This is a genomic window from Paenibacillus sp. UMB7766-LJ446, assembly GCF_030226665.1.
GTDB lineage: Bacteria > Bacillota > Bacilli > Paenibacillales > Paenibacillaceae > Paenibacillus > Paenibacillus vandeheii.
In genome coordinates, this window is sequence record NZ_JASOYM010000001.1 from 401,934 (window position 1) to 517,276 (window position 115,343).

At 45.4% G+C, this 115,343-nt stretch carries 102 protein-coding genes, 1 pseudogene and 1 riboswitch (2 of these 104 cut by a window edge); of the genes and pseudogenes, 18 read left to right on the plus strand and 85 right to left on the minus strand.

The genetic code is table 11. The features are described from left to right. From QP794_RS01935 to QP794_RS01990, 12 genes are all read right to left on the minus strand, one after another. Positions 1–203, minus strand: the 5' portion of a protein-coding gene (locus QP794_RS01935; RefSeq protein ID WP_285074683.1) for a hypothetical protein. The gene continues 1,888 nt to the left of window position 1, outside the view; 203 of the gene's 2,091 nt are visible here — the first part of the coding sequence; the start codon lies at positions 201–203; its stop codon lies beyond the left edge, outside the window. Positions 204–264: 61 nt separating this feature from the next. Further along, positions 265–1,611 carry a LamG domain-containing protein gene (locus QP794_RS01940; protein WP_285074684.1) on the minus strand — a complete coding sequence of 449 codons (1,347 nt, stop codon included), beginning with the start codon at positions 1,609–1,611 and terminating at the stop codon, positions 265–267. Positions 1,612–1,667: 56 nt separating this feature from the next. After that, a complete protein-coding gene (locus tag QP794_RS01945; protein WP_285074685.1) occupies positions 1,668–2,960 on the minus strand; it encodes an SPRY domain-containing protein in 1,293 nt (430 codons plus the stop codon). 59 nt (positions 2,961–3,019) lie between these two features. Then, positions 3,020–4,567: a discoidin domain-containing protein gene (locus QP794_RS01950; RefSeq protein ID WP_285074686.1), complete on the minus strand. Its 1,548-nt coding sequence runs from the start codon at positions 4,565–4,567 to the stop codon at positions 3,020–3,022. A gap of 61 nt (positions 4,568–4,628) precedes the next feature. After that, positions 4,629–6,788 (minus strand): hypothetical protein, encoded by a 2,160-nt coding sequence (locus tag QP794_RS01955; RefSeq protein ID WP_285074687.1) that lies wholly within the window; start codon positions 6,786–6,788, stop codon positions 4,629–4,631. Positions 6,789–6,794: 6 nt separating this feature from the next. After that, positions 6,795–7,481, minus strand: coding sequence for a hypothetical protein (locus tag QP794_RS01960; RefSeq protein WP_285074688.1), 687 nt, complete (start codon positions 7,479–7,481; stop codon positions 6,795–6,797). A gap of 4 nt (positions 7,482–7,485) precedes the next feature. Then, complete coding sequence (locus QP794_RS01965; protein ID WP_285074689.1) at positions 7,486–8,058, minus strand: hypothetical protein; 573 nt, start codon at positions 8,056–8,058, stop codon at positions 7,486–7,488. Between the two features lie 31 nt (positions 8,059–8,089). Next, on the minus strand, positions 8,090–8,710 hold the full coding sequence (locus QP794_RS01970; protein WP_285074690.1) for a hypothetical protein: 621 nt from the start codon (positions 8,708–8,710) through the stop codon (positions 8,090–8,092). Between the two features lie 64 nt (positions 8,711–8,774). Continuing rightward, complete coding sequence (locus QP794_RS01975) at positions 8,775–9,317, minus strand: hypothetical protein (protein ID WP_285074691.1); 543 nt, start codon at positions 9,315–9,317, stop codon at positions 8,775–8,777. A gap of 17 nt (positions 9,318–9,334) precedes the next feature. Beyond that, positions 9,335–10,099, minus strand: a complete 765-nt coding sequence (locus tag QP794_RS01980) for a hypothetical protein (RefSeq protein ID WP_094936695.1) — start codon at positions 10,097–10,099, stop codon at positions 9,335–9,337. Positions 10,100–10,445: 346 nt separating this feature from the next. Further along, positions 10,446–11,198: a C1 domain-containing protein gene (locus QP794_RS01985; RefSeq protein WP_285074692.1), complete on the minus strand. Its 753-nt coding sequence runs from the start codon at positions 11,196–11,198 to the stop codon at positions 10,446–10,448. Then, entirely contained in the window at positions 11,179–13,914 is a 2,736-nt protein-coding gene (locus tag QP794_RS01990) for an RNA dependent RNA polymerase (protein ID WP_285074693.1), read from the minus strand. Before QP794_RS01990 ends, QP794_RS01985 begins: the two co-directional genes overlap by 20 nt. A 268-nt stretch (positions 13,915–14,182) precedes the next feature. On the opposite strand from QP794_RS01990, the gene QP794_RS01995 reads away from it, so the two are divergent. Continuing rightward, positions 14,183–14,761: a hypothetical protein gene (locus QP794_RS01995; RefSeq protein ID WP_285074694.1), complete on the plus strand. Its 579-nt coding sequence runs from the start codon at positions 14,183–14,185 to the stop codon at positions 14,759–14,761. 146 nt (positions 14,762–14,907) lie between these two features. On the opposite strand, the gene QP794_RS02000 is transcribed toward QP794_RS01995, so the two are convergent. Then, complete coding sequence (locus QP794_RS02000; protein WP_024629083.1) at positions 14,908–15,294, minus strand: DUF423 domain-containing protein; 387 nt, start codon at positions 15,292–15,294, stop codon at positions 14,908–14,910. 283 nt (positions 15,295–15,577) lie between these two features. Between QP794_RS02000 and QP794_RS02005 the strand changes: the two genes are divergently transcribed. Then, entirely contained in the window at positions 15,578–16,054 is a 477-nt protein-coding gene (locus tag QP794_RS02005) for a hypothetical protein (RefSeq protein WP_285074695.1), read from the plus strand. A 114-nt stretch (positions 16,055–16,168) separates the two neighbouring features. After that, positions 16,169–17,017 (plus strand): DegV family protein, encoded by an 849-nt coding sequence (locus QP794_RS02010; RefSeq protein WP_024629081.1) that lies wholly within the window; start codon positions 16,169–16,171, stop codon positions 17,015–17,017. A gap of 133 nt (positions 17,018–17,150) precedes the next feature. Here QP794_RS02010 and pdaA read toward each other — a convergent pair whose 3' ends face one another. Together pdaA and QP794_RS02020 are read right to left on the minus strand one after the other, a co-directional pair. Continuing rightward, on the minus strand, positions 17,151–17,930 hold the full coding sequence (pdaA, locus tag QP794_RS02015) for a delta-lactam-biosynthetic de-N-acetylase (protein WP_079345991.1): 780 nt from the start codon (positions 17,928–17,930) through the stop codon (positions 17,151–17,153). 154 nt (positions 17,931–18,084) lie between these two features. Continuing rightward, entirely contained in the window at positions 18,085–18,483 is a 399-nt protein-coding gene (locus QP794_RS02020) for a hypothetical protein (protein WP_079345993.1), read from the minus strand. Positions 18,484–18,631: 148 nt separating this feature from the next. On the opposite strand from QP794_RS02020, the gene cysC reads away from it, so the two are divergent. After that, positions 18,632–19,270, plus strand: a complete 639-nt coding sequence (gene cysC / locus QP794_RS02025) for an adenylyl-sulfate kinase (protein WP_024629078.1) — start codon at positions 18,632–18,634, stop codon at positions 19,268–19,270. A gap of 109 nt (positions 19,271–19,379) precedes the next feature. Here cysC and QP794_RS02030 read toward each other — a convergent pair whose 3' ends face one another. The 9 genes from QP794_RS02030 to QP794_RS02070 form a co-directional block, all read right to left on the minus strand. Beyond that, a complete protein-coding gene (locus QP794_RS02030; protein WP_285074696.1) occupies positions 19,380–21,281 on the minus strand; it encodes an ABC transporter ATP-binding protein in 1,902 nt (633 codons plus the stop codon). Between the two features lie 3 nt (positions 21,282–21,284). Further along, positions 21,285–22,481 (minus strand): nucleotidyltransferase domain-containing protein, encoded by a 1,197-nt coding sequence (locus tag QP794_RS02035; RefSeq protein WP_285074697.1) that lies wholly within the window; start codon positions 22,479–22,481, stop codon positions 21,285–21,287. Further along, the gene (locus tag QP794_RS02040; RefSeq protein ID WP_285074698.1) at positions 22,465–22,947 is read right to left on the minus strand and encodes a lasso peptide biosynthesis B2 protein; all 483 of its coding nucleotides are present in this window, start codon (positions 22,945–22,947) and stop codon (positions 22,465–22,467) included. The genes QP794_RS02035 and QP794_RS02040 overlap by 17 nt, the downstream gene beginning before the upstream one ends. 4 nt (positions 22,948–22,951) lie before the next feature. After that, a complete protein-coding gene (locus QP794_RS02045) occupies positions 22,952–23,251 on the minus strand; it encodes a lasso peptide biosynthesis PqqD family chaperone (RefSeq protein WP_285074699.1) in 300 nt (99 codons plus the stop codon). After that, on the minus strand, positions 23,248–24,195 hold the full coding sequence (locus tag QP794_RS02050; protein WP_285074700.1) for an HPr kinase/phosphorylase: 948 nt from the start codon (positions 24,193–24,195) through the stop codon (positions 23,248–23,250). Before QP794_RS02050 ends, QP794_RS02045 begins: the two co-directional genes overlap by 4 nt. 143 nt (positions 24,196–24,338) lie before the next feature. Continuing rightward, complete coding sequence (locus tag QP794_RS02055; RefSeq protein ID WP_175383968.1) at positions 24,339–24,476, minus strand: paeninodin family lasso peptide; 138 nt, start codon at positions 24,474–24,476, stop codon at positions 24,339–24,341. Between the two features lie 74 nt (positions 24,477–24,550). Further along, positions 24,551–26,482 (minus strand): asparagine synthase-related protein, encoded by a 1,932-nt coding sequence (locus QP794_RS02060; RefSeq protein WP_285074701.1) that lies wholly within the window; start codon positions 26,480–26,482, stop codon positions 24,551–24,553. Then, entirely contained in the window at positions 26,479–27,747 is a 1,269-nt protein-coding gene (locus tag QP794_RS02065; RefSeq protein ID WP_285074702.1) for a sulfotransferase family protein, read from the minus strand. Before QP794_RS02065 ends, QP794_RS02060 begins: the two co-directional genes overlap by 4 nt. A gap of 384 nt (positions 27,748–28,131) precedes the next feature. After that, the gene (locus QP794_RS02070; RefSeq protein WP_285074703.1) at positions 28,132–29,472 is read right to left on the minus strand and encodes an MFS transporter; all 1,341 of its coding nucleotides are present in this window, start codon (positions 29,470–29,472) and stop codon (positions 28,132–28,134) included. A 262-nt stretch (positions 29,473–29,734) separates the two neighbouring features. On the opposite strand from QP794_RS02070, the gene yhbH reads away from it, so the two are divergent. Both yhbH and QP794_RS02080 read left to right on the plus strand, forming a co-directional pair. Further along, entirely contained in the window at positions 29,735–30,901 is a 1,167-nt protein-coding gene (gene yhbH / locus QP794_RS02075) for a sporulation protein YhbH (RefSeq protein ID WP_285074704.1), read from the plus strand. Then, the gene (locus QP794_RS02080; protein WP_285074705.1) at positions 30,898–32,337 is read left to right on the plus strand and encodes a SpoVR family protein; all 1,440 of its coding nucleotides are present in this window, start codon (positions 30,898–30,900) and stop codon (positions 32,335–32,337) included. The genes yhbH and QP794_RS02080 overlap by 4 nt, the downstream gene beginning before the upstream one ends. A gap of 105 nt (positions 32,338–32,442) precedes the next feature. Here QP794_RS02080 and QP794_RS02085 read toward each other — a convergent pair whose 3' ends face one another. From QP794_RS02085 to QP794_RS02125, 9 genes are all read right to left on the minus strand, one after another. Beyond that, the gene (locus QP794_RS02085; RefSeq protein WP_285075192.1) at positions 32,443–32,721 is read right to left on the minus strand and encodes a type II toxin-antitoxin system RelE/ParE family toxin; all 279 of its coding nucleotides are present in this window, start codon (positions 32,719–32,721) and stop codon (positions 32,443–32,445) included. A gap of 3 nt (positions 32,722–32,724) precedes the next feature. Further along, positions 32,725–32,958, minus strand: a complete 234-nt coding sequence (locus QP794_RS02090) for a hypothetical protein (protein ID WP_079345040.1) — start codon at positions 32,956–32,958, stop codon at positions 32,725–32,727. Positions 32,959–33,249: 291 nt separating this feature from the next. Next, positions 33,250–35,721: a bifunctional diguanylate cyclase/phosphodiesterase gene (locus QP794_RS02095; protein WP_285074706.1), complete on the minus strand. Its 2,472-nt coding sequence runs from the start codon at positions 35,719–35,721 to the stop codon at positions 33,250–33,252. A gap of 303 nt (positions 35,722–36,024) precedes the next feature. Further along, positions 36,025–37,686, minus strand: a complete 1,662-nt coding sequence (locus tag QP794_RS02100; protein WP_285074707.1) for an ABC transporter substrate-binding protein — start codon at positions 37,684–37,686, stop codon at positions 36,025–36,027. 140 nt (positions 37,687–37,826) lie between these two features. After that, positions 37,827–39,575: a sensor histidine kinase gene (locus QP794_RS02105; protein WP_350338836.1), complete on the minus strand. Its 1,749-nt coding sequence runs from the start codon at positions 39,573–39,575 to the stop codon at positions 37,827–37,829. Positions 39,576–39,586: 11 nt separating this feature from the next. After that, a complete protein-coding gene (locus tag QP794_RS02110; RefSeq protein ID WP_285074708.1) occupies positions 39,587–41,224 on the minus strand; it encodes a response regulator in 1,638 nt (545 codons plus the stop codon). 216 nt (positions 41,225–41,440) lie between these two features. Further along, a complete protein-coding gene (locus QP794_RS02115; protein WP_024629063.1) occupies positions 41,441–42,445 on the minus strand; it encodes a LacI family DNA-binding transcriptional regulator in 1,005 nt (334 codons plus the stop codon). 129 nt (positions 42,446–42,574) lie between these two features. Further along, positions 42,575–43,579 carry a globin-coupled sensor protein gene (locus QP794_RS02120; protein ID WP_029880736.1) on the minus strand — a complete coding sequence of 335 codons (1,005 nt, stop codon included), beginning with the start codon at positions 43,577–43,579 and terminating at the stop codon, positions 42,575–42,577. Between the two features lie 243 nt (positions 43,580–43,822). After that, on the minus strand, positions 43,823–45,718 hold the full coding sequence (locus QP794_RS02125; RefSeq protein WP_024629061.1) for a PrkA family serine protein kinase: 1,896 nt from the start codon (positions 45,716–45,718) through the stop codon (positions 43,823–43,825). 361 nt (positions 45,719–46,079) lie between these two features. Here QP794_RS02125 and QP794_RS02130 point away from each other — a divergent pair, with 361 nt between their 5' ends. Next, positions 46,080–46,928 carry a DUF2161 domain-containing phosphodiesterase gene (locus QP794_RS02130; protein ID WP_285074709.1) on the plus strand — a complete coding sequence of 283 codons (849 nt, stop codon included), beginning with the start codon at positions 46,080–46,082 and terminating at the stop codon, positions 46,926–46,928. A gap of 92 nt (positions 46,929–47,020) precedes the next feature. On the opposite strand, the gene QP794_RS02135 is transcribed toward QP794_RS02130, so the two are convergent. The 3 genes and pseudogenes from QP794_RS02135 to QP794_RS02150 all read right to left on the minus strand — a co-directional run bounded on the left by QP794_RS02135 (position 47,021) and on the right by QP794_RS02150 (position 49,909). Then, entirely contained in the window at positions 47,021–47,647 is a 627-nt protein-coding gene (locus QP794_RS02135; protein ID WP_024629059.1) for an FMN-dependent NADH-azoreductase, read from the minus strand. Between the two features lie 240 nt (positions 47,648–47,887). After that, on the minus strand, positions 47,888–49,111 hold the full coding sequence (locus tag QP794_RS02140; RefSeq protein WP_079346031.1) for an aminotransferase-like domain-containing protein: 1,224 nt from the start codon (positions 49,109–49,111) through the stop codon (positions 47,888–47,890). 142 nt (positions 49,112–49,253) lie between these two features. Further along, positions 49,254–49,909: pseudogene (locus QP794_RS02150) on the minus strand (response regulator transcription factor). A 441-nt stretch (positions 49,910–50,350) separates the two neighbouring features. On the opposite strand from QP794_RS02150, the gene QP794_RS02155 reads away from it, so the two are divergent. Continuing rightward, the gene (locus QP794_RS02155) at positions 50,351–50,761 is read left to right on the plus strand and encodes a hypothetical protein (RefSeq protein ID WP_063564256.1); all 411 of its coding nucleotides are present in this window, start codon (positions 50,351–50,353) and stop codon (positions 50,759–50,761) included. Beyond that, the gene (locus QP794_RS02160) at positions 50,758–51,822 is read left to right on the plus strand and encodes a phosphodiester glycosidase family protein (RefSeq protein WP_285074712.1); all 1,065 of its coding nucleotides are present in this window, start codon (positions 50,758–50,760) and stop codon (positions 51,820–51,822) included. Before QP794_RS02155 ends, QP794_RS02160 begins: the two co-directional genes overlap by 4 nt. A gap of 369 nt (positions 51,823–52,191) precedes the next feature. On the opposite strand, the gene QP794_RS02165 is transcribed toward QP794_RS02160, so the two are convergent. The 7 genes from QP794_RS02165 to QP794_RS02195 all read right to left on the minus strand — a co-directional run bounded on the left by QP794_RS02165 (position 52,192) and on the right by QP794_RS02195 (position 63,337). Beyond that, the gene (locus QP794_RS02165) at positions 52,192–53,208 is read right to left on the minus strand and encodes a LacI family DNA-binding transcriptional regulator (protein WP_079346037.1); all 1,017 of its coding nucleotides are present in this window, start codon (positions 53,206–53,208) and stop codon (positions 52,192–52,194) included. Positions 53,209–53,308: 100 nt separating this feature from the next. After that, entirely contained in the window at positions 53,309–56,680 is a 3,372-nt protein-coding gene (locus QP794_RS02170; protein ID WP_285074713.1) for a GH36-type glycosyl hydrolase domain-containing protein, read from the minus strand. Positions 56,681–56,727: 47 nt separating this feature from the next. After that, on the minus strand, positions 56,728–58,893 hold the full coding sequence (gene bglX / locus QP794_RS02175) for a beta-glucosidase BglX (protein WP_285074714.1): 2,166 nt from the start codon (positions 58,891–58,893) through the stop codon (positions 56,728–56,730). 134 nt (positions 58,894–59,027) lie between these two features. Then, the gene (locus QP794_RS02180; protein WP_024629051.1) at positions 59,028–60,626 is read right to left on the minus strand and encodes a type 2 periplasmic-binding domain-containing protein; all 1,599 of its coding nucleotides are present in this window, start codon (positions 60,624–60,626) and stop codon (positions 59,028–59,030) included. Between the two features lie 54 nt (positions 60,627–60,680). After that, positions 60,681–61,583 (minus strand): carbohydrate ABC transporter permease, encoded by a 903-nt coding sequence (locus tag QP794_RS02185; RefSeq protein WP_024629050.1) that lies wholly within the window; start codon positions 61,581–61,583, stop codon positions 60,681–60,683. A gap of 18 nt (positions 61,584–61,601) precedes the next feature. Then, positions 61,602–62,561, minus strand: a complete 960-nt coding sequence (locus tag QP794_RS02190; RefSeq protein WP_024629049.1) for an ABC transporter permease — start codon at positions 62,559–62,561, stop codon at positions 61,602–61,604. An 11-nt stretch (positions 62,562–62,572) separates the two neighbouring features. Further along, positions 62,573–63,337, minus strand: coding sequence for an alpha/beta hydrolase (locus tag QP794_RS02195; protein WP_285074715.1), 765 nt, complete (start codon positions 63,335–63,337; stop codon positions 62,573–62,575). Between the two features lie 465 nt (positions 63,338–63,802). On the opposite strand from QP794_RS02195, the gene QP794_RS02200 reads away from it, so the two are divergent. Both QP794_RS02200 and QP794_RS02205 read left to right on the plus strand, forming a co-directional pair. Beyond that, a complete protein-coding gene (locus tag QP794_RS02200) occupies positions 63,803–64,720 on the plus strand; it encodes a serine hydrolase domain-containing protein (RefSeq protein ID WP_285074716.1) in 918 nt (305 codons plus the stop codon). Continuing rightward, positions 64,681–65,148: a GNAT family N-acetyltransferase gene (locus QP794_RS02205; protein WP_285074717.1), complete on the plus strand. Its 468-nt coding sequence runs from the start codon at positions 64,681–64,683 to the stop codon at positions 65,146–65,148. The genes QP794_RS02200 and QP794_RS02205 overlap by 40 nt, the downstream gene beginning before the upstream one ends. Positions 65,149–65,250: 102 nt before the next feature. Here the strand turns inward: QP794_RS02205 and QP794_RS02210 are convergent, their stop codons facing one another. From QP794_RS02210 to QP794_RS02290, 17 genes are all read right to left on the minus strand, one after another. Next, positions 65,251–65,505 (minus strand): AbrB/MazE/SpoVT family DNA-binding domain-containing protein, encoded by a 255-nt coding sequence (locus tag QP794_RS02210; RefSeq protein ID WP_024629045.1) that lies wholly within the window; start codon positions 65,503–65,505, stop codon positions 65,251–65,253. Between the two features lie 170 nt (positions 65,506–65,675). Further along, positions 65,676–66,140: a tRNA (uridine(34)/cytosine(34)/5-carboxymethylaminomethyluridine(34)-2'-O)-methyltransferase TrmL gene (trmL, locus tag QP794_RS02215; RefSeq protein ID WP_285074718.1), complete on the minus strand. Its 465-nt coding sequence runs from the start codon at positions 66,138–66,140 to the stop codon at positions 65,676–65,678. Positions 66,141–66,277: 137 nt separating this feature from the next. Beyond that, positions 66,278–67,366, minus strand: a complete 1,089-nt coding sequence (serC, locus tag QP794_RS02220; RefSeq protein WP_285074719.1) for a 3-phosphoserine/phosphohydroxythreonine transaminase — start codon at positions 67,364–67,366, stop codon at positions 66,278–66,280. Between the two features lie 357 nt (positions 67,367–67,723). Beyond that, positions 67,724–69,148, minus strand: a complete 1,425-nt coding sequence (glnA, locus tag QP794_RS02225; RefSeq protein WP_063564243.1) for a type I glutamate--ammonia ligase — start codon at positions 69,146–69,148, stop codon at positions 67,724–67,726. A 414-nt stretch (positions 69,149–69,562) separates the two neighbouring features. Next, positions 69,563–70,627, minus strand: a complete 1,065-nt coding sequence (aroF, locus tag QP794_RS02230; protein WP_024629041.1) for a 3-deoxy-7-phosphoheptulonate synthase — start codon at positions 70,625–70,627, stop codon at positions 69,563–69,565. Positions 70,628–70,857: 230 nt separating this feature from the next. Continuing rightward, a complete protein-coding gene (locus QP794_RS02235; RefSeq protein ID WP_285075194.1) occupies positions 70,858–71,811 on the minus strand; it encodes a 4-hydroxy-3-methylbut-2-enyl diphosphate reductase in 954 nt (317 codons plus the stop codon). Positions 71,812–71,879: 68 nt separating this feature from the next. Further along, on the minus strand, positions 71,880–73,340 hold the full coding sequence (locus QP794_RS02240; RefSeq protein WP_024629039.1) for a sensor histidine kinase: 1,461 nt from the start codon (positions 73,338–73,340) through the stop codon (positions 71,880–71,882). Position 73,341: 1 nt separating this feature from the next. After that, positions 73,342–74,031, minus strand: a complete 690-nt coding sequence (locus QP794_RS02245) for a response regulator transcription factor (protein ID WP_024629038.1) — start codon at positions 74,029–74,031, stop codon at positions 73,342–73,344. Positions 74,032–74,224: 193 nt separating this feature from the next. Continuing rightward, positions 74,225–75,919: a S1C family serine protease gene (locus QP794_RS02250; RefSeq protein WP_285074720.1), complete on the minus strand. Its 1,695-nt coding sequence runs from the start codon at positions 75,917–75,919 to the stop codon at positions 74,225–74,227. Between the two features lie 147 nt (positions 75,920–76,066). After that, on the minus strand, positions 76,067–76,729 hold the full coding sequence (locus QP794_RS02255; protein WP_285074721.1) for a response regulator: 663 nt from the start codon (positions 76,727–76,729) through the stop codon (positions 76,067–76,069). Then, complete coding sequence (locus QP794_RS02260; RefSeq protein WP_024629035.1) at positions 76,726–77,763, minus strand: HAMP domain-containing sensor histidine kinase; 1,038 nt, start codon at positions 77,761–77,763, stop codon at positions 76,726–76,728. Before QP794_RS02260 ends, QP794_RS02255 begins: the two co-directional genes overlap by 4 nt. Positions 77,764–77,766: 3 nt before the next feature. Further along, positions 77,767–78,822 carry a cell wall-active antibiotics response protein LiaF gene (gene liaF, locus QP794_RS02265; protein ID WP_285074722.1) on the minus strand — a complete coding sequence of 352 codons (1,056 nt, stop codon included), beginning with the start codon at positions 78,820–78,822 and terminating at the stop codon, positions 77,767–77,769. 186 nt (positions 78,823–79,008) lie between these two features. Then, positions 79,009–79,248: a hypothetical protein gene (locus QP794_RS02270; protein ID WP_285074723.1), complete on the minus strand. Its 240-nt coding sequence runs from the start codon at positions 79,246–79,248 to the stop codon at positions 79,009–79,011. A 112-nt stretch (positions 79,249–79,360) separates the two neighbouring features. Next, positions 79,361–80,134, minus strand: a complete 774-nt coding sequence (locus tag QP794_RS02275; RefSeq protein ID WP_285074724.1) for a 3D domain-containing protein — start codon at positions 80,132–80,134, stop codon at positions 79,361–79,363. Positions 80,135–80,321: 187 nt separating this feature from the next. Then, complete coding sequence (gene thrS, locus QP794_RS02280) at positions 80,322–82,259, minus strand: threonine--tRNA ligase (RefSeq protein ID WP_285074725.1); 1,938 nt, start codon at positions 82,257–82,259, stop codon at positions 80,322–80,324. Positions 82,260–82,264: 5 nt separating this feature from the next. Beyond that, complete coding sequence (locus QP794_RS02285) at positions 82,265–82,492, minus strand: hypothetical protein (protein WP_285074726.1); 228 nt, start codon at positions 82,490–82,492, stop codon at positions 82,265–82,267. Between the two features lie 193 nt (positions 82,493–82,685). Next, a complete protein-coding gene (locus QP794_RS02290; RefSeq protein ID WP_094936729.1) occupies positions 82,686–83,630 on the minus strand; it encodes a putative sporulation protein YtxC in 945 nt (314 codons plus the stop codon). 180 nt (positions 83,631–83,810) lie between these two features. On the opposite strand from QP794_RS02290, the gene QP794_RS02295 reads away from it, so the two are divergent. The 4 genes from QP794_RS02295 (at position 83,811) to QP794_RS02310 (ending at position 87,283) form a co-directional block, all read left to right on the plus strand. After that, a complete protein-coding gene (locus QP794_RS02295; RefSeq protein ID WP_285074727.1) occupies positions 83,811–84,215 on the plus strand; it encodes a hypothetical protein in 405 nt (134 codons plus the stop codon). A gap of 312 nt (positions 84,216–84,527) precedes the next feature. Beyond that, positions 84,528–85,022: a cation:proton antiporter regulatory subunit gene (locus QP794_RS02300; protein WP_024629028.1), complete on the plus strand. Its 495-nt coding sequence runs from the start codon at positions 84,528–84,530 to the stop codon at positions 85,020–85,022. 4 nt (positions 85,023–85,026) lie between these two features. Beyond that, positions 85,027–86,265 (plus strand): cation:proton antiporter, encoded by a 1,239-nt coding sequence (locus QP794_RS02305; RefSeq protein WP_024629027.1) that lies wholly within the window; start codon positions 85,027–85,029, stop codon positions 86,263–86,265. A gap of 112 nt (positions 86,266–86,377) precedes the next feature. Then, the gene (locus tag QP794_RS02310) at positions 86,378–87,283 is read left to right on the plus strand and encodes a YitT family protein (RefSeq protein ID WP_285074728.1); all 906 of its coding nucleotides are present in this window, start codon (positions 86,378–86,380) and stop codon (positions 87,281–87,283) included. Positions 87,284–87,610: 327 nt separating this feature from the next. On the opposite strand, the gene QP794_RS02315 is transcribed toward QP794_RS02310, so the two are convergent. The 6 genes from QP794_RS02315 to metA all read right to left on the minus strand — a co-directional run bounded on the left by QP794_RS02315 (position 87,611) and on the right by metA (position 94,547). Next, positions 87,611–88,624, minus strand: coding sequence for a zinc-binding alcohol dehydrogenase family protein (locus tag QP794_RS02315; RefSeq protein ID WP_285074729.1), 1,014 nt, complete (start codon positions 88,622–88,624; stop codon positions 87,611–87,613). Next, complete coding sequence (locus tag QP794_RS02320) at positions 88,621–89,598, minus strand: aldo/keto reductase (RefSeq protein WP_285074730.1); 978 nt, start codon at positions 89,596–89,598, stop codon at positions 88,621–88,623. Before QP794_RS02320 ends, QP794_RS02315 begins: the two co-directional genes overlap by 4 nt. 252 nt (positions 89,599–89,850) lie before the next feature. Further along, a complete protein-coding gene (gene mqnC, locus QP794_RS02325; RefSeq protein ID WP_024629023.1) occupies positions 89,851–90,987 on the minus strand; it encodes a cyclic dehypoxanthinyl futalosine synthase in 1,137 nt (378 codons plus the stop codon). Between the two features lie 244 nt (positions 90,988–91,231). Continuing rightward, positions 91,232–92,425, minus strand: coding sequence for a trans-sulfuration enzyme family protein (locus tag QP794_RS02330; RefSeq protein WP_285074731.1), 1,194 nt, complete (start codon positions 92,423–92,425; stop codon positions 91,232–91,234). Beyond that, the gene (locus QP794_RS02335) at positions 92,418–93,605 is read right to left on the minus strand and encodes an aminotransferase class I/II-fold pyridoxal phosphate-dependent enzyme (protein WP_285074732.1); all 1,188 of its coding nucleotides are present in this window, start codon (positions 93,603–93,605) and stop codon (positions 92,418–92,420) included. Before QP794_RS02335 ends, QP794_RS02330 begins: the two co-directional genes overlap by 8 nt. Positions 93,606–93,629: 24 nt before the next feature. Next, entirely contained in the window at positions 93,630–94,547 is a 918-nt protein-coding gene (metA, locus tag QP794_RS02340; protein WP_024629020.1) for a homoserine O-acetyltransferase MetA, read from the minus strand. A 234-nt stretch (positions 94,548–94,781) separates the two neighbouring features. Continuing rightward, a riboswitch (SAM riboswitch) is annotated at positions 94,782–94,907 on the minus strand. Between the two features lie 453 nt (positions 94,908–95,360). Between metA and corA the strand changes: the two genes are divergently transcribed. Continuing rightward, complete coding sequence (corA, locus tag QP794_RS02345; protein WP_024629019.1) at positions 95,361–96,296, plus strand: magnesium/cobalt transporter CorA; 936 nt, start codon at positions 95,361–95,363, stop codon at positions 96,294–96,296. Between the two features lie 92 nt (positions 96,297–96,388). Here corA and QP794_RS02350 read toward each other — a convergent pair whose 3' ends face one another. The 8 genes from QP794_RS02350 to QP794_RS02385 all read right to left on the minus strand — a co-directional run bounded on the left by QP794_RS02350 (position 96,389) and on the right by QP794_RS02385 (position 103,887). Further along, the gene (locus QP794_RS02350) at positions 96,389–97,390 is read right to left on the minus strand and encodes an HRDC domain-containing protein (protein ID WP_285074733.1); all 1,002 of its coding nucleotides are present in this window, start codon (positions 97,388–97,390) and stop codon (positions 96,389–96,391) included. 183 nt (positions 97,391–97,573) lie between these two features. Continuing rightward, entirely contained in the window at positions 97,574–98,452 is an 879-nt protein-coding gene (locus QP794_RS02355; RefSeq protein ID WP_063564224.1) for an ROK family protein, read from the minus strand. A gap of 57 nt (positions 98,453–98,509) precedes the next feature. Beyond that, positions 98,510–99,205, minus strand: a complete 696-nt coding sequence (locus QP794_RS02360; protein WP_285074734.1) for an MOSC domain-containing protein — start codon at positions 99,203–99,205, stop codon at positions 98,510–98,512. Positions 99,206–99,234: 29 nt separating this feature from the next. Further along, a complete protein-coding gene (locus QP794_RS02365; RefSeq protein WP_258530454.1) occupies positions 99,235–100,341 on the minus strand; it encodes a phosphodiester glycosidase family protein in 1,107 nt (368 codons plus the stop codon). A gap of 5 nt (positions 100,342–100,346) precedes the next feature. Continuing rightward, a complete protein-coding gene (locus QP794_RS02370; RefSeq protein WP_285074735.1) occupies positions 100,347–101,240 on the minus strand; it encodes a 5'-3' exonuclease in 894 nt (297 codons plus the stop codon). A gap of 405 nt (positions 101,241–101,645) precedes the next feature. Next, on the minus strand, positions 101,646–102,011 hold the full coding sequence (locus QP794_RS02375; RefSeq protein WP_024629013.1) for an arsenate reductase family protein: 366 nt from the start codon (positions 102,009–102,011) through the stop codon (positions 101,646–101,648). Between the two features lie 314 nt (positions 102,012–102,325). Continuing rightward, positions 102,326–103,309, minus strand: coding sequence for an RluA family pseudouridine synthase (locus QP794_RS02380; RefSeq protein WP_285074736.1), 984 nt, complete (start codon positions 103,307–103,309; stop codon positions 102,326–102,328). Further along, on the minus strand, positions 103,306–103,887 hold the full coding sequence (locus QP794_RS02385) for a cob(I)yrinic acid a,c-diamide adenosyltransferase (RefSeq protein ID WP_024628349.1): 582 nt from the start codon (positions 103,885–103,887) through the stop codon (positions 103,306–103,308). Before QP794_RS02385 ends, QP794_RS02380 begins: the two co-directional genes overlap by 4 nt. 226 nt (positions 103,888–104,113) lie before the next feature. On the opposite strand from QP794_RS02385, the gene QP794_RS02390 reads away from it, so the two are divergent. Further along, the gene (locus QP794_RS02390; RefSeq protein WP_024628348.1) at positions 104,114–104,725 is read left to right on the plus strand and encodes a DedA family protein; all 612 of its coding nucleotides are present in this window, start codon (positions 104,114–104,116) and stop codon (positions 104,723–104,725) included. Between the two features lie 108 nt (positions 104,726–104,833). Here the strand turns inward: QP794_RS02390 and QP794_RS02395 are convergent, their stop codons facing one another. The 7 genes from QP794_RS02395 to QP794_RS02425 all read right to left on the minus strand — a co-directional run bounded on the left by QP794_RS02395 (position 104,834) and on the right by QP794_RS02425 (position 109,078). After that, the gene (locus QP794_RS02395; protein WP_024628347.1) at positions 104,834–105,370 is read right to left on the minus strand and encodes a bifunctional adenosylcobinamide kinase/adenosylcobinamide-phosphate guanylyltransferase; all 537 of its coding nucleotides are present in this window, start codon (positions 105,368–105,370) and stop codon (positions 104,834–104,836) included. 37 nt (positions 105,371–105,407) lie between these two features. Beyond that, complete coding sequence (locus QP794_RS02400) at positions 105,408–105,959, minus strand: type 2 periplasmic-binding domain-containing protein (RefSeq protein ID WP_285074737.1); 552 nt, start codon at positions 105,957–105,959, stop codon at positions 105,408–105,410. Positions 105,960–106,121: 162 nt separating this feature from the next. Next, complete coding sequence (locus QP794_RS02405) at positions 106,122–106,343, minus strand: aspartyl-phosphate phosphatase Spo0E family protein (RefSeq protein ID WP_173405202.1); 222 nt, start codon at positions 106,341–106,343, stop codon at positions 106,122–106,124. A gap of 190 nt (positions 106,344–106,533) precedes the next feature. After that, complete coding sequence (locus QP794_RS02410) at positions 106,534–107,742, minus strand: aminotransferase class I/II-fold pyridoxal phosphate-dependent enzyme (RefSeq protein WP_285074738.1); 1,209 nt, start codon at positions 107,740–107,742, stop codon at positions 106,534–106,536. A gap of 13 nt (positions 107,743–107,755) precedes the next feature. After that, the gene (locus QP794_RS02415; RefSeq protein WP_024628343.1) at positions 107,756–108,256 is read right to left on the minus strand and encodes an Lrp/AsnC family transcriptional regulator; all 501 of its coding nucleotides are present in this window, start codon (positions 108,254–108,256) and stop codon (positions 107,756–107,758) included. Positions 108,257–108,414: 158 nt separating this feature from the next. Next, a complete protein-coding gene (locus tag QP794_RS02420; RefSeq protein WP_024628342.1) occupies positions 108,415–108,810 on the minus strand; it encodes a spore coat protein in 396 nt (131 codons plus the stop codon). A gap of 34 nt (positions 108,811–108,844) precedes the next feature. Further along, entirely contained in the window at positions 108,845–109,078 is a 234-nt protein-coding gene (locus QP794_RS02425) for a hypothetical protein (RefSeq protein WP_079346110.1), read from the minus strand. 97 nt (positions 109,079–109,175) lie between these two features. On the opposite strand from QP794_RS02425, the gene QP794_RS02430 reads away from it, so the two are divergent. After that, on the plus strand, positions 109,176–110,396 hold the full coding sequence (locus QP794_RS02430; RefSeq protein ID WP_285074739.1) for an NAD(P)/FAD-dependent oxidoreductase: 1,221 nt from the start codon (positions 109,176–109,178) through the stop codon (positions 110,394–110,396). 59 nt (positions 110,397–110,455) lie between these two features. On the opposite strand, the gene QP794_RS02435 is transcribed toward QP794_RS02430, so the two are convergent. The 4 genes from QP794_RS02435 to QP794_RS02450 form a co-directional block, all read right to left on the minus strand. Further along, positions 110,456–111,670, minus strand: a complete 1,215-nt coding sequence (locus QP794_RS02435) for an MFS transporter (protein ID WP_285074740.1) — start codon at positions 111,668–111,670, stop codon at positions 110,456–110,458. Between the two features lie 126 nt (positions 111,671–111,796). Further along, the gene (locus tag QP794_RS02440) at positions 111,797–112,363 is read right to left on the minus strand and encodes a hypothetical protein (protein ID WP_285074741.1); all 567 of its coding nucleotides are present in this window, start codon (positions 112,361–112,363) and stop codon (positions 111,797–111,799) included. Positions 112,364–112,483: 120 nt separating this feature from the next. Beyond that, positions 112,484–112,903 carry a DUF350 domain-containing protein gene (locus QP794_RS02445; RefSeq protein WP_024628337.1) on the minus strand — a complete coding sequence of 140 codons (420 nt, stop codon included), beginning with the start codon at positions 112,901–112,903 and terminating at the stop codon, positions 112,484–112,486. Positions 112,904–112,976: 73 nt separating this feature from the next. Then, on the minus strand, positions 112,977–115,343 hold the 3' portion of the coding sequence (locus tag QP794_RS02450) for an endonuclease MutS2 (RefSeq protein WP_285074742.1). The gene runs 3 nt beyond the window's last position; the window shows 2,367 of its 2,370 coding nt (coding positions 4–2,370); the start codon falls outside the window, past its right edge — the gene reads right to left on this strand; it ends in the stop codon at positions 112,977–112,979.

The following is a 115,343-nucleotide window of genomic DNA, read 5'->3' on the forward strand; positions in this document are numbered from 1 at the left end:
TTACCGATTACCCTAATCTTAGTGCCTTCAAATTGAAACTCTATGGTTGAATTTATTGACGATGAAAGCCTAGAAGTTCCGTTGTAATAGACAGCGTTTGGAGATGAAACGAATCCAATAGAATACTTGAAAATAATGCTGGTATCATCGTATCTAATCCAATCTTGTTCTGGAAGCGGCAGTGCTTGTCCTAAAATTGCCATTTGTCACCCCAACTCCTTTCTAAATAAATATAAATTAAACATTTATTTCACATATACTTACTCATGTGATTGATGCTTTCTTAATTGGTATTTTAGTTGTGTCAATTTTTTGTTTGAAGACTTTTCCTGAACCAAGTGAAGAATTAATCTTGACCAACAATCTTTTTTCTGAAAATTCATCATTTAGTCCAATGACCATTCCTTTGTTCATTCCATTTATAATGAAGTCGCTCTCTGTGTTTTGCACATATGAGACATACGTATAAGATTCATACATACCAAAATCACCAATTGATAAAAAGTCTCCAGCACCTTGATTCGCAGTGACATTGATCCTATATTTCTTATAAGCAATCTTATTTATAAATCCATAGAAACGTAAATCTTCTGTGCCGAAATTAGGTTCATTTACTCTCAAATCAAGAACGATCCATTTTGCGCCATCCCATCCCTCAAAAGTCCAATTTTTCGGTAGTCTGTTAGCTGGAGTCTTACCAGATTTTATAGAATATCCTGTTATAGTTATAGCAGAAGGAAATTCATAACTAAGCCAACCCACTAAAACTCCACTTGCAGAAACCCATCCATTCTGATCTACAATTCTATCGAAAGCTTTCCATGGGTAAAAAGTAGAATACATTGAGCTGGCTTCAGCTACACCCGATGGAGAAGTATTACTTGTCATTGCAGGAATAGCATTATCTCTGTATGTGCTTGTAATGCTATAATATTTATCTTCTGATGAAATCAAGAATTTACTAACAGGTGGGATAATCACTACGTTGTAAATTTCCAATTCGTCAATATCAAATTTTAGATATCCAGTAGTTCCAGTACTTCCAATCCTACCAATTGCAGTTCCACCAGTATGGTAGGCTGTTGTTTCTTGTGATGCGGCTGTTGCTGTTGCAACAGGTTTTTCTAAATGATCAACATATAACTTAACCGCACCTGTATTTATAGTGCCATCCCATGTAAATAAAATGTCGTGCCACTGATTGTCGCATATATTATTAGGAGTAGTCAGCAAATATCTAAATGTAGATGAAGCTTGTGAACCTACGAAAGTCATTTTTCCATCTGCGTCAACCTGAATGCCAAATCCTTGCTGTGTAGAAAAATTGTTTACATTAATGAGTGTATAGCCAGTAGTACTTGGTATGGATGGAACACGTATCTTAAAGTGTATACTTTTAGCTCCAATAGGAATCAATGTTCCTGTGAATTTAATGAAATCACTTGTCCCATTGAATGATCTAGCGTTACCATTAACTCCTGTAATTACTGTTGTACCTGCTACTGTGCCAACATTACTTCCTTTACTGTCGATTAGTTGTGTTGAAGTAGATTCATCAAACTTAAACCATGCCACTCCATATTTACTCATGTTGCTTTCAGTACTTGCCATTTGATCATCTCCTTTCAAAAATAAATAGAACACACCACATAGATGTGTTCTTAAAGCTAACCTAATATAATCTTATTTGCTCGATGCTTAGACCTGTCGATTTTTTGTTTGAATACTTTGCCTGAACCTGATTGGGAATTGTCTTGAACAACAAGTCTTTGTTCAAATACTTTAGAAGTGGTTAAATCAATAGTAATTCCTTTATTCATACCGTGATTGTTGAATGTTTGCTCTAATGAGTTGGGAATCTTTACTAACCTAGAGGGTTTGAATTCAAATATTTTCAATTCATTGATTAATGTATAATTAACGTTCCCTCCATTGGCAGTCCAATTTATACGATACAATTTATAGTTATCTGTTTTGTCGATGTCGATAAAATAATCCTTGTCTGTTAAAACTGCCGTCCATGTTTGATTTGTTCTTGTATCCAAGACAGTCCAATTTACTCCATCATTTGAACCTTCAAAAGTCCAATCTTTAGGCATCATAGTACTTTCACTTAGAGTGTTAGTGCTCCTTAAAGTATACTTTCCGATCCTAATAGGCTTATCAAACTCATATCCTAAGTGACCAATGCCACCTGTTCCAGTCGCACTAAGATAATAACTATTATCGAATGTATCAAATGCTTTCCAAGAATCAACCCCCGAAGAATTTACACTACTAGCAAATGCTCTACCGTTAGGAGAAGTGTTAGATGTCATTTGTGGAATAGCATTTCTTGTTCCAGTGATTTCAGAAGTAACGCTAAAGTATTCATCACCTGATGAAATCAAGAATTTATTAACAACTTCATGATTAAAGGCTTTAAATCCAGTTGGAATTGAATATGAAAAAGGTGTAGCCCCGAAATTTACGGTTATTGTTCTTGATGCAGTTCCCATGCTCTTGAATAAAGGGAATACCTCACCCATATCTTTCAGATTGGTATGTGACACACCCAAACTAACTCCATTCTTATAAAACTCTAACGTACCTTCATCAAGATTCATTGCTACACCTATAGTGTCTCCAACGGCTGAAGTTGCGCCATAAGTTACATTCTCAGGAAGCTTATTTCCGTTGTTGCTGTAATAAGCTCTGATCTTCAAAGCGTCTAATGTAGTTCCCATATACTCCGCACTAGTAATTGGATACGACTTACTTGCAATACCAGCAAACAATGTCGTTGCTCCAGCATCCAACTTCAACTCCCAATACCACTTGCCAGATGTTTTACCATGCGTTGCGCGTATATTCCCTGCACCAGTAGCAGCTATAGCCGAAACAATAGTTAAATTGCCATTGGATAATGTCATGCTTCCATTCATGTCATTGGGATTCCACGTTGCATTAATTTTAGGCATTTCTCCATCTCCTTTCAAAAATAAATAGAACACACCATATAGATGTGTTCTTCGTAAATTTAGCCAAGTGTAATTTTATCTACTCGGCGTTTTGACAAATCAATTGAGTGTTGATAAGTTTTTCCTGATCCAAGTGCGACTGAAGTTTGAATCATATCTACCTGACCATTATATAGAGGGAAATCGAATTTATCCAAACCATGATCTATTACCATTCTCTCATCAACTGTGCCTTCAATAATTTTAAGGTTAGGAAATACATTGAACATTTCCATTTCTTGAAGTCCTACATATTGAGCATGTCCATTGTTAGCAGTGATATTTATTCTGTATATTTTATATGATTTAGAATTATTGAATGTAAAATATTTCTTTTCCCATAGTACCCAATCTACAATATTTTCTCGCTTATCGAGTGTCACATAGTTGACTCCATCGTCGCTACCTTGGAACTCCCAATTTTTTGGAGCAATAGAAGCGTAATTGACTCCATTTACAAGAGAATATTTATTAACTATAGTTTTAATGGGGAATTGATACTCTAACCAACCAGTTGTTGTTGAAGATATCCAGCTATAAAAGTAGACTGTTTCTTTATCGATTAAACCATCAAAAGCATAATATTCCCAATAGTTCGTGCTTAACTTACTACTACCTCTTGCAATGCCGATTGGAGAAGTGTTACTTGTCATTTTTGGAATTAGGTTTCTTATAGGTGCGTTTGAATAATACTTATCACCTGATGAAAGTAAGATTTTACTGTAAGGGTTTCTGAATTCACCTGTAGAATCAATTTCTATAGAATCAATCGCTAAAATTTTACCTGTTTCGCTAGATGGGATTGAGATTTCTACATAGTGATACCCCAAACTTAAATCAGTAATTTCAAAAACCATAACTTGATCTAAAGCACTAGCCCGATAAGCACTGTAAACCCTACTTACTCCATCAATAATCACGCTGTTTTTTGTTGATCTATTTGTATTAGAACTATCATAAATACGTAGCTTAGTACCATAAAACCAAAAGCTCATTTTTCCAAATGTGCTAGTTGAGGTGAGTGTGCCTCCCCAACATGCTGTATATGTGGAATTAGTGTTCCAAGTGCCTGTATAACTGATATTATCAAGTGTTGTTACAATGTCATATCTTGACCATCCTGCATCTGGAGTTGTGGATACTTTTCCAATTAAATATCCATTAGAATCAATATCAAGAGAATCAAAAAGGAAAATTGCAGTATCCACTGTTTTGATTTGAACAGTGTGTACTCCTTCCACTAAACCTGAGATGTCAAATATCAACGACTGTGTTGTTCCGCTATTAACATTTTCATTCACTGTTCCTCGAACTGTGCCATCAATAATAACTTGGGCTGTCGTTGTTCTGCCTGTATATTGACCGCCCATAATTCTTAACTTTGTACCTTGAAAGCTAAAATTAACAGTAGAGCCACTTACTTGAGTGTAAGTGGCAGAACCATTGTAGTTAGCGGTCAGAGTTTCTGTTTGCCAAGTTCCCGTATAGGCAATTGATGAGTATAGATTATCATACCTTCTCCAACTATCTTCTGGTGCTGGTAATCTTTGACCAACTGTAGCCATCATTTCGTCTCCCTTCTATATGAAGTCATTATTTTACAAACAAAAAGAAGTAGAGCATTAATCCCTACTTCACACTTATACTTGTTATTTCAAAATACTTTTTTAAATCAACACTACCCTTAAATATCTTGCCTGATCCTAACGAACCATTAGCAGACATACTCGCAACGAAACCTTGGCTTTTCCTATCTAATACAGAAAGATCATCCATTCCGTCATTAATAAAAGTGTCTTCCGAAGGCAAAGTTGCGGATATTGTCTTCCATCCAGCATCACTTACGGTTGTCTTCTCAAACATTTTCAACTCTGCAATCACTGTTATAGTAGCATTCCCTTGGTTCTCACTTATGTTTACTCTGTAATGAGTATATGCTTTAGAATTACTTATTCTATATTCTTCAATAACCCCTCTAGCTAATGTTGTATTATTGGATTGAGTGTCAAGAATAGTCCAATTTGCTCCATCATTGCTTCCTTCAAATGTCCATGTTTTTGGCGGTTCTCCTGTCGCATAGTAAGTACTGTTAGTCCGCATAGAAAGAGAATACTTATATATAATCTTTTTTTGAGGGAACTGATATTGCAACCAACTCACAGGTGTAAGGGAAGCCCATGCGTATCGCTCATCTTGTATTCCATTAAAAGCTTGGTATGCATCGAAACTAGTACTGTTAATGCTACTTGCACTTGCTATACCTGATGGTGTAGTGTTTGAAGTCATAACAGGGATAGCGTTCTCAATTGATTCGATATAAGTTTTGGGTACATATTTCTTATACGATCCCTCGTAATTAATGAACGATCTATTCATTGGTAGAGCTTCAATTTCCAATACAGGTCTATATCCACCAGCAGAAGTGGTAGCTATCGCGCCATGCGTTGAAACTGCAAGTGAACCTCTTCGGACTCTGTTTGCACTATTAGCATTTGTCGTGCTTGTTGTACTATAACCCGCGCTCCAATTCCATACACTATTATCTCCAGCAATAATATTACCATCTAGTGTTGAATTAACAATGTACTTATCCCATTCATTGTCTGTGTCTGTCGCTGAATATCCGCCAGATAGGAGTCTTGCAACAAACAAATAATCCTTCTCTCCCAAATCTTTTTGAACGCCAAATATAAGACCATTACTATTTAATGCATCCCATGTGATAGCCGCTTGGATAGGTCTGTCTGCAATCAAAATCTTCTTGTTGTTATATTCATCAGTAACAATGAAATAGAAGTCACCGCTAGGCATACTCGGAACAGATGTTGTTGAGATCATAACAGACGTTTCTTTGCCGATATTGTTAAAAGCCCCTGAAGTTCCTGCTGTAGTTGCAACATAGTTGCATCTGATGCGCTTTCCAATTTTAAGGTCTATAATACTTGTAACTTCATCAGGATGAAATAAGCCACCTGTAGAACCAATATCGACAGCATCAAATGAGAATGCCAGATTGTCTTTTGTGTATATCTCAACAGTATGTCTTTTATCTTCAAGGTCAAGTTTCTCAAACACCATGACTTGATGACTTGTGTTCATAGCTAGACTGTAGTCATACTCAACTCCATCTATTTTGACACCTACAGATGGACTGTAGCTAGATACACCTGTACTAGCTACAAATCGAATTTTTGTTCCTTGAAAATCAAATTTGATTTTGCTATTGTTGGAAGGTGAAATGTATCTAATTGTTCCACCATAAGCCGATGCGTGTGTTATAACAGGTACGTTGGTTATATTGAAATATGAATCCTTATCATCATATCGCTTCCATCCTGCATCTGGTGTGGTCAATGCAGTACCAATTGTTCTAGTTAAATATCCATCTTCATCAACATCAATAGCATCAAGTAACAGAACTTTTGTGTCCATTGCTTTAATCTGGACGACATGTTTCCCTTTAGTTAATCCAGACATATCAAAAACAAGAGCTTTTGTCCGAGATGTCGCTGAATCCTCATTAATCGTTCCTACAACTGCCCCATCAATAATGACCTGTGCAGTTGTTGTTCTACCACTATACAACCCACCAATAATTCGTAGCTTTGTACCAAAGAATGTGAAACTCATAGTCGAACCATTGGTTGAGGTGTACTTTGCACTTCCATTATAATTACCTGCAAGTGTTTCAGTTGACCATGTACCCGTGTAGACAATCACTTCATTAGGATCATCATACCTTTTCCATCCACTTTCTGGTATTGATAATTGATCTCCTATAGCTACCATAGAATCTTACACCTCCCTATATTCAAATACTGGTCTGAATCCCCAAGTGGCATAAGCTCCTGAGCTTGCGGCATAGTTTATATCATTCCATTGCGCTCTTTTGTTCATTCCTCTGCCAATTCGTTGAGCGTTAGAAGCTGACGTAGAAGTATTACCAGCAGAATCTTTCCATGTTCCATATATGGGTGTTTCTTTGCACCAAGTGTAGTTATCCAAATAATGAAAAACATCATCTAATCTTTTACCTGATAGAATCTTGTGCACAGGAAAATTAATAATATATTTATCCCACTCGTTAATCGTAGGCCAAGCGCCAAAACGTAAATCTGCGTTCGATTTATTTCCATTTGCATCCGCATACAAAGCGCCACCTGTTAATGAGCGAAGTACACCTACAGTTTCATCACTAGCGGCTAGTGACCTACCTTCTATCAGTTTTGCGGTATTGATAGCGTCCCACGATGTAGAATGCCATACAACACGATCTGATATAAGAAGACCCTTATTGACCTTGATAAAATACCAAAAACCAGTTATATCACCTGTTTTTCCTGTTAAGTTTGTTTCTGTTGTGCCTTGATTCGAGCCGATAAAATAACTAGATGCACTCGTGTAGCTTCCATAAATATAATCTCCGACTTCCATATCTCTTATATTCGTTTTCAACTGTCCTGTCGTTGCTGGTGCCGGCATCTCTTTACCCCCTTCCCACTCTAATCGCATCCATTTTTTTGAACTTGGTTTTTTTAATCTTTTTTGACACGATGAGACCACCAGGGGGGCTCGATACAATATCCATCTTATCTATGTATGTTCTCTTTAAAGACAGGAAGCCAGCTTCACTTTCAACAAACTCATTATCGTATTTCCCCGTAACTTTAAAATCATCTATGTAAAATTTAGAGTCTTTCTTCTCAGCGAAAATTTCAATTTTCATCTTGACGTACTTTGCAGGAGCATTATAAATAGTGCCATCTCTACGCGCTTCTTCATATTTACTCCAATTAAAACCATCCTCAGATGTACTCACATATTGCTTGTACGTTGCTCCACCTGAAACATCTATAGTACCAGCAATGCCTTTATATGAAGCTATCTTGTCCTGAATCAGAATCGGTGCAGACTCCCAAAATCCGGAGGCAGGATATATTGGATTTCCATCTGCATCTTGCCCTAGCTTCCTTAACTTTAATTTCTGATCTTGGAAAACTGTATCTTGAAATACACCCACTGTTAAATCGATATTCAATGCTATTTCCTGAATTGCCATTCTCTCACCACCTTTATAATATCGAATTCAATCAGCGAATATCCCAATTAATGATTCCAGCATGGTTAGCCTTCAAAGGGGCTTCTATCTGATCTATTACAAATCCATTCTTTCGGATAACTAAGCGCCCAGGCAAATCCTGATTGGAAGAAATTTTAATCTGAAAGTACACATTTTCCTTTAATGGCAAGGAACACACGCATTGAAAATTAATCTGCACATCGTTCAAACTCATCGATTTTTTGTAACCAAAGTTAAAACATTCGATCGTGTTTCTGAACGTTCCTGAATTCCCAGTCCCTGAATATCCACTCATATTAGCTTCTGAAGAACCATTTTTGAATTGAATGATGTCATTATATAGAAAGGTTCTTCCGGTTAACGGATACTCTTGATCGTCACATACGTATGATACCGAGTAACGATCGGCATTAATGTGAAAGACACCATTTGCAACGTTATAGTAAACTTGAGAGCCTTGACCTAATAATCCGAAAGAAACCAGCTTGTCTTTGTTAATCTCATAGAAACTATGCGATTCTTTTGTTTGTAAATCGAATTCACTTAGATATGTTCCATCATAATAATCAGCAACCCATACATAAGCTTGGGATACAAGTGAGTGAGTATATTGCGTACCACCTAGAATCAAAATGTTCCCCCCTCATATTAAAAAGAACAGGCTGATTTAGCCTGTCCTCATAAGTGTTTCTTTCTTACACATACCGATAAGAAATACGTTTCTTGAACTGTTGCTTGCCACTTCTTGCATTTAACGGTACTTCGCATTGAATGGAGAGTGTCACGTAGTTTCCCGCTGCATCTTGGGGGTTGCCATTGTTACTCACACCCAGAATTTCTTTTACTCCTGGTGCCATTGGTGTTATGTAAGCTTTTCCGGTATAATCTTTGGTTGTTTTACCAGTAGTTCCAATCGGTTTGGAAAAGCTTTTACCTACTCGGGAACTTTCTTGATCCAGATCTGTTTCGCCCAAGGAGTCAACTTGAACGTGGAACCAGTTATTTTTAACAACTTCAACTTCATTGCCAACGGTATCCCCTGTACCCCCACTCATATCCCGCGTCGTAAATGTGCAATCTTCCATTTTGGATACGTCGGTTGCACCATTTCTGTTATTCCACACGTTAAAAATATGAATGGAACTCTTGGTATCTGCGTCAATAACACCGTAGTCAAAAGGGCCTGTAATTTCCTTGCTGTGTGTAGCATTCATCCATGTGATAATAGGTTGTGTCATCGTATCTATCTCCCTTTTTATGTTCTGATCGTTAATTGAATCGTGAGATGTTGAATGTTTGTCCCTGCTTTGGTGATGTTGACTCTAAAGACATCTCCAGCCTCCACTCTTTTCGCTCTGAATGTTGCATTACCGTTATCACGCTGCTGATTTGCTTCGAACTGTAATGGACTTTCCATTACATCATCCCAGTCTACGAGATTACTGGATCGTTCAATTCTTATTTCCGTTTCCGTATCTCCGGCTACTCCGCTGTACCCCTTCACGCTCAAGATTTCACCATTAAATGGAAAGGGGGCAAGAGTTCCCACGATCTCAGGAAATACATGTGAATCTATACAAAATACAATAACCCGGTCCTGAACTTCGAGTGGAATTCCCCTTAATTTCACATGTTCAGCGGCACTCATAAGTCCATCCTGATCTGGATTAACGGGCTGCAAATTCTGACCAAACACATCAATTTCAACCCAAGTCTTGCCATCATAACGATATCTCTTTCCATCCTTATATGTCTGCACAGTCCAGCCCATGTCCGGGGAAGGATAGAGTGTGTGCAGCTCTTGCAAATCAGCAACCGGTTTCTTATACACTAGCTGGGTTGTCTGATAAGCTTCATTTGCCCTTTCAGCAGCCTGTAAGGCATCTTCCGCAGCCTGAAGTGCTCGCTTGATGGCGAGTTCAGTGGCTCCATTCCCTTCACCAGGTTGTCCCGTGCCAGTGTGATCCAGAGCCTCCCTAATTACAGCCTCTACATACGCTACAGTTATTCCATTAGCCATGGTTCACCTACCTATGCGTTAATTACCATTTTTTTGTTGCACCTGTTATGTACAAATCTTTGTTCATCTAATCTAGAATCAATGCTTCAATGACTCTTTCAAAATCTACCTTCCTTTAACCCTCTTCTTGAATGGTTATGACAAACACCTCCTTTAAATTTTTCCCAACGCCTAACCTGCCCCTGGCTTATCATTAAACAATTTCTTGATAAACGGAGCAAAGCATTGTCCCATATAGGTTTACAACGATTTTCTAACGAGGTTAAGTTGTAGAATCAAAAAAAGAAATCATGTCTTCTGCTCCCATGACTTCTTTCCTTACAAATACAGTTTATAAGCGACGTGATCATCCATTCGAAAGGGTATAACTGACTCTCTTACATTCCCTGCAATATTTCATTCGATTCGATCTCGCCAACATTCGTTTCCCGCATACGGTACAATTTTTAATATTTTCACCTTTCCAACGCAAATACTCCAATACAAAATCATCAAACCTAACCAGTTTGAAAGCAACCTCATCCTCCTCAACGGCAAACAGCACTTGTACGTTGGTTGAATCAATGTACCTGCTCTCTTTGAGATACCCTAGTTGAATGAGCTTGTGCACGAGTAACCCTTGATCCTTTTTACTTACTGCCATTTGGCTATCACTATAGATCTCTTTCAATTCATTGTTGATCCAATACGTGTCGTTTTCGTTAATCAAATTATTAATTTTGCTATATACCAGCAAGACAAAGGCCAGCTTCTCTAATCGTTTACTTTTAAGTTGTTTAATCTTTCGAAGTTCACTATACGTAATGGATACGCTATCGATTTCAATCAGCTTGCTCTTATGCGCTTCTTCCCTAGATTTGATGTACTTTTGAGACTGCTTAATTACACGGGTCAAAAATGTATCCCAATGAACCGTATTATAGTCTGGATAATACTCGGTCATGAAGTTATTTAATAAGTCGTAAGTATTGTCAGCACTTTTGCCTTGCTCAAGCCCATATTTGGCTAAACATCCTAATGTCTTCGCAGGTTTCTTATCCATTTCCCCATACTGTAATGCCCGCTCGGCATGGCGTCGCTCATTCAGAATAATTTTCACTGTAAGGATCCTCCAGCTTCAGTTCGGTCATTTTGAACGTTTTCCCGCCAAATTCAATATCTCCCTGCGGGTCAATGACTGGATAACCAACCATTTGATCGTTAGCATACAATAAATTACGGATAATCTGATCCCCAGAAACATCCCAGACAAATTGCTTTGATTTCTCAATATTCTTATAACATAACGATACAATCATATTGCACAAATCTTCCTCGTTATTGCAAATGCCTAGTGCTTGCTCTTTAAAACGTGAAACAAACAGTTGCCATTGGGCTGATCGTTCATCTTTCTTTACTTTATTCTTGCGTATGTTCGTCATATAGCTACGTAATTCCTCATTATGAACCTGATATAACTGTTGAATTTCTTTGTATCTGGCTTGAGAATACTTCTTGGGACTCATCAAAATGTTATGGTCAAAGGCTGTATTTGCCTGTTTCCACTTTAATCCCTCAAACACTTTTTCCACTTGGTGGCATAGTCGGTTCATTACCGAGGGTGCCATCGACACAGGCAATCTCTGTCCAAATTGAGTAAGAAACTGTGCTTCATCCGTAGATAATTCATTCTTTGAGCGCAATTCATCCATCGTCATACCAAACCGTTGCAAGCATTTCTGACTGGTCTTCTCCACGTACGTTGTATAATCCCGTTTCTGTTCCGGATCGTTGTATATGAAAAAGTACGGTTTTTTATGGGCTACGATGTTCAGGTCCAATTCGTTCTTTGCAGCAACTCGAATATCATACCAATGTTTAGGCATTCTTTTACACTCGATTCCTTTTGCCTGATCAATGGCATTTTGTTGATAATGCTGACCACATTGAATCCGATACATTAGTTCCTGATATTCTGCACTGTCCTCTGTATAATTGGCTAGGACATCAAACATTGAAGTAATCTTATTAGTGGTAAAACCGATCAAGTCTCCAAAGCTGTCTTTATTGGCCTGAATCAAATCTTTCTCGTCCGGAATTTTGGGAGCAGATGTCTTCTGAACACACACAATCGCATCCAGCTCCTGAATCGCATCTAGAACGATTTTATTATCTGTAGTAAGAACCTGATCACTATCCATATCTGCGCCATTCAGGGAATGAGTTGTTGTATCCCATGAATTCAATATGGTGACTGTATTCATGTATCGGTACCAATGTCGTATTTCATCCGTATCCCTAAAACGAAGCACCTTGATATTGTTATGACAAGTCATCGGAGCTCTGAAACAAGCCACACGGTTAACATCACGCTCAATCCAATACCTTGAATAAAACTCTCCGGACTCTAACAATCCTGTTAGTGTCATTCCAAATATACTTTGGCACAACGTAAACGGGTCACCGGATATGATGCTGAAATTTCCTCTAACTCTCAAAACGCCTATTTTAGCTTCGTTCATACGCTTTCGGAGTTGCTTGTAAATTTTATTTCTTACAAATGAATCATTGATGAGTCGCTGATCAATCATTAACCCTTTAATATAATCGTTTGAACTGCTTCGGAAATGCTGTTCGTTTATATGAACGCCCTTTAGAAATAGCAATGCCTTGCGATAATCCTCGCCGAGTACATCTTTAATGGAATCTACCGTAGGACGTATAAGTTCACTAATCTGAGCATCATTCAGTTTAAGGGATTGGATAAATTGGTAATTCAGATGACGTTCATCCTCCAGCTGCTCGGGTGTGATTTTCGTAACGCTGAATGTGTAACCATAATAACCGCAGCATAGTAGATAATCATCAACGCTGTTGTATGATCTCCAAAGTTTGAGCATGGATGTCGTTATGATTAAATCCACCTCATGGATATCTACCGAATTCCCCCATGCATCATTTACCATGTATTTATACGCAACTTTATCTGCAAACTCATGAAAATCAAATGTGAAAACCATACCTTTACAAAAGCTATTGCGGATACAAAAACCACTTGGAATATATCCATGACCCAGCTCTTTGGCCCATCGTTCACTTAATTCAGGAGAAATGAGACCAAACCCATCACTCATATTCATTTTAATAGATGCATTTCTTTTTCTTTCAATTTGAGGATATTCCAATTCAGTGTCATCAATTTGAATAATATTGGCTTCAAATTCAGTTATACAATCATGTACTACCAGTACACGTTCAGGATGTGACACAGGTATGCTAGTACTACAAGCCAATGCCTTATATGCCTCCAATTTAGCCGGGATCATCTCCACATTCGGATTTCTGCCATTGTTCAGTTTTTTCTCCAAAAGCGGGTGGATGTCCTCACTTACATAAATGACCGTTGAACTTTTGGCGCCTCCTGTCGTTGCCAGTAGGCGTTTATATTTCTTACCATTAACTTTGAATCCTTTGGAGGAATTCAATCGGTCATAATCTTTATTGTTTTCAATGACAACAAGCAGGTAATCACTAACGAATTTCAGTTGATTTAATTCTTCATGTAATCTTTTAATCGTCCTTTTATTTCGCACATTCGTCTTCATTGCTTTTAATTGACGGATTTCACCCTCGATTTTGGCGATGTCGACGTCTCTATTTTTATGTTTTCGAATCGTTTCAATGAAACGTAATACCTGGTTGTTTCCAATAGACGCCAGTTCTCCATTAACTGTAGCTTCATGATAAGAAAGATGAAGATCATAATCCAATTTTCGAATTCTGGAAGATGTAATTTTATACACATACCTCAAGCGATCCTGATGTGAACGGCCCATACATGATACCTCCTGTTGCATCCTAGCAATGATTAATTCAATTATATCTACAGCTAGGATTAATGAAGCCGGAATACAGGATGATCATGGGACGAAAAAAGAAGAGTTTTTGATCCATTCCATTGAAGAAATGGCGATGATAAGGGGCCCCATTCATATATAAGTCGCTCATTTTCTATGTCTTCAGCACTATGATTATAGCAATTTTAGTGATATAGTGTAGTGAAGCTTAAATTTGCTGACATATCTTTTAACGGGGCTGGGATGAATGAAAGAAACCTTATCCAACGAAGAAGAAATCGGCTTTTTGTTCAATGTCGATATTCTTATTAAGAGCCGCTCGAATGCATTGGCACTGCAGTCCCTGTTGGAGTTCATAAACAAAGAGGAACAAATTGCGGACTTCCGGATTCAATCCGGCATAGAGCTTGGCAAAATTATTGAAGTGACACTGCAGTCCAAAAAGGACTCCTTCGCCTTTCTTCATAAAGAAAGAAAAAAATCGCAATCTAATGCAAGACAGAAGAACTCATCACCAAACCAAGCGACAGATCCAACCGTTCCAGTCCTACCACAGTCCGATATCGAAGCACCTGCTTCCCAGCATACTCCTTCGTCTGAAGTATCCGACACTACCAACGGAAATTCATTCGATGTATGGATTGATACCCTTATCAAAGAAAACCGTCTTACACGGATCGTTGTGAACAATAAGAACGGTAAGCATCAGAGCATTCCATGCCGTATACTGAATTTTGATCGGGATAGCAGCATTGTGAGTGTGTACCATGTGGACGAAAAACAAGTGTATACGTTTCGAACCAATGAAATCGATGAGTTTTTGTAATCAATGAGCATTTAAACGAAAAGCAACTTACGTAGGAAATCTTTAACCATTTCCCGTGCAAGTTGCTTTTTTCAGGTTCATTCACATGTAACAATGAACTGGCACCACTTGAATAGCCCATAGCTTCACCCAGCCATTGCAGATCGTCATGCGCGATCTTTTCCCCGCTGCCATACGTCCATTGCTAATAGCAACCACCCAACAATAAAGGCTACCCCGCCGATTGGGGTGATGGCTCCCAATATTTTAATACCCGAAATACTCAGTACATACAGACTGCCCGAGAATACGATAATTCCAATAAACAGCAGGCGTGCTGCCCACTTGAGCTTAGTGGAGGGTCCAAGCTGACCCGCTGTGAGACCTATGATTAGCAGTCCGATTGCATGTATCATGTGGTATTGTACTCCGGTTTCATACACCGCTATGGCGTCCGCACCGATGCTTTCCTTGAGCATATGTGCACCAAACGCACCAATAGCCACCGAAAGCATCGTCAGTACAGCACCCATCATCATCCATTTCCGTTGCATTTGCCTTCTCTCCCTTAGTTCATCTCTCAACTATTCATTTTAGCGAATCCTTGCCGTGTTTACCAGCAAGCTACGATGCGGAAGGCATTCATATGTCTGGTTATATATACTTTCCTTCGCTTTTGCCTCAAAATAGACGAAAACTGGCGTGAAACCTTGATTTTTATCGATTTTTATGGAAAAGTAAAAAGGAGTGCCTTCATTCTCTTAATTAGAATCATCTCATCGAGATTAGGTTAATTACACACACTCATGACCACGAGTAAGGAGGGATAAACCATTCATGGATAATCATAATAACCAGAATAACAATGATCCTTATCAATCAGGCTCCGGCACAGATCATTCAGATCCCAATCATGACAACCTATTTACACCTTACCCCTCTGCCCTGGAAGATCCACCCGTGGGTCGATTGAAACATTCTGGTCCTGGTATTGCAAGTTTTGTGATTGGATTGGTCTCGATCATTGGTTACATGCTGACTTTATTTATTGCCACGATGGCTATCAACAGTGCAATTGGTGTCGTAACCACACCGATCCAAGTGGAAGAGATTGCATTGCATCCAGCAGTTGTTCTGGCTTCTCTGGCTGTTCTGTTTTGTCTAATTCTTAATCTCGCAGGACTCATACTCGGCGTGATTGGGCTTGTGCTCAAGAATCGAAAAAAAGTCTTTGCTATCATTGGGACCATCCTCAGTGGAGTGATGATTCTGGCGTTTGCTGGCCTTATCATTGTAGGCATTTATAGGGTGTAAAAGCTTACATCAGGCTCAAATTCATTTCTCAAAAAATTGTAACGAAATGACACTTGATCCCTATCATCTTCATCCATTTTAATGGCCAAATTTTCGTATCCAAAGGAGATTGACATGTCACGAATCAAAATTTTCACGGACAGCACAAGTGATCTGGCCCCAGCATGGATCCAGCAGCACGATATCGGTATCATCCCATTATATGTCGTGTTCGGTGAGGAATCACTGAAGGACGGTGCTGAAATTAAGCCGGAGCAGCTCTATGAACGTGTAAGCAGGGATGGGCGTCTGCCCAAAACGGCAGCACCTTCACCTGCTGATTTCATGACGGCATTTCAACCTTACATAGAACAAGGATATGATATTTTATATATCAGCTTGTCCTCTGAACTCTCGTCAACCTATCAAAATGCAAGATTGGCCAGTTCCGAGTTTCCGGAAGGTCGGATCTCTGTGGTGGATTCTCTGAATCTTTCTTCAGGGATTGCCCTGATGGTCATGAAGGCAGTTCATGCAGCAGAAAAAGGGCAGAGTCTGACCGAGATTACACATCTCGTCGAAGCCATCAAACCGAATGTGCGAACTGAGTTTGTCATCGATACGTTGGAGTATTTGTACAAAGGTGGACGCTGCTCTGGCATGCAAAACCTGATTGGCAGTCTGCTCAAAATTCGGCCAGTCATTCGGGTAACCGATGGCAAGATGTCACCTGCGTACAAGGTCCGTGGCAAACGGGAAAAGGCCTTGGAACAAATGCTGCAAAACACACTTAGTCATAAGGAACAGATCGACCGCGATCTCGTGATCGTTGTGCATACCATGGCCGAGGAAGATGCGCTAGATTTGCAAAAATCTCTGCAGGAACAGACCGGAGCGCGAGTGGAATTGACTACGGCTGGTTGCGTTATATGTAGTCATTGTGGTCCCAAAACGATCGGTATCATTTATAACACAGCTTTATAAAAATCCTTCTTATCACACAGCACATTTTCCAGATACAATCATGCGTCCGCCTGCTTAATCCATTAAAGATCATGCCAAAAGGACATCCCAAGCTATCGTAGCTCAGGATGCCCTTTTTTTATTGCATGTAACCTTAATAACTTTTTGTTTTCAGGTCATTCAAATTTTTGAACGCATATCCTTGCTTACGAGCCTCATCAATGATGGAAGCTAACGCCTCCGTGTTATCTTTCGACACAGAGTGAAGCAAGATGACTGCTCCCGGATGCAGCTGTTTCAACACTTGCTGACGCGCGTAGTCTGCCCCTTTTTGAATTTTGGTATCCCAATCTTTGTAGGCAACGGACCAAAACACATTAACGTAACCTTGGGCATGGCTCTCTGCGAGCGTCCGGTTGTTGAAAATGCCACGTGGTGGCCTTAAAAAGGTCGCTTGCTGTCCAGTCAACCGATTGACCTCAGACCGTACCTGATCAAGCTCTGTTTTTAATTTCTCATTGGAAACTCGGGTCATATCGGGATGGCTCCAGGAGTGGTTCCCCACAATATGCCCTTCTGCCGCCATTCGTTTCACCAGCTCAGGCTGATCTTTCAGATAATGCCCGGTGACAAAAAATGCAGCAGGCACTTTCTTGTCACGCAGAACATCCAATATGGCTGGTGTAAAGCCATTTTCATAACCGTTATCAAACGTAAGATACAGTTCTTTCTGTTTCGTATCCCCCAGGAAAATGGCATCGTTTTGTTGCAAAATCTCCTTAAACCCTTCCTGATCAATGGAAGGCAATTGACCATTTTGACTTTTTTTGAAGCCAAAGTGATACGCTCCATTTATTGGCGATGCTTCAGTATGCGCTGGTAATATACCGAAAGCCAATATAGCCAGCAGCATGTAGAGAACCATTCGCTTCATTGCTATCCGCTCCTGTTCCTGAAAAATTCGGTTTGTCGTTTCCTATCACGAACACCTTCAGGTAATATGCCACAGGAGCAGCTAATGTATGTAAATTTCAATTACAGATTGCTTCACATACATGAACCAATGGGGCGCCCACTCCATTCTCCATTCAAAACCGTTTATTTTCTCGCTCGGGATGATGAAACAGTTCGAGTAATGTCTGGGGTTTCCCACTGGAAGCCAGCCACTCTCTAACCATTTCAATCGCACGTGTCTGACCGTCACCACTATCCCGCCAGGTGAGCAGCTCAATCACTTTAATAATCAGGGCAGACATATTATGGTTATCATGCTCAGAGCGATCTGCCCGCAATTTATGATAGAGAGCCTCCTGCTCCCAATCAAGCAAAATCTCGTCGCCAATGGTAGGTTTCATCAAGGTGTAGGCTCTACCACATCCTGAACAGCGAACCGCACTAACCTGTTCTTGGGCAAAGATTGCCCGGATATCCTGATCGCAATCCGCGCACTGGAAATAAACCTGTATGTTGTGTATGTTATTATTCATGTTGGTGTTCCTCCTGCTATGTATGTACTACATCTATACCCGAATTATCGTTGATTCACGCTAAATTCCGTCAAATTCAGAAGGTGCTATAATCTTGTAAATATGTTAAAATATTATACATATCATAAGTAGGAAGAGGCGGATATCCATGTCAAAGGAAGAGCGTAACATTACCTGGCAGCAATCCAGCTTAAAGAGGCAGGACAGGGAGAAGCATAACGGTCATCGCAGTCGGGCCTTATGGTTCACCGGGTTATCCGGTGCAGGAAAATCCTCGCTTGCATTTGCTCTGGAGCAATACCTGTATGAAAAAGGGGTTCATTGTTACGTGCTTGACGGGGATAATGTACGTCACGGACTGAATCGGGACCTTGGCTTCACCGCTGAGGATCGGCAAGAAAATCTGCGCCGGATTGGTGAAGTTTCCAAGCTGATGGTAGATGCCGGATTGTTTGTTCTTTCTGCCTTTATCTCACCGGATGCACAGGATCGAAATAGGGTAAGACAGCTCTTTGAAGCTGATGATTTCATTGAAATCTATGTACGTTGTTCGATCGAAGAGTGTGAACGACGTGATCCGAAGGGGCTTTACAAAAAGGCCCGGAGCGGTGCCATTCCACATTTCACCGGAATTTCTGCCCCCTATGATATTCCAGAAGATCCTACACTAATCATTGATACCGAAGAGCTTTCTGTTGAAGAAGCCGTACATGAAATTGTGCGGCATCTGGAACGGGTCGGTGCATTTCAATTGCCGCAGCCTGTAAGCAATGCCATCGTTCACTAAATGAAAATGGCAATCATATTGAATTATCTCCCGACTACACATACATCAAAGGCGCTGCCTCAAATGGCGCGCCTTTTTGCTTTGTTCATTTCCGGATTTATCGAGAGAATCATTGCCCCACGACACCCGCCTGCATATTCAACAGTTTGCTGAACGTGCCTACCGGATCCGTAGATAATTGCTGATATCCACCTTGCTGGATAACCCGACCCTCATCCAGAACGATTACTCGATCCGCTGTTCGAATGGTGGATAGTCGGTGGGCGATAACAATAATGGTGACATGCCCTTTCAGGCGCTCAAGGGCCTCGTGGATATGCTGTTCGTTCTCACTATCCAGCGCACTCGTCGCCTCATCCAGTACCAATACAGAAGGGTTCCGAAGCATGGCCCGGGCAAGCACCAAACGCTGACGTTCGCCGCCGGATAAGCGGATGCCCCGATCACCGATAATGGTATCTAATCCTTGCGGTAGTTTGCGGACAAACGTTGCAGACGAAGAAAACTGTAATGCATGCCACATCTGTTCCTCACTGGCATTCGGATCAACCAGGCGCAAATTTTCACGAATGCTGGTATGGAATAGAAAAGGGTCCTGAGAGACATAACCTATTGAACTTCTCCAGGCTAACAATCGATTCTCCGTTAAAGGCACCCCATCCACCAAAATCTGACCGCTCTCTGGACGAATGAGTCCCATAATCAGATCAATCATCGTGCTCTTCCCGGCTCCCGACTTGCCTACAATGGCCGTCATGCCTTTCGCCGGAATGGATGCATACGCCTCGAATAACGAGTAGGTATCACTGCCTTCATAGCGAAAATTCACTTGCTGACACTCAATGGATTCCTTAAGCACCAGGGGTTCAATGGGACGCGCATCCCCACCTTCCTGATCACTCGGCTTGGCCTGACCCTTCATTCTGACCGAACGAGGACCGGGAACCGTTAATTCCTGATCATATGGTTCATCAGCATGAACTGTTTTTTCGCTAATCTCACGGCTTTTTTCCGTCTCTGTCTGTAATTCTCTCACAATCTGAAATGCGGGCAGCATGGAACTCATATACTCCAGATTGGACTGAATGGACGTGAAGCGTGGCCACAATCGGGAAAAGATCAGAATGATAAGCAACAAACTTGCCGGAGGTACTGCGAGCACATGCAGGGATAAATAGATAAATGCAGCAATAATGACAGCCGCCGAAACCCGATGAATCAGCTGTGTACCACTATTCAACTGACTGAACTGAATCACGTTATGTTCAATCCGCCCACACATACGCTCAAACCAGCTGATATGTGATTTTTCAAGCATATTGCTCTTAATATCCTTGATTCCGTTAAAGTGCTCTGTAATACCATTGTAATAGCTCTGGGAATATTCGGATGTCTGATCCCCGATCTGTTTTGCCCGCTTCACGAATTTTCTCAACACAATAAACAATACCAATCCACAGACCAGGACAAGGGTGGTTAACTTGGCAGACAACCAGAAGGCCAGACCAATTTGAATACCGGTAAAGATCAAGGAAGCCGCCATTTGCAGCATAATATTCGTTCCCTGACTGACTCGGGCGAGTTCGGTCGTTAATATATGATTAAAATCGGATTTTCGTTTTTGGAGGAAAAAAGACCACTGCGCCATAATGATGGCACGATAGGTTTCCATACGCAGCGTTCGAACAAATTGCTGCTGAATTCGCGTGTTGCGAATCGTCTGAAGACGTTGAAGCCAAGCCTGTCCGGAGACAATGAGGACAAAGGTCAACAGCACCAGCAGCAGCCGGCCATTTTCCGGAAAACGATTTAAAAATTCGGATATCCAGGGTAAGTGCAGACCTGTGGAGCCCATTTCGAAAATACCAATGAGGCTTAACATCGGAACGAGCATATATATGCCGATTCCTTCCATCAGACTGATGCAGATCATGCCCAGCAGGTTCCAATATAACACTGGGCCTGTTACACGATGCAGCTTGCGCATAAAGAATTGCAATTCCGAAATCATAGGTTATCCCCTCTCCGTCATCGTGTTCCTTTTGATTCGCCGCCAGAACCAGAGAAACGGACGTAACGGAAAATACAAAAAATGCAGTGAACGCGGAAGCGGTAGTTGATCTACATCCCAGGTACTTGGATACAAACGTTCAATGAAGAAAAACAGCTTCTGCCTTGTGCTTCGCAGTGCGAACAGATAGGAACGATAACTCTTTACATCTGCCGGGCTCTCAATCATCTCATTCATGAACACTACGCCGCGTCTCGCTAATTTCTCTCCCTCACGTCTGTGGGAGGACAACAAGGCGAGGTAATTGGCATCTATAGGCGTATCCAGCAGTACAGAAGCGAGATGAAGAGCCTGTGAACCGATGGATGATCTGCCTTCAGCTTTCAGGCGTCGCTCCACTTTTTTGACGTCCAGTGGCATGCAGCGAATCATCTGGTCGATATCCAGCAGCCAGCGCAGCCTGAACCACCCATGTCTTGCGCCGTGCGTCACGAGATATGCCCACAGATCCTCCCTTTCCAGCATACGGACAGGCGTCTGGGTATAAGTGCTGAATCGGCTGCGTTTCCAAAGCAATTCAAAATCGGTTTCTCTTCCTGAATCCGGGTTAAGTCGCCAGTGGATCTCCACTTGAGTTCGTTTGACCGGGTGTTTGTAACAAATATGATGTTCCCGCCATTTCCAGCTGGCAACGGTCGGCGTTCGTTTGCCTTCCTTTGATTCATAACCAAGCGATTCAAGGATCTCTTCCGCGGACTCCACATCATCAAAAGGAATGAGGATATCCAGATCTTTAGAGGTCCGCAAGGATATATCTCCGTAAAGATCATGTGCCAGTGCAGGTCCTTTGAGCGTAATATTTCGAATGCCTCGTTCACGAAAAGCACCACACACCTGCTCCATTTCGGCGGTCAGATGCAGCATGCGGAACGTATTGGCTGTATATTGCTGCCTGAGGTTTTCCACTACAAAAGCGGGAATATGACTTGAGTCCAACTCTTTTATTTTCAGATAGAGAACTGAATATAATCGATGATGATGGGCGAGCTGCAAAAAGAGCTGCCAGTCCATTCCCTTCATCTGTATCTGGGCATCCTCAGGGGTTATTGCTGTTAGATCGCCTTTAATCATGCTCAAAATCAGTTTAAGCTCCTGCTGAAAATCCGCTGTATAGTTTTCCCATTCATGTATCGTAGACAATCTCTCCAGCTCCCCTCTCAGGACACCGCCTGCCAAACACGCCGACAACCGTATATTGGTCCATTGTATCTGCTCCGGTCACAATCAATTTCCCACTTCGCAGCCAGGCATGAGCCATCATTTGGCCTTGTTTATTCCGTGCAGTACCCATATATAGAGTACTCTCCACTTTACGGCGTTCCAGCATCTTCATCGCTGCGATTGCCATGACAAGGCAACGACTCTCCCATAAGGTATACCTGCTGGCAATAAGTATAGCTTTAGAAACATTTCGTATTGTCGTCACTTCACTTCGATGGAGTCCAGTCATCGGCGTTTCATACATCGGTGTACCGAGACCTGGAGCAATCTTGGCAAAAGGCATCGCCTTCAGTATTCGTGCCCACCCAAGGTGGACATAAGCTTCCCATACCAATCCACTGATTTCACGCGGCAATGAACGATAGGCTTTAATTTTTCGCAACATGGCTCTACTCTCCGCGGGTAACGTCAATTAATCCCTCATGCGTCAAATGCTCAAGGAATTGAACAACCTGCTCAAGGCACAGCTCTGGTTCAATCTCATATTCTGAGGCTAACACTTCAACCAATTCATTCAATGTTCGTTCTTCACTGATCAGATCCCAGATTCGTCCACCCGTGCTGCCCAGGTTATAGTACTTTCCGTTATGAATGCTCATCATGACTTTTTCCCCGCCCATGTCACTGACAAGATTGCCTTCCTTCCGCAACACACGGTCTTCCCCATTCAATGGCTTCGTTGCTGTCATTGTCCTGTATACACTCCTTTACGTGCATGTTCTGTAATCCGGTCAGCCATCTCAAAAGCAGTAAAATCAGATCCTGACCTCGTGATTCTGAAAACTTCGATACTGGCGGACAGTCGTGACACCGTCTCAAACAGCCATTGTGCCAGACCCTGCCTGGTCACAAGACCACTACGAAAGGTATGAGAACACAACATGTGAAGGCGTTCCAATCCTGCAACTTCCATTAGCTGTACGGGTTTCAGCATCTCCTCCGGCTTTGGATCAAGTTCAAAAACAGCAGCAAGCGGAACCGGTCTATCATGAAAATAGTGCTGAACAGGTATCGCGTACTTCGTAATCTCTGCATGAACCGTTGCATAATCCTGTTCCTTCATGCCGAATCCATCAAGGCTGGGCTGCCATAACTTTTGCTGCGGATACCCCGGCGATACGATTGCTCTTCCCCCCGCATCCCATGTCAGTGCCACAACATCATCCGTTAAGAGTGGATAGCCACGTGAAGCAAGTGCAGCGGATAAAGTAGATTTCCCCGCACCCGAATGTCCAACAAACGCATATGCCCAACCGTCAATGACCACCGCACTTCCGTGCAGTGGAAGAATGCCGCGCTGCATCATAATGACGGCCATACATGTGCCCAGCACGAACAATCTAACCTTTTTGTCGTCCGCTTCCGCTTGAGGGGATACCACAATGCGGCGTCCTTGCTCCATGAGAAACAGACCCGTATCCTCGATTCGAAAAAAAAGACTGCCATTCCGGGATACAAAGTTATCGTTCCCCACATTCCACTCTTTCCAGTGTGCTTCTAAATCAGCTATCTCAATGTGTACATCCGCATGGACAGCTTCAGAATCTGTACCGTTCTGTACGGTTTGGAGTTCAGGCATGGGGAATTGGCTCAACCAACGCAAGCCATACGCTTCATACTGCACAGGCAACAATGAATGACTCCTCCTTCACGATCTGCATGTAGATAAAAAAAGCCCTTATATTCGCACTGCTCAATATAAGGGCGGAGGCGAAAAGTGGAATACTGCCCTTTCCGCCCTTCTAAGTATGATGGCACATGTTAAAACTAAACAACTTAGGAAGTTGGATCGTAGAGATCAGCATCGTGGACAGTAATCCAGTCGATCTGTCTGTAACCTACTCCTGCCATTGTTTGGTTCACTTCCAATACTTCCAGTGCTGGTGCTTGCCATTCCTTTTTTTCCATTTGCATCGTGTTCACCTCCTCTCATGAGTCAACTGATTAGAATCCGTATCCCTGTTATATCGCTAGATTCACCAGATACATCAGAACTTTCGAATGAACCGATATACGATCAGGCTATGCATCATTAACCGCAAGTCCGGGTGGGAAGCAAGCTCAGGTCGAGGGTTTGGAAAATTCGCAAGTGCCGACTTGATTCGCTCTGTGTTCAATATGCCGGCGACCCGGCTGTCAGAACATAGCGCACGCAATTCGGCAGTAAAATCACCCCAATTGGGAATCATGCGGTGCAACCAATCTGCGGGTTGAACACCGCGCACTCGCTGGTTTAATCTCACTTTGTCTGGCAATTCAGGTGATGTAGCCCGACGAATCAAGGCGCGGTCCGTACCTTGACTAACATATTGTTCAATCGGTACAGACAAGCAAAAACGAATCACTCTGGCATCACTCGTAGGATCACGTTCCCATGCCCGATAACGAAGAGAGCATTTGGTAGCGACAGCACCATTTTTGTTCGCAATAGCCAAGTTGTTGAATTTCTCTGCCCGTACTTTAAGCGCATCTGCCTGAGCACCACCTTGCAGAACAATAATGGATTTGAGCCGTTCCAATACGCCTGTTCGCCTAGCAAACTCCGGATGGATTAATTGCACCGATGCGGCCTGAGCAGCTCCCTTTGACATGGATTTGAATAATTCTGGATACGCTTTTCGGCCCGTAATTTTGGCAATTCGCGAGAATTTCATCCCGGTACGTTCACTGTACTGCTGCATTTCCCTGAGCCACCGGAACCAGCGTCCGCTTTTTAGCAAACTAGCGTAATAATCCAGTGCCGGCCCCCAGGAAACCGTGAAGTTGCCCCGTGCTCCAGTCAATAAAATGCCTGCATCCTGCTGGCTCGCTTTTTCATAGAATCCACGAATCCAGAATGAGTTCTCAAAGTATTTATAGGGCATTTCCATAATATCAAGCCAGGTATCTACTTCACTAAGAGGACTTCTCCCCTCGAAATCAAGATAATTCTCCGTGATATTCCCGACGTGATTAACGGTAGACTCGATAAAAGGGCGCTCATCCGCTAACAGCGTTTTCGATGTATAATCCGTAAAATCAGACACCGGAACATAGCTGTACGCATTTAACGTTTTCCCCTGTCTCCGCAGTGTTCCAGAAGCAAATCCAACCACAGCTCCAGAATCCAGCCCTCCGCTCAAAGCAGCAGCCACCTGTCGATGCGTTCGCAAACGCGATCCAACGGCTTGACCAAACACCTCACGGAAAGCTTCTACATACTCCCCGTCTGACTTGAGTCTTAGAGGCTCCACTTCGTCCCAGCGATGATATTGTTTCTGTTCCAGCCTGCCATCCCTGAAGCTAAGCGTATGGGCAGGGGGCAGCTGGCTCACTCCACGATAGACGGTAGAATGGATATCTGCTGAGTCATGCATGTCGGGAATGGCAAGAAATTCGGACAACCAGATTTCATCCAGCTCTTTATGTACACCTTCCAGTTGCAGTAACGGATTCATTAAGGTACAGAAGGCAAACCGCTGACCATCGTGCCGAAAATAGAAGGATCTCATGCCAGTAATGTCTCTGGCAGCGAAGAGTCTGCGCTTGCGATCGTCCCAGATGGCGAAGGCAAAATCGCCAAGCAGTTTCTCCGCCATATGTTCATCCCATCGCTGATATGCACGCAGGATCAGTTCACTATCCGACAATCCTGCCAACTCCGCTCTCGATATAGAGAGTTGATCTGCCAGCTGTTCCCGATTATCCAAAATGGCATCCGCCGTGATGGTCAGACCGCTCACTTCATCAAATAAAGGCAATTGCTCCCTGACCGACTCTGGCGTAATCCACTGGGCGTGGCAGCTCAGGAAGGCTTCATTACCTTTCCAGACCCCCGTTGTATCCGCCGGCACGTGCCCCAGACTGGCATATAGGTGCCAACTGTCCTCCCATAACGCTTGCTGACCATCGGTGTGAACAATTCCTGCTATAGCGCTCATGACTTTCCTCCCCGAAGTATCTTGCGCTGTGAAGCCCAGGCGCTTAACTGGTTACCAAACGGAATCAAGGATTTGATACGCTGAATCTTGCTATGAGCAGAGGCGAGTTGTGCCTTCAATCGTTCCCGCTCATTGTACCCTCGCTCCAGCCGATTATCGGCTGCACGAAGTGCGGCTTCCAGTTGCCTGATGGTTGCGAGTGCGGCCAGTGTCGGATCAATCGCTTTTGGTTCACTCGTTCCCAGATTATTGTTATTGCCATCTTGAGTACCGCCCGCAACGTCAACAGGCTGCATCCGGTAACCATGCTGCCAGCTGCAGCCTGTTGCTTCGGAGAATTGACGATCTAACTTTGCAATGACTTCCTCATCCGGGCCAGCTTCATAGCGCACACCCGTCCATTGCTCGGCTTCTTCCAGCTGTTCACTGTACCCCATCTGATGGAACAGATCTGCACCCATTACTCGGCAATAAAATTCAACTTCCTGTGGATCTAGTATATTTTTCCAGTTGTTAACAGAATCCTTATGAGCTTCCTGATGCGAGGAGAGAAACGGATCACCGACACCCATACTGTAGAACATATTGGACTTTGTACTATCCGCAAAGCGTCCATATTGCTCTATTCCCTCTTCATATCCGATACCAAGAAAACCACATAACTTTTCCATTTCGTCCCGAGGATTAGAGACGAGTTGTTCGTATTGAACTTCATAGGCATTCGTGTGTTTGTCCGCAAAATAATCATTCAAACGGAACATACCCAGCGTGAGATCAACAGCTTTCATATTAAGATTCGGACTCTGCAAGCTGCGAATCAGTTCGAAGCCTTCTCCAGTATGGCGGTTTACCTTTTTGTAAGAAGCAGCTACGGCAAGGGGGTTACGCTGAAGATGAATGCGCTTGGACTGTGGAAACAGGCGATCCAGCCATTCCAGCATATAATAGTAACGAGGAGATTTATCTACGAGGAAGTCTGCCCCGCTCCCCTCCAGAAATCCGTTATAAATTTCAAGAGCAAAGCTTCTGCACGCCTTTTCAAAACCTTCGTCTGAGACCATGGCGCTATAAAACTGACGGATGATAGCACTTCCGCCATAGGGGCGGGAATCAGCCTTCTGCAAATCTACAAGATTCATCAGAAACCACATCTCTTGTGTAGCAAATACACGGCTGTGATTTTGCAGCATCACGGTGGATAGCGAACTTCCACTGCGAGGTACACATAGTAGTAAGACAAGTCCGTTACCATGAACATCTACCAAGGGCAGCCTCTCCTCTGTAAAATTAAAATAAGCATGCAGTTGGTATAGCTCTCTTTATCTCAACATCGGCTATAAAAACCATAAGGGAATAGGTATATTGGATGATGTGCTTTCGACAACTTTTAGATACGATATGTATTCATAGTTTTACTCTATGATACAAAATGTATCATGTCAATCTTTTATTTTCACCTTTTCATAATATCTTTCTATCCACTCTATTCTGTTCTCTGTCGTTTAAGCACTTATACATTTTCTATCGTGCTTACCAGTTATGACTGTTGCACAAACATGAAAAAGCTCTGGGGTCGTTTACGAATAAACAGACCCACAGAGCTACTATTTTTAATAATAAAAGATTAGCTATACCACATCGTTAACCACTCATCCAGTCGATCTTGCCTCCGAGCCTTTCGCTGAAATCGGATGATGCATCCAGCCTTGCTCTTCTTCCTGATTGGCCTGAATTGCATCCGACATACCCTGCTGCACCTTAACCGTTAATAACACAGCAATCCCAGCAGCAAAAAAGAAAATCAGAGACAGAATTCCCCAGCGGGTTGATCCTGTTAATTGACCCACCCAACCGAATACAAACGGCCCAAAAATCGAAGAGAATTTGCCTGTAATATTAACAAAACCAAAATACTCTCCTGTTCTGCCTGCAGGCATCAAATTGCTGAACAAGGAACGCGCCGTCGATTGGCTTACGCCCTGAACTACGCCAACCAGTCCGGCGAGCAGATAGAAATGCATGGCTGACGTCATGAAATATCCCAAAATTACGATGCATATGTAAATGGACAAGCTGACCATCAACACCTGCTTCGCACCCCAACGCTGTGCCCATGCCCCCAATAACAATGTGCAAGGAAACCCGATAAACTGGGTCAGTAACAAGGCCAACATCAGATCGGCTGTCCCGATCCCAATGCTTGTACCGTAAATGGTTGCCATCAGGATAATCGTGTTAATGCCATCATTGAAAAACCAGAAAGCAACCAGCATTCGCATCAACTGGGGAAAACGCCGTATCTGGCGAAACGTTTGGCGAAGTCTGCGTACGCCCACACCAGCATAGCCTTTCCATGACTTGGGCAATTCTGGCGATGCAGGCCGACGTGGGGCATGGCGAAATAACGGAATGGAGAACACCAGCCACCACAACGCTACCGAGATAAAAGCAAGCCTCGTTCCAGCAAGCGTACTTCCCATCCCAAACCAGCTTGGCTGCTGAATCATCAGCATATTGACCGCAAGCAAAAGCCCTCCACCAATGTATCCATAAGCATACCCTTTGGATGAGACCATCTCTCTTCTCTCGGCTGGTACCAGATCAGGCAGATTCGCATCATAGAACGTGTTGCCACCCGCAAAACCGATGGTCGAAATGACCAGCAGAGCAGAAGCAAGCAGCCAGTCTCCCTCTCCAATGATGCTGAATCCGAGGGTTGCGATGATACCAATGATGGAGAATACCTTTAGAAAGTCCCCCTTACGTCCCGATAAATCCGCCAAGGTCCCCAGCAAAGGGGTTAACAGGGCTACACATAACATGCCGATGGAATGGGTATACGCCAGATAAGATGCTGCGGTATCTGCATCCAGTGTAGCAGCGGCCACAGAAGCATAGAAGACGGGAAGAACCGCTGCAAGTACCGTCGTCGCATAGGCCGAGTTGGCCCAATCATACGTAATCCATGCCTTAATTGCCCGTTTATCCAAATGGTATCCTTCCTTTGCACACATCCCACAAAGGGATGTTAAGTAAACACCTGTCCCTATTGTAAAGGAAGTTCGTCACACTTGTTCACCGTTTCTGTAAAAAAGTTCCGGGCGATCTGTGCATTTTTAGCTGATCCCGGAAGGGAAACTCGCGCAATTGTATCATTTTATCTACTTATGCATCACATATCATCCCCGCCCGTGAATATACTTAATTACCGACAGGCCAAACTGTGCCGCGTAATCAATGGGGGGTGCCTACATGTCAAATTCACACCAGCCTTACTCGTTCGTCGTATCCCGGGAAGATTGGTCGCTTCACCGCAAAGGGTACCAGGACCAGCAACGCCATCAGCAAAAGGTTAAAGATGTCATCAAGCAGAATCTGCCTGATTTGATTACCGAAGAAAACATCATTATGTCCGATGGAAAACAAATCATCAAGGTACCAATCCGCAGTCTGGATGAGTACCGTTTTGTGTATAACTACCAAAAGCAAAAACATGTGGGCCAGGGAGACGGTGACAGTCAGGTCGGAGATGTCATCGGACGTGATCCCGCTTCGAAGAAGCCAGGCAAAGGTGAAAAAGCCGGAGATCAGCCTGGGCATGACATCGTTGAAGCTGAGGTAAGCATCGAAGAATTGGAAGATATGCTTTTCTCGGAACTGGAGCTTCCGGATCTCAAGCAGAAAGACAAAGATCAGATTGAGACACATACCGTTGTATTCAACGATATTCGAAAAAAAGGCATGCAGTCCAATATTGACAAGAAACGAACCATATTGGAGAACTTGCGCCGCAACGCAACTACCGGCAATCCGGGTATTCACCATATCAGTCCGGATGATCTGCGTTACAAGACGTGGGAGGATAAAATCATTCCACAATCCAATGCGGTCATCATCGCCATGATGGATACTTCCGGATCGATGGGTTCCTTTGAGAAATATTGCGCCCGCAGCTTTTTCTTCTGGATGACCCGTTTCCTCCGTCGTCAGTATGAGAAGGTCGAAATTGTTTTCCTCGCCCATCATACTGAAGCCAAGGAAGTGACCGAGGAGGAATTTTTCACGCGCGGCGAAAGTGGAGGCACCATCTGTTCCTCTGTATATATGAAGGCATTGGAAATTATTGATAGCCGTTACCCACCTTCCAGCTACAACATCTACCCTTTCCACTTCTCGGATGGAGATAACCTGACCTCGGATAATGAGCGGTGTGTCAAACTGATTGGTGAACTGATGAAGCGCAGCAACATGTTTGGGTATGGTGAGGTGAATCAGTACAACCGCAGCAGCACACTCATGTCTGCCTATCGTCATATCAAGATCGACCAGTTTATGTATTATGTAATCAAAGAAAAAGGCGAAGTGTACAAAGCTTTGCGCAGCTTTTTCCAGAAACGGGAAGGAGGCAGCGTAGGATGACTGATGAAATCCGCGACCTTGAATACGCCATTGCCGAGATTATGGAAATTGCCAATGGATTCGGACTGGATTATTATCCGATGCGTTATGAAATATGCCCTGCCGATATTATCTATACCTTTGGAGCGTATGGTATGCCGACCCGGTTCAGTCACTGGAGCTTCGGGAAGACTTTTCATAAAATGAAGATGCAGTATGATTTTGGACTCAGTAAGATTTATGAGCTCGTAATCAATTCCAACCCTTGTTATGCCTTCCTGCTGGATGGCAATTCCCTGATTCAGAACAAGCTGATTGTCGCACACGTGCTGGCACACTGTGATTTTTTCAAAAACAACGCTCGGTTCTCGAAGTCGAATCGCAATATGGTGGAGAGCATGGCAGCAACTGCTGACCGGATCAGCAACTATGAGATGGAATATGGTACAGAGGCTGTTGAAGCATTCATTGACGCCGTTATAGCCATTCAGGAACATGTCGATCCACAGTTGATCAAACCCCGCCATTTGGACAAACAACGCTATATGGAGATGAAAATGCGGGAGCAGCGCGGGGAGAAAAAGCCAAGGCCGGAAGGTCGCTATGATGACCTGTGGTCCCTTGATGATATCCAGACCGAGGAAAAACCCGTGGAGGGCATACTAGTACATCACTTCCCACCAGAACCGGAAAAGGATATTATGTGGTTTATCCAGGAATTTTCCGAAGTGTTGACGGATTGGCAGCGGGATATCATGAGTATGATGCGTGAGGAAATGCTCTATTTCTGGCCGCAGATGGAAACAAAGATTATGAATGAAGGCTGGGCCTCCTACTGGCATCAACGTATTATACGAGAACTGGACCTGAACAGTGAGGATACGATTGAATTTGCCAAACTGAACTCTTCTGTCGTGCAGCCATCCAAGCAAAGCTTGAATCCCTACTATTTGGGGCTGAAAATATTCGAGGATATTGAACGTCGTTGGGATAACCCATCCCGGGAAGAAAGAGAACGTTTTGGACGTCAACCAGGGCAGGGTCGGGCCAAAATGTTTGAGGTGCGCGAATTCGATTCCGACACCTCATTTATCCGCAATTACATGACCAAGCAATTAACCGAAGACCTTGACCTCTATGTATTCGAGAAAAAAGGCCCGGACTGGAAAATTACCGACAAGTCCTGGCAAAACATACGGGATCAGCTTGTATTTTCACGCGTCAATGGTGGTTCTCCATATCTGGTCGTTCAGGATGCCGATTACCTGCGAACAGGCGAACTCGTGCTCAAGCATCAATATGAGGGCATCGAGCTGGACCTGAAATATATGGAACGGACCCTTCCTTATCTGTATCGCCTCTGGGGACGTACCGTCCATGTGGAAACACGGGTCGAGGATAAGCCGATCTGGTTCACATATGATGGCAAGAAGCACCACCGCAAGTTTTTATCATAAGAATACAAAAAGCGGCAAGTCCCTGGCATATGGCGGGGACTTGCCGCTTGGCATTTTTTATGAATATTAGTTTACAAATCAGTGATGATTAGCAACGAGTTAAAATCAATATTTAAAATTGCGCTTCATAGCTCCGTGCTTAAATGAAGTGATCACATATCGTTCACCTTTGTCCAACACTTTGTAAGATACAACGTATCGATCCACGATACAGTAATATGTATTGCGGTACTCACGGGACGGAATCAATGTGCCCATGGTGACCGCCTTCTGTTCCACTCGCTGAATTAGATTAGTTTTGTATTCCATCGTTTCTTGATCTGTAAAATGTTCACTCTTGATCTGGCGAAGTCGGTTCATCGCCGTTGCGGTCCATTGAACCATCAATTACAGCTCACCACGCTTCACCAGTTCAATCAGGTCATCTGTCGAATACAGCTTGCCCTGCTCGATGTCTTTCTCGGATGCTTCAATCATTTGTCTTATTTCCGGATCGGAATCCAGCTCATCCACTGGGTTATACACTTCATATTCCAAGCCGGCAATACGAATGAATTCCTTATGATCTTTCTCATAGGATTCAATGACAGTGCCATCAGGAGCTTTCAGACTAAAATTCATCCCTTGCAACCTCCTTCGATGATATCGCTAAACCTGTTGTTGAGAATCTTAAAATGAATTATAGCATACAACCGTGTTGCTATCCCATCATCTCCAACGCTTCAGCATTTCAATCCACTTTTCTGTTGTCCGTAAGAAGCTAAATAACCGCTAACGGAACTAACTTCCATTCCCATCCGTCTATTCGGAATTTGCTTGTATTTTCACATAATGATCCGAAACTATAAGAACACAAAAAGCGGCAAGTCCCTGGCACATGGCGGGGACTTGCCACTTGGCATTGCAGTGAACTTACAGAATTGACGGAGCTCCATGCAGTCGCAGTGGTACAAAAAAGTCATGCTCCACTTCGCTTGCTGGCAATGGACGGCTGAAATAATATCCCTGAATCTCACGGCAATCATTTTGCATCAGAATATCCAGCTGTCCCTTCGTCTCAATCCCTTCCGCAATCACTTCCATCTTCAGATTCTGAGCCATCGATATAATCGTGGCCACAATGGCCTGGTCACTTCGGCTCTCCGTAATATCCGTTACGAACGAACGATCAATCTTCAGTTTATGAATTGGGAAATGTTTCAAATAACTCAGCGAGCTATACCCTGTCCCAAAATCATCAAGGCTGATTTTGACCCCAAGCGCTGTAAGTTCATTCAGTATACCTGTTGACACGGAAGCATCCATCATCATGCTCTCTGTAATTTCCAATTCAAGATAACGGGCATCAAGCCCTGTCTCCGTGAGGGCATTTTTGACCTGCTCCACTAGGTTGGATTGATGAAACTGCTGACTAGACAAGTTAACGGATACCGGAATGAGAGGTCCGCCACTCGCATGCCAAAGCTTCATCTGTCTGCAAGCTTCACGCAGTGTCCAGTTTCCAATCTCATAGATCAAGCCCGTCTCCTCTGCCAGTGGAATGAATACATTCGGGGCCAGAACGCCCTTCTCCGGATGATTCCAGCGAATTAAAGCCTCTACACCGATCATGCGGCTGTCTTCTGTACGAATCTGAGGTTGATAATACAGGACCAGCTCATCCCGTTCCAGTGCTTTGCGCAAATACCCTTCCAGTTCAATTCGTTCATACAGCTCCGAATCCAGTTGGGCAGTGTAAAACTGAAAACCGTTCTTGCCGTTTTTCTTGACCTCATACATAGCGGAGTCGGCATGCTTCAATAACGCATCCGCTCCTGTTCCATGGTACGGATACATCGCGATCCCGATGCTTGCTGTAACGTAAAAGTCATTTTCCTTCAATCGATAAGGCAGTTGAATCGCTCGAACAATTCGTTCTGCCAGCTCCGCCACCCGTTCCTCCGTTCCCTGCTCATTTGTAACAACGAGTGTGAATTCATCGCCTCCCATACGAGCAAGCATGACATTCTCCATCGCTTTTGGGTCTGAATCCTGGATTGCACGCATAATTCTGTTGCTCACTTCTCTAAGAAACACATCTCCAATGGAATGTCCCAGGGAGTCATTAATCATTTTGAAACGGTCGATGTCCATCACCATAACTGCAAATGAATCTCCTGTTGCCTCAGAAGTTGCAATCGTGCTCTCCAACACCTCATCCAGCTTGCGACGGTTTGGGAGCCCGGTCAACGGATCGTGCAGAGCCTGATGGCGGATGCTTTCCTGAGCCTGTTTCTCCTCGGTAACATCTTTGATGAGAATGTGGCTTCCCTGATGTTTACCATCAATCAGTACAGGTATTACAGCAATACTTAGGTCAAGGAGATTTCCCTGAACGTTCTTCATTTTCCCCATGAAATGCTGCTGCTCGCGGCTATCATCATCCCACACCACATGCTGCATTTCACTTGTCCAATGAATATCAACGTGCTGAGCAATCTCATTAATAGAACGATGAATGATCTCTCTCTCCTGGTACCCTGTAATTCGTGTGACTGCAACATTAATCCCTTTGATTGCCCCATGCGTATCCACTGAAATAATAGCGTCTGAATGGTTTTCGTACAGAGCCTGATACCACTGTTCATTTTCGAGAATCCGGCGATCCTTCTGAGATAAACGCTGATTAATAAAGATACCGAACAAGGTCAGCCCCAATGCAATAAAAGTACCCGCTGCGATGAGGTATGCGAGAAGTGAAGGCTCAATCTGCATACCCGATCCTGCCATTGCGTCATGTGCATGATGAAATTGTGCGGCTGACATCCCCGTATAATGCATTCCCGCGATGCCCAGCCCCATAATGAGTCCGCTGCCCACCTTGTAAACCCAAGTATAACGTGACTGATGCTGCCGGAAGAAAAACATGAGCCATAAGGCAGCAAATGAAGCTAAAGCTGCGATCAGGATGGATAACACCACCCTGCTTGGATCATACGTAATTGGAACCGACATGGCAGCCATTCCTATATAATGCATGCTGCTAATACCTGCTGTCATAAGCACTCCTGCGATCAGGAGCTTGCTTATTTTACCTGATTGCTGACCCGCAATATTTAACGCTACACCAGATGCAACGATGGCAAGCAGAACGGATAGAAAGACCTCGCCTGTGGAATACGACACATGCATGGGAAGAACAAAAGCGAGCATGCCCACAAAATGCATGGACCAGATTCCCAAACCCATGGAGAATGCCCCGCAGGTAAGCCACACATTTCGGGACATACCTTTAGCCAGACTTACCCGACCCGCAAGGTCAAGCGCTGCATAAGAAGCCAACGCTGCAATAATGTAAGATAAAATAACCAGTTCTAAGTTGTACGTTCCATGTAGGTGATCCACTCACTCTGTCCTTTCAACCGGGAAATGCATTGTATGTATGCAAAATGTAAAAAAGAAGCGAGTGCGCTGTCTGGATGACAGGCACTCCCTCCACATCATTTGTCTCGTGACCACCGACTTGTTGTAAAGCCAAAGTCATACATCTCAAACCCGTTAATATTGTTGTATTTAGTCTAAACGTCCTAGCCCTGAAAATCAACACTTTTTTCCAGATGAAATGAATGTTTAAAATCCTCAAATTCCCATTCACCATGCGCCTTGGTGGCGTTTATTTTTCCCCTTTCCACCCTTTCCTCGCCTACCTTATTCACCTTGGACCCGTTCCGCCTTCTTGCGAACTTCGTCGGTCATCGTCTGCTCGTAGCCCTTCACATCAAGCTTGTTGAATTCCTTCACATATTCATCCCAGACCTTGTTAAAGTCAGCTGGACTGGAGAGGACCAGTTTGGGCACATATTTCTTTTGCAACTCCGTGCGTTTCTGCCCATAGATATGGGCTAGTGAGCCTTGATCAAAAGCAATGCTCCAAGCCGGGTACCATGGACGTTCTTCCGGCGCAGCGAACAGTTGGGAGAACGTCTCCACCTCATACTTCTCCAGAATGAGCTTATCTCCATCTGTATAGGAGAACTGGGCAACTTCGGGTTGTCGTTCTACACCGACAGAATTACCGTCAGGCAGAGTCGAACCATTACCGTAACGCGGCCAGCTGTACTCAAAATATTTGAATCCGAACGATTCGCGAAACTCTTCTGAATCTGTTTTCCGAATCATTTCTGGTGAGCGCCTAAACCGCCCCTTGTCATCCACTTCGTAGGTCTGTCCTTCGATCCCCCAATTGGACAGAATCTGATTCGCATCCGTTAACAGGTTATCGAAAAATTGGATAATACGGACTGGATCTTCCGCGCTTACAGTAATACCAATCCCACGGTTATTTACAAAGCTTGGCGGATCAGTATACTGATCCTTGGTATTTGCGTCGTATACAATAGGAAGTGCCATATAACGCAAATCGTCGTTGCCCGCTTCCTTCAAATGGTTCATTTCCTGCCCTACCTGCCAGGCATAATCAAAGAATCCAAGCACTTTTCCACTGGTCACTTTCGCAAGATACTGGTCATAGTTGTCGACAAAGGAGGACTTATCGAACAGTCCCAATGAATTCATTTCATTAAGCTTCTTCATCCAGCGTTTGGTCTCTTCAGTCAGCCCATAGTCCCTGGCTTCCTGTGTCTGCATATCCACCATGATGGCTCCATCATTCGGATAGCCTGCAAGATGCATGGCCGGGTTGGTAATTGTAAAAAATTTATCATCATACGTCAGTGACAGAAATCCAGTTAATCCTTCATTTTTGTGCTTGTCAGCGTATTGTTTAATCAGATCCATGTATTCATCCAGTGTAGTGATCTTTGGATATCCAGCCTCCTTCAATACACGACGCTGTACCCAGAAGGCTCCTTGATCCACATTCGGATTAGGCAGATAGTCTCCAACCACTGCGCTCATGGGCAAAAAATAAATGTTGCCGTCTTCTTCTTTCATCAGATTATAGTACGGCTCGTACACCCGTTTTATATTTGGGCCATACTGATCGATCAGATCGTTGAGCGGAATAAATGCACCCGCATCCACGATTTTGTCAATAGCCCCATCCGGTACCATCACATCCGGGTACTTGTTGCTCGCAATCATCGTCCCGATTTTGGTATCAATATCCCCAACAAGGTATTCAATTTTGAAATTAACTCCGGTTTGTTCCTCCAGCTTTTTGCCGATTGTAGTTTCGTTTGTGTTGATGTCCTTGCCGGAACCTGCTTTAAAATACGTGAAAGTGACTTTCTCTGTGCTTTCTTTACCGTCTCCCCCTGCTCCCGCTTCCGATTTAATCTCACTTCCTCCCCAGGAACACGCCGTCACCATGGTTAAAGCTAATACTGCCGGCAGCCAGCGCTTCAGCATGTGGTTAACCAATAGGTACGCACCCTCTTTCTCCCCACACTAAATGTAAGCACTTTTATTATAAGGTTGAAGACAAACTTTGTTTACCGGATAAACTATAGTTTTTTGCCTTAGAATGTTTGATGCTTTGCCGGGTTTTGTTATTCTTCTAGCGGTAAACCCATTTCCACACGCGTACCTTCCCTGGGAGCGCTGTCGATTTGAATATGGAATCGGCTATCGTAGACCAGCTTCAGACGATAGATGACATTCTGTACACCTACGCGATCACCCATTGAGTCTTCCGTTTCCACGTAAGAGAGCAGCTGCTTTCTTTTGTCCTCTGTCATACCTGCCCCGGAATCCTCCACCACACAGATCAGTTCTGTACCTATTCGCCGAATACGAAGACGAATCTCTCCACCTTCCTTCAGTGGTTCGATACCATGAATGCTGGCATTTTCAACAAAAGGCAGCAATGTCATCTTGGGAATGGAACATTCCGCAGCCTCTGGGTCCAGATCAATCGTATAATTCAGCTTGTGACCAAAACGATATTGCTGGATTTCAAGAAAGCAGGTTACATACTCCAATTCTTCCCGTATGCTGACTTTATCCTGGTTCCAGGTTAGGGCATTTCGAAAAATTTTAGCCATATGATAAATAATCCGTGCCGTCTCATCCTCATCTTTCATAAGACTGCGCATGCGGATGGTCTCCAGCGCGTTGAACAAGAAGTGTGGATTAATCTGGCTCTGCAATGCATTTAATTGGGCATGCCGCCGCTGTAACTCCAAATTTTTATGTTGAATGTCTGCCACATAGACGTCGTTAATCAAACGATGGATCGTCATCGTCATGCGATTGAATTCGGCTGTCAGCTGCCCTATCTCGTCCGTCGATTCTGGCTGTCTGATCGGTTCAAATCGCTGATGCTTCACTTTTTCCATGTGTTTCAATATTCGTGCCAGCCTCACGTGGATTGTGCGTGTCATCCAGATAATGATCCAGGTCGGCAGAATCAGATTAATACAAGCCAGTACAACGACGAGGTGACTGGATTTGCCCAATTCCTTGTAAATCTCAGATTCATCGAACACCCCGTTGATTTTCCATCCTTCCATTTCACCGGACAAAGAATAGGCCATTTCAAACTCTTTCTTAGTTAGTTGATCCATTACATCGCTATAATTCACGAATTGACTCGTCCATGGGATACCAGAATCCGTCGAGTAATCTATTTGTCCAGCCGGATTAATCAGATAGAGGTTGCCCTGTACGTTAAGGTTGGTGAAAATCTGGCGAATCGTCGACGGCTTCAGATCCAGTCGTACGAACTTTTCCTTCCATCCGGGCAGAGCTTCATAATAATTGAGTTTGCGTAAAATACTGAACGTCTGCCGATTCCCTTCAGGACCGGATCTCATCAGAATGGGTGCGGAGTGTTCACTGTTTGCCAGCATCCTGTATGGCTCGGACTGTCGAACCTCTTCGGTCAGAAACTCAACTCCCCCGGAAGGCAGTACACTTTCGTTATCCACATATATCGTCAATCCTTGGAGGGAGCGGTAGCCAGAGTAATAGGTATTCAAGATTTTGCGAAGATAGGAATCGTAGGCTTCGATATATTGAACCGGATTGGTGTAATCCACATCCAGCATGTTATTTAATATACTGTCCGTATAAAAGCTTGAGGAAAAATCGGCCGCATTGCGAATTTCCCCCATAAATTGACTTCGAATCTGTTCCATTCCTTTGGAGAGGTCAGCCATTCGCTGGGATTTTACGTTCGCTATAGTCACCTGATAGAAAATAACATTAGTCAGGATAACGGGTACGAGTACAAAGAAGAGATATAAGATGAGCATTTTATCGCGTAAGCGGATATTATTAAAAAAGTTGAGCTTCAAAACGTCATCTCCTACCCTTCTTCCAGGATGCGATTTCGATATTCTGTAGGAGAACATGATTCCGTTTTCTCAAATTGAGTCGCGAAATAGTCACTGCTTCCGAACCCAACCCTCTCGGCGATTTCATATACTCGCATATCCGTCTGACGCAGCAGCTTCTTGGCTTCCTCCATCCGAAGCTGAAGCAGGAAGTCGTTGAAATACACCCCATACACCTTCCGGAAGCGTTGCCCCAAATAGACCGGATTCATGTAAAATTCGGAGGCAATACTTCTCAAACTGATATTGCTGCTGTAGTTGGCTTCAATATAATTTTTGATTTTTGTCATGGCACCTCTGTGATTGTACTGACGCTGTTCCGCCAGCTTCCGCGCTGAATCCAGCATGAACACCGTCAACAGCTGCCTGGCCTCAGCCAATGTTCCCCGCTCCGCTTGCCATGCCAGAATTGGTTTGAACGAAGGTATCTCCTTCACATTCGCTTCAGCCGATTTCAGAATCGATAGTACAGCCGAGATCAGTTGGTGGATCGCCGAAGTCACTGCAACAGGAGCGTAATTAGCCGTTCTCATACCGGTGAACCATTCACTCACTGCATGCTCCAACGCCTGAACACGTTGTTCCTCCATAAGTGTCAGGAGCTCCTGTTCCTTTTCATGATTGGTATGTACCCACTGCACAGGCTCATGCTGCATGTCCTCATACAGGACGATCCCGCTCTTTTCTGAAATAAATTTATAGGAAACCGCCTTCAGTGCAGTCTGATAGGCATGTCCAATGAGTAAAGGTTCATAACAAACCTTCCCGATATATATGCTTACAAAGTCGTGGTTCATTTCAGCGAAGCAAGATTGCATTTGCCCGGCAACCGCTTGAAGATTCATTGAATAGGGACGTAGATGTTCCCCAGTTAACAGAACTCCTACACGTTCACCATGCTCTTTTACATGCAAATACAAGCGATTTTCATACATCTTTCCAAGAACAGACTGCACAATCCGGACAAAATTCTCTTCCTTCCCGCCTCCTGGCCCCTCCTCCTCTTCAACCGTATCCGAAACCCGGAGATGTGGCGTGTTATTCTCAAACAGCAGATATGCCAGCGCGTCGCCAGCCCGTGTATCCGTCAGTTCAGTCCACTGTTCAACCGTTTCCGCATCCGATTCGCCATAGATAAACTGATTAAGTAATCTGGCATATTCCTGCTCACGCCTGGTTTGTTCAGCATGTTTGCGCCGATTCAACTCCTCCGCCAGCTTGCGTAAAGTGCCTTCCAGTTCAATCTCATCAATTGGCTTCAAAATATAATCCTGTACCCCGTACCTCACGGCCTGCTGGGCGTAAGCAAAATCATTATATCCGCTCACGATGATAAAATAGGGCAGTTTGCCCTTGGTTAGAACCTGCTCATCACGCTCAACCGTGCGCCGGATTAATTCCAGTCCATCCGTCTCCGGCATGCGTATGTCCGTAATGACAACGTCGGGTTGCAGCTGTTCGATCCGGGTCCAAGCCTCATCCCCATCATTCGCCTCTCCAGCCACTTCGAACCCGCATGCTTCCCAACGAATCAGTTTTCGAAGTCCTTTGCGTGCGTATACTTCATCATCAACCAGCAGTACCCGATGCATGCCCATCACCCTTCCCATTGAATGACAATTGGAGTGTTCTTCTATTCATTAGAAAAGAAAGCGATTACATAATTTTTTGTATGATTCTGCCTTTTATTGTTAAGGTCTGTGTTGCAAAAAGTCAACAGCTTTCCCTTCCAGCTATGCACAACAACTTCTGATATCCGTTATTTCTTAGTATGAATAGCATACCAAAAAAAGCACAGCCCATAGGCTGTGCTGGTTTCAGGACTTTTACCCGTTCACAGGTGCAGTCGTTTGACGGATCACCAGATTGGATGGCTCCGTAATGACTGGTGGAGTATATGCAGGATTCTCAATCATGGCGATCAGATATTCAATTGATTTGATCCCAATAGAATGAATGTTTTGATTGATCGTGGTTAACCCCGGTTTGAACACTTCCGCATAATAAGTGTTATCAAAACCGACAACCGATACATCCTCCGGCACCCGTAAACCATGCTTCTCAATTTCGTGGATTGCACCGAAAGCAGACATGTCTGAAGCACACACAATTCCCGTAGGCTGGTCCTTCAATGCAAGCAATCGGCGAGCTGCCTTACTGCCACCATCGAAAGAATAGTCGCAGACCTCCAGATACACCGTTGAATATGGAATACCGCAGACACGCAATCCTTCCCGATATCCATCCAGTCGAAGGTTGGCTACGGCAGGTCCAAGTGTACCCGAAATATAAGCAATTTTCTGGTGACCCAGTTCATGCAAATGCTTCACACTCATGGCAATGGCATTTGCATTATCCGTCGTTATGTATCCTGCCCGCTTGCCAAACAGGTCGGTATCAATAAACATCGTCGGAATCTCCGCTGTGACCAATTCCTGAATACTCTTATTGTCTCTTCCTTCCCCGAAAACAACAACGCCATCCACATTTCGACTGCGGCAATGTTTGATAAACGAGTACGTCGGATCATCAAAACGTGTAGATAACCGAACAAGATCGTATCCGCTGTTTTCAAGCGCTGTTTTGATGCCTTCAAGCAACTCTGATACAAACGGATTGGTAAAAGGGACCGTCAACAATACACCTACCGTCCAAGAACGGCGTTTTACAAGTCCACGTGCAACCACATTCGGTTGATATTTCAATAGTTCGATGGCTATATTGACTTTTTTGCGAGTTTTGTCACTTACATCGGGATAATCGTTCAGCACTTTGGAAACGGTTGCAACAGATACGCCCGCCTCTTTGGCCACATCATGGATAGAAGCCACCTGATCACCTCAACCTCTTTCGAATCCCCTGTCTCCGGCTGCATTCACTATAACATCGGCAGGTTTGTCTACCCATTATAGCTTAAAACAGCCAGAAACGGTATCACAGCTTCCAGCCAGTGTTACCGGCTATTCTTGATGATCCAATTTCCTTAGATCAAGTGCCAGTTTCTCCATAGTGGTAGCAAAAACCGCAAGCTCTTCTGAACGGGATGCCTGACGCCTTGCCCCTGAAGCAGTGTGCTTCGACTCTTGTTGAACACTGCTCAGCTTTTTCATGATCTGTGCCAGGTTCGACTGGATTTGTCCTTGAGCCTCACGGGAACTAGCCGCAAGTTTGCGAACCTCGCTGGCAACCACCTCGAATCCCCGTCCAAATTCTCCTGCATGCGCAGCCTCAATGGCAGCATTCAAGCCCACGAGATGACTCTGATCCGAGATTTCGCGAATAAGCTCACCCATTTTACCAATCTGATGAATTTCTTTAGTTAGCTCTCCCAGTAGCCCGTTGGCCTGATCCTGGGAGGCTGCTGTTTCCCTGGCGACATCCGAGATGGCCTGAGCATTTTCGTTCAATTCACTGATCATACCCGTCAGCTGCTGGGTAATCTGTGTAATCGCCAGCAAAGTGTGCTGCTGATCTTCAGCCAGTTGATTTAACTTTTCCTTTTCCTTCTTCTCGTAAGCCTCCAATACAAGCTGTGAATCAAGATTGAACATTTTACTTAGTGCCTGAATGACCAAATGCCAGCTCTCAGGGATAACTTGCTGGAATATGCTTGTTGCAATATCGAGGTAAACCATATACGTGCCCAGATAATAATCTTCGGACAAACCAATGCGGGAATGGACTAATCCGATTGCAATGCGCTGTTCAATATATGCATCATCAACCACACCATCGGTCATCGATAACCAGTATTGCTTTTGTGTTTCTTTCAACCGATCAATGGAAGAGAAGCGGGCAATCAGATCGACCAAATTCGGATAATTACCCACATGATTGTAGAAGTGGTCCACCACTTCGTCAACGACTTTCACAAACGCAGGTCGATGATCAGCAAGCAATTGCAGATCTTCGGCGGTCAATCCAATATAATCAAGTTGTTGTTGTCTTGATATAGCAATATTCATAACTAGTTCTGTCAGCTCCTTAATAACCACAAAAAATAATAAATTGTAAATATCTGTATTGATTATAGACTAAACGACCTAATTTTACATATACCATAAGAACTATTTGTCATGAAATTGACCTTCTTTGTCAGTTTATTAGCCTCCAATTGTGCGTTTCCGCATATAAAAAGACCCCTGACCCTGCTGTGAAGGAGCCTCACAACAGACATCAGGAGCCTGATTCGGAATGGTTGTTGCAGATTAGCGATTCAACAGACTGCCCACATAACGGAGCAATTCATTGGCACTGGCTGCGGTGTAGCCATGTTCTTCAATCAACCGTTTAATTACTTCATTCATTCGTTTGAGTTGCGTTGCATCTGGTGTCTTGGTTGAAGTTGTGATCTTAACAATGTCCTTCAGGTCAGTGAACAGTTTCTTCTCAATCGCTTCACGCAGACGATCATGACTGCTGTATTCGAACTTCCGTTCCTTGCGGGAATAAGCCGAGATGCGGATCAATATCTCTTCCCTGAATGCCTTTTTGGCATTTTCGGAAATACCGATCTGCTCCTCAATCGAACGCATTAAGCGCTCATCCGGGTCCATCTCCTCATCCGTCAGTGGATCACGAATTTTAGACCAGTTGCAGAATGCCTCGATATTATCGAGGTAATTTTCGAACAGCGTTCTGGCCGACTCTTCAAACGAGTAGACAAATGCTTTCTGCACTTCTTTCTTCGCCAATTCATCATATTCTTTACGTGCCAGAGCAATAAAGTTCAGATAACGCTCACGTTCATCTTTTGTAATTGAAGCATGCTGATCCAGACCATCCTTGATTGCCCGGAGTATATCCAGCGCGTTAATGCACTGAAGATTTTGCTTAATCAAAGCACTGGATATCCGGTTGATGACATAACGGGGATCAATGCCCGACATGCCTTCATCCAAATATTCATTTTGCATCTCACGCAGATCAGCTTCTTTGTACCCTTCGACTTCCTCGCCGTCATACATCCGCATTTTTTTGACCAGATCCATGCCTTGTTTCTTCGTTTCTTTCAGGCGGGTAAGTATGGAAAAAATGGCTGCAGTCCGCAGGGCATGCGGTGCAATATGGACATGCTTCATGTCACTTTGCTGAATGAGCTTGCTGTATATCTTCTCTTCCTCGGAGACCTTCAAATTGTAGGGAATCGGCATGACGATCATCCGGGATTGTAAAGCTTCATTCTTTTTGTTGGAAATAAACGACTTGTACTCGGATTCATTCGTATGCGCCACAATCATTTCATCCGCACTGATCAAGGCAAAACGGCCTGCTTTGAAGTTACCCTCCTGTGTCAGGGATAACAGGTTCCACAGAAACTTCTCATCACATTTCAGCATCTCCTGAAATTCCATCAATCCACGGTTAGCCTTATTCAATTCTCCGTCAAAACGATAGGCACGCGGATCGGACTCGGAGCCGAATTCGGTAATGGTTGAGAAGTCGATACTACCGGTCAGATCGGCAATATCCTGTGATTTGGGATCAGACGGACTGAATGTTCCGATTCCCACCCGGTTATCCTCGGAAATGATGACCCGTTCCACTCGCACCTTGCTGATATCACCGCCATATTCGGTCCGAAGACGCATCTGGCATGATGGGCAGAGATTGCCCTCAATACGGACACCGATCTCCTTCTCCACTTCGGGACGAAGCTCCAGCGGAATCAGATGCAGGGGCTCTTCATGCATCGGGCATCCGTCAATGGCGTATACGGCGCCCTTTTCTGTCCGGGAAAATTGTTCAAGTCCACGTTTTAGCAGTGTTACCAGCGTTGACTTTCCTCCGCTGACCGGACCCATTAACAGCAGAATCCGTTTGCGTACATCCAGACGGCGTGCTGCCGAGTGAAAATATTCTTCCACCAGTTTTTCAATGGACCGATCCAGTCCAAAAATCTCCTGTTCAAAAAACTTGTATCGTTTGTGCCCCCCCACTTCTTCCACGCCAAACGATTCAATCATCTGGTACACTCGAGCGTGAGCCGTCATTGCCGGAGTCGGGTCCTCTCTCAGCAGTGCAATATAATCTTCAAATGTCCCGTTCCATGATAAACGGTCACTTTCTGCCCGATGTTCCGCAACGCGTTCAAAAATATTCATGCTTGGTACCTCCCATGGCTCCTTTAGTGTGATTGTCAACCATTCCGAATGGTATGAAGAAATCAATAGAATTTATGCTTCTGCTTGAATACCAATCTTGCGGTCCGGATAAGTCCCGCCACCTTCTGTCCAAACATCAGTTATTGTTGTGAAAAGTGTATTACATACCTATGCGGCAAATCGGATAAGTTGACCTCTTTTTTTCAATTTGCGACTCTGAATTTGAGGCTTTCCCTGTTCTATCAGACATCTTATGCACTCAGAAAAAAAAGCATGGATATGATATAATGAAGGTTCTAAATTCACAAAACGGGACAATACATGGCCAGAGAAGAGCCACTTCAGGAAAGGAGCAGAAACGATGGCGGTAAAGTACGAAACGGAGTTATATTCACCTGTAAAGGCTTTTTTCGAACGACGCGGCTACGACGTGAAGGCTGAAGTCAAACATTGTGACCTGGTTGGAGTCAGATCGGATCAGAATGAGCCACTCATTGTGGAGATGAAAAAAACATTCAATCTGTCCCTTTTGCTGCAGGGAATGCAGCGCCTGAAGCTCAGCCCCTTCGTGTATCTTGCTGTTGAGCGGAACCGCAGCAAGCGTGGCGCCGTGAACCAGCGCTGGGGAGAATTGTCCGCACTGTGCAGACAACTTGGACTGGGGCTTATAACTGTCACGTTTTACAAAACCAAATCCCCTCTGATTGACGTGCTGTGCGAACCTGCTGCCCAAGTTCATGATCTGGGTGGAAGCACCGGTGTCCGTAAGGGTGGTATCCGACGGCAACGACTGCTGAAGGAATTCGACGAGCGCAGTGGTGACTACAACACGGGAGGAAGCACACGCAGACAGCTGGTTACCGCATACAGGGAAAAGGCATTACGTGTGGCTTCTGCTCTTCGCGCTCAGGGAGAAGCCTCCCCGGCCTCTCTCGCCAAACAGACAAGCGTGGGGTCCGCTGCGGCCATACTGCAAAAAAATTATTATGGCTGGTTCGAGCGGCTATCCCGTGGACGATATGTGCTGACGATTAAGGGTGTGCAAGCCCTGACCGAGCATGCTCACATGCTTGAGGATAATGATATGATTGAGCGGAGTATAAATGAACTAGAAACGGATTTTTCTCTGGTTCAACAAAACGATAGTGAGCTGGAGCATATTGCGGAAGTAGTGGAGCCCTACCTGATCCACCATAATAGGAATGTCTGAGGAAATGCAGCTTCCGGCAAATGAAGATGCAAAAAAGCCTGTCATCTCCGTGGAGATAACAGGCTTTCTCGTGTTTCTATATATAATTGCAATTAGAAGCTTGCTGCTACTTCAGAAGCCAATTTCAGACCTGCTGCCACGATGTCCTGGGAACGATCAGGTGAAGCATTGTGACCTTCAACGATAACCAGTTCAGGGTTTTGGATACCCCAGAAGTTCAGTACGTTGGTTACATATTTTACGGACATTTCAGCGGATGCCATAGGCTCTACGGAGTAAACTCCGCCACGCGCGTTCAGCAATGCCACTTTTTTGTCGCCTACCAGACCTACAGGGCCTTCAGCAGTGTATTTGAACATTTTACCAGCTTGGCTCAGGTAGGAAATGTAGTTCACCAGTGGTGCTGGAACAGTGAAGTTCCACAGCGGGAACGCAAATACCACTTTGTCTGCTGCCAAAAATTGATCTTGCAATTGTGCAGCCAGTGCAGCCGCTTTTTGCTCTTCTGGTGTTGCTTCGATACCGTTAGCTGCTTTGTAGCCACCAGTAATTACAGTGTTGCCGTAGTATGGAAGATCTGTATTGTAGAGATCCAGTTCGGTAACTGTGTCACCTGGGTGGGATTCTTTGTATGCGCTCAGAAATGCATCGTACAATTGTACGCTGACTGCTTGATCTGCAGGACGGTCGTTTGCTTTGACAAATAAAATGTTAGACATGTTCGTTCCCCCGTTAGTTAAAATATATGAGTGCTTCTCCTGAACTTGCACTGAATGCAGCTTATATAAAGAAAACAACAACTCATTAATACATATTATATATAAAAATGTTAGTGGATGCAATAACGTAATTACTTTGGGGGTAACACATTTGCTTCCAAATTCACTGCCTGGAACTTCTGCTGGCTCAGGTCCCAGGCGCGAATTTGACCATACATTCTATCTTTTCCTATATCCGGTTTAGCTCCGGGCTGTAAACTCTGTGATGGACTCACTAATTAGATTCATGCCAAGCAGCAATTCATCCCGGCCAGGATGGCTGAAGTTCAGTCGGATGTACCGATGATCCTGCTCACCAGTGGAGCACAGAGAGCCTGGAAGAAAGGATACACCTTTTAACAGAGCAGCTTTGAGCAGAGCTCCGCTGTCCAATCCATCCGGCAACTTAACCCACAGATACATCCCCCCTTCAGGAATGCTGTACTGGCTCCCCTTCCAGCCCGGACGCTTCAATAATTCGAGCATAAGCTTGAGTCTGGTCTTGTATTCCCGGTTCAGCATGGACAGATGATCGCTCCATTTAAAAGGAGAATGAGCAAGCAGTTGATACAATAACCGCTGATTCATTGGGCTGGACTGTCCATCTGCTATTCGCTTCACCGAGGCCATAGCCTGGATCAGAGCCGGATGTCCGGCAGCCCAACCTGTACGCAGGGCGGGTGCTACGGTTTTGCTAAACGAACCAATATAGAGAACATGTCCACCCTGATCCGCTGTATCCAGCGCAAAGAGGGAAGGATACTTCCGGTAGAAGTCTCCCGGCTCCAATCCATCGAAATGAAGTTCGCCATAGGAATCATCCTCCACAAGCAGTACGCCATAGCGTGTGCAGAGATCAAGCACAGCCTCACGCCGTTCCATGCTCCACAGCACGCCAGTTGGATTGGAAAAACTGGGTGCAGCAAAAAGCAGCTTCGGTCTCACCTGCTGCATGTGATGCTCCAAAAGGTCAGGCAAAATGCCATCCTCATCACCTGTGACGGGTACGATTTTGGCACCCTGCATCTCCAGAACCTCGAGACAACCCGGAGAGGTAGGATGCTCAACCAGTACGGAATCTCCAGGTTCAAGTAATAAACGCATCACAAGATCGATGGCCTGCTGAGTACCTGTGGTCAATAGAATCTGCTCTGGTACTGTCCGGATGCCCTTACGTGCATTCCAATCGTTGTCCAGCCATTCTCTCAACGGTCTGTACCCTGCCGGCTCGCCATACTGCAACGCGGAGGGTCCGGAACTAAATACAGACACCGCTGCTTCTTCCAGCAGTTTGAATGGAAACAGCTCCTCTGCAGGCAGTTCTTCTGCCAAAGAAATGAAATACTCCCGGCCAGACATCTCACGAATGTCCCTTAGCGGTGATGTCAAAAGCCTGTTTGTACGGGAGGCGAAGAAATATTTCATCGGTCCGTTCCCCTTTCATCCCTAAATCCGAACTGTGCTCGCAGTCCGTAGCCCCTACAACCTATTCCTGTTGGACACTGAATATGACCAAACCGGGCACTTGACGAGTCATCGTACATAGAGATTCATGGAACCATGCTCGTCAGGATACGGTTTTGGTCTGCCTCGCATATAAAGCGTAACGTTCAATCGCCTGTGCCCTGCTGCTTACATCCAGCTTCACGTATATTTTACGCAGGTAATTATCAATCGAACGTCTGCTAACATTAATCTCACTGGCTATTTTATCATAGGTTACGCCCTGAACAATTCTTTCCATAATAAAAGTTTCGGTTTCTGTTAATTCAACAATAAGTTCTTCGGCCGGAGTCTCGACGGGCTGGGCCCACTCCGCACTGGCCAACCAGGATATGGAATGGATACACATCCCTCACGCAGCCCGGAAATCAGATGAATCAGCTGGCTAGGGGAAGCCTGTTTGGATAGCATACCACTAGCACCAAGACTGATCAGATGACGAAATAATTTTACATTATCCTCGTCCGTTAGAATGATGATGTGACTATGTGCCGACAGATTTTTCATCTGGGCAATATACTGATCCGCCTGGCCCTCAGGAAGCCGATAATCCATCAAAATCAGATCGGGCTGGTGAATGTTCACCAGGTCAAGGCCTTCGGACCCGGTCGAAGTCATCCCCCGTACCAACAAATCCTGTTGTTCTTCCAAAATCAATTTCGTACCCAGCATGCTGGTGGGGTGGATATCTACGATGACCACCTGCCATACTTTTTTCATTGTTGTTCCCCCTGTTATGTATTGGACAAATTCCTTTTCTACCATCAGCCATGATGATGACTCTATCCTTGCGACAGTCCGTGTATAGAAGAAGTAAAAGTCGGATTATGTCGAAAAATAGAAAAACACTTGATACAGCTGCAAGAACAGCTCTATTTCTACTGTATTTTGCTGTCGACACATCAGAACTTTTGTCTTCCCGAGCGAAGAAAGATCAAAATATAGTATAAATTTCCTGCATTTCTATCTAAAAAAGTCGAAAAACTTGCCCAAAGTTCCTACTTATTGCATCTATAAGAAATTGTATCCTAGGACTTCCTTCCGATGCAATCTCTTTTTATCCTATTACTCAAAGAATTTCATTTTTGCGTAATCAATAGGGGCGTGATAGAATGAGGACTGGAAAAATTTTTGTACCTATAAATAACCAGGAGTGATGATATGAAACCTTCTGTCCAACCCTCTGACATCCATCACACCCGGAGCGCCAAAGGTAAGGCCGGATCTTCAGTCAAGCTGTTTCTGGTCATGTGGATTGTTCTCATTGCACTTGGAGTACTCGGAACCTACTATTATAGTAACCACCTCCAGCAACAGATGATTAATCAGCTTCAGACCCATAATCAACAGCAGATTGCAGCACTCAAAGCCGACTACGAAAAGCAGCTAACAACGATATCCAAGGAAGTAGCGGACCTGCAGGGCCAGGTGCAGTCCTTTAATGAATTGCTGACTTTCACCAAGGATAATGCAAACGATAAGACCGACAACAGCAACAAATTGTATACGCAGCTGAGCGAAGTCAAAAAACAACTGGAAACACTCCAGAAAAAGATGGACCTGCTCAAATGATTACACCCGTAAAAACGGTTAATCGTTTATTTATGCTTGCACTTGCTCCTTTTGTTGGATTGATATTATGCATGCTGCTGTTTCGTCCTCCGATTGAACCCGGAGACTTCATTGATTCCGGTCTAACTGAAGAGACCGTTACACCCCGGACCCAGGCGGTTAGCCAGGAGCTTGCAGGGGCAAAAGAAGCTGCTGTTCAGACTTCTTCTTCTATTAAAAGAACAACGCAATTGTACAATCAGACGACGAGTACGATGTCTGCGATAGTACAGAAGGCAACAGTTCAAGCCGCTCGCCCGGAAACGATCTATAATCAGCGAATCTCCTCCAAGCTGGGCGTCCCGTTTGAACGGATTGACAGTGATCGGCTTACGATTGAACTGTATAGGGTCAACCCAGGTCCCTATAAGGGCTATGCGATGAAAATTAAGCTCAAAGATCCCACAGCCATGAAGATGGCTCTGGACAGCGAGCCTGGGCGTTCTGAGACAACGATGCAGGCGGTTAAGCGCCATGGTGCCATTGCTGGCATTAATGCAGGCGGATTCGCCGACAGCGGCGGCAAACGCTATCCGCTGAGCACAACCGTTATGGACGGCAAGTATGTGAATGGTTTTCAAGCCAGCTTTAAGGATCTGTTTTTTGTAGGTCTCAATGATACAGGTAAGCTGGTTGGCGGTAAATTTTTCGACAAAAGTTCCCTGGATCGCCTACAACCGCAATTCGGAGCCACATTTGTACCTGTGCTCTTGCAGAATGGACAAAAGATTGCCATTCCGGCCAAATGGAAAGTATCACCCAAGCGGGCTCCACGCACCGTAATCGGAAACTACAAGGACGATCAATTGTTGATTATCGTGGTTGATGGTTACAACGAAGGAGGTAGCTCAGGAGCTACTCTGGAAGAGCTGCAAGGACGAATGTACAAGCTTGGCATCGTGGATGCCTATAATCTGGATGGCGGCGGATCGTCCTCTCTCATCGTGAATAACCGGGTTGTGAATAATCCTTCGGATGGCAGCCTCAGACCGGTACCTACTCACTTTTTATTTTACAAATGATGGTGTGAAGCATTCCTTTTCTTCCTATAATGGTTATAATAGAAGTAAATGAATTGTGCAGGAGGTGCCAAGTGTATGTCATTTTCGCTGACATTTTGGATTATTGCTATCGTATTGACGCTCTTCATTACAGGCATTCTCACTTCATCCTACAACAATGACAAGACCAAGGGCCTTTAAGGGCCAAGCCTCTCCTCGTGAGAGGTTTTTTAATTGGAGACAACCCCAAATTAAATAAAAATAATAATTAAAAAACAATCCAAACAAGAGACAAGGCTTAAAAGAATATGCAATTCTTCTAAGCCTTGTCTCTTGCTGCACAGTCGACGTTTAACACATCATCCATGGAATGAAGAAGGGGCAGCATCGTCAATAGCTAACCGCCTTTTCACTCCGGGTGTGTCCATCCTGATCGGACTGAACCTGGCTGTTTACCGATCCACCCTCCACCAGTGTCACGTAAATGCGCTCATGATCGACAGGCTCTCCGGCAATAATCTTAATTAATTGTTCAGCGGCCAGTGCGCCCCATTTTCGTTTGGAATAATCAATCGTGACCAGTCTTGGCTGCACATATTTGCTAAGTTCAATATTATCAAATCCGATAATATCAATATCCTGACCAATGTTTAACTCACTGTCAGCGAGCCGATCACACATCCCAATGGCCATTTCGTCATTGAGACAAAACACTCCAACCGGTTGAGTGTACTCCTGAATGATACGTTCAGCTGCACGTTCTCCGCCACTCTTCTCGAAATCTCCGGTGATTTCAATCCATTCCACATTCGCTTCCCGCTCCGATACCTGACTCACAGCCTTCAACCGCTGAGCCGAGTCAAATGAACCTTCCGGACCTGTCACGACATAGATCTTCGTATGCCCCTGTTCAATCAAATGCTCCATCGCAAGGGTCGCTCCTGCCTTGTTATCCAGCAAAACCTGATTAATGTTCGGGTGATCCAGCTCCCGGTCAAGAACGACAATCTTGTGCCCTCTGTCTGCATATTGCAACAGTTCCTTGCTCGCAAATGTATGATCCAGAATGACAGCACCATCAATCATCCGCTCTGGAAGCATTCGGTGAGATTGTTTGCCGCTGCACACAATCAGGTCGTAACCTTGCGCGTTACATACAGACTTCATACCACTGAGCAAGTCTCCATATACATCCCCGCTAAAATCCGTCAGAAATACGCCCAAAATTTTGGATTCTCTCTTCTTCAATGTTCTCGCAGCAGCATTGGGAACATAGTTCAGCTCTTTGGCGATAGCCAAAATTTTGGAACGGGTCTCATCTGTCACTTTGTTGCTGCCATTTAGAGCATATGACACGGTAGAGATCGAAACTCCCGCCTGTTTGGCGATATCCTTGATACTGACCACATTCTTCGCTCCCCTGTTATGTTCATCAGGCCCACCGAAATCGGAGGACCTGACATCTTAAATATTTTATAATCGTTAAAATGGACTATTGTTTACAGGATTAACTGTAAATCTCAATCACATTATTCTCGCTCAGGCTCTGTTCAAGAGCCGTGCGTGGAACACGCAGGCCGCCGAGACGATAAGGTTGCTGAAGCCTTGTTGCATCCAGTCCCTTGCCGTTCAGCACAATACGTTGAACAGCCTCTCCGCTGAGATGATAGACGAAGGTTACTTTTTTACCGGCAAATTGGAAATCAAAATGCATACCATCCAAGCTAACAGGCAGCACAGGGTCAAGAATCAGGTCTTCTTCCTCCTGACGAATGCCTAGGGCGTTCGAAATGAGCTGATTCATATAGATTCCCGGTCCACTGGAGTAGATCCTCCAGCCGCCCTTCACCTGTACTTCGCCGGTGCGAAGCTTGTCGAACTGCTCCTGCGCCGCATAACGGTTATTGAATTTACCGTCAGAGCTGCTGAAGTAGGCATTACTTTGGCGTAGATCTGCGTTAGGAACAGCTTCCTGAATACCCACTGGATTGATCATGCCAAGGCCATTCCAGACCTCATCCGGGTTGCCCAGCTTCGCCATGGCTTCAATATAGCGGATGTGAGCATGAACGTATTGCAGGCCCACTTCACGTCCGAAGTTGGATGCCTGCTCTGCACGTTTGAAATGAGTGCTGACGCCGCCATCATACTGTGCTGGACGATTCATCAATCGGACGCCATCGGGGCAGTACAGCTTGTCCTTGATCAGTTCATAATGGGATTGGGCTTGCTCAGGTTCCAGCAACTCCGCAATCATGCTGCGTGTCATAGGCAGCAAACGATACTGAATGCCTGTCTCGCTGTCATCCGGATGAAGCATACGCTTCGCTTGTGCCGGATCTTCCATATATACAAAGCCTGGAATCACATCGGTATCCAGCATGTACTTGCTGAATTCCCTTTTCACACCCGCTGCCATGTCACTTAATTCGGAAGAAAGCTCCGGCTTCACAGGCACAAGTGCTCTGGAAAGCTGCTTCAACGTTTGATAAGTGAGCGCAACCGTCCAGCTGCTGACCATATATTGCTTCAATTGAGCATTGGCAGGCTGTAATGTATCGTCCCAGTCACCATCTCCGTATGAGGAAAGGAATGTATCATGCAGGAAATGGCTGCGGATATACTCCAGTTCTTTCTGGGCATGTTCAAGCACGCTGGCTGTCTGATCCGTAAAGTCAAAACCATGTTTTACCGTATAAGGTACTTCTTCATTCAAAATGGAATAATCTTTGGTGGCAATCAGATAATCACTTAGCACTTTAAGAGGCCAGACAATAATGTCACCATGGCTTTCTTCCTGCTGAACCTTGAAATACCGATCGAACATGAACCATTGCGGCCAGTTGCCATCATCTTCATACTGATGCGAGTACACTGTCTTCAGAATATCACGGACCTGCTCGTACTTTTGTGTAGCCATAAAGTATTCGACCGGCCCTTGGCAGACATCCCGTGTTCCCCAAGCTGCGCCGCCATATTGCTCTAATCCATGTGGAACAGAGTAATGCACCAGCATATTGTGGGTGTACCACCATGCAAGAGCATTAACTTTGAACAACTCGTCTGCTCCTTGCTTTTGAGGCTGGGATAAATGGAACCCGTTCATCACTTCTGCATAGAAGGTCCGATAGGCGGCCACTTCCTCTTCAAATTTGCGTGTCGATGATGCAGTCTGTCCACCTTCCAACAGACCTTGAATGGTCAATGTCCATTCAGCACTGCTGTCCAGCTGTAAAGTTGTCAGTGATGCATCGCCTGCGTTTACTCCACTGGCCAGTTCAGTCTCATCGCCAACCTTCATTTGTGCTCCGTTTACCCGCATGCGGTACTCCAGATTCGGATATACTTCTGCACTGAGGGAACTGCGATCTGCCTTGAAGCTCAGTTCACCATTCTGCTCGGTAACATGAACAGGCAGTTCATATTCATTCACATTCATCGTAATCTGATTAGTAATCAGGTAGCGATAAGCTACTCCTTTTTCCGACTTGACATGAAGATGTACTTCAGGCGTATCTAATGTTGTATAATTCGTGATGATCAGCGTATCCTCAGCTGTTTTGTAATACCAGCGAACATAGTTGAAGCCCATTTCGAACAGAGAAGGCATCGTGAGCAGATGGAATTCCCCCTCAACCTCGACGTAGATCCGTTGACCGGATGATTTCGGGATATTAAGTGCACTACGTGCATTGCTCATCATTTTATTAAAGTTGGTATTACCCACAACCACGTGAGAATTGAAAATACCATACATATAGGAAGACGTAGTGATTACTTTCTGACCCAGCTTCACATTGTTACCACTCATCAGAATATGACCATGCGGACGCTCCACGAGCATTTCCTTTGCCTTGAGCACAATATGCTCATACGTATCTGTAAAGAAAGCCAGCAACTCACCATCCGCACGCTCTTCCTGATGTCTCTTCGCAGCCGGGAAGCGGGAATTCACTTCTTCTTCGGTCATTGATAAGACCTGCAAAGGCTCCCCTATTACCGGATGGAGAGATACTTTTGGAAATACGTTGGATACAGTCTGTCCTGTCTTTACATTCTCTTGACGCTTCGCTTCATACTCATCCCAGGCCTGTTGGACAACATCCTGATATTCAAGCTCCTTCACCGCTTCAGTGTGATTGGCCTGGAAGAGCCCATAGAATACAAAGCGAGCTTCGCCACCCAATACGACTTTTTCGGACTGCAGGGCTGTATACGCAAATTCATACTGATACACTTCATTCGCAAGTGTCGGTTTACCCAAGCTTTCAGGGACATTCGTTTCCTTGTAACTCAGGCCAAAGAACTGAAATCCATCTGTGGAATAACCTACTGCACGGGTTAATGAGCCCTGTTGAAGATAAGGAAAAGCACCGCCCTGTGGCTGATTCTGCCGTGAAGCTACGATATATCCAAGCTTCGCATCCTCAAACACGGTATGGTCAATGTATTGCGACAAGTAAGCTTCATTGCTGCGTACGGCACCTGGATCCGCATTGCCGACATCCTGGCCATAGACCACGTCGACCTCTTCCCCATTACCGTTTACAGTTACATCCCAGAACCATACACCTTGTGCTGTTGGAGCAAAAACAACCTGATAACCTACGCCCTCAGCGGTTCCTGTCCATACCATACGACTGCCGTCGGTGCTCACCTGACTATCCGAGTGAAGGCCAAGCATCGGAACAAAACGGATACCGGATTCACTGTGAAAACGCAAGTACAGATTGTTCATGGAGCCATCCACCGGACTACTCATCCACTGATTAATCATCGTTGTTCCACTTACGGCCTTGAACAAATTACCGCTTTCCCAGAACGTAAAGCACAGCTCACCGGATTGTACGTTGATTTGAGATTTATTCATGGTTTTCATATATCTATTTATATCCTCCTTCATTCATCGATAAGAGCTATATCCAATTACACCAGCTTGAACGTACTCTCCAATGTATCGCGGCTATTTGGCCCTACGAAAATGCGGAAGGTTCCTTTATCACTGCGATGACTCAAATCGGAATGATGATAACGAAGCTGTTCTTCGTTTAATGTAAATGTAGCTGTACCACTTTCACCCGGTGCGAGTGACAGCTTAACATACCCTTTCAGTTCCCGCATTGGACGTACAACTTCACCAGTCACATCACGTACGTACAACTGAATCGTCTCAACACCAGCACGCTCGCCAGCATTGGTTACACGCACTTGGATCGTCAGAGGTTGATCAGCAGTCATTTCAGTGCGTGAAACTTCCAGGTCACCATACTCAAACGAGGTGTATGACAAGCCGTAGCCAAACGGAAGCAGCGGATCATTCGGACTATCAATATATTTGGAAACATAACGCTCTTCCGTCTTTTGCGGATTGAGTGGACGTCCTGTATTAAAATGATTGTAATATACCGGTATCTGACCTACAGATTGCGGGAAGGACATCGTCAGGCGCGCAGATGGATTCACCACACCTGTCAATACATCTGCAATGGCCGCTCCACCCTCACTTCCCGGGAACCACGCTTCAAGCACCGCATCGGATTCTTCGAATACACCATGCAGGTCCAGCGGACGACCGTTGAAAATAACGCTGGCGATTGGTTTACCCGCTGCTTTGAGCTGCTTAACCAATTCCAGTTGAGCTGCTGGCAAACGAATATCTGTACGCGATCCACCTTCACCACTCATTTCGGAATCTTCGCCAAGTGCAAGCACGATCAGATCGGCTTTGCTTGCAGCTTCAAGCGCTTCAGCAATCTGTTCAGCGGTAATGGTGTGAACGTTGCTGCCTTGAGCCATATGAACTTTTCCAGCAGTAAGACGTTCCTTTAGAGCAGTTCCGAGCTTAACGGCATCCGCTTTGACGCCTTCACAGGACCACCATCCGAGAATGTCTTCACTTTGAGCAAAAGGTCCAATTAACGCTACATTGGCTTCCGGCTTCAGCGGAAGAACGTGATTATCGTTTTTCAACAATACAGCCGATTTGGTTGCGAGCTCGTACGATACCTGACGATGTTCCTTGGAGAACACAATCTCGCGCTCACGCTCCGGATCTGCTGCACGAAGTGGATTGTCGAACAAGCCCAGCTTTTCTTTCAGCTGCAGAATACGAAGTACCGCTTCATCAATGAGCGTTTCCTCCACTTCTCCGTTCTTAATCAACTCCGGCAAATGATGAACATAACAAGGTGTCATCATCTCGATGTCCACGCCTGCACGAATGGCGCGATATGCGGCTTCACGGTCATCTTCAGCTGCACCATGAGCAATCATCTCGCGAATGGAAGCCCAATCCGAGATCAATACACCATCAAAGCCCCACTCGTCACGCAAAATGTCTCGCATCAGTTTCTCATTTCCACTGGCTGGAATGCCCTCTACCGTATTGAACGAAGCCATAACCATCTCTACGCCTGCATCCAGTGCCGCCTTGTAAGCCGGTAAATTGTGCTCGCGCAAATGACGCTCAGACATATCGACCGTATTGTAATCACGACCACCTTCTGCTGCCCCGTAGGCTGCAAAGTGTTTTACACAAGCTGCCAAGCGATCCGGCTCATCCTTCAAACTGTCGCCTTGATATCCACGTACAAATGCCGCAGAGAACAGACTGTTCAAATAAGGATCTTCGCCTGTTGACTCCATTACACGACCCCAGCGCGGATCACGAACGAGATCGACCATCGGCGCAAAAGTGACATGTAGTCCAGATACGGCGGATTCGCGTGCTGCAATCTCAGCACTTTTCTCAGCCAATTCGGTGTCCCATGAACACCCAATCGCTAGCGGGATAGGAAAAATGGTTTTAAAACCATGCACAACGTCCGCTATGAACAAAAGCGGAATGCCGAGACGGCTTTTTTTCAGGTAAGCTTGCTGCACATCAATGATGGCCTGTGCACCGGATAATCCCAGAATGGAGCCACTGGCATCCACGGACTGCTCTGTGATTCCCATCTCTTCCATTGGACCTGTGATCTGACCTTCGACATTGGTTCCTTCATAAAAGTTAGCGGTCAGCTGAAGCAGCTGGGCTGTTTTCTCTTCCAGGGTCATCTGTTTTACAAGGTCTAGCAACTGCTCGTTATTCATAGACATTATCCTCCACTGCATGTTGTTGAAAGAAAGAACCCGGCTGCGTTCGGGGAGAGACCGCGCACCGGGTTCGATTGAATGGGACCGACAGAACACACCTGTCATATCCCATCTTGCTAACTACTGAATGATTACTTGAATTCTTTGTTCAGTTCATCCAGATAAGGTTGAACCAGGGACATTTTGCTGTTTACCCATTCTTTCCAGTTCGCTTCCAGATCTCCATTTTTGAGGATCAAGTTGGCATACTCATTCTGGTAGTCGAATGAAGCCTGACTTTTAGCTTTGGAATCGTACAGGTTGACATCCCAGTCGTATGTTGCGAGTGATTGACCTTCTGTACCGAGTTTTGCTTTTTCCTCGAACAGCTTCACAGCTCTTTCACGATAATCCTTTTTGATTGCAGGGTTTACAACACTGAAGTCGTCGCCCAGAAGATAGAGACCTTCGAAACGTGCTGGGTATTTGTCTTCCAGAACAGTTCCTTCTGGCAGCAAGCTAACCAGTTCATTGTTTTCATCATATTTCCAATCTTTTCCTTCAAAGCCCATGTTGATCAGCAGTTGTCCTTCTTTGGTAGTCGAGTAGTCAATCAGATCCATGATCCGTTCGAATTTCTCGTCACTGATGTTCGGATTGAAGATCAATGCAGACCAGAAGTTGGCTTGCTCCATGTTGCGGTATTTCCCATCATCACCCAATACGATTGCTGTGTGTACCAGATCATCACTATCTACACCCAGATTCTTTCTCATATCGGAATCCAGACCTTGTCTGTACGAAGCCAGTCCGCCCAGACTTGTTACTGCAGCTGTACCTGTTACTTTGAAGTTGTTTTGACCTTCATTGTTTTTCCATGTATAGAACTCAGGATTGAGCAAGCCATCTTTGTAAGCTTTTTGCATCAATTTAAGTCCTGTCAGCGTCTCAGGATCTGCTGGTCCCCAGTGGAACTGGCCATCTTCTCCCTTATAGAACGGAGAGTCGGTCATGGCATGTACACTGTTCGGCATAATGATGTTCGTCATGGCATCTGCCGCATTGTAGGACAGAGGTACAAGTTTGTTGCCCACTTTGCCTGGATCTTTTTCTTTCACAAGCTCAGCATATTCATTCAATTCAGTTGTTGTATATGCATCTTTCAGTTCGAAACCAACCGCTTCAGCCCAGTCTTTACGAAGCGCAATGACACCAATTTGGTTCGTCAATGGGTCAGCAGGTTTGTTCTCGAAATAGATTGGTCTTGGCAGGACGTATGTTCCACCTGTCAGTTCTTCCAGCTTGTCTCCAAGACCGGTCAACTTGTAGGCTGCTGCCACGTTAGGCCAGCGTTCTTTCCAGTCGTCCGGGAATTTGTAGAACAGGCCTTGATCAATACTGTTCATGGCATCACCATGCACGTAGTTCCATACGGCTACATCCGGCAAATCGCCAGAGTTGATCCACAGACGAAGCTTCTCGCCCCATGAATCCCAATCGATATAGTTGTAATCCCATGTTACATTGAATTTGTCTGTCCAGAACTTGTGGAAATCATTATCCAAGTTCCCGTTTTTAATTTCTGTCAGGTTAGCTACAGAGATGGTCAGGTTGTCTTTGTAATTTCCCTCTGCATCTTTTTCGTTACCACCTGAAGCTCCTTGGCTGGAACAAGCGGTCACCATCAGCATAACTACACTAAGCGTGATGGCAAAGAGAGCTCTTACTGACAACTTTTTGTTCGTTTTCATGTTTTACCCCCATGTTTTTAGTAGAATTTTAATGCAAAAATCCTATACGTATAATCAGGTCTTGATAGCCCCTGTTAATACCCCTTTGGCAAAGTGTTTTTGCAGCATTGGGAAGAAACACATAATTGGTACCATAGTGACAAATACGGCCGCCATCTTCATACCCATTGAGAAATTGCTTGCTTGGGCAGCATCCACACTGGATGCATTGGATGCGTTCGTCTGGGATGTGACGATAATGTTTCTGAGTACATTCTGGAGCGGCAACTGATCCGCTTTTCGCAGGAATATCATCGCATCATACCAACTGTTCCAGTACGCCACACCGTAGAACAACGTGATGGTAGCCATAATTGGTGTAGCTAGTGGCAGAACTACCGAGAACAGAATTCTCCACTCCCCTGCTCCATCCAGTCTCGCCGACTCCATCAGCGATTCAGGCAAGGTATAGAAGTAGTTCATCATCAGAATCATGTTGAATGCACTAAAGCTTCCCGCCAGGATAACGGACCACAGCGTACCTGTAAGGTGAAGTGATTTCATGATCAGGTACAGCGGTACAATACCACCATTGAAGATCATGGTGAACAGTACCAGGAAAAAGAGAAATTTCTTGAACGGAAATTTGTTGCGACTAAGACCATATGCCATGCTTGTTGTCAGGAACAAGCTGAGTGGCAAGCCGATGACTAGCAAAATAATGGTATTTTTGTACCCCGACAGAATCGTTCCGTCAGCGAACAACGCCTTATAGGAATCCAATGTCCATTCTTTAGGGAACATCAAAAATGGATTGTCTGCATATTCTTTTTGTGTTGCGAACGAGATCATGATGACATTCCAGAACGGAATCAGAATCATCAGGGCAAGCACAAGTAAAATGGCGAAAATAATGTAATCGAGAAATGTCATTTTTTCTGTACCAATTCTCGGTTTTTTGTTAGCTCTCTTGCTCATTTCATTTTTCCTCCTCTCTTATCGGAACAAACCGTCTCCGCCAAGCCACTTGGCAAATCTGTCTGCGAGAAGCAGCAAGACCATATTCACGAGGGAACGGAACAAGCTGACCGCCGTCGAGAATGAGAAGTCCGTTGAAGACTGGAACGTAATCCGATAGATGTATACATCCAATACTTCCGATACATTTTTGGTTGCGGCATTCGCCAAGTTGAAGATCTGGTCGAAACCGGATGACATCAAGCCACCAACCGACAGAATGAACATGACAGTAATTGTCGGAAGAATGTTTGGCAATGTAATCTTGAACATCTGCTGCATACGGGAAGCGCCGTCAATCTGTGCCGATTCATACTGATCCTGATCAATACCGGAAATGGCAGCCAGGAAGATAATCGCACCCCATCCGCTTGATTTCCAAATATCCGTCAACAGCAGCATCGGTACAAAGTTGGACTCGGAACCCAAGAAGTTAATGGTTGGCAATCCAAGCAAACCAAGTGCGCTGTTTACCAGTCCGTCATAAGCCAGGACGTTGATGACTACCCCGGATACGATGATCCATGAAAGGAAGTGAGGGAACGTAAGAACCGTCTGGAACCACTTTTTCCCTCTGCGCATCCGCAACTCATTCAGCAACAGGGCCAGAATGATTGGGAACGGGAACTGAATAATCAGTTTCAGAATGTTGATGTACAGCGTCCGCCATACTGCGTCAATAAAGGTTGGGTCCCGGAAAACGTATGTGAAATTCTCAAATCCGCTCCATGGGCTTCCCCAAATCCCCAGATTCGCCTTGTAGTCTTTAAAGGCAAGAGACAGGCCACCCATTGGCATGTAGGCAAACAGGATCAGCCAGACGAGTCCTGGAATAAGCAGGGTGTACGTCATTCTGTGCTTCCAGATTTCACTCCAAAGCGAATTGCCTTTCAAGTTTCCCTTCAGCTTTTTGCTAGGTCCTTCGGCTGCAGGTTTCAAATTGCATCTCCTCACTCTACTTTGGTCTTGTCGTTATACAGAAAATCAAACATGGTTCTCAGGTGGTGCTCCCAGAATTTCCATTCATGGGTGCCCGGTGTCTCTACATACCGAAACTCAAAATTCGTTTCCTGCATGTATGCTGCGAATTTGCGGTTCATATCCACAAACGGATCAATGTCACCACAACAACTCAGAATATCCGGTAAATTTCCACCTTGCTTCAACAGCTTGGCAGACAGTGCGTACAGGTCCTGATCGGGTTTCACCTGTAACCGTTCCCCAAAAACCGCTTTCATTTCCTTGATCATGCCTGATGGCATCTCCGGGTCATGAAGCCGGGTCTGGATATCAGTTACACCGGATAAGGACACCGCCTTGCGGTACCTCTCGGGATATGTCAGTGCACATTTCAATGCACCGTACCCACCCATGGATAGACCGGCGACGTAAGTCTTGGCCGGGTCTGTATTGAGATTGAGCTGACGCCTGCAGAATTCAGGCAGCTCCTGAGTGATGTAATGGAAGTAATTCAGGCCGTATTCCATATCGGTGTAATAGCTTCGGTTCGCTTCCGGCATAATGATGGTACAGCCATATTGCTCTGCGTACATTTCAATTGTAGTCAAACGTTGCCATGTACTTGCATTATCGCCTGCCCCATGCAGCAAATATAGCGTACCGCCTGAAGTGTCTCCGGAGTCACTGGACACTACATGTATGCTTGTATTCATGCATAATGTAGGCGATCCGGTTTCGATCGTTATATGCGCCATATGTAACCCCTTTCATCGTCGGCTGCTGTCTGTAAACTTCTGTTTCTCTGCCTTTTTGTTGCAACTTCCAGTGATTCCCCCGTATTTCGCTCGGTTATCGAAACGATTTTCTCGAATCGTTTCAAAACATAGCCAACGTTGATTTACTTGGACTTGATTACAACACTTTTTACGTGGAAGCGATTTCTTCGAATCGTTTCGAATAAATCATAATCCCGAAGTGCAAACCCTGTCAATAACCTTTTTACAAATTTCGCGCTTTTTTCTCGAAAAACTGATTTTTCGTAATAAAATTTGCATCAAAAGGCACTTCTATTATGCAACAATATCCTTTAAGTAACCGTTTGCACATTCTCATTGACATTGAACCCCGTTTGTATTAACATAACTTCTAATTTTTGAGCCAAATTGCGGAAACGTTTCACCAATAGTAAAAATTCTTCTTTTTTTAGAAAGGATGTTACGATGTCGAGAATTATAGATTCTTTTGTTCATCATATTAATGAACAGCAGTTAAACGTACATTCTGTTCGGGTATTGCAGAAAGGGATTACCATCGGAGCCTGGGATCGTACCCGTGATATGCGCCGCTTACAGCATTCCGTCAGCAAATCATTTACCTGTATGGCGATTGGATTGGCATTGGATGAAGGCACGCTTACACTTGAATCCAGACTCGGTGACTATTTCACATCACCAACTCCTGCTTCACATTTAACGGCCTTCCCCCCTGCGGATCTCACCCTGTACGATTTGCTGCGGATGTCCTCGGGGCATGATGTCCCCGTGTTATGGGCTGAAGAGCGAGCCACCCTTCCTGAGAAAGATTGGGCGAAATATTACATGTCCCTTCCTTTGAACAGAGTTCCTGGTGAAACGTTTACATATAGCAGTGCAGATACGTTTATGATCTCCGCCATGTTTCAGGCTGCTTCTGGTCAAACGGTTAAGGACTATCTGATTCCCCGGCTATTCGAGCCACTGGGTATTTCGAATGTAGAGTGGGAAACTTCTCCCTTGGGCATTACCTTGGGTTGTGCAGGCTTGCAGCTAACCAACGAGGAATTAGGCAGATTCGGTCAATTATTGCTTCAGGAGGGTTACTGGAACGGCAAACAGCTCATTCCTGCGGAATGGATTCGCTTGGCGACGGCACAACAGATCCCTACACCGGGAGACGGTGATTGGGGACAAGGTTATGGATATCAATTCTGGAGATGTTCCCATAACGCTTACCGTGCTGATGGCGCCAATGGTCAGCTATGCGTTGTTCTGCCCGCGCTGAAGTCGGTCGTTGCCATCAATAGTGATGAACAAAATATGCAAGCCATTCTTGACAATGTATGGTCAGATATATTACCTATTCTGGAGGGGAATATTTAAATATTCGAACAGCTGTTGTTACAGATTACCCGGAGTTAAGAAACATTTATCTGGAGTCACGTCGCGCCCGCTTTCACTGGACAAATCCGGAGCACATGTCCCTTCAAGATTTTGACGCAGATACTGTGGATGAGCATATTATCGTGGCTGAACAGGAAGATGGACAGATTCTCGGTTTCGCATCGCTGTACCTCCCTGATCATTTTATCCACCTTCTGTTTATCCATCCCGGTTTTATGGGCGGGGGGACAGGTTCACGCTTACTTGATGCGTCGATTTCACTCATGCAGCAGCCCGTTCGATTGAAATGTGTGTCTGACAATCATAAAGCAATTGGTTTTTACGAACGACAGGGTTGGAAAAAAGTCATTGAAGAAGGTAAACCCGGAGAAAAATATTGGGTGATGGAGTATGACACAAGAGCTTAATCCCATTAGCTTCATAATGTATGATGGAAGTGGATGGCCATATTTTTTTCCACACAAAAAAGTATCATGACCTTCAGGAGGCCATGATACTTTTTATTTTACTTACCCGTGCTGTGGAAGCTGGGTCATTTCATCTAAACATTGTGCGCATATGTAACGCTCTTTGAACTCATTGACTTCTTCCATTGATCCACAAAAAATACATTTTGGACGGTATCTCTCCAGAATGATATGGTCCCCTTGTACTAAGATCTCTACAGGGTCTCCCTCATTCATTTGATACCTTTTACGCAAAGATTTAGGCAATACGATCCTACCCAATTGGTCAACTTTGCGAACGACTCCAGCTGGCTTCATAGCTACGGCACACCTCTCCTATCTTACTCTAAATTTCTAGGTACATTTGTACTATGTTTATTAATTCGCCAAGATTTTGTCGAATCCTGCTGGAAATAAACATTTTTTGTCCTTTTTTTTGAAAAATGTTTTTTTAGCGAATTCTAACCCTCACTTATACACGAATTGGATCAATCAAGACCCGGGAAATTCAGTTGACGCAATGCCTCATACACAATGATTGCTGCTGAGTTTGACAAATTCAATGATCGGACATCACCTGACATTGGCATTTTCATACAAGTATCGGGATTAGCCGCAATTAATTCTGGAGGAAGACCTTTTGTCTCCTTACCAAATACCAGAAAATCTCCATCCTGAAACTCAAAATCACTATAGCGGTTTTTCGCCTTCGTGGTTGCGTAGAAAAAACGACCTTCAGGATACTGTTCCTGAACCTCGGCAAACGAATCATGATATTCGATATGAACGGCATGCCAGTAATCCAGACCCGCGCGTTTCAGTGTGGCATCATCCGTACGGAATCCGAGTGGACGCACGAGATGCAAATGTGCACCTGTAGCCGCACATGTACGAGAAATATTGCCCGTATTTGCCGGAATCTCCGGTTCAACCAGAACGATATGTAAAGCCATATGTGTTCAATCTCCTTTTCATTTCATGTAAACGACAATTCTCTAATCTTAAAGAAAAGCCCTCCACACGTCAATGTGGAAGGCTCTGGTAAAACGTAGGTGTGAATGCTAGAAATTCACAACTCCCCGCCAATTATTTATCCATTAGTCTTCTGAAAGTGGCTCATAAAGTCCGTAAGTGCCTTAACACTTTCATATGGTGCAGCATTATAAATGGAAGCACGCAGGCCACCCACACTGCGATGCCCTTTCAGACCAACAAAACCCTCTTGCTCCGAAGCCTTGATAAACTGTTTCTCCAAATCCTCATTAGCCAGACGGAAGGTCACATTCATCAGGGAACGATCTGCCGGATCTACACAACCACGGTAGAAGTCTCCGGAGGAATCGATAGTATTATAGAGCAATTCTGCTTTTTTCACGTTCTTCTGTTCAATTCCAGCTAATCCACCTTGTTCCTCAATCCACTTCAGAACCTCATTCACCATGTATACGGAGAAGGACGGAGGTGTATTATAGAGAGAATTGTTGTCCACATGTGTACTATAACGGAGCATAGTCGGAATCGTTTTAGGAGATTCACTCACCAGTTCTTCACGGGCAATAACAACCGTAATCCCTGATGGACCCAGGTTCTTCTGTGCACCTGCATAGATCATACCGAATTGATTCAGATCAAACGGTTTGCAGAAAATGTCACTCGACATGTCGGCAATAAGTGGAACTGAACCGGTATCCGGGAATGCCTTGAATTGTGTCCCCTCAATCGTTTCGTTAGACGTCAAATGAACATAAGCTGTGCGATCCGGTAAACTAAGATTCGACACATCCGGTAATTTCATATATTTATCCACTTCGGAAGATGCAGCGACCTGTGTCTCCCCAATCAGTTTCGCCTCAGACAGCGCCTTCTTGGCCCAGCTGCCTGTCATGACGTAACTGGCTGTCTGCCCTTCTCCGAGCAGGTTCATCGGCAGCATGGCGAACTGAGTGCTGGCTCCGCCTTGCAAGAAAAGAACCTTATATCCTTTGGGATTGCCTAGCAGAGACAACAAACGCTCCTGAGCTTCATTATGTACAGATTCGTACACTGCCCCACGGTGTGACATCTCCATAATCGACATTCCCGTGTTACGAAAATCAACAAATTCTGCCTGAGCACGCTCCAATACCTCAAGTGGCAACGCCGCAGGTCCTGCATTAAAATTATACGCTCTCTTTGTCACAAAATCCCCCGCCCTTTCCATCCGTAGCTGACATATGAACAGCATTTTGCATAATTCGATTAGAATCGCTCACGGGTATAAGATATAGACGAATTGAATCATTTCGATCTATATCTTACTTATTGGAAGTCGCTCTATGGATTTATGCAAAATGCTCTACAAAGTGAATATTATCGCTATGATATCAGTATTCCCTATCTGCTTCAAGGGCAATAAGCACCGAACCTGCGAATCAGGGTTATCAAATTCCTTTATCACCCTGCAAAGTTAATGCACTACATCGTTTGTTTCAAGGAAAAGCCTCCGAGAGCGAGTCCCGGAGGCTTTACATTGGGAACAGTTTCTGTTCCGACCGGATTAGCAGTCGAAGTAGAGGCTGTACTCATGCGGATGAATGCGGATTGCTACTGCTTTCGCTTCGTCACGTTTGAGGTTGATATAGTTTTCAATGAATTCTTTTGTGAAGACGCCGCCTTCAGTCAAGAATTCGTTGTCCGCTGCCAGAGCGTCAAGCGCTTCTTCCAGAGAAGCTGGCACACTGCGGATATTTTCTTTGTCTGCATCAGACAAATCATAGATGTTTTTGTCGAGCGGACCATATCCAAGCTCAGTTGGGTTGATTTTACGTTTGATACCATCCAGACCCGCCATCAGCATTGCAGCGAACGCCAGGTAAGGGTTAGCTGTGGAGTCCGGTGTACGGAACTCGATCCGACAACCTTTCGGTGTCACCGCTGCAACCGGAATACGTACGGCTGCCGAACGATTACCTTTGGAATAAACCAGGTTAACCGGTGCTTCATAACCAGGTACGAGACGTTTGAAAGAGTTCGTACTAGGGTTAGTCAAAGCAATCAGAGCTGGTGCGTGGTACAAAATCCCTCCGATGTAGTGCAGAGCCATTTCACTCAGGTTAGCATATCCCGCTTTGTCATAGAACAATGGGGAATCGCCATCGAAGATGGATTGGTGAACGTGCATTCCGCTACCATTGTCACCAAACAGTGGTTTTGGCATGAATGTTGCTACTTTACCATATTGACGTGCAGTGTTATGCACGATGTATTTGTATACAAGCAGGTTATCTGCTGTTTTCTTCAACGTATCAAAACGGAAGTTGATTTCGGCTTGACCTGCTGTCGCCACTTCGTGGTGATGACGCTCGATCGACAGGCCGGCTTCTTCCAAAATACGACACATTTCACTACGAATATCTTGTTGTGTATCCACTGGAGCTACAGGAACATATCCGCCTTTAGTGCGAACTTTGAAGCCAAGGTTACCGCCGTCTTCCTTACGGTTGGTGTTCCATGAAGCTTCTTCGGAATCTACGAAATAGGAAGAGCTGTTCGTGCCGCTCTCATAACGTACATCGTCGAAGATGAAGAATTCGGATTCAGGTGCGAAGAATGCTGCTGTACCTACTCCGCTTTCTTTCAGGAACTCTTCCGCTTTGACTGCGATACCGCGTGGGTCACGCTCATAACGCTCGCCATCCGGAGTGAAAATATCACACATAACATTCAATGTAGGGTGTGCTGTGAACGGATCGACAAAAGTCGCTTCAGGGTCTGGAATCATAACCATATCGGACTCTTCAATTCCGCGGAAACCTTGAATAGAAGAACCATCAAAGGCTACTCCATTTACAAAAGTGTCTGCGTCAACTGCCGAAGCTGGTAACGAGATGTGGTGCGCACGACCGGATAAATCTACAAAACGAAAATCTACCCACTCGATGTTGTTCTCTTGAATTGATTTCAATACGTTTTCAACCGACATGTATTCGTCCTCCCAAATATTCCGAACATTAAACAACCCCGCTAAGAAAATGTCCATATTCGAATTTTTTTCTGTCGTCATTATAAAATCTCAAATGTGACATCGTCAATACTTATGTAAGGTATTTTTTGCGAGTATGTAAGCTATGCTCACATTTTATAAACCTATGAATTTCACTTAACAACGTATATTAACCACATTTAACTAGTTTAATGCGGTAAAGCAAGGCTATAATTAACCTAAATTATGGAAATAACATTACATCATAAATGTTTCTTATCACCTATGATTAATAAATGCGTTCAAAGCTCCAAATAACATAAAAACCGGACATTTTGTCCTAGCCCCATTTTCATTGAACGGAGTCAGGACAGATGCCCGGATGATATATATTACCTATACGATGAAGATTAGTTATACGCCCACTCGTGCCGGAAAGAACTCCGCCGGTTGTTTGGCTGTGTTGAATGTTTTACCGACGATTGGTGCCAATTTCTCCAGATCCTGAAGCAGGTTGGCAAATTGGTCAGGGAACAGAGACTGCACGCCGTCACCCGTCATAGAGTTATCCGGATCTGTATGCATTTCGATAATTAGACCGTTAGCACCAGCAGCAACAGACGCCTTCGTCATCGGTTCAACCAGTTCACGGCGACCAGTACCATGGCTTGGGTCCGAAATGACCGGCAGATGGCTGAGCGACTGGAGTACAGGGATAGCCGACAGATCAAGCGTATTGCGTGTGTAGGATTCGAATGTACGAATACCGCGCTCACACAGCATTACATTCGGGTTGCCACCCGCAAGAATGTATTCAGCTGCATTCAACAGTTCATCATAAGTTGCACTGAAACCACGTTTCAACAATACCGGTTTGCCACACTCACCCAATTTGCGCAGCAAATCGAAGTTTTGCATGTTACGTGTACCTACTTGCAGAATATCTGCATACTCGGCACAAATATCCACATATTCAGGTGTCATGACTTCTGTAATGGTCAACAGATCATGCTTCTTACCTGCTTCTGCCATCATGATCAGACCTTCAACACCCGTTCCCTGGAAGCTGTATGGCCCTGTACGTGGCTTAAATGCACCACCGCGCAGCACCTGCCCACCAGCAGCCTTAACCAAGCCGGCAATCTCATCAATCTGTGCGGCTGATTCAACTGCACAAGGTCCACCCATAACGACGAGTTCTTTCCCGCCAATATCTACACCTTTGATGGAAATTACGGTATCCTCCGGATGGAAGTCACGGCTTGCCAATTTGTAGGACTTCGAAATCTTGACGACATTCTCTACACCTTTCATTTGGCGGAGATGCTCAGCCATTTTCGGTTCTACTTTACCTATCAGACCAATGATAGTTCGGTCCTCTCCGCGAGAGATATGAACCTGAAGTCCCTCCTTTTCAATTGTAGCAACGATATCCTGAATATGTTCCTCCGGAGTAGCTTTACCTGCAATAACGATCATTATAATTCCCATCCTTCCTTGTATGAGAGCGCCTTAGCGTCTGATTTAATCCCCAAAACTCTTCTTCACTTAAACGCTTGTTCGCTTTTAAGCTTTTAACCACTAAAGCAAATATAACATATTCACCCTTTTCAGTCAAGCCGGCTCTTATCCACCTCAAAAAAAAAGAATCCAGCAGCCAGCCACCGGATTTCGGCTCTGTACTGCAGGATTCTTATAATGATGTTCGTTTACGTTGTACGCGTCTTTTCCCTTACAGGAGGGAGCAGCTTGCTCATATTCACCGTACGCTTGATTTCCCACGTTTCCGGCTTGTCATGTTCATACTGCTCCAGATACAGGATGACTTCCTTCGTGATCGGTGTTGGCGTTGAAGCGCCTGAAGTAACCGCCACCTTATTCACACCTTTCAGCCATTCCTGCTGAATCTCAGCCACATCGGACACACGATATGCCGTAACACCCGCAATTTCCTCCGATACTTGTGCAAGCCGGTTGGAGTTATTACTGCGAGGATCACCTACAACGATAACCAGATCTGCCTGCCCTGCCTGTTCAGCAACAGCTTCCTGCCGGACTTGGGTAGCCAAACAAATCTCATTATGAATTTCAGCGCCCGGATACTTCTCCAGAAGACGGCTCATAATGTGTTTAATGTCCCATTGGCTCATCGTTGTCTGGTTCGTAATAAGGATTTTGCCGGGAGGTACGTTCAGTCCGTCAATATCCTCTTCCTTCTCGATCAGATGAACATGATTGGGTGCAACACCAACAGCACCTTCAGGCTCTGGATGATTCTTTTTCCCGATATAGATAATGTCATATCCTTCAGCAGTCTTCTCCCGAATCAGATCATGGGTTTTTGTTACATCCGGACAGGTTGCATCCACTGTAGTCAGACCTTTATCACGTGCCATCTTGCGCACTTCAGGAGATACACCATGGGCCGTAAAGATCACTGTTCCACTCTCTACCTGGCTCAAAATATCAATCCGATTCGGACCGTCAAGTGTAATAATACCCTCATCTTCAAAAGAATCCGTCACATGTTGGTTATGCACAATCATACCCAATATATAAATAGGCCGTGGTAGGTCCAGATTGCGTGCCGCCTGGCGCGCCAACACCATCGCATCCACAACTCCGTAACAATATCCCCGCGGCGAAATTCGCAGTACTTCCACTTGGTTGCCACCCGCTTTCTCTCTCGGCAAAGATAGCCGATGTAATTGCAGTCCTGTCTATTATAACCTTATTCGATAGGCGGAGCAAAGACAACCGGCAACCAAATGATAAAGGTCGTTCCTTCTCCACGCCGGGTTACCACCTCGACAGATCCATGGTGCTCCTCAATGATCCACTTGGCGATCGACAGTCCCAGACCTATACCTGGTGTGGCCCCACGGGATTCATCTGCCCGATAGAACCGGTCAAAGATAAACGGGACCTCATCCCGATCCATTCCGATCCCCGTATCACTGATGCGCAGTCCTACCTGACCTTTATAAAGTATCGCATCCAGAGTAACCGAACCATCCGGAGTGTACTTGAAAGCATTCTCGATAAAAATAAACAGCATCTGCTGCAAATAGTCCTTGCTGCCGTTCACATATATACCATTCAGAATGGATAGATCTCCTGGACGCCAGTCTGCCTGATGGTCAAGAAATTGCGATCTGCGAGCCACTTCCTGCACCAGAATTTGCAACGGGATTGGATTAAGTTCGATTTTCTGTCCTGTATCGGCTCTGGCCAAAGACAACATGTCGCTGATCAGCCTGCTCATGCGTTTGCCTTCATCTGCCATATCTTCTATCGCTTCAAGCGACATTTGTTTAACCGTTTCTTCATCCAGATTCGGTCGGTCTGTGCTCTCCTGATCCCACAGCTTCTTCAGGAAATCCACATTGCCACGGATCGTGGTCAGCGGTGTACGCAGCTCATGAGAGGCATCAGACACAAATCTGCGCTGAGCTTTATTCGTTTCTTCCAAGCCCCGGAATGACAGCTCTGTTCGTTCAAGCATATTATTGACTGTTTCAATCAGACGTCCAATCTCATCCTTGGGACCCGTGTACTGTATGCGCACGCTGAGATCATCCCCAGACTGAATCTGATTGGCCGCATCAATTACATTGACAAGTGGCCGCATGGATTTACGAGCCAGAACCAGACCCGAAGTAATCGCAAGTGCCATCGCGACAAGCCAGCCAAAAACCAAAATATTTCGCAGAGCTTCCAACAATCGTTCCTGGGAACTAACATTGGCGCCGACTTGCAGGAGTCCTCTTATTTCATTGGTTCCCTGAAGAGACAGGGGCTGCTGGTTCACCAAGAAAGGGGTCCCGTTCACATAGATCTTGGATATCCCACGCTTTTTCTGGATCTCATTGGATTTTACAACGGGAAATTGAATCTGAAGCTTCTCCATATTGCCTGATATTTTGCCAGATCTGCTCTGGTAGTCCCACAACTGGATGTAGATCTGAGCTTCCTGAAGCTGACTTTCCGTAAAAGGGTCCAGGTCCAGTGACTGTGAAAGCGGATTGACACCAATCTGATTCGTAATGCGTTCACTTTTATCTTTCAGCTGCTGTTCCACTTCTTGATACGTATTAAAATAAACAAAAGCGTAGATTACAACTCCCCAAAAAATGAGTACGGCTGCCAAGATGCCTGAATACCACGCGGTTAATCTTAACCGAATGGACATGTCAGGAGTCACCTCTCAAAATATAGCCGGCTCCCCGGATGGTCTGGATCAAGCGTTTGCCGCCGTATTCTTCGGTTTTTTGTCTGAGCATGGCAATATACACTTCGAGCACATTGGATTCACCACTGTAATCATAACCCCAGATTTTATCCATAATCAGATCACGGGACAGCACACGTTTCGGATTTTGCATGAACAGATTCAGCAATTCGAACTCCTTGGCAGTCAGTTCCAGACGCTGACCATCACGCAACACCTCACGAGAATCATTATCCAGAATAATATCCTCATACATAAGACGATTATCAGGCGTGTCTACCATATCTGCTTTACGCCGCAGTAAGGCACGGACACGAGCCAACAATTCTTCAAGTGCAAACGGCTTCACGAGATAATCATCTGCACCTGTATCAAGCCCGATTACCCTGCTCTGTACTTCATCTTTGGCCGTGAGCATCAGCACGGGCACCTTGCTCCCCGCTTCCCTGAGTCTGCGGCATACTTCAAACCCGTCAATTTGCGGCATCATGACATCAAGAACCACGATATCCGGCTCTTTATCCATCAGCTTACTGAGACCCTCCGCCCCATTGGAAGCCGTCTGTACATCATATCCTTCAAAAGCCAGTCCCCGCCGAAGCATGGACACAATTTTTTCATCATCATCCACAATCAGAATAGTTGAGCGCATGGTCTTTCTCCTTTATCCCTTAACGTTTTAATCCCATTGTAACAGGCAAAAGCGCAATCTGCATCTTCTCCAAATACCTTGCTGCTTTTCAAGTCCATCCTGGATGTAGTCCAAGCTTATATAGGGCAAAAAAAGCGAAAGGGCCCACGAACCCTTCCGCTCTTCTGTACCTTATTCTATAACCCAAGTTTCATTATGGTTGTTGCTGCTGCTGTTGTTGATCCGTCGTTTGTGTAGTATCGTAATCGTTTTTGTTGCCGATTTTGATTTTCACATCCATTTTTTTACCGTCCCGAACAACACTCAATGTCACTTCGCTGCCAATTTCCTGTTTCTTGATGAAATCAATCAAATCCTGGCTTGTGCTGTATGCCGTACCGTTGGCACCTGTGATGATGTCATAAGCACGCAGGTCTGCTTGGTAAGCAGGAGATTGATAGATCGTGCTGGCTACAACAGAACCTTCAGTGATATCAGTTCCCATCTGTTTAGCCACTTCAGGCGTGAGGGCCATCAGAGATGCACCAATGAACGGTACCGGCTCTTTGGGAACTTCTTTGTTTTCTTTCAGATATTTAACGGCATCCGAGATTACACTCGAAGGAATGGCAAATCCAATGCCCTGTGCATCTGCGCTAACTGCCACGTTCATACCAATGACTTCACCATTGAGGTTAAGCAACGGTCCACCGGAGTTACCCGGGTTAATGGAAGCATCCGTTTGTAACAAGTGGCTGTACTCACGAGTTTTGCCTGTTTCTTCGTCTGGAATGCTGATGGTACGTTCTTTCGCACTCAACACACCTGCAGTAACGGTGTGTTCAAATCCTTCCGGGTTACCAATAGCTACAAGCCATTCACCAACTTGTGTACTGTTGGAATCACCCAGTGGAGCGACAGGGAAAGCATCATCGCCACTGTTTTTCTCGATTTTCAATACGGCAAGGTCCAGGTCGAAGCTGCTTCCGAGCAATTTTGCTTCATACGGTTTGCTGTTATTCTCCAGCGTTACCTGAATCACATCTGCACCCTGAACCACGTGTTGGTTCGTCAGGATGTAGCCTTCTTTGTCAAAAATAAATCCAGAGCCAATACCGAGCGGAACCAACTGATTGCTGCTTTGTTGCTGTTGCTGCTGCTGATTTTGGCCTTGGTCTGTTCCGCCATTACTTCCATTACCAAAGAAGTATTGGTACAATGGATCGCTCATCGTAGAACCGCCTTGGCTGCTGCTACGTGAGGACTGCTTGGCGAGCGTTTCAATTTTGACGACAGCCGGACTAGTACTCGTTACCACGGAGGAAACATCCTCTTTACCGGTTGGAAGCAATGACGCTGTCACATTATTGCTGCTGCCCGAATTGGTAGGTGAAGATGAGGTACTGGTGCTTTCATTTTCAGCACTTGTGAGCGCTTCCTGTGGTGTAAACATATTTGTTCTGTCCGCTGTATACATCAATACTGTGATGACCAGCATCCCGGCGATAAAAGAGAACAAAAGCGATCTTACGGAAGAACGTGGCCGACGGTTATTATAATTCCAATTACCATTGTTCTTGCCGCCGTTCCCCTGATCACCTCCGTTGCCTGAACCATTGCCGCCCCCTCTGGATGAAGTATGGGCTTGATCCGATGATTCGTTATTGTAATTACTGTAGTAAGTAGGCACTGGCTTCACGGGGTCAGGTCTTGTAATCTCTACATTTCCTTCTTCACGTTGACTATGTTCCCCATTATAACTTGCTGTATCTTCCTGATTCACGGACTGAAAAGGTCCATAAGAATAATAATAGGAGGAATCGTCCGTCCCGGATGAATTGCGATTCTCCGCTTGTTTAGTTTCATTTTCCTCGTCTTGACGGTTCGCTCTGTAATTACGTTCGTCCATGCCTCTCTACCTCCCAATCTCTTATCGCAAGAGATATTCTTTAACTGTCCTTATTTTGTACTTTAAACCTTAACCGTACCTTAAAAACAATTAAAAAGGAGATAAAAGCACACTGTTATAGAACATTTTTCCCGCCAAATCTGCATTCTAACCCTTATTCTTCACCCAGCCCTGACGATGAGCGTATATGGCCAGTTGTGTCCGATCGTCCATTTCACATTTCATTAGCAGATTGCTTACATGAGTTTTGACGGTTTTGATACTAATATGTAGTTCTTCCCCAATGTCCTTATTGGTCTTGCCCTCTGCAATCAGCAAGAGAACCTCTTTTTCCCGTTCTGTCAGACCGGATTCATTCTCTCTTGCTGTACGCTGTCTGATGCCACGAGTCAGTGCCTGTGATACATCACCTGTCATAACAGGCATACCCCGGTATGCGCCTTGCAAAGCATAGATCAACTCTTCGGCAGAAACTGTTTTCAGCACATAACTGACCGCTCCGGCTTCAATCGCCTGGACCACAAGATCATCCTCCAGAAAACTGGTCAACATCACAATTTTTAATCCCGGAAACTCCGACATGATCGCTTTTGTCGCTTCGGCACCATTCATCACCGGCATCATCAGGTCCATCAGGATCAGGTCAGGCAGTTCACTTTGACCCAGCTTGCGCAGCTGATTCAATGCATCCTGTCCGTTACCGGCTTCCCCCATCACATGAAATGTGGGCTCCAGCATTAAATATGTCTTTAACCCCATCCGCACCATATCATGATCATCCACAATCATTACATTCACTTTTCCGCTCATTCCGTTTCCTCCTCTGGATCTTTCGGAAATTTCGGGATAAATACCCGCACCGTTGTCCCCGCTCCCGGCTTCGATATAATCTGAACCTGCCCGCCAAGCTTTTCTGCCCGTTCACGCATCGTTGATAATCCATATGAACCGGGCCGTTCTGCTTGTTGTAAGAAACCTTGGCCATCATCACTGATGCTCATACTGATCTGATGCTCACTTTCACGTATGGACAGACTGACCAAACCTGCTTCCGCATGTTTTACTACATTGGCGACCGCTTCCTGAATAACAAGAAACAGCTGGTGCTCAATGGCATCGGAAATTCCGCCATCCAGTTCCAGCTCTTTCACACCTTTGAGTCCGTTCTGCCTGCAATAATCCGGGAACCAGCTATCCAGTGCTGCGGTGAGATCCCTTCCCTCCAGCTCCACTGGGCGAAGCTGGGCAATAAGTCCGCGCATCTGCCGCTGTGCGATATGCGACATCTGAATGAGTTGATCCAGCACTTTGCTGCCATGCTCGGGATTCATCTCCAGCAGACGTGGTAAGGAGGAAGCCGACATATGCATGGCGAACAGCTGCTGGCTGACCGTATCATGCAAATCTCTTGCCATCCGTTTGCGCTCTTCAATCACAGCGCGTTCCGATGCCTGTTCCTTCTCAATGACTTCCTGCTCACCGAGCCGCTGAAGCAATCTCATTTTTTTCTCAATCGAGTCCATCATGACATTGAATTCCTGATATACCCGTCCGAAGGAGGCATCATCTGCCTCAGGCATTCGAACGGCGAGATTACCCTTGGAAACTTTCAGCATATTAAGATCCAGAAGATCGATTTTGCGTTGAAGCCGCAGGGCGGCAATATACCCCGTGATTACGGTAGCCAGGAGAACAACAGCAACATAGGTCCACGCACGCTGATGCCCTGTTCCCATCAGCACTTCCCCGTACAGCAAGTAAAATCCGCCCAAAGTAATGAGCCCGGTAAGCGCAAAATACATCATCAGCTCCCATTTATTTGCCTTGAGAATCGTTCGAATCATGCGTTAACCCACCTTATTCACTTTGACATCTCCAATAAACACACTAACGATAATCCTTACTTTTTTTCCAGCTTCGTGATAATGCGCTGTTTCAGCCTGAGCACTACTTAGAAATCCACCCCGTTTTTGATTTAACAGGGACATGTCTCCGATAAACGAGTTCGTTGTCACGGTCACACCCAGATCCATATCTTCCGGTACAAATACCTTTACATCCCCGATAAAAGAGGAAATGTTAATCTTCGTCTCACCGTAAGGTATTTGGGCCTTCGTCAAATCAATAACCGTATCGCCAATAAATGCCGAAATGTTCATCGGTTTCAGCGAGAACACTTCCTGTCCCATATACAGATCGCCGATAAATGCTGATTTGTTAATCGTATTTCCATGGCCACCATAATAATTGGAATCATCATCATAATTGTCATCGTCAGCAAATGTTCCATAGCCCTTTTTGTTTGAGCCGTAACCTTTATGCTTGTGGTGTTGATGGTGATGCTGATGGTGTTGATGTCCGTGTGATTTATGGTCTTCCTTATCTGTATAAAATGAGCCATGCGAATCATTCTTTTGTTCCTGTTTCGGTTTGCCAAATGTTTTCTCGAACTGTTCATCAAACGAAGACGGCATCTCCAGATCCTCAGGGGACAACGGCTTATACGGTTGCTCCGGTGGAGGTGGAGGCGGCTGTACTTGATTATGATGCTTCCGGTCACGACGACGGGGTCCAATCAGAACAAATAAGCCCCCACCAATTAGCATCACCGGGATCAGGTAGCGAATGAACTCACTCATAGAGTAATCAATCCATCCCAGATTACGTGCCAGAAAGTATCCACCAATCGCCAGGACTATGGCAGGTCCAATCAATGCATGACTACCGTTGCGGCGAATCTCGGTCATACCTTTTACGCCCCACCAAATCAAAAATAACGGCCAATATGTTCTGAACATGTATCCGATATCTATGTCATAGCCTAATTGCCTGAACAATATTATTGCGCCAATCGCAATAAGAGGAATGCCAACCCACCAGCGGTCCCGCGTAGATCGTTTCATCGCTCATGTCTCCTTTGTCTGTATTCTGTATCCAGTTTACATCAGACAAGAGTTGGTTAACAGCGGCGGCAGATGGAATTGATCTCGGTCTCCAGACGGAGGCGGAAGGATAATTATGTAAAAGTTACTTGCAAGCCCAAATTAAAAACACCCCGGAGCTACCACTCCAGGGTGCTGAAACTTTATTTATTTTTGAAATTTGCCTGCTTTGCCGACTTGGCTTGTTTGGCTTGTTTGGCCTGTTTGGCCTGTTTGGCCTGTGTTTTCCACACCAAATTCAGCATTGAATTTTTCATCAGGTGTTTTGAAATTTTCCTGTACTTTGTTTTGCTCGGATTGTTTTACTTTGTTTGCTACGTTTTCTTGTCCAAACTCCTCATTGAACTTCTCGTTTGGTGTTTGGAATCCTTGGGATTTCTTAGCCACAACGATCACCTCTCTCTTCATATTTACGCTGCATTGCTGCTGCGCGGGGTTTGTCCCCAGTCAATATTATGTGAAGAGTGCATGACAGTTATTCATCCATTAAATTCAACAATTAAACAGCCTTGTCCAACCATGAATCCGGTACGGATTTGTACACATCGATGGCTTCCGATAACTCTTCAAGCATTTTTTCAGTGCATTTTCCAGCACCCTGCTTGATCACCTGTACTTCGACGTCCTTTTTGCCCCATTCCTTGTACACTTGCTTTGTTGTAGGGAAATAAAGATCAATTTTATTGCCCTTAATCGCTGAGCCCGTGTCTGCAACGATACCATAGCCGTAGCCAGGAATATATAAAATGGAACCCAGTGGAAACAGCTTCGGATCAGCTGCAATCGTTGAGACTGTTTCTTTATCGCGGCGCACCTTTACACCTGAATACGTAATGCCGTATTGAGGATGTTTAGGTCCTTTTCCGGTTGATTCCACACCCGCAGTGTATCCGGTAGCCGTCACCTTGTGTGTATCCAATACCTGTTCTGTCCGCGGAGCGAGCACCGGCATCGAAGGGTCAACCCCGATCTGCTTCTTCGGTATTTCCGGCCGTGGAATAACAATCGGCTGCGGAGACCACATCAATCCCATATAGACCATGGTGGTGAGTTGAGCCTGATCACTGTATGCAAAGACCGTCGTTTCTAATTGCTCACCTTCGCGCTTACCTGAAGTTTCGTTGTTGCGACTCTCTACGTACAGGACTTCATTTTCCTCTTCAAAGGTATACGCATCTGCCTGATTCAAGCTCACAATAACTCCAGTGAGCACCACACAGCAAGAGATGATAAACCGTATGTTTTTCTTTTGAATTAAAAATTGCTTTTTCATTATAGAACCTCCCCCTTACTGCAAAGGTTTTCCAAAATGAAAAAATTATATACTTTTCTCTATGTAGGCTTCTTAGTCGGGTGTCCAGGTAACCTAAAAACAACAAAAAAAACCGTCTGAACCATTGGAATTTCTCCAATATGATTCAAACGGTTTTCTATTTATAGAAAAATCAGCAATTCCTGAATTACACCTGTCTTGTTGTAATTTCTTCTTTGAGCTGGGCTACAATTTCGTCCAGTGGTTTCATGCCGAGATCGCCTTCTCCACGTTTCCGTACAGATACACCCTCTGCATTGCGTTCATTTTCACCAACCACGAACATGTAAGGCATTTTCTCAAGCTGTGCCTCACGGATCTTATAACCGAGCTTCTCGTTACGCAGATCAGCTTCAGCAGATATCCCTGCACGTTTCAACTTCGCTTCCACTTCACGTGCATAGTCGTCGAAGTTGCCGGATACCGGAATAACCTTCGCTTGTACCGGAGACAGCCACAGTGGCAGAGCCCCTGCAAAGTTCTCCAGCAAGAATGCAGTGAAACGCTCCATCGTACTGATTACACCGCGGTGGATAACGACCGGACGATGCTTCTGTCCGTCATCTCCCACATATTCGAGCTCGAACCGCTCTGGCAAGAGGAAGTCCAATTGAACGGTAGACAGTGTCTCTTCCTTGCCCAGCGCTGTTTTGATCTGCACATCCAGTTTTGGACCGTAGAATGCTGCTTCACCTTCTGCTTCATAGAACGGAAGGTTGAGCTCTTCCACAACTTCACGCAGCATGCGTTGGGACATTTCCCACATCTCGTCATTCTGGAAGTATTTCTCGGTATCCTGAGGATCGCGATAGGACAGACGGAAACGATATTCGTGAATGCCGAAATCTTTATAAACCGTTTGAATCAGTTCAATAACACGTGCAAATTCTTCCTTGATCTGATCCGGGCGTGCAAAAATGTGGGAGTCGTTCAGCGTCATTGCACGTACACGGTGCAGACCTGTCAACGCGCCGGACATTTCGTAACGGTGCATCATGCCAAGCTCGGCAATCCGGATCGGCAGATCACGGTAGCTGTGCATGCTGGACTTGTACACCATCATGTGGTGAGGACAGTTCATTGGACGAAGAACAAGTTCCTCATTGTCCATAACCATTTTCGGGAACATGTCTTCCTGATAGTGCTCCCAATGTCCGGATGTTTTGTACAATTCAACATTACCCAGCACTGGTGTATACACATGCTGATATCCGAGGCTCTCTTCCAGATCCACGATATAGCGCTCCAACGTCCGGCGCAGCTTGGCACCATTAGGCAGCCAGATTGGCAGGCCTTGTCCAACCAGCTGGGAGAAGGTGAAGATTTCGAGTTCCTTACCCAATTTGCGGTGATCCCGTTTACGCGCTTCTTCCAGGAAGTGCAGATGCTCATCCAGCTGCGCTTTTTTTACAAAAGCCGTACCGTAAATACGTTGCAGCATTTTGTTTTTGCTATCTCCGCGCCAGTAAGCACCAGCGACATTCATCAGTTTGAATACTTTGATTTTGCTGGTGGATGGTACATGTGGTCCACGGCACAAGTCGAAGAATTCACCTTGCTCATAAATGGTGATGACACTGTCTTCCGGTAAGTCACGAATCAATTCTAGCTTGTAAGGATCGCCCACTTCTTCGAAAATTTGGATCGCATCCGCGCGGCTAACTTCTTTACGTACAATCGGCAGGTTCTCATTAACAATCCGTTCCATTTCCTTCTCGATCTTCTGCAGATCTTCGGGATTAAGCGGTTGTTCCAGATCCATATCATAGTAGAAGCCATCTTCGATGACAGGGCCGACACCGAGGTGCACTTCTTTGTTTCCGTATAAACGCTTCACAGCTTGAGCGAGCAAGTGAGCTGTACTGTGACGCATCACTTCCAGACCTTCTGGTGAATCCAGTGTTACGATCTCCACCAAAGCTCCCTCATGAAGTGTTGTGGACAAGTCCACGACGATTCCATCCAGTTTGCCGGCTACGGCGTTTTTGCGAAGTCCGCTGCTGATCGAAGCGGCTACATCTTCAATGCTGCTTCCTTCGGCATACTCACGAACCGAACCATCGGGTAGTTTAATGTTAACTGCCATTTGTCTCATTCCTCCTGTAAGTTCAAACCTCTATCCATGCATTTCATGGATTGATAATCTATTGCTGTTCCTGCAATTTTTGCAAAGGAACGCAAAAAACACCCGTCCCGGCAAAGGGACGAGTGTTGTATACTCTCGTGGTTCCACCCTAATTCAGCTGCTTCATCCATATTGGAAGTACAGCCCTCATTGGCATGACGGTAACGGGCATGACCCGGCATATCCTTACTCATGGATGACTACCTGTATATAGAGGCAATCTTCATATCCATTTTCAAAACTGCAGCTCCAAAGGGGTAAACCAAACGTGGCATCCGGAGGAAATTTCAGCCTGGTTCCCTCTCTCTGCACCGACCGTGCGTATGGTTCTTGTCTTTGTCAACGCTTTTGCTTATTGTTCCATAACAACTTCTAATAAATCATGGATCAACAGTTATTATAATTGCCGAGATCACTTGCGTCAAGACCTGTCAACAATCCGGAACGCAGCACTTCGCACTCGGGGCAATGGTGGCATAATTGTACCTTGTCCTCAAAGATTTGTCGGATCGTAGAGATAATGGGGAGATCTGGAGTGCGCGTATGCAGCATGACTTTTTCCGGCGAGATGGAGATCAGCGTACTCACGATCATATCTTCGATATCCATTTCCAATTCCAGTCCCGGCATCTCCACGACGACCTGCTCATCCTTTTGTACGGGAAGCACATTAAGCGCAGCATCCAATACCTGAAATTCATGCAAACCTTTGTGTATCAAATGCACAAGAGGTACTTTCGCTTCCTGAAAAAATACAAAATATTTGAGAAGTCCCATAAACTCTTCGTATTGGCGATCCATCCAGAATTCATCCAGCGCATATTCCACCAGTTCATGAAGCTCCTGCTTGTATTGCCGAATTCGGAAATTCATAATGCCTTCAAGGTGAAAAAAATGAACCTCCTCCAAGTCCTGCTTCAGTCCATTAGCCAAGGTAGTACGACGACGGTCCCGTAATCCAGGCTGATCCAAATCACCATTGAACAATAAAGGCATGCATATCCGGTTTACCTTCTCCACTTCATGTTCATCCATGACCGAGCAAGCCTTGGAGATCATCTCTTCCACAATAATGCGTTCACGTGTATTCATAATGAAATCGGCAAGTCCCGTGGCCAGCAAATCACTGATCTGAGGCAGCCACTGCTGGAAGTCAGCGTGATTCTCATTCCCTCTGCATACCCAGGCCGCTCTTCCGTCATTATGTTTGAAGGTGAGCCGAAATCCTCTTTTGCTTATATGTAAACCTTTGGTTTTTTCCTTCACACAACGATAAAATTGATCCGCTTCCTCCTGCCCTGATACCTCGGTCCATACGGCGAACAGTTCCATAAGAATCACTCCTTTCCTTCCTGTTCAAAGTATATGGCAAGGCCGATAGGGATATACGAAGCGGATTGATGGAAAGCGTGTCATGATTTCTCAGTATATTATCAATCCGTTTGGAGTTAAGCCAAAAATGTGTTATTATTTTTATAACAGTATGTTTCACGGAAAAGGGGGGAAGCCAAAATGAGACAACAACCAAGAATACTCCGTTATGCTTTTATTATCATTTTGTGCGTATTCCAAGCGTTGTCTTTCCCTATTCCGATGCAGTCGGAATCCGCTATTGAGGTAAACGTTGAGGCGAACTCCAACAAGGAAGTTCTTGTCCATACATTGGAGTCTCAGCAGAAACCTGCCATTCGCAAATACCCACAAGTCATGTCGAAGTTGATTGCGGTCACGCATAACAAACCTGTCTTTCTTGTGCTCGCTTTGTTGCTAATGCTGCGAATTCCTACACCGCGTCTGCCCTTTAAACCGTTGATTTGTCTGTTTAAACGCAGATTATTTCTGCTACCCATTAAATTCACCAGTATGTATGTTTCTCCCACCCCTATAGCACCAAACTACGTGAACGCTTATAACTAGCCGTTACACCGTATTTTAGGTTGCTTTGCATGGAGACACCTCTGTTTGATAGACGGTGTGCTTGTGCATAACTTATAACCCTTTTAGCAAATGTTAGATATCGATAAGCCTCTTTGGCAAAACTCTTTTGGTAACATCTATTTTGTTATACCCATCTTTATTAAAAAATCAAGCACTAGGCTGTGTGTCAGGAGTTCCTGGCTCTGTTTACCCGCTTCAATTTAATGTTCCTTAGAGCAGCAGATCATTCTATATTCGGGAAATAAGCCTGTCTTCTGTGGCCAGCCCTCAATTTAAGGAGGCACACTATCCATGGATGTACGCGAAACAGATTTGCCGGGAATCGGCAAGAAATTTCAGATTGAAACGAGCAGTGGAGATAAAATTATTATCATTATTCACGATGACGGTCGCCGGGAAATGTACCATTTTGAGTACGATGATCCAGACCAAAGCATCTCCATGATTACGCTCGATGACTATGAAGCAAGACAGATTGCTGCCATCGTTGGTGGATTGACCTATAAACCAAAGCAGCTTGAAAATATTGAAGTAACGTTTGACGACCTGATTATTGAATGGTACAAAATCGAGCCATCCTACGGATGTATCGGTAAATCAATTGGTGAACTGGACGTACGTCAAAACTCAGGGGCAACGGTGATTGCCGTTGTAGAGAAGAATCACAAAAAACATATCAGCCCCGGTCCGGAGGTCGTGATTAGTGCAGAGTCCACGGTAGTAGCCGTTGGCGAACGCAATCAGCAAAAGCTATTCAAATCCCTCCTCCTGACCGGAAGGGGGTGAGTCGATGGATCATCTGATATTCGAAGTAGGTCTGGCTCTTGTGCTCATTGCAGCAGCCGGACTCTTATCCGCAAAACTGAGATTTTCGGTCGTTCCATTTTACATCCTGATCGGGATGGCCGTTGGACCTCATGCGATGAAGATCTGGCATCTGGATTTCCGCTTCATTGAAAGTCAGCCGTTTATTGAGTTTATGGGCCGAATCGGTATTCTGTTCCTGCTCTTCTATCTCGGACTGGAGTTCTCGGTTGGCCGTCTGATCAAGTCGGGTAAATCGATTGCCGTCGGCGGTTCGATCTATATCGGGATTAACTTTACGCTGGGACTGATTTTTGGTTTTGCTTCCGGTTTCCCAGCTGCCGAAGCTCTTATCATTGCCGGGATTACGACTATTTCATCCAGTGCCATCGTCGCCAAGGTTCTCGTTGATTTGAAACGAACAGCGAATCCGGAGACGGAAATGATTCTCGGAATCATCATGTTTGAAGATGTGTTTCTCGCTGTATATATCTCCATCTTGTCTGGACTTGTGCTCAGTGATTCATCCTCCATCGGAGGTGTCATTGTATCCGCACTCGTTGCGCTTGGATTCATGCTCATTGTCATTATTCTTGGACGTAAAGCAACACCGCTGCTTAATAAGGTGCTTAAGATTCGCTCCAATGAGTTATTCTCGCTTGTGATTTTCGGTGCATTGTTCCTCGTAGCCGGATTCTCGGAAACTATTCATGTCGCCGAAGCCATTGGCGCCCTGCTTGTTGGTTTGGTGCTGGCAGAGACGGAACATGCTAAACGGATTGAGCACTTGATTCTGCCATTCCGTGATTTCTTCGGAGCTGTCTTCTTCTTCAGCTTTGGTTTGTCCATCGATCCGCTGTCTCTTGGTGGCGAAGCTGTATGGCTTGCTTTGATCGCAGTTGTGCTCACACTATTCGGGAACTTCCTTGCAGGCATGCTCGCTGGACGCAGTGCAGGATTATCACCGAAAGCATCCGCCAACATCGGTTTGACCATTGTGTCGCGTGGTGAATTCTCCATTATTATGGCCAACATGGGTAAAGCCGGAGGACTTCTCCCGCTCCTGCAACCATTCGCCGCATTATATGTACTCATTCTGGCAATTCTTGGACCGTTATTAACGAAAGAATCCAAACATGTGTTCAGATTACTGGATAAAATATTTAAGTTCAAAGACCCTCGGAAGAAGAAAGAAGAGCCGAAGGTACTGCAGAAAGAAGGATAACCCTCTTGTCTGTTCAGAACAGACAACGTATCGTACTCGCGGCTCTACCGCCGATCTTTCTGTGATTAACCCAGGGAGAATAGCACGAAAGCCGCACTAAGGAGGATGACCTATGAAAGCACCTCTGATATCGGCTAATCCGGTGCCACAAACCGCCAAAACCAGATTGTCATCAGCCAGTCGTATGTTGAATTTATTGTTTGTGATTGCGGGTGGGATTCTGGCCTCCGTGGGACTTGAATTGTTTCTGCACCCCAATAAAATCATTATTGGAGGCATTACGGGCATTTCTTCCTTGTTCGCCCATTGGACCGAAATGAGGATTGGTTTGTTCCTGTTTTTGTTCAACGTTCCATTTATTTTTCTATCCTATAGACTTGTGCAAAAGAAATTCGTACTGGTCACTGTTCTGGGTTTGGTTGTCTTTTCGATTGGTGCCATTGTGCTTCATCCCATGCCGCCGCTTGTCGAGCACCCGCTGGCTGCCGCCATGTTTGGCGGATTATGTCTCGGATTAGGAATCGGTCTAGTCGTGCGGTATGGCGGGACACTGGATACGCTGGAAATCGGTGATCCGTCCTCTCGTCCACCTGAACGTATATTTAGCGGGAAACGGATGCTTATCGAAAAAATAATCATGCTGCTCAACTTGTTGATTCTAACTGCTGCTGGTGTTGTCTTTGGTTGGGATCAAGCGATGTATTCAGTAATCGCCTATCTTATTGCCTATGAAATGGTGTATATTGCATTCCGCGGATTCACAGCCAAGCGCAAAATATGTATCTTAACTACACAAAGCGCCCAAGTTGAGAAAGCCGTCCGCAAACGGCTGCGCCGTGAACCTGGAACATTGGATTCTTCAACTAATTCAGGACACGCTGCTCTGACCGAAGGGTGGATCCAACACGTTCCGGGAGCACTCTATTATGAGATTCATTTCCTCGAAATGATCTGGCTCAAATCTATTGTGCGTCATATTGATCCACATGCAGGTATTGTGACGAACCCAGAAAAATAATCTTATTCCTATAGGCTAGGCAAATTGAATTAAAGAATATTTACACTTGCCACTCCGATGACAGAACAACCTTCCGATCGCTGTTATCCCCAGATTTTTTGAATTCCCTTTTTCAAAGGGGAAAATCCGGGGATAAGCGTATGCTTCCGATGCAGCTTTCTTTCAGAAAGCTTTTAGGCGAACGCTTCGCTTCTTCAGGTTTTTTCTGTCCTCTCCGTTCTTGTTAATGTTTTGTTCAATGCATATAAGCAAACAAAAACTCTCTCTGATTCCTATGGATGTTCGCCATTCTTACAGGAACAAAGAGAGTTTTTTGTTCATTCTTATTTATAACTCAACTATCGCTTTCACAACATGCGAATCCGGTTGTAACCATGTGTCGATCGTAACAGGCAGTTGGTCAAAATTTGCCCGGTGTGTAATGTAATCATCCATATTCAGCTTCTTCTCCCGCAAGATCGACATGACCTGTTCAAAATCTTCCCGCGTTGCGTTTCGGCTGCCCAAAATGCTCATCTCTCGCTTGTGAAAGTCCGGATCATGAAAGGAAATATCGGCTTTGACCAGTCCCACAAAGATTAATTGACCACCATGTGCCACATAATGGATCCCATCATTCATCGAATGCATGTTACCTGTTGCATCAAAGACAGCCGTCGCATAGTCCCCATTTGTGATTTCGGCAACTTGCTGTATTGCTTGTTCGTTAGCCTGAACCAAAGCATCCACTCCCGCCCACGTGCGGCTAAGCTCCAGCCTGTCCACATTCCGATCAATAGCAATGACCCGAGCACCCGCCTGTTTGGCAAATGCCATCACACCAAGTCCAATTGGTCCAGCTCCAATGACCACAACCTGATCTCCAGGCCTTAGACTGGCTCTTCTGACCGCATGAGCACCAATACTCAGCGGTTCTATCATCGCAGTTTCATCCAGTGTAAGCCCTTCGGCTTGGATCAGATTCGAGACAGGCACAACGATTCTCTCTCGCATGCCTCCGTCCACATGAACACCCATCACTTGCATGGACACACAACAATTCGTTTTACCCGATCGGCAAGCGATACAATGACCACAATGCAAATATGGAATAATACTCACCTGATCTCCCGGCTTCAAGCCCGCTTCATTGGGCCCGATCTCTTCAATAATTCCTGCAAGCTCATGACCCAGTACTCGGGGATAGGTGAAAAATGGCTGATTCCCTTTGTAAGCATGTAAATCTGTGCCGCAGATTCCAATCCGTCGGATGGATACCAGCGCCTGATTTTCGTTTTTTTGGGGTTCAGCTATGTCTTGCAACGCCAAACGATTTATTTCTTCACATATAACCGCTCTCATTCCTGTTCCCCCTTCGATGATGATTGTGGCTTCAAGTGATGTGCAATGTTGTATTCAGGACGGCCGCTGGCCCAGCTCTCATTATGAATTGGAGCCAAAATACGCAGCACCTCCGATAACAGTTCCTGGTCTAGCGGTTCTACGATCCAGGCTGCATTGTTGCGGATATTATGTTCGCTTGCACTGCTGACCAATGTCGTTGGAATCTGTTCATTGGCTGTTGCAAACTGCACGGCAAGCTTGGCGATGTCACTGCCTTGTTCCGCACAGAACCGTGCTGCTTGCAGACAGACCTGCTTCACACGATCATCTGCCGGGTGCCAGGCAGGAGTGCCTCTTGTGCTTAATAAACCCATGGAAAGAGGCGAAGCGTTCACAAGACCAATTGATTTCTTTTCCAAAAGAGGCAGCAAGGACAGCAGTGAAGTGTCATTCAGTGCATAATGGCAATAGGAAATGATTGCGTCAGCATCAATCTGTGGCAATACCTTTTCGAATAATGGCAGTGGTAATCCACAAATTCCTGCATGGCGAATCACTCCCTGCTCTTTCAGGCGGAGTAAAGTGGGGAAAGCTTCTTCAATAATGATTTCGGCCGGAACAAACTCAATGTCATGCAGAAACAAAATGTCGATATAATCGGTATGGAGTCTAGCCAGACTCTCTTGTACACTATCTTGTATCCGCTTTCGAGAAAAATCAAATGTATTCTCCCCATAACGCCCAGCTTTGGTCGACAGCGTAAACGAGCTGCGTGGCAAACTGCGAAGGGCCTCTCCAAGTACGGCTTCTGCCTTCGTTAATCCATAATAGGGCGAAACATCTATATAATTCATCCCTGCATCTACAGCAGCGTGTACCGTACGAACCCCCTCACCCCGGTCAATATCACGAAATACCGAACCTAGTGAGGATGCTCCAAAGCTTAATACAGGTACTTCCAGTCCCGTCTTTCCAAGTCTTCTTGTTTTCATCGGCCTGCCCCTTCCCAGCATGTCTGCTTACCTCAAGTGCCCTTTCATTGTAACAGTTCAATTTCAATATAAAATATCGCCAAATGCGTAATATGTACTGTTTGATGATCTGTGAATAATCGCTGGTATGAAGAAAAATTAAAAAGTCCGCCGATTCCCCTTATAAAGAGTAATCAACGGACTTCATATCCAAACGGACTAAATCAGCTTATCGATTCAATTCGTCAGCGTGGTATAGATTTAAGATAGATATTAGTTCTGCATAACAAAATCTTCATGAATGGCGTTCTCTTCATCAAACGTGCGCAGGATATCATATCTTGTGTTACGCTGCGCCGGAATATAGCCCGACTCCCGAATCAGTTGTGTAATCGAACTAATGTTGACTTTGTACGTTGCGCCTGCAGCAGATACCACATTCTCTTCAATCATGGTGCTACCAAAGTCATTGCAGCCAAATTCGAGTGATTTTTTGCCGACTTCAGGTCCCATCGTTACCCATGAGGATTGAATGTTTTTGATGTTGTCGAGTACCAGTCGACTGATCGCTACCGTTTTTAAATACTCTTCCGGTGTCTGACGCTCCAGCTTCAGATTCGTATTATCCGGTTGGAATGTCCAAGGAATGAACGCCAGGAATCCTTCGGAATCATACTTGTTCGCAATGCACTCATCTTGAGCTTCACGTACACGAAGCAGATGCAATGCGCGCTCTTCCATCGTTTCACCAAGGCCGATAACCATCGTTGCCGTTGTGTTCATACCAATACGGTGAGCTGTCTGCATCACGTCCATCCAATCGCGCCATGAACCTTTCAGACGGCTGATTTTGCGGCGTGTACGGTCATCCAGGATTTCGGCACCACCACCAGGCAGGGAATCCAGTCCCGCTTCGTGAATCGCACGAACAACCTCTTCTAGAGTAAGACCGTCGGATACTTCAACCATTTTCATAATTTCAGCTGGAGAGAAGGAGTGCATCGTAATATTAGGGAAACGCTCCTTGATCGCTTTAAGCAGGTCCGTGTAATAGCTAAACGGCAGATTCGGATTCGTTCCACCCTGCATCAGAATTTCGGTACCGTTAACGTCTTCGGTTTCCTTGATCTTCTGGAAAATGACTTCATCGGGAAGTACATACCCTTCCTCAGAGCCAGGTCTGCGGTAGAAAGCACAAAAACGGCAGTACACATCACACACGTTCGTGTAGTTGACGTTACGCCCAATAACAAATGTTCTGTATGGTTCGGGATGCATGCGTTTTACAATCACATTGGCGGCTGCCCCGATTTTGTCTACTTCATTCGATTCAAACAGCTGAATCGTGTCTTCCAAGTCCAAACGTTCGCCCCGAAGGGCTTTATCTAAGATACGGTCTACCGTACTCATCGTAAAAAAGCCTCCCTCATGAAGAGAAAATATAATCACGATCCGTCCCAACTTGTTCATATAAATGAAAGTTTTGGTGGCAACATCGCATTTCTGTACTCCACATATCGTAACACAGGTTACATGTGAAAAAAAGCACCTTATGAGCAGGTGCTTTAAAAATTAATAAAAATGTTTACATATGGTATCTATTTCATTTCTTTTTCAGGGGCACTCTAACACCCTTGTTTCAATACTACCGACTCTACGAGTCCTGAAGTGCTTGATCCAGATCGGCAATCAGGTCATCAATGTCTTCCAGTCCAACCGAGAAGCGCAGTAATCCGTCCGTGATTCCCCGATCACGACGAACCTCAGCCGGCATAGCCGCATGAGACATCATCGCAGGATAAGATAAGATACTTTCAACCGCACCCAAGCTCACGGCAACAATTGGCAATTTCACACGGTTAAGTACAGCCTTGGCACGATCACCTGAACCGACGTCAAACGATACGACCGCGCCATATCCGCTTGACTGACGTTCGTGAGCTTCACGGCCGGGATGATCCAGCAGCCCCGGATAAAATACAGCCGTAATATCACTGCGTCCACTGAGCCAGGCTGCCAGTTTGGCAGTGCTCTGTTCACTGTGTGCCATGCGTGCACCCAAGGTCTTCATGCCGCGCATCAGCAGCCAGGATTCCTGAGCACCCAGCACGGTTCCCAGTCCATTCTGCAATTGTTTGAGCTGTCTTCCCAGTGAATCCGTCCGTGCAACAGCTAAACCTGCTAGCACATCACTGTGTCCGCCAAGAAACTTGGTGGCACTATGTACGACAATATCCACCCCGAGCTCGATTGGACGTTGGTAGTAAGGTGTCATAAAAGTGTTATCAAGAATGGAGATTAACTCCTGTTCCTGTGCCCAAGAGGTGACCGCGGCAATATCCGTGATCCGAAGTGTCGGGTTGGATGGTGTCTCCATATAGACTGCCTTCGTATTCGGTTTAAGCGCTGCCTTTACTTCCGCAATATTGGTCATATCCACAAAGGTAGTCTCAATCTGCATCCGGCTCAGAATGGAAGTAAGCAGTCGATATGTACCTCCATATACATCTTCCGTTACAATCATGTGATCTCCTGCGGAGAACATCATGAACACACTGGAGATGGCAGCCATGCCGGAGGAATAGGCAAATCCGCGGGCTCCACCTTCCAATAATGTAATGTAATCCTCCAATGCCTGTCGAGTCGGGTTACCCGAACGGCTATAATCATGTTGAGGCGGATTAAAAATATCAAAATGATGGAATGTGGAGGCCTGGTAAATCGGCACGCTGGAAGCCCCGGTTGTTTTATCGATTTCGTCACCGAAATGCAGCAGCTTGGTATCAAACTTCAGGTCGGAATGAACATTCCGATCAGGATTGTTGGCATTATTGTTTTGCTCACTCATGATGCGTTCCTCCTTCAATCTCCTGCTGTGCAGCTGTGAGTGCATTGCCCAGATCGGCAATCAGGTCTTCGGCATGCTCGATCCCTACAGAGAAGCGCAACAGACGGTCATCCACACCTACAGCGTCACGAATTTCAATCGGGATATCCGCATGGGTCTGTACCGCAGGATAGGTCATCAATGACTCTACTCCCCCGAGACTTTCCGCAAAAGCAATCAGCTTAATATGACGCAGCAGCGGTTCAACATAACGGGCATCTTTTACTTTGAAAGAGAAAATGCCTGTGTTCCCGCTCGACTGTTTATTCTGTATTTCAAATCCGGGATGATCCGACAAACCAGGATGATACACTTCGTTAACGGCTGGGTGTTCCAAAAGGTACTTGGCAATCGTCAAGGCATTATACTCATGCCGCTCCATACGAAGAGCAAGTGTCTTCATACCTTTCATCAACTGATAGGAGTCGCTTGGAGACAACACTGCACCAATGGAATTGTGCAGGAATGCCATTTCGGCCGACAATTCTTCTCCTTTGGTAATAATTAATCCGGCAAGGACATCATTATGACCACCCAGATACTTCGTGGCACTATGGATGATGATATCGGCACCGAGTTCAATTGGACGCTGGAAGAACGGAGTCAGTAGTGTATTATCCACAATGGTCAGCAAGTTGTGGCTCTTCGCCCAGGAGCAAACCGCTTCCACATTCGTAATCATCATTAGTGGATTAGTTGGTGTCTCAATAAATACTGCTTTTGTGTTCGGCTGACGGATACTTTCCAGAGCTGCAAGATCATTGGTATCTACGTAACTTGCTGTCACACCGAATCGAGACAGGATGCGTTCAAGCAAACGATACGTTCCCCCGTACAGATCCAGCGATACAATTAGATGATCTCCTTGACCGAATAAAGCGAAAATCGTTTGCAAAGCTGCCATGCCGGAGCTACAGGCAAAACCTGCATCCCCCGACTCCAATGCCGCCGCTGCTTCTTCCAATACTTTACGGGTTGGATTGGTCGTACGGATATAATCAAACCCCGTGCTTTGTCCAAGCTTCGGGTGGCGAAACGCAGTGGATTGATAGATCGGAAAATTAATGGCACCCGTTACCGGTTCATTGATAGACCCGATTTGAGCCAATCGGCTTTCGATTTTCAACTTGTTGTCTTCCATTGCAGCATCCTCCTGTAATGTCGATTAGATTTGCGGACCAATATCGTAAGGCGTCTCTTGATACACATAGTAATTGAGCCAATTAGAGAATAATAAGTTTGCATGTGCCCGCCAGGTAGCCGGAGGCACACGGGAAGGGTCGTCATTCGGGAAATAATGTCTCGGCAGCGCAATATCCATACCTTTGGATGCATCCCGGTCATATTCCCATTTTAATGAAAGCGGGTCATACTCGGCATGTCCGGTAGCGAAAATTTGTTTGCCGTCTTTGGTGGCGACCAGAAAAATACCGGCTTCCTCCGATTCAGCCAAAATTTCGAGACTTTCATTCTTTTCAATATCTTCACGGCGCACTTCCGTATGTCGGGAATGCGGAACGTTAAATACTTCATCAAATCCACGCAGCAAAGGCACGTTGGATCTGTTGATCGTGTGTGAGAATACGCCAAAACATTTTTCATCCAGCGGAACCTTTGGAACTCCGAAATGATGGTATAAACCCGCTTGGGAAGCCCAACATATATGCATGGTCGAGGTCACATTGGTTTTGGTCCATTCGAAGATCTCCTGGATTTCTTTCCAATAGTTCACGTCTTCAAAATCCATTTGCTCTACAGGAGCTCCTGTAATGATCATGCCGTCAAAACGGCGGTGCTCAATCTCGTCAAAGGTTTTGTAGAACAGGTCTAAATATTCCTGGGATGTGTTCTTGGACGTATGAGACTTCGGATGAACCAGAACGATATCTACCTGAATGGGTGTGTTACCTACCAGACGAAGCAATTGAGTTTCTGTCGTTTCCTTAGTAGGCATCAGGTTTAATATGGCGATACGGAGCGGACGAATATCCTGCTGATAAGCGGATGTCTCGTCCATGACAAAGATGTTCTCTCCTGCGAGTACTTCCTTGGCAGGCAGTGTGTCTGGAATTTTGATTGGCATAGTGGTTCTAACTCCTCCTTGAGCATAAATAGATGCAGCCACTGCGGCTGCGATACGATTCGCATCCGAACAGTTATAGGCTGCCATGAGCTTGCCTGCAGGCGCTGAATTGCAACCACATTGCTGGCGGCAAGCTCAAGTTCCTTAGCGAAAATCACTGCTGAGAAGTCGGTGCATATAACAAAGACCTTCCTCGGATTCCGAGAAAGGTCATATGTAAATAGATATGCGCCTCTCTCATCTCTCAGTTACAACAGTGTCAACTTGGACACTTGGTCGCTGCAAGAATTAGCACCGTGCGGTATACCGCCGGTTGCCGGGTTTCATCGGGCCAGTCCCTCCACCTACTCTTGATAAGATTTCGCTTTATTTAATTGTAAAATCTAGTGTGGTTCACCGTTTACTTTAAAACATTAATCCCCTCACGTCAAGGTGTAGTTCAATGTCTGTTCATCTGGATCGGAACCGTTCGTCAGCCGTTGTCATACACTGCTCCAGGGCGCGAAATCGACACATTTTTGCGCTTGAAAGGACTCTGTACCAGCGGTATACTAGACAAGTGTTGTAAACCCTTATGTGAGAGGTGACATATTCAATGGATGGCGACCCGAGGCCTGACTGGCAGCCGAATTCCGACAAACTGCATAGAGAATTGATATCAGCATGCCGGCAGCGGGACGTTACTTCCGTTTGGTTATAAAGCGAACGCAGTCCTGACTTCCAGGATCCGCTGCCGACCGGCTGATCTGTTCTTTTTGCGCCCATATTGATGAAATCCGCCCATTTGGCGGGTGCAGAAGGAGTAGATGAACAATGAAAATCCGGTTGGTAAACAACGGTGTATTTATTCCGGTGGATGACATTCAGCAGGCGCTGACTCCACCAGCGGAGGGATTTTACTGGATTGATGCGGACGTAGACGATTTGGCGGTACTTCAACCGCTATTCATGATGCATGATCTGGCCGTAGAAGACTGCTTGAGTGACGAAGAACAACGTCCGAAGATTGAAATTTATGAGAGCCATTATTTTATTGTTATTAATAGCATTCGTTTTGATGATGAAGAGATTTTTTTACGTGCCGTCAACCTCTTCCTTGGCAGACACTTTATTATCAGTGTGACCAAACAGAAAGTCAGTGAATTGAGAACATTGAAGCCGATCCTGTGGGAACAGGAGATCAGTACGCCGGATAAGCTGTTGTATCTGCTGGTTGACTTGATTGTTGATAATTATTTCACAGTTGGTGACCGGATTGAAGCGCGCATTGAGAAGCTTGAAGAAGATATCCTGATGCACACCAAGAAGTCTCATTTGAATGAGATTATCGGGCTGCGCAGTGAGATTCTATGGCTGAAGAAAGTACTGGGACCTCAGAAAGAGGTCATTAATACACTTAACAAAAAAGATCTGCGTCTTATTGATGATCAACTGCAGAAGTATTTCAGTGACATTTATGAGAATGCTGTGAAAATATCCGAAACCTTTGAGACTTATCGCGACTTGATGGGGAACTTGCGAGAAGCTTACCAATCCAGTATCGCCAACCGGGCGAATGAGATCATGCGTGTGTTCACCGCCATTACGACGGTGTTCATGCCGCTGACGGTCATCACCGGCATCTATGGTATGAACTTCACGAACATGCCTGAGTTGAACTGGAAGTATGGTTATTTTGTGGTCATTGGCCTGATGGTGACACTGGGCCTCAGCATGTTCTTTATTTTCCGCAAAAAAGATTGGGTTTGAACTAACTAAGAAAGACGAAGCGCTCCGCATCTGGAGAAACGCCTCGTCTTTTTTGTACGCTTATGAATGAAACCTACCGATCTATGTTCAATCTAGCCCGCATGCTGCTCCGCCTCTGTATGACGACGAAACCGGATTCGAATCATGCGCAGTCTTTCGTAAACCTGCTCCAGATTGCCTCCGCCAGGCTTCTCTTCTCCATACACTTTATGTAACACAGGCTTCAGAAACGTATCTCCCAGCTCCTCGTAGGCGCTCCACACCGCTTCTTGCTCTTGTTCAGGCATGATAGCGAGTTCCGCGTCCAGCAGACAATCTGTGTCATACCCCTCCAGATCCAGTGTCTCCAACAGCTCAATCAGCTCCCGCCGGGATAATCCGGAACGATTCACGATCTCCTCCAGCGTATGCCCTTCCTTCATTCCTTCGAGTACCTGCTTGCGTGTAGTGAATTTGTCTAATTCCTGCTTGTATTTCTGCTCTCTCTGTTTGTACAGCCAGCTCTCATATTCCTGTTCCTTCAGAACCGTATACACCCACTCTAGCGGAAAAGACGTGGAACGTTCCAATCCATTCGTAAGCTCCAGCCATTCAGCTCCGTACTCGAACGCTTTACTCTCTCCTACGCCAGGCAGTTGCATCAATTCATCTATCGTTTGTGGAACAAATGCACTGATCAGGCGCAACAGCCGATTCGTTGCAATAAAATAGGGGGCCTTCCGATCAGACGCCGCTCTTTTCCTGCGCCATATGCAAAGATCCATATACAGCCCCTCATTGCCATATAATTCACTGTAACAATGAAGACGCTGACCGCCATAGCTGCGCGACTTCAAATCATCATTTTCGTGAAACATCCCCTGCAGCAACGGACGATACCCTTCGCCCATCTGTATCGCTAACTGATGACGATAAACATGCAACAGTTCGTCCCAAGAGCTTCCATCATACCAGTTAGCATCCACACGATCTCCTTCCTCATATCGGCTCCATCCCAGATGCCACTCCCCTTCTTCTTCACCAATCCACAGCTGCGCATGCTCTTCATTCTGACCTGACATTCTGGATAACCTGTTCATGAAAATGACTTCCATTTCTTGTCCCTCCTTCGATAGTTCAGCTCGACACAGTCTGTATTGTGCTATCTTGAACAGCACAAAAAACACCTCTCCTGCAAAATCCATGCAAGAGAGGTGCTTCCTCATAAACCGTGCTATGCTGTTGCTCATATATTACCACATTGGAAAAATTCGTCAACCATTAGTTTATAAAGCTATTTACTTGTTCAAAGCCAATTTTGCCAGCGCAAGTGAACCACACAATCCTGCATTATCACCAAGTCCCGGTGAAACGACATATTGGTCAATTTCGGACTGAAGTGCAGGATGCTGAACGTATCCGGCGAGCAATTCCTGCAATTTGCTGCGAACCATTGGGAACAGATGCTCCTGTTTCATTACGCCACCACCCATTACAATTTTCTGCGGAGTGAGGATCAATACATAATTCATCAAAGCATGCGCCAGGTAATGCGCTTCAATCTCCCAGGCCTTGTGATCGGCTGGCAATTCGTAAGCCGGTTGCTCCCAACGTTTATTGATGGCAGGACCTGCAGCAAGGCCTTCCAAACAGTCTCCATGATACGGACAGAACCCTTCATACGTATCTTCGGGATGTCTGCGTACAATGATGTGTCCCATCTCTGGATGTGACAAGCCATGGACCATTTTGCCACCTACAACTGCGCCTGCGCCAATACCCGTTCCAACCGTAATATATAGACAGCTATCCAGGCCTTGTGCAGCCCCCCAGGTTGCTTCCCCGAGTGCTGCACCATTTACATCCGTGTCGAATGTCATCGGTACATCAAAGTGCTCCTTGAGCTTACCAATCAGATTGTACTGTCCCCAATGTGGTTTCGGTGTTGTTGTGATATAACCATAGGTCGGACTTCCTTCAATCGGATCAATCGGACCAAATGAACCTACACCCAAAGCTTCAATGCCTTTACCTTCAAAAAAAGCAATGACTTGAGCCATCGTCTCTTCCGGTGTCGTCGTTGGAAAGCTTACACGTTCAAGAACTTCTCCTTCTTCCGTACCGATACCACATACAAATTTGGTGCCTCCAGCTTCAATTGCGCCTAAAATCGTCATGTTAGTCACACTCCCAAGTAGTTTAAAATTAATTCTGCTCTCTGAACGAAGGCATGGTTAATCCAGTTCAGCAGCTTCGAGCTTGGCCAATCGCTTCAACAAGGACTGCTTCCAGCTGTCCGACAGCGTTGAAATGGCCAGCAACGCACGCATACCAACCGCATCATGCTTCCCCTGATGCATAATTCGATTAGCTTCCAGAATGGTCATTGATGCAGGATCAGTGCTGATTCGTCTGAATGTTGCAGAAGGAGTTACCTCGCCCTCTTGCAACACTCGAAAATAAAATCCGGTATGTCCGCTCTCCTGAAAATAAACTGGCAGCTCTTTGTAATCATACCGGGCGCCAAGCTTGAAGCAAGGCTGTCTTGGCTGGCTGACCTGTACCTTGGCTTCCCCCAATTCAAACACATCACCAATCCGGACTTCATCCTCCATACAGCCTTCAACGGTCAGATTTTCTCCACAAGCCCCCCAGTCCAGCTTGCGATCCATCAGTTGTTCAAGCGCCGGATAACGACTGTAATCGTATACACAAACCGCCTTATCCGGTCCGCCATGATGCTCCAGATCCGCCTGACCATCTCCTGTCATTCCGGTGAATGACAGGAAGACCGGGCTGGATATGGGATGCTTCACAATGCCGCTCATCACTTCGCGCTTCTGACCAGGTAATGCCTGAGGTTGCCCCACATTTACAGCCAGTACAGCCGTCTTGCTTTCATCTGGCTTCCGGTTGTGTGTGAGTGTCATCTGATCATACCTCCCATAATAGCTTTCTTTTAACGAACAGAGCCACCAAAAACAAGCGTATTACTTAACAAACGGCCCGGGGAAGTAAGCATTTTGCCGCCAGCATACATGCCAGAAGATGCACCACCATCCAGGTTCATTGCCTGCTTGGCACCAAGCTTCTGCATGACAGCAGCCCATTCCTTAATCGTGGCTCCTGACACCGTAGCCAACATCACCGATCCGTCGGCCATAATGGCAATACCACTTCTTGCGCCGGAGGCATTGAGAATTTTGGTATCCTTGAAGCCCTCACTCGCTGGATTTACGGCAATTTTGCCGTCTTTCACCAGACGTGGACCTGCGCCCACAGCGGTGACTACATCTTGCCAAGGGATCTCTTTGCCTGCTGCATTGGTGTATTTATAATTCATCTCTACAGTTGATCCAACGGTAAAGCGGTCCGACGAAGATTTCTGATTTCCCGTGAAGACCAGCACCGAGCCATTCTTCGGAATAGCTACATTGGTGTTGGGTACTTTCTTGGTGACAATCCCTTTCTCCATCACAACGGCAGTACCTCCCTTGAACCCAACTGTGGATCCCCGTTCTGGCGTGTATAACATCGTAATACTCGCATTTGCGGAAGGGGTTCGGTTGATAAAGGTCGCATACCAACTGCGTGATTTCCCTTCTGTATCTGTTACTTTACCCGTCAAACTCACTTGAAGCGAATCCATGATGGCCGAGCCATCTTCCTTAAATCCGATCGTTGTTCCGTATCTTCCAATATGTATAACCTTGCCATTTGCTATTAACATGCCGTATGGATCTGGAGCTCCGTTATAAGCTTCAAAAAACGCTCCGTTTATGGCTGCTTGTGCTCCATAAGCCTTGACAATCGAAGGTAATGTTGCAGTCTGACCGACCTGCTTCTTCGCTAATCCTACGGTAACTGGTGTACCCTTGGGAATACTAACCGTCTGAACGGTAAAACTGCGTCCTGCTGCTTTTACTTTCTGTACTTTGGTGCTAATTGCCGCTTTGGCATCTACTGTCTGTGGAGCACTCACCGCTCCTGAAAGGATTACAGGCAAAGCAAGGACGAGGGCCATAGCCCCTGTCCACCACTTTTTGCCCGTCCGTTTTGTCTGCATACTACTCACCCAATTGCCACTCCCATCCAAGAGCCTAGGCTCTTCATCTCAAGTTGTTCGAACTTGTCCATCACCATATCCGGGTCAAGACGCAATTCACATCCATCCAGTGCACAAGCTACCGGAACTGAACAGTGAATCTCTGCCAGTTTGCGAGACAGATGAAGCATAGCGAGATCATTCTCAATCTTGTTACGGACCGAAGGTGTAAGCTTATCCATATTGTCCAGGATACCTTCAATGGAGCCAAACTCCTGCACCAGCTTCAATGCCGTCTTTTCTCCAATGCCCCGTACCCCGGGATAATTGTCACTGGCATCGCCCATCAGACCCTTCATGTCAATCACTTGACGAGGTGTGAGCTGTTTCTCCGACATCAGGGATTCAGGTGTATAGACCATGTAATTGCCATGACCTTTTTTCATAATAATAATGCTAGTGCGGTCATCAATCAGCTGCAGCATATCGTGGTCACCCGTAAGTACCATCACGTTCATATCCGTCTGCTCGGTGTAATACTTGGCTAGTGTACCGATGCAATCATCAGCCTCATATCCTTGAGCGCCAATATTCGGAATGTTCAAACTATCCATCACTTCACGAATCAGAGCAAACTGTGGAATCAGATCATCCGGAGCTTCCGGACGGTTCCCCTTGTACGCTGCATACTCTTCACCGCGAAACGTCTTGCCCCCCATATCCCAACAGCATACGACATGACTTGGCCCAAAGGTCTGAACCGCATCCCAGAAATAACGGATAAATCCGTATACTGCGTTGGTTGGCACGCCTGCCTTTGTACGTCTGATATATCCGCTTGCAGATGTTGCATAGAATGCACGGAACAACACCGCCATACCATCTACCAGCAACAAAGTAGGTTCATTACGTTGATTCACTTGATTTTGTTCTCTCCTGTCCTGATTCCATAGAAAATTGAACTAAAGAATATATTTACACTTGCCACTCCGATGACAGAACAACCTTCTGATCGCTGTTATCCCCAGTTTTTTTTGATTCCCTTCTTCAAAAGGGAAAATCCGGTGATAAAGGCGAAGTGTATGCTTCCGATGGAGTTTTCTTTTAGAAAGCTTTTAGCTCCGCTTCCTCAGTTTATTTCTGTCCTCTCCGTTCTCGTGTAAATCTTTAGCTAAGTTTCTATAGCAAATAAAATATCGAACTAATTCTATCATTATAGCATAGTTCCGCCAAGGATCGACCAGCCAAAAAAGCCCTGAAATTTGAACAATCAGAGCTTTTTTCACCTTGGTTCATTTAACAATATGAAATCATTCAACTATAAATTACGCATTGTTCCATTCCTGCTCATACGTGTCTTCCTTGAACCCTACAGTCACTTTGTGACCATCCGTAACGATTGGACGTTTGATCAAACGACCATTGGAAGCCAGCAAACGAATCTGCTCTTCTGCGGATAACCCCGGCAGCTTGTCCTTCAATTGCTGCTCCTTGTATACTTCCCCACTCGTGTTGAAGAACTTCTTCACTTCAAGTCCGCTCTTCTGAATCAAGTCGCTCAATTCTGCTTCGGATGGTGGTGTGTCGAAAATAGGGATTAAGTCCAGCTCATGCCCCTGAGCTTCCAGCCATTTTACCGCTTTGCGGCATGTGCCGCATTTTGCATATTGATATACTTTCAGATTACTCATCGTTATTTGTCCTCCTATGTTTGCTCCGGTGGTGCTCCGGTTTCGATTTCTCGCTTCCCTTGGTTTGCTTCGCAAATCCAAAAGTCGCTCCAAACCGATACCATCGCAATGTAATTTTAAACCTTTTTGCCAATAAGAAAAAAGTACATTTGGCTATATCAACCTTAAGACCTTAAGACCTTAGCCTACGGCATTTTGTTCGGGTGCGGTTGCATCCCTCACACAGGTTCATATAAATAAAACCATTGATAGACAGCAGGGCACCGTGCAATGAGATGCTACACAGCGCAAATCACAGGCCGATTCACAGCATTTCACAACGCTTCTCTTGGAGAAGCTTCAACATCCAAGCGTGCCTCTAAGGCCGCCATATCAGCGGGTAAAGGGGCATGGAACGTCATCCGTTTCTGCATAATGGGATGGTCAAACGACAGCTCGCATGCATGCAATGCCTGACGGTCAATCCAAGAGTCTCGTTCCTCCCGAATAGCCATGGTCTGCTCATCGATCTCATGTACGGGAAGAGTCTTATACATCCGATCCCCGATTAATGGGCAGCCAATCGATGTCATATGTACCCGTATTTGATGAGTTCTACCGCTCTCCAGCTTCAGGTTCACTGCGCTGGCGCTGCCTGCCGCCCATCGGGCGACTGTCGTGTATAACGTTCTTGCTGCATATCCGTCAGGTGTAACGATTCGACGATGGGGCTCTGCGGGATCACGATCGATCGGGCCATCGATTGCCCCCTCTTCTTGGGCAGGACTACCGTGCACAAAGGCAATATACTTTTTATCCACCGTTCCTGCAATCATCTGTTCAGACACATGCTGATGCACATATGGATTTTTCGCGATTGCCAGCACACCCGAAGTTTCCTGATCCAGCCGATGAATCGGTCTGAAGCGAAAACGCTCGCCTTTGGACTTCCAATAATGGACTACCCCGTTCGCCAATGTACCTGTGTAATGGCCATGTGTTGGATGTACGATGACACCGGAATCCTTGTTCACGATAAGCAAGTGCTCGTCTTCGTACAGTATCGTAAAGGGGATCGGCTCAGGCAAAATATCATCAGACTCCTCCTGTTCCATCCGGACTTCCAGGACGTCACCTGCACTAACTTTGACGCTGATGTATACCCGCTCGCCATTTAACATAATTCCCTGCTCCGTGAGTTTGAGTCTCGACAGGAGCTTGCGCGAAACCTGCAAACGACGCTGAAGCACAGTCTTCAGCAGCCAACCCTCTTCATGTTCGGGAACGGTGTAAGTCAGTGGTGAATAATAATCGCTCATTCGTTGTCTTTGCGACGGAATACTTTTTTGCTCCGCACATACTCAATATCCGCTACCTGTTGTCTCGCATTGGCAGTCCGTGCAACAACGAAGAAATAATCAGACAGACGGTTCAAATAACGTCGTACGGAAGGGTTGATATCCGTATGCTGTCCGAGTGTAACGGCGCGGCGCTCAGCACGGCGACATACCGTACGGCAAACATGTAATGTGGAAGAGAGCAGACTTCCCCCAGGCAAAATAAACCGTTCTACCTTCGGATTCTCCGCATCGTACTGATCAATCCATTGTTCAAGCCGGGTGACCATCTCATCCCGTACTTTATATTTGGTTTCGCTAATTTTCACAAAGGCTAGATCAGACCCGCAATCAAACAATTCTTGCTGAATTTCGAGCAAATGTTCACGTAAATCTTCAAACTCTCCATTGGCTTGATCAATAAAACTGATGGCCTGCCCAACAAAACAATTCAGCTCATCAATTGTCCCGTAAGCTTCAACTCGGTCATCGTCCTTGATGACCCGTCCTCCAATGACCGAGGTCTGTCCCTCATCACCTGTTCGTGTATATATGCCCATTGTAATCCCTCCTATTGTTAATATCATTCGCATGGCAGAACGCTGGGGTTAAATATAAATGCATGCCCTTCTTAACTTTAACTTAATCAGTATACTTGACCTGCTATGATTACGGGAATGCTATTATTTTCAGAAACCAGTGAGATCCTTCATACGTATATATGAATTGGCGTACTCTGCCGAGTATACGCCAAATTCTTGCAAACCAAAAGTAGAGGAGACGATTATGCAAAACTGGATAACCGATTTCATGGAACAATACGGCTACATAGGCATTGCACTTATTATTGCTCTTGAAAACGTATTTCCCCCCATCCCCTCCGAAATCATTTTACCATTTGGCGGCTTTATGACCACCTACACCAGCCTGACCCTTCCTGGCGTCATTATTGCGGCTACCATTGGTTCTGTGCTTGGGGCTGTCATTCTGTATGGAATCGGACTGTTGATTGATGTCAATCGACTGGAGAAGATTGTAGAACGTTGGGGTCATATACTGCGGATCAAAAAAGAAGATATCCACCGTGTCGATGCATGGTTTGACAAATATGGAATGTGGACCGTACTATTCTGTCGCATGGTTCCCCTTGTTCGCAGCCTGATCTCGATTCCTGCCGGTATGTCCAACATGAAATTTGGCTTATTCCTGCTTTTCACGACCATTGGAACACTGGCCTGGAATATCATTCTCGTCTCAGTTGGTGCGGCGCTTGGAGCGTCATGGGAAAGTATTCTGCACTTTATGGACGTGTACTCCCTCGTCGTATATGTATTGCTGGCGATTATTGTTGTTGGCTGTATAATCTGGTGGATCAGACGAAATAAAACTCGGAAATAAAGAGATTTACACGCATACTTTTTGGCATAAAACAAAGCCTCCGCACCACAACTTGTGGTTACGGAGGTTTTTTTAGGTTCGTCCATCGTTTTGATGTTATGAATAATGCTAATCTTCATATCGCAGCCCTTGACCTCTAAGATCAACAGCCAAGCCAGATACCAGCAGGTACATCTGTTCCGAATGCGCCTGCAACGCCCGATTAACCGACGCCATTCTTGCCGCAAAAATTCGTTCTTCCTCTGAAGGATACAGCGAACCGTGCATTTCGTTGGTGATCACGAGCAGCTTTCCCTGGTAAGATAGAAGGGCATCCAGCAACAGCTGCGTCTGTGAACGCTGCTGATCCAGATCATCACTTGCCCTGAACCCTGCTGCCATCCATGCTGTCAGACTATCTACAATAACGATTCGCTGATCTGCAAGGAAGAGATTGGATTCCCGATTAATCTGGTGAAGCACCTCCGTAAGGTGCTGTCCGTTTCCAGCCTGGATGGCACGATAATGAGCGGATGGCAATTCGGGAATCACGGGATCATGATCACCAGTGGATAAATAAATGCCCTCCCGGCTAATCCGGGCTGCGTATCGAAGCGCAAATCGGGTTTTACCACTGCCTATGCCGCCTGTGACCGTAATTAGCAATCCGCTCCCCTCCTTCAGTAGCCATACTAGATTGCATTTATTCTGTCAGCGCCTTCAGCACTTTCTTGGATTCTTCGACATTGGACGCTGACACCGGAATGGTAGCAAACAGATTTTGCGCAGCATAATCTACATCTTTGAACATTTGCATGTCTTCCAGCGGAATGCCATAGAGATGTGATTCTGTCTTGATATCTGAACCATCGTCCCCTTCGCCCTTCTCCACCAGGACCCCGCCTTCAAATACACCACGTTCATACTTCTCTAGATTAAATGTATCATCAAGCGGAATATTGGAGCCATTACTTCCGTACTGCTTCATATCAGCCTCAGGCAAAATGAAAATATCATGTCCACCTGCCGCATACTCTACCATAATTTTCTGAACATCATACATCGCACTGGTGATTACCTCTACCTTGGGCTCTTCGCCCAACTTCTGCTGCAAATTAGCTTGTAACTGCTCCGAGATCACGGATGGATTTCCTTGGTTGTCAATGATAAAAATTGTAAAACCGTCCTTACCGCCACAGCCAGCAAGTAGAAAAATCATAGAAATGATTGCGGCAAGCCCCCAAAATCTCTTCATTCCAGTTCCCCCTTTAGTCTCCTATGTACAATATATCACAATTGTTCCACGCAAAAAAATAACCCTTCCTATCCAAAGCAATCTGTTGATAGATCAAAAAAAAAGACCCCTTCCGGGTCTTCTTCAAATCGAGTATACGTAACGTTTCGATACTATGAAAAATTATTTTCCTTTAATCGGATTAGCCTTCATGTATTCATTAATCTTCAAATCTAGCAAACTGCTAATTTCAATTACAATATCGGATGTGAATGATTTCTCTTCCAGAAATATCTGTTCCATCTTGAGGCGAAGCATATGGATCTCATCTTCCAAGGAAACGTTATGCAAAGATGCGTGATCCGGTTTCACCGACCATCGGTCGCCATGATCGCCTTCTGCCAAATAATGCCCACGATTAGTCGGTAAATCATATTCAACACAAAACAAAGCCAACCCCTCCTTGGAAAAATTAGTTTCCAAATACAAGAAAAACTTATTTCAAATTGAAATTATATCACAATATTTTGTAAAAGAAAGTTATTTTTTTCTAGTTTAAAGAACGTTCACATTTGTCCTAAGCTTCTAATTCCTATTAACCCTCTTTTTGCAGTTTGTAAACAAAGTTTCCGATTCGTTCCAATGCTTCATTCAATTGGGTCACGGATGTGGCATAGGAACAACGAAGAAACCCTTCACCTTGTGGACCAAATACATTACCTGGAACAGCCGCCACCTTATTTTCCGTAAGCAGACGCTCGGCAAACAGATCTGAACTCAGCCCTGTCTTCTGAATACTCGGAAATGCATAAAATGCTCCCTGGGGTTCATGGCAGTCCAGTCCAATCTCGCGAAACCCCTGTACGATAAGACGTCTGCGCTGATTATAGGATTCGACCATTCTATCCTTCTCACCCAAACCGTTCATCAATGCCTCAAGCGCAGCTACCTGACCCATGGCAGGTGCACACATCACCGTATATTGATGAATTTTGAGCATGGCTGCAATCAGTTCAGGATGTCCACACATATACCCGATTCGCCAGCCGGTCATTGCAAAAGCCTTGGAAAATCCACTAACCAAAATGGTACGTTCTTTCATCTCCGGAATTGAAGCGAAACTAACATGTTTTTGCGTATATGTCAGTTCGGCATAAATCTCATCCGCGATGACGATCAGGTCATGCTTTTTGATCACTTCAGCAATAGGCAGCCATTCTTCATAAGTCATAATCGCACCTGTTGGATTACTCGGATAACATAGGATAACCACTTTGGACTTCGGTGTAATACCTGCTTCCAGCGCCTCGGCAGTCAGTTTAAACTGATCCTTCGCATACGTCTCTACCCCAACCGGTATACCTCCACCAATTGAAGCGATTGGAGAATATGCCACATACGAAGGTTCGGGAATCAGAATTTCGTCTCCAGGTACGATTAATGCACGCAAGGCAAGATCAATGGCCTCACTGCCACCAACGGTAACGATAATCTCATCCTTAGGATCATACTTGGTATCAAACTGAGTGTCCAGATACTCGCTAATGGCTTCTCTCAGTTTCGGCATACCTGCATTGGAAGTATAACTGGTCATGCCTCTTTCGAGTGAATACACACAAGCTTCACGCATATGCCATGGTGTTACAAAGTCCGGTTCACCTACACCCAGTGTGATGATATCCTTGTTATCACCAACCAGATCAAAAAATTTACGTATGCCGGATGGCGGTATCTGTTGAACCAAAGGTGCCAGATACGAAGTCATTTTCTTGTTGTTTCCTGTTGTCTGTTCATTCACTATCATGACGCATCTTCCTTTACGGCGAGATCATGAGACGGTTGTCTTCCTGATGGTCTTCAAAAATAATCCCGTCCTGCTTATATTTTTTAAGAATAAAATTCGTTTTCGTTGAAAGTACAGAGTCAATCGGAGACAATTTCTCCGAAACAAAATTAGCGACTTCACGCAGGTTGCCACCTTCTACTTCTACGAGCAGATCGTATGCACCTGACATGAGATATACCGATTTCACTTGCGGATACAGATAAATGCGTTCCGCGATTCCTTCGAAGCCACGACCACGCTCAGGCGTAATCTGCACTTCGATCAAGGCTGTTACTTTCTCATCATCGATCTTGCTCCAATTCACAACGGTTGCGTATTTCACAATAACGTGGTCCTGTTCAAGCTGTGCCACGGCGTTCTTGATCTTATCTTCCGACTCCCCCAACAGCGTCGACAACAGTGCGGGAGTCCTTCTCGCGTCTTCCTTCAACAAATCCAGAACTTTTAATTGCAGATCGTTCAGATCCTTCATGTCTTTCCCTCCAGCGTCATCCAGGTTCCTGAAAATGAATTAATACTTATATTACATGAATTCAACGATCATGCAAAGACAAAAACCGCCCGCCCTGAATTCGGGCAAGCGGTGGTATGGTCTGTGACAGTCCCTGCTTCAAACCATAATTACAAAGGTTACATGTAATAAGGGTTACCGTAATTCGGTTGATGCTGAGGTACATTGGGTGCCTGGCTGTAAGCACTGTTCTGGGTGTTCTTTTCCTGAATGAACTGCTGACATTTCTGTTGGGTCTGTTGAGCAGACTGAATCTGCTTATCCACATCCTGGCGAAGTGCTTTGGAAGAGACAGAATACATGTTGTTTTGCTGCATTAGATTAAACAGATCACCTTGCAGCCTTAGGGTATCGTTGGTCAGGTCTGTAAACATTCTGCGAGTCATCGGGCATGAAGATTCTGTTGTTGCTGTCGTATATTCGCGCGAAGTTCGTCTTAAATCTGCAAGAATCGACTTTAGCAAATCTTTCTCCTGCATAAAATTGCCATTGGAAGACATGGATTGTGAGTACACACGATTTCCTCCTAAACGTTAGATTCAATTGGATTTACTGAGCCTGTGTTGGGGCAATGGACTGATGCTGCTGAAGAGCATTAACAAGGATATTCAGATGCTGTTCATGGGAGCGAACATACTGGTTCAGTGCTTGTTGAATTTGCGGATTATGTGAGATGGAAGCTGTGGCTGCACACTGCTTGATCAGCAGTTCTTCATTGGATATCGAATCCGCGATATAACTCAACTCTTTCGGACTCAGCGCTTGCATGGATTGATTCTGCATGTTTCGTTGACCTCCTCGGCATAAAGTTTATGCGCAATTATTGTTAACCCGGTCGCCCAAAAGTATACAAACGTTAATTACAAAGGAGATGTTTCTCATGGATCTGGTCTATGGCACACCTTTCTGGCCTTCCACTTTTAATACAAATTCCACCTATCCCCCGCTCCAAACTGACATCTCCTGTGACTGCCTGATCATCGGCGGTGGCATGGGGGGCGCACTGACTTCCGAATTGCTCACGCAGCGTGGTGTTAACACAGTTGTCATTGATAAAAGGGAGATTGCCCATGGCAGCAGCTCTGCCAATACAGGTCTTTTACAATACACGAACGACAAATCATTAACCTCATGCATTCATACCTTTGGCGAAAAAACAGGCGTGCGATTCTATGAACTATGTCGTGAAGCCATGCAGAAGCTCACACAAATTGCGGAAAGGCTAGATACGGATCCCTGGTTTATTCCGCGGACCAGTCTCTGTTTTGCCAGCAGCAATGATGATGTAGCCATGTTGGAGAAAGAATATCAAACGCTGAAGCGCTATGGCTTTGAAGCTGAACTGTGGAATTCCGACAAAATTAGCGACCATTTTCCCTTCAGCAAACCTGCCGCACTTTATACGTTGGGGGATGCCGAAGTGAACCCGTATCGCTTTGTTCATGCCCTGTTTGAATCAGCGAGCAAACGTGGAGCAAGAATCTACGGACAGACAGAGATGATTCATTGTGAATTCGATGATGATGGTGTGCTTTGTTATACTTCAAGTGGGAGAATCCGGGCCAGTAAGGTTATTTTTGCTGCCGGTTATGAGACGCAGGCCATCAAAAGGGATCAAGGAGCCTACCTGCAAACCACCTACGCTATTGCAACGAAGCCGTTGCCAGACCTGAAAGAATGGCATGAGCACAGTCTGATCTGGGAGACAGCACGCCCTTATCTGTATATGAGAACAACACCAGACGGACGGATTATTGCTGGCGGACTGGATGAAGAGACACCGAGGGAAGATCAGCGCGAGATTCGGGCAAAACACCGGGGAGATACACTCCTGGAAGAAGTTCGCTCTTATTTCCCGTTGGATGGTCTTGAAGTTGATTATGCCTGGGGTGCCGTGTTCGGAAATACCAATGACGGCCTACCGTTTATAGGCCCACATCCCGATTACCCGCATTCTTATTTTCTCGAGGGTTATGGCGGGAACGGAACAGTGTACAGCATGTTCGCTGCTTCTATTCTGGCCGACGCTGTTACAGGAGTCCGGAATGACGACATGGAGCTTTTCTCATTAACGAGAACGAGTAAGCCTACTCCTGTGTAAGCAAATCTTAATAAATGAGGGTACAGCTCAGGATCAAATCCCTGGACTGTACCCTTTTCCTATGCAGAAGATTTTTGCTGATCCGGTTGTACTAACATTTTACGCATGAATATCCAGCCAATAAGCGGGAAAGCCCCAAGCGCCACAATAAGCCAGGTTAGCGTTTGTAATGAAGGGCCATTCATGACCGTCAGAATAAATACAGCAAGGCCGAATAAACGGCCGACCATCAAACACAGCTCCCTTAATACGACAAGTTCAACCCTTTTCTCTACATTTTCGCCGCTCGTTCCCATCAGGTCGAATCCTGCCGCAATCATCGGCAAAATATACAGCGGCATCGACAAGGCTGACCCGATTCCCATAATTAAAAGCGTACCATAGCTAACCTTCCATAACAGGGGAAGCAATACGATGAACAACAATATCGCTCCGGCCAACATTCCCCTAGACCTGTACTGCGGCTTAAACCATTTTCCTGCGGCCCAATAACTCACCAGAGCTACGGCAGAGGTAATTAGTGAGAACTGCCCAAGCTTATATTCCTGCTTCGTAGCTATATAGACGAGCAATGCAATCAGAAAGGCAAATACACCTTCTCGTGCGCCTTGCGCAAATAATCCCATGCCAAGCGGTCTCCATGGACTATCTTTGGCAGATAACTGTCGCCATGGTTCAGACCAGCGGTATGTACCGCTGACCTCCCTTTTTTTCAGAAAAAAACTGAATACAACGGCAATTACATAAATCACCAACGACACTGTAAAAATAAGGCGATAGCCCGTATTGTCAGCCATTCGTGAAATAATAAGACCTGAGAACCAAGGACCGATGATGCCTGTCATGGAACCCAGTAAACCCACCCAACCGTTGAACAGGTCTCTATTTTCCCGATCAGTCACCTCAAAATAAACAACGTTAAACGCAATCCAGAACAATCCCAGTGCACATCCGAGCAGGATCCCCAAAGGCCAAATCCAGTCAACTGCTTTGGGTCCCGCCCATAATACAAGCATGTAAAATACACCCGACAAAGCGGTGCCTAATCGCAAAGCATACATTTTATTATGCTCCTTGACCCACTTCCCCGCGAGCCAGAACGTAAGTCCCAGTGCAATTTGCTGGCTTATGGTGAACCACCCGAGCATAGCGTAATCCGGACGACTTTTCCACAGATACACATTCAGAAACGTCCCCGACAAAGCTCCGGCTAACACAAACAATCCATTCACGCCTAGTAGCAGAATGGATTGTCGTCCCAGAGAAATCTTCATCTGCTCCCTCCTTATTCCACCTGAAGTCAGCACTTCACAGGCAGGTCTCAGGGTTAACGTGCCCCAAGCAGAAGGAAAACATGATGAATTTCCCGGAATATTATATTTTCGGAACGTTATACTCCCTTATTTCCGCGCACTCAAATTCTGGATCAGACGCAGACGGTCATCTTCGGCCAAATTATATTGCACCTGGAAGCAACCTGAGCATACATACATTTGTACTTCGAACGGCGCATCCAGCAACGAGTCCGTACCTGAAACGGCATTGGCAACAGGATTAAACGTATCTTTGGTGGCCTTCTGTGTACCTGTGAGGATCATGAATTCACGACAGTGCGGGCATTCTGGTACCTCTTCTTGCAAATCAAGTTGTTTCTCCACGCCTTCTTCGTATTGAATCAAATCATTTCCCTCATCCGCATACTTCGTTAATGTACGAAGCTCCGGCAATTTCAGCTCTACTTCATCTCCCCACAGGCTGGCAAGATCCGTAGTTTGTTCATCGTCCACGACATCATCCATATCATAAATGTCTTCTTCTGCCTCATCGTTCTCTTCATCACCGATGTTGATGTTTAGAGTACGATATCCCTTTAATTCATTGTGACAGTAGGGGCATTCTTCTTCAGGACCTAGCTCCTCATCCCATACAATCTCGGTGTGACACCATGGACATACTGTTGGTTCCATATTGAATCAACCTTTCTCTTTCAAATAATCATGTGTTCAACACATAAATGATGCCTATGGCAAAGAATACAATTGACGCAGCAAACAGAATCCGTATCAATATTTTCATGAACGGTCCCCCTACATGATGCTCGCGCCAATAACAAATGACAACGAGACGGAAATAATCATGGAAATCAATCCAACGGCCCGGTTATCCGCTTCAATCTCCTTGTCAATAGAGAACACCGGTGTCAGAAACTCGAATAGAAAATAAGCAATGAGCAGAAGAACAAATCCTACAATGGACCACGTCATAGCTTCATACACCGACGATTTGGCCTGAATGCAGAAATGAAGTACATTACAGATCCCAAAGATCTTGCCTCCTGTAGCCATTGCAACCGCCACATTCCCCTTCTTGATTTCATTCCAGCATTTGTACTTGGTCACCAGTTCAAAGCAGGCAAGAAATACAAGCAGCTCCATAATCGCTACGGAGAAAAATCCGAGCACCATCCCCAAGGGATGAGACAGCAATTGGTCTATCGTCCCTTTCACTCATCGTTTCCCCTTCCCCATTCTGCTGCCTGAAGACACTCAGGCGGCAGAATATCTTTGATTCTTGGTCGGGCTATTCCAATTCTGCGACGGTCACACCGTTTCCGCCTTCTCCGTAATTGCCCAGCCGGTAACTTTTTATATGTCTATGCTTACGCAGGTAATCTTGAATACCGGAACGCAAAATTCCTGTTCCCTTACCATGAATGATATAAACCTGACCCAGATTAGCAAGGAACGCTTCATCGATAAAGCGGTCTGTCTCCATCAAGGCCTCTTCCAGATTCGTACCCCGCAAATCCAGTTCACTTTTCACATTGTCATCGCGAGTTCGTTTCACACCCGTTACCGGTTTCTGTTTCGGCTTGGAATCCGCTGGTGCAGACTGCTGTAATTCAAGATCATTCAAGGATACTTTCATTTTCATGATCCCCAATTGAACCATGGCATCCTTGCTGCCGGACATCTCCACCACATGACCTTTTTGATTCAAACTGTAGACAAGAACTTCATCGCCTGGGCCGATGGCCCGGGACTTCGTTGCCGTTGCAGTACGCTTAATGGTCTTCTTGCGTTTCTCCGGTTCTGCTTCATCCAGTTGTTTGCGAGCAGCAATCAGCTTGTGCTCCTTCACGGATGCGCCTTCTTCCATAGCGAGCTGACGGAGATCGGCTATAATCTTCTCTGCTTCCGCTCTGGCTTTGTCCACAATGTTGCGGGCATCTTCTTCCGCTTTTTCAATACGGCGGTCACGCTGCTGTTCCAGCTTCTCCAATTCGGCTTGGTGGCGGCTGCGCAATTTCTCCATATCCTGACGCAGACGCTCCGCACTTTCACGTTCTTGTTCAGCAGTAAGCCGATTCTCTTCCAGGGAAGCGATCATATGCTCGACGCGTTGGTCTTCCTCTTTCACTTCGCCACGGGCGTAATCCAGAATGTATCCTGGCAGACCCAGTCGCTCCGCAATTGCGAACGCGTTACTCCGCCCCGGAACACCTACGAGTAGTCGATAGGTTGGACTCAGTGTATTGACATCAAATTCCATGCTGGCATTAATAACACCTTTACGCTCATAAGCATAAGCTTTCAGCTCACTGTAATGCGTTGTTGCTACCATGCGGCATCCGGTCTGATGCATATGCTCTAGAATGGAGATTGCCAGCGCAGACCCTTCTGCCGGGTCAGTACCTGCCCCAAGTTCGTCAAGCAGCACCAGGCTTTTGGTCGTCATGTTTTTCAAGATCCGAATGATGTTCGTCATATGGCTGGAGAACGTACTCAGATTCTGTTCAATGCTTTGTTCGTCACCAATGTCCGCGTAAATTGCATCAAATACGCACAGTTGACTGCCGTCTTCGGCCGGAACGAATAAACCAGACATCGCCATGAGACTCAGTAATCCAATGGTCTTGAGCGTTACCGTCTTACCACCCGTGTTAGGACCCGTTACAATAATGGACGTATAATCGTTGCCAAGTTCAATATCGGTGGGCACCACATTTTCAATCGAAATCAGCGGATGACGCCCCTTCTTGAGCTTGATGAATCCGCGATCATTCATGCGTGGCAACGTGGCTTTTAATTCACGGGCAAGACGGGCTTTGGCAAAAATAAAATCCAAAGATCCCAGCAGATCAACATCATATAATAACCACTCTGCCTGTTCACTGACAAGTGCCGTCAATTTCTGCAAAATCACTTCAATTTCGCGCTCTTCCCGAATTCGGGTTTCACGCAATTTGTTATTCATCGCAACAATGGATTCAGGTTCAATAAACAGCGTTGCTCCCGAACCGGATTGATCATGTACAATCCCGCCAAAGTACGAGCGATACTCCGATTTCACGGGAATCACGAAACGGTCTCCCCGAATGGTAATCAGCTGGTCCTGCAGCATTTTGGATACCGTCGAAGAACGAATCATGGAATCCAGCTTCTCGCGAATTCGGGATTCACCTCCGCGCAATTCACGCCGAATCTGCGCTAATGTAACACTTGCGCTATCTGAGACTTCGGCATTGTCGTCAATACAGATACGAATCGCATCTTCGAGCGCTTTTTGCTCAGATAACTGATCACTGATATAGAAAATCGATTCCACCTTTTCATCATCGTGGAGCGCAGCGATTTGGCGTTTCAATCGACGTGCTGCCAAGGTGGTGTTGGAAATTCCCAGCAGCTCATGCGGGTTCAACGTGCCTCCGATTTCGGCACGTTTGATGGATGCGGTAATATCCACAATTCCCCCAAAAGATGGAGAGCCTTTCAGACGGTCAAACGTAAAAGCTTCATCCGTTTGCTGGAGCAGTCTCTTGACTTCTTCCAGTTCACTGATCGGTTCCAATTGGTCCGCTTTCTTTTTTCCCATCGTAGTCTGGGCAAAGCTTTGCAATGTATTTAAAATTTTGCGATATTCCAATGTGTGTAAAATTTTCGTGTC

Coding starts and splice junctions, on each gene's coding strand:
- QP794_RS01940 (WP_285074684.1), bottom strand. CDS start 1,611: ATGGCAAGTACTGAAAGCAACATGAGTAAATATGGAGTGGCATGGTTT.
- QP794_RS01945 (WP_285074685.1), bottom strand. CDS start 2,960: ATGCCTAAAATTAATGCAACGTGGAATCCCAATGACATGAATGGAAGC.
- QP794_RS01950 (WP_285074686.1), bottom strand. CDS start 4,567: ATGATGGCTACAGTTGGTCAAAGATTACCAGCACCAGAAGATAGTTGG.
- QP794_RS01955 (WP_285074687.1), bottom strand. CDS start 6,788: ATGGTAGCTATAGGAGATCAATTATCAATACCAGAAAGTGGATGGAAA.
- QP794_RS01960 (WP_285074688.1), bottom strand. CDS start 7,481: ATGCCGGCACCAGCAACGACAGGACAGTTGAAAACGAATATAAGAGAT.
- QP794_RS01965 (WP_285074689.1), bottom strand. CDS start 8,058: ATGGCAATTCAGGAAATAGCATTGAATATCGATTTAACAGTGGGTGTA.
- QP794_RS01975 (WP_285074691.1), bottom strand. CDS start 9,317: ATGACACAACCTATTATCACATGGATGAATGCTACACACAGCAAGGAA.
- QP794_RS01980 (WP_094936695.1), bottom strand. CDS start 10,099: ATGGCTAATGGAATAACTGTAGCGTATGTAGAGGCTGTAATTAGGGAG.
- QP794_RS01990 (WP_285074693.1), bottom strand. CDS start 13,914: ATGGGCCGTTCACATCAGGATCGCTTGAGGTATGTGTATAAAATTACA.
- QP794_RS01995 (WP_285074694.1), top strand. CDS start 14,183: ATGAAAGAAACCTTATCCAACGAAGAAGAAATCGGCTTTTTGTTCAAT.
- QP794_RS02000 (WP_024629083.1), bottom strand. CDS start 15,294: ATGCAACGGAAATGGATGATGATGGGTGCTGTACTGACGATGCTTTCG.
- QP794_RS02005 (WP_285074695.1), top strand. CDS start 15,578: ATGGATAATCATAATAACCAGAATAACAATGATCCTTATCAATCAGGC.
- QP794_RS02010 (WP_024629081.1), top strand. CDS start 16,169: ATGTCACGAATCAAAATTTTCACGGACAGCACAAGTGATCTGGCCCCA.
- pdaA (WP_079345991.1), bottom strand. CDS start 17,930: ATGAAGCGAATGGTTCTCTACATGCTGCTGGCTATATTGGCTTTCGGT.
- QP794_RS02020 (WP_079345993.1), bottom strand. CDS start 18,483: ATGAATAATAACATACACAACATACAGGTTTATTTCCAGTGCGCGGAT.
- cysC (WP_024629078.1), top strand. CDS start 18,632: ATGTCAAAGGAAGAGCGTAACATTACCTGGCAGCAATCCAGCTTAAAG.
- QP794_RS02030 (WP_285074696.1), bottom strand. CDS start 21,281: ATGATTTCGGAATTGCAATTCTTTATGCGCAAGCTGCATCGTGTAACA.
- QP794_RS02040 (WP_285074698.1), bottom strand. CDS start 22,947: ATGTTGCGAAAAATTAAAGCCTATCGTTCATTGCCGCGTGAAATCAGT.
- QP794_RS02045 (WP_285074699.1), bottom strand. CDS start 23,251: ATGACAGCAACGAAGCCATTGAATGGGGAAGACCGTGTGTTGCGGAAG.
- QP794_RS02055 (WP_175383968.1), bottom strand. CDS start 24,476: ATGCAAATGGAAAAAAAGGAATGGCAAGCACCAGCACTGGAAGTATTG.
- QP794_RS02060 (WP_285074701.1), bottom strand. CDS start 26,482: ATGAGCGCTATAGCAGGAATTGTTCACACCGATGGTCAGCAAGCGTTA.
- yhbH (WP_285074704.1), top strand. CDS start 29,735: ATGTCAAATTCACACCAGCCTTACTCGTTCGTCGTATCCCGGGAAGAT.
- QP794_RS02080 (WP_285074705.1), top strand. CDS start 30,898: ATGACTGATGAAATCCGCGACCTTGAATACGCCATTGCCGAGATTATG.
- QP794_RS02085 (WP_285075192.1), bottom strand. CDS start 32,721: ATGGTTCAATGGACCGCAACGGCGATGAACCGACTTCGCCAGATCAAG.
- QP794_RS02090 (WP_079345040.1), bottom strand. CDS start 32,958: ATGAATTTTAGTCTGAAAGCTCCTGATGGCACTGTCATTGAATCCTAT.
- QP794_RS02100 (WP_285074707.1), bottom strand. CDS start 37,686: ATGCTGAAGCGCTGGCTGCCGGCAGTATTAGCTTTAACCATGGTGACG.
- QP794_RS02110 (WP_285074708.1), bottom strand. CDS start 41,224: ATGGGAAGGGTGATGGGCATGCATCGGGTACTGCTGGTTGATGATGAA.
- QP794_RS02120 (WP_029880736.1), bottom strand. CDS start 43,579: ATGAATATTGCTATATCAAGACAACAACAACTTGATTATATTGGATTG.
- QP794_RS02125 (WP_024629061.1), bottom strand. CDS start 45,718: ATGAATATTTTTGAACGCGTTGCGGAACATCGGGCAGAAAGTGACCGT.
- QP794_RS02130 (WP_285074709.1), top strand. CDS start 46,080: ATGGCGGTAAAGTACGAAACGGAGTTATATTCACCTGTAAAGGCTTTT.
- QP794_RS02135 (WP_024629059.1), bottom strand. CDS start 47,647: ATGTCTAACATTTTATTTGTCAAAGCAAACGACCGTCCTGCAGATCAA.
- QP794_RS02140 (WP_079346031.1), bottom strand. CDS start 49,111: ATGAAATATTTCTTCGCCTCCCGTACAAACAGGCTTTTGACATCACCG.
- QP794_RS02155 (WP_063564256.1), top strand. CDS start 50,351: ATGAAACCTTCTGTCCAACCCTCTGACATCCATCACACCCGGAGCGCC.
- QP794_RS02160 (WP_285074712.1), top strand. CDS start 50,758: ATGATTACACCCGTAAAAACGGTTAATCGTTTATTTATGCTTGCACTT.
- QP794_RS02170 (WP_285074713.1), bottom strand. CDS start 56,680: ATGAAAACCATGAATAAATCTCAAATCAACGTACAATCCGGTGAGCTG.
- bglX (WP_285074714.1), bottom strand. CDS start 58,893: ATGAATAACGAGCAGTTGCTAGACCTTGTAAAACAGATGACCCTGGAA.
- QP794_RS02180 (WP_024629051.1), bottom strand. CDS start 60,626: ATGAAAACGAACAAAAAGTTGTCAGTAAGAGCTCTCTTTGCCATCACG.
- QP794_RS02185 (WP_024629050.1), bottom strand. CDS start 61,583: ATGAGCAAGAGAGCTAACAAAAAACCGAGAATTGGTACAGAAAAAATG.
- QP794_RS02195 (WP_285074715.1), bottom strand. CDS start 63,337: ATGGCGCATATAACGATCGAAACCGGATCGCCTACATTATGCATGAAT.
- QP794_RS02200 (WP_285074716.1), top strand. CDS start 63,803: ATGTCGAGAATTATAGATTCTTTTGTTCATCATATTAATGAACAGCAG.
- QP794_RS02205 (WP_285074717.1), top strand. CDS start 64,681: ATGGTCAGATATATTACCTATTCTGGAGGGGAATATTTAAATATTCGA.
- QP794_RS02210 (WP_024629045.1), bottom strand. CDS start 65,505: ATGAAGCCAGCTGGAGTCGTTCGCAAAGTTGACCAATTGGGTAGGATC.
- trmL (WP_285074718.1), bottom strand. CDS start 66,140: ATGGCTTTACATATCGTTCTGGTTGAACCGGAGATTCCGGCAAATACG.
- glnA (WP_063564243.1), bottom strand. CDS start 69,148: ATGTCGGTTGAAAACGTATTGAAATCAATTCAAGAGAACAACATCGAG.
- aroF (WP_024629041.1), bottom strand. CDS start 70,627: ATGATCGTTATTGCAGGTAAAGCTACTCCGGAGGAACATATTCAGGAT.
- QP794_RS02240 (WP_024629039.1), bottom strand. CDS start 73,340: ATGTCCATTCGGTTAAGATTAACCGCGTGGTATTCAGGCATCTTGGCA.
- QP794_RS02245 (WP_024629038.1), bottom strand. CDS start 74,031: ATGCGCTCAACTATTCTGATTGTGGATGATGATGAAAAAATTGTGTCC.
- QP794_RS02250 (WP_285074720.1), bottom strand. CDS start 75,919: ATGGACGAACGTAATTACAGAGCGAACCGTCAAGACGAGGAAAATGAA.
- QP794_RS02255 (WP_285074721.1), bottom strand. CDS start 76,729: ATGAGCGGAAAAGTGAATGTAATGATTGTGGATGATCATGATATGGTG.
- QP794_RS02260 (WP_024629035.1), bottom strand. CDS start 77,763: ATGATTCGAACGATTCTCAAGGCAAATAAATGGGAGCTGATGATGTAT.
- liaF (WP_285074722.1), bottom strand. CDS start 78,822: ATGAAACGATCTACGCGGGACCGCTGGTGGGTTGGCATTCCTCTTATT.
- QP794_RS02275 (WP_285074724.1), bottom strand. CDS start 80,134: ATGAAAAAGCAATTTTTAATTCAAAAGAAAAACATACGGTTTATCATC.
- thrS (WP_285074725.1), bottom strand. CDS start 82,259: ATGGCAGTTAACATTAAACTACCCGATGGTTCGGTTCGTGAGTATGCC.
- QP794_RS02285 (WP_285074726.1), bottom strand. CDS start 82,492: ATGAGTAAGGATATGCCGGGTCATGCCCGTTACCGTCATGCCAATGAG.
- QP794_RS02290 (WP_094936729.1), bottom strand. CDS start 83,630: ATGGAACTGTTCGCCGTATGGACCGAGGTATCAGGGCAGGAGGAAGCG.
- QP794_RS02295 (WP_285074727.1), top strand. CDS start 83,811: ATGAGACAACAACCAAGAATACTCCGTTATGCTTTTATTATCATTTTG.
- QP794_RS02300 (WP_024629028.1), top strand. CDS start 84,528: ATGGATGTACGCGAAACAGATTTGCCGGGAATCGGCAAGAAATTTCAG.
- QP794_RS02305 (WP_024629027.1), top strand. CDS start 85,027: ATGGATCATCTGATATTCGAAGTAGGTCTGGCTCTTGTGCTCATTGCA.
- QP794_RS02310 (WP_285074728.1), top strand. CDS start 86,378: ATGAAAGCACCTCTGATATCGGCTAATCCGGTGCCACAAACCGCCAAA.
- QP794_RS02315 (WP_285074729.1), bottom strand. CDS start 88,624: ATGAGAGCGGTTATATGTGAAGAAATAAATCGTTTGGCGTTGCAAGAC.
- QP794_RS02320 (WP_285074730.1), bottom strand. CDS start 89,598: ATGAAAACAAGAAGACTTGGAAAGACGGGACTGGAAGTACCTGTATTA.
- mqnC (WP_024629023.1), bottom strand. CDS start 90,987: ATGAGTACGGTAGACCGTATCTTAGATAAAGCCCTTCGGGGCGAACGT.
- QP794_RS02330 (WP_285074731.1), bottom strand. CDS start 92,425: ATGAGTGAGCAAAACAATAATGCCAACAATCCTGATCGGAATGTTCAT.
- QP794_RS02335 (WP_285074732.1), bottom strand. CDS start 93,605: ATGGAAGACAACAAGTTGAAAATCGAAAGCCGATTGGCTCAAATCGGG.
- metA (WP_024629020.1), bottom strand. CDS start 94,547: ATGCCAATCAAAATTCCAGACACACTGCCTGCCAAGGAAGTACTCGCA.
- corA (WP_024629019.1), top strand. CDS start 95,361: ATGAAAATCCGGTTGGTAAACAACGGTGTATTTATTCCGGTGGATGAC.
- QP794_RS02350 (WP_285074733.1), bottom strand. CDS start 97,390: ATGGAAGTCATTTTCATGAACAGGTTATCCAGAATGTCAGGTCAGAAT.
- QP794_RS02355 (WP_063564224.1), bottom strand. CDS start 98,452: ATGACGATTTTAGGCGCAATTGAAGCTGGAGGCACCAAATTTGTATGT.
- QP794_RS02360 (WP_285074734.1), bottom strand. CDS start 99,205: ATGACACTCACACACAACCGGAAGCCAGATGAAAGCAAGACGGCTGTA.
- QP794_RS02365 (WP_258530454.1), bottom strand. CDS start 100,341: ATGCAGACAAAACGGACGGGCAAAAAGTGGTGGACAGGGGCTATGGCC.
- QP794_RS02375 (WP_024629013.1), bottom strand. CDS start 102,011: ATGAGTAATCTGAAAGTATATCAATATGCAAAATGCGGCACATGCCGC.
- QP794_RS02380 (WP_285074736.1), bottom strand. CDS start 103,309: ATGAGCGATTATTATTCACCACTGACTTACACCGTTCCCGAACATGAA.
- QP794_RS02385 (WP_024628349.1), bottom strand. CDS start 103,887: ATGGGCATATATACACGAACAGGTGATGAGGGACAGACCTCGGTCATT.
- QP794_RS02390 (WP_024628348.1), top strand. CDS start 104,114: ATGCAAAACTGGATAACCGATTTCATGGAACAATACGGCTACATAGGC.
- QP794_RS02400 (WP_285074737.1), bottom strand. CDS start 105,959: ATGAAGAGATTTTGGGGGCTTGCCGCAATCATTTCTATGATTTTTCTA.
- QP794_RS02410 (WP_285074738.1), bottom strand. CDS start 107,742: ATGATAGTGAATGAACAGACAACAGGAAACAACAAGAAAATGACTTCG.
- QP794_RS02415 (WP_024628343.1), bottom strand. CDS start 108,256: ATGAAGGATCTGAACGATCTGCAATTAAAAGTTCTGGATTTGTTGAAG.
- QP794_RS02425 (WP_079346110.1), bottom strand. CDS start 109,078: ATGCAGAATCAATCCATGCAAGCGCTGAGTCCGAAAGAGTTGAGTTAT.
- QP794_RS02430 (WP_285074739.1), top strand. CDS start 109,176: ATGGATCTGGTCTATGGCACACCTTTCTGGCCTTCCACTTTTAATACA.
- QP794_RS02435 (WP_285074740.1), bottom strand. CDS start 111,670: ATGAAGATTTCTCTGGGACGACAATCCATTCTGCTACTAGGCGTGAAT.
- QP794_RS02440 (WP_285074741.1), bottom strand. CDS start 112,363: ATGGAACCAACAGTATGTCCATGGTGTCACACCGAGATTGTATGGGAT.